General features: G+C 68.6%; 116 protein-coding genes, 3 tRNA genes, 1 pseudogene and 1 riboswitch (2 of these 121 cut by a window edge). Of the genes and pseudogenes, 62 read left to right on the forward strand and 58 right to left on the reverse strand.

The features are described from left to right. Positions 1-823: the end of an ATP-binding protein gene (locus tag IEY84_RS17610; RefSeq protein ID WP_183550847.1), read on the forward strand. 2,543 nt of this gene lie to the left of the window's left edge; 823 of the gene's 3,366 nt are visible here — the last part of the coding sequence; its start codon lies beyond the left edge, outside the window; its stop codon occupies positions 821-823. A 12-nt stretch (positions 824-835) separates the two neighbouring features. Here the strand turns inward: IEY84_RS17610 and IEY84_RS17615 are convergent, their stop codons facing one another. Beyond that, positions 836-1,957 carry a calcium:cation antiporter gene (locus IEY84_RS17615; RefSeq protein ID WP_183550844.1) on the reverse strand — a complete coding sequence of 374 codons (1,122 nt, stop codon included), beginning with the start codon at positions 1,955-1,957 and terminating at the stop codon, positions 836-838. Positions 1,958-2,022: 65 nt separating this feature from the next. Here IEY84_RS17615 and IEY84_RS17620 point away from each other — a divergent pair, with 65 nt between their 5' ends. The 3 genes from IEY84_RS17620 (at position 2,023) to IEY84_RS17630 (ending at position 5,993) form a co-directional block, all read left to right on the forward strand. After that, complete coding sequence (locus IEY84_RS17620) at positions 2,023-3,837, forward strand: gamma-glutamyltransferase family protein (protein WP_444544193.1); 1,815 nt, start codon at positions 2,023-2,025, stop codon at positions 3,835-3,837. A gap of 400 nt (positions 3,838-4,237) precedes the next feature. Then, the gene (locus IEY84_RS17625) at positions 4,238-5,533 is read left to right on the forward strand and encodes an HNH endonuclease (protein WP_189129312.1); all 1,296 of its coding nucleotides are present in this window, start codon (positions 4,238-4,240) and stop codon (positions 5,531-5,533) included. Between the two features lie 124 nt (positions 5,534-5,657). Then, the gene (locus tag IEY84_RS17630) at positions 5,658-5,993 is read left to right on the forward strand and encodes a DUF1048 domain-containing protein (protein WP_183549062.1); all 336 of its coding nucleotides are present in this window, start codon (positions 5,658-5,660) and stop codon (positions 5,991-5,993) included. 138 nt (positions 5,994-6,131) lie between these two features. On the opposite strand, the gene IEY84_RS17635 is transcribed toward IEY84_RS17630, so the two are convergent. Continuing rightward, entirely contained in the window at positions 6,132-7,745 is a 1,614-nt protein-coding gene (locus IEY84_RS17635) for a GMC oxidoreductase (protein WP_183549060.1), read from the reverse strand. 273 nt (positions 7,746-8,018) lie between these two features. Between IEY84_RS17635 and IEY84_RS17640 the strand changes: the two genes are divergently transcribed. The 12 genes from IEY84_RS17640 (at position 8,019) to gcvP (ending at position 20,026) form a co-directional block, all read left to right on the forward strand. Then, positions 8,019-9,362 (forward strand): hemolysin family protein, encoded by a 1,344-nt coding sequence (locus tag IEY84_RS17640; protein WP_183549059.1) that lies wholly within the window; start codon positions 8,019-8,021, stop codon positions 9,360-9,362. An 82-nt stretch (positions 9,363-9,444) separates the two neighbouring features. Continuing rightward, entirely contained in the window at positions 9,445-10,503 is a 1,059-nt protein-coding gene (locus IEY84_RS17645; RefSeq protein WP_183549057.1) for a hemolysin family protein, read from the forward strand. Between the two features lie 16 nt (positions 10,504-10,519). After that, positions 10,520-11,212, forward strand: coding sequence for a CDP-alcohol phosphatidyltransferase family protein (locus IEY84_RS17650; RefSeq protein WP_183549055.1), 693 nt, complete (start codon positions 10,520-10,522; stop codon positions 11,210-11,212). Continuing rightward, positions 11,205-12,131, forward strand: coding sequence for a DUF881 domain-containing protein (locus IEY84_RS17655; protein WP_183549053.1), 927 nt, complete (start codon positions 11,205-11,207; stop codon positions 12,129-12,131). The genes IEY84_RS17650 and IEY84_RS17655 overlap by 8 nt, the downstream gene beginning before the upstream one ends. Further along, positions 12,128-12,460, forward strand: coding sequence for a small basic family protein (locus IEY84_RS17660; RefSeq protein WP_179657782.1), 333 nt, complete (start codon positions 12,128-12,130; stop codon positions 12,458-12,460). The genes IEY84_RS17655 and IEY84_RS17660 overlap by 4 nt, the downstream gene beginning before the upstream one ends. After that, on the forward strand, positions 12,453-13,760 hold the full coding sequence (locus tag IEY84_RS17665; RefSeq protein ID WP_183549051.1) for a DUF881 domain-containing protein: 1,308 nt from the start codon (positions 12,453-12,455) through the stop codon (positions 13,758-13,760). The genes IEY84_RS17660 and IEY84_RS17665 overlap by 8 nt, the downstream gene beginning before the upstream one ends. Positions 13,761-13,854: 94 nt before the next feature. Then, positions 13,855-14,241 (forward strand): glycine cleavage system protein GcvH, encoded by a 387-nt coding sequence (gcvH, locus tag IEY84_RS17670; protein ID WP_338089382.1) that lies wholly within the window; start codon positions 13,855-13,857, stop codon positions 14,239-14,241. A gap of 99 nt (positions 14,242-14,340) precedes the next feature. Then, positions 14,341-14,823, forward strand: a complete 483-nt coding sequence (locus IEY84_RS17675; RefSeq protein ID WP_183549047.1) for an FHA domain-containing protein — start codon at positions 14,341-14,343, stop codon at positions 14,821-14,823. 2 nt (positions 14,824-14,825) lie between these two features. Then, positions 14,826-15,578, forward strand: a complete 753-nt coding sequence (gene ftsR / locus IEY84_RS17680; protein WP_183549045.1) for a transcriptional regulator FtsR — start codon at positions 14,826-14,828, stop codon at positions 15,576-15,578. Between the two features lie 64 nt (positions 15,579-15,642). Beyond that, entirely contained in the window at positions 15,643-16,110 is a 468-nt protein-coding gene (locus IEY84_RS17685; RefSeq protein WP_165112639.1) for a bifunctional nuclease family protein, read from the forward strand. 178 nt (positions 16,111-16,288) lie between these two features. Then, positions 16,289-16,906 (forward strand): MerR family transcriptional regulator, encoded by a 618-nt coding sequence (locus tag IEY84_RS17690; RefSeq protein WP_221209121.1) that lies wholly within the window; start codon positions 16,289-16,291, stop codon positions 16,904-16,906. A gap of 81 nt (positions 16,907-16,987) precedes the next feature. Further along, a riboswitch (glycine riboswitch) is annotated at positions 16,988-17,078 on the forward strand. A 59-nt stretch (positions 17,079-17,137) separates the two neighbouring features. Continuing rightward, on the forward strand, positions 17,138-20,026 hold the full coding sequence (gcvP, locus tag IEY84_RS17695; protein WP_183549043.1) for an aminomethyl-transferring glycine dehydrogenase: 2,889 nt from the start codon (positions 17,138-17,140) through the stop codon (positions 20,024-20,026). Between the two features lie 85 nt (positions 20,027-20,111). On the opposite strand, the gene IEY84_RS17700 is transcribed toward gcvP, so the two are convergent. Genes IEY84_RS17700 through pepN form a run of 3 tightly spaced genes read right to left on the reverse strand, consistent with a single transcriptional unit; the run spans position 20,112 to position 26,743 of the window. Then, complete coding sequence (locus IEY84_RS17700) at positions 20,112-23,033, reverse strand: AAA family ATPase (RefSeq protein WP_183549041.1); 2,922 nt, start codon at positions 23,031-23,033, stop codon at positions 20,112-20,114. Continuing rightward, a complete protein-coding gene (locus IEY84_RS17705) occupies positions 23,033-24,232 on the reverse strand; it encodes an exonuclease SbcCD subunit D (protein WP_183549040.1) in 1,200 nt (399 codons plus the stop codon). Before IEY84_RS17705 ends, IEY84_RS17700 begins: the two co-directional genes overlap by 1 nt. Positions 24,233-24,292: 60 nt before the next feature. Continuing rightward, entirely contained in the window at positions 24,293-26,743 is a 2,451-nt protein-coding gene (gene pepN / locus IEY84_RS17710) for an aminopeptidase N (RefSeq protein ID WP_183549038.1), read from the reverse strand. A 37-nt stretch (positions 26,744-26,780) separates the two neighbouring features. On the opposite strand from pepN, the gene IEY84_RS17715 reads away from it, so the two are divergent. Next, the gene (locus tag IEY84_RS17715) at positions 26,781-27,227 is read left to right on the forward strand and encodes an OsmC family protein (protein WP_183549035.1); all 447 of its coding nucleotides are present in this window, start codon (positions 26,781-26,783) and stop codon (positions 27,225-27,227) included. A gap of 119 nt (positions 27,228-27,346) precedes the next feature. Here IEY84_RS17715 and IEY84_RS17720 read toward each other — a convergent pair whose 3' ends face one another. Continuing rightward, entirely contained in the window at positions 27,347-28,408 is a 1,062-nt protein-coding gene (locus IEY84_RS17720) for an S-adenosylmethionine:tRNA ribosyltransferase-isomerase (protein WP_183549033.1), read from the reverse strand. Beyond that, positions 28,405-29,103 (reverse strand): SDR family NAD(P)-dependent oxidoreductase, encoded by a 699-nt coding sequence (locus IEY84_RS17725; protein ID WP_183549031.1) that lies wholly within the window; start codon positions 29,101-29,103, stop codon positions 28,405-28,407. Before IEY84_RS17725 ends, IEY84_RS17720 begins: the two co-directional genes overlap by 4 nt. A gap of 61 nt (positions 29,104-29,164) precedes the next feature. Here IEY84_RS17725 and soxR point away from each other — a divergent pair, with 61 nt between their 5' ends. Then, a complete protein-coding gene (gene soxR, locus IEY84_RS17730) occupies positions 29,165-29,638 on the forward strand; it encodes a redox-sensitive transcriptional activator SoxR (protein ID WP_183549029.1) in 474 nt (157 codons plus the stop codon). A 105-nt stretch (positions 29,639-29,743) separates the two neighbouring features. Here soxR and IEY84_RS17735 read toward each other — a convergent pair whose 3' ends face one another. After that, complete coding sequence (locus IEY84_RS17735) at positions 29,744-30,469, reverse strand: peptidylprolyl isomerase (protein ID WP_183549027.1); 726 nt, start codon at positions 30,467-30,469, stop codon at positions 29,744-29,746. Positions 30,470-30,645: 176 nt separating this feature from the next. On the opposite strand from IEY84_RS17735, the gene IEY84_RS17740 reads away from it, so the two are divergent. Then, positions 30,646-31,116 carry a GNAT family N-acetyltransferase gene (locus IEY84_RS17740; RefSeq protein WP_229788791.1) on the forward strand — a complete coding sequence of 157 codons (471 nt, stop codon included), beginning with the start codon at positions 30,646-30,648 and terminating at the stop codon, positions 31,114-31,116. On the opposite strand, the gene IEY84_RS17745 is transcribed toward IEY84_RS17740, so the two are convergent. The 7 genes from IEY84_RS17745 to IEY84_RS17775 form a co-directional block, all read right to left on the reverse strand. Beyond that, positions 31,071-31,598: a MauE/DoxX family redox-associated membrane protein gene (locus tag IEY84_RS17745; protein WP_183549024.1), complete on the reverse strand. Its 528-nt coding sequence runs from the start codon at positions 31,596-31,598 to the stop codon at positions 31,071-31,073. The genes IEY84_RS17740 and IEY84_RS17745 overlap by 46 nt on opposite strands. Further along, positions 31,595-31,786 (reverse strand): hypothetical protein, encoded by a 192-nt coding sequence (locus tag IEY84_RS17750; protein ID WP_183549022.1) that lies wholly within the window; start codon positions 31,784-31,786, stop codon positions 31,595-31,597. The genes IEY84_RS17745 and IEY84_RS17750 overlap by 4 nt, the downstream gene beginning before the upstream one ends. A gap of 109 nt (positions 31,787-31,895) precedes the next feature. After that, the gene (locus IEY84_RS17755) at positions 31,896-33,176 is read right to left on the reverse strand and encodes a DUF3604 domain-containing protein (protein WP_229788793.1); all 1,281 of its coding nucleotides are present in this window, start codon (positions 33,174-33,176) and stop codon (positions 31,896-31,898) included. Positions 33,177-33,287: 111 nt separating this feature from the next. Further along, positions 33,288-34,040: a VOC family protein gene (locus IEY84_RS17760; RefSeq protein ID WP_183549018.1), complete on the reverse strand. Its 753-nt coding sequence runs from the start codon at positions 34,038-34,040 to the stop codon at positions 33,288-33,290. 99 nt (positions 34,041-34,139) lie between these two features. After that, positions 34,140-34,415 carry a Fe-S cluster assembly protein HesB gene (locus IEY84_RS17765; RefSeq protein WP_183549016.1) on the reverse strand — a complete coding sequence of 92 codons (276 nt, stop codon included), beginning with the start codon at positions 34,413-34,415 and terminating at the stop codon, positions 34,140-34,142. Positions 34,416-34,499: 84 nt separating this feature from the next. Next, entirely contained in the window at positions 34,500-34,865 is a 366-nt protein-coding gene (locus tag IEY84_RS17770; RefSeq protein ID WP_183549014.1) for an MmcQ/YjbR family DNA-binding protein, read from the reverse strand. Between the two features lie 114 nt (positions 34,866-34,979). Further along, entirely contained in the window at positions 34,980-35,402 is a 423-nt protein-coding gene (locus tag IEY84_RS17775; protein ID WP_183549012.1) for a PPOX class F420-dependent oxidoreductase, read from the reverse strand. Between the two features lie 131 nt (positions 35,403-35,533). Here IEY84_RS17775 and IEY84_RS17780 point away from each other — a divergent pair, with 131 nt between their 5' ends. From IEY84_RS17780 to IEY84_RS17790, 3 genes are all read left to right on the forward strand, one after another. Continuing rightward, positions 35,534-36,955 (forward strand): serine protease, encoded by a 1,422-nt coding sequence (locus IEY84_RS17780; protein WP_183549010.1) that lies wholly within the window; start codon positions 35,534-35,536, stop codon positions 36,953-36,955. Between the two features lie 81 nt (positions 36,956-37,036). Then, complete coding sequence (locus tag IEY84_RS17785; protein WP_183549008.1) at positions 37,037-37,915, forward strand: LLM class F420-dependent oxidoreductase; 879 nt, start codon at positions 37,037-37,039, stop codon at positions 37,913-37,915. 96 nt (positions 37,916-38,011) lie between these two features. Further along, positions 38,012-38,515, forward strand: coding sequence for a DUF5994 family protein (locus tag IEY84_RS17790; RefSeq protein ID WP_183549006.1), 504 nt, complete (start codon positions 38,012-38,014; stop codon positions 38,513-38,515). Positions 38,516-38,527: 12 nt separating this feature from the next. On the opposite strand, the gene IEY84_RS17795 is transcribed toward IEY84_RS17790, so the two are convergent. Genes IEY84_RS17795 through IEY84_RS17810 form a run of 4 tightly spaced genes read right to left on the reverse strand, consistent with a single transcriptional unit; the run spans position 38,528 to position 44,646 of the window. Continuing rightward, on the reverse strand, positions 38,528-40,042 hold the full coding sequence (locus IEY84_RS17795) for an acyl-CoA carboxylase subunit beta (protein WP_229788794.1): 1,515 nt from the start codon (positions 40,040-40,042) through the stop codon (positions 38,528-38,530). Between the two features lie 40 nt (positions 40,043-40,082). Continuing rightward, positions 40,083-41,903, reverse strand: coding sequence for an alkyl/aryl-sulfatase (locus IEY84_RS17800; protein ID WP_229788796.1), 1,821 nt, complete (start codon positions 41,901-41,903; stop codon positions 40,083-40,085). Then, positions 41,903-43,087: an acyl-CoA dehydrogenase family protein gene (locus IEY84_RS17805; protein WP_183549001.1), complete on the reverse strand. Its 1,185-nt coding sequence runs from the start codon at positions 43,085-43,087 to the stop codon at positions 41,903-41,905. Before IEY84_RS17805 ends, IEY84_RS17800 begins: the two co-directional genes overlap by 1 nt. Beyond that, positions 43,087-44,646 (reverse strand): class I adenylate-forming enzyme family protein, encoded by a 1,560-nt coding sequence (locus IEY84_RS17810; RefSeq protein WP_183548999.1) that lies wholly within the window; start codon positions 44,644-44,646, stop codon positions 43,087-43,089. The genes IEY84_RS17805 and IEY84_RS17810 overlap by 1 nt, the downstream gene beginning before the upstream one ends. A 109-nt stretch (positions 44,647-44,755) precedes the next feature. On the opposite strand from IEY84_RS17810, the gene IEY84_RS17815 reads away from it, so the two are divergent. The 7 genes from IEY84_RS17815 to IEY84_RS17845 all read left to right on the forward strand — a co-directional run bounded on the left by IEY84_RS17815 (position 44,756) and on the right by IEY84_RS17845 (position 50,891). Then, entirely contained in the window at positions 44,756-45,361 is a 606-nt protein-coding gene (locus tag IEY84_RS17815) for a TetR/AcrR family transcriptional regulator (RefSeq protein ID WP_183548997.1), read from the forward strand. Positions 45,362-45,472: 111 nt separating this feature from the next. Then, entirely contained in the window at positions 45,473-46,792 is a 1,320-nt protein-coding gene (locus tag IEY84_RS17820) for an MFS transporter (protein ID WP_183548995.1), read from the forward strand. Between the two features lie 206 nt (positions 46,793-46,998). Further along, entirely contained in the window at positions 46,999-47,910 is a 912-nt protein-coding gene (gene phnD / locus IEY84_RS17825; protein ID WP_183548993.1) for a phosphate/phosphite/phosphonate ABC transporter substrate-binding protein, read from the forward strand. Next, the gene (phnC, locus tag IEY84_RS17830; RefSeq protein WP_183548983.1) at positions 47,907-48,683 is read left to right on the forward strand and encodes a phosphonate ABC transporter ATP-binding protein; all 777 of its coding nucleotides are present in this window, start codon (positions 47,907-47,909) and stop codon (positions 48,681-48,683) included. Before phnD ends, phnC begins: the two co-directional genes overlap by 4 nt. Continuing rightward, the gene (gene phnE / locus IEY84_RS17835; RefSeq protein ID WP_183548981.1) at positions 48,683-49,519 is read left to right on the forward strand and encodes a phosphonate ABC transporter, permease protein PhnE; all 837 of its coding nucleotides are present in this window, start codon (positions 48,683-48,685) and stop codon (positions 49,517-49,519) included. The genes phnC and phnE overlap by 1 nt, the downstream gene beginning before the upstream one ends. Next, on the forward strand, positions 49,516-50,280 hold the full coding sequence (locus IEY84_RS17840) for a tyrosine-protein phosphatase (RefSeq protein ID WP_183548979.1): 765 nt from the start codon (positions 49,516-49,518) through the stop codon (positions 50,278-50,280). The genes phnE and IEY84_RS17840 overlap by 4 nt, the downstream gene beginning before the upstream one ends. Further along, the gene (locus IEY84_RS17845; RefSeq protein ID WP_221209119.1) at positions 50,277-50,891 is read left to right on the forward strand and encodes a TetR/AcrR family transcriptional regulator; all 615 of its coding nucleotides are present in this window, start codon (positions 50,277-50,279) and stop codon (positions 50,889-50,891) included. The genes IEY84_RS17840 and IEY84_RS17845 overlap by 4 nt, the downstream gene beginning before the upstream one ends. Before the next feature lie 18 nt (positions 50,892-50,909). Here the strand turns inward: IEY84_RS17845 and IEY84_RS17850 are convergent, their stop codons facing one another. The 4 genes from IEY84_RS17850 to IEY84_RS17865 form a co-directional block, all read right to left on the reverse strand. Continuing rightward, the gene (locus tag IEY84_RS17850; protein ID WP_183548977.1) at positions 50,910-52,112 is read right to left on the reverse strand and encodes a M20 metallopeptidase family protein; all 1,203 of its coding nucleotides are present in this window, start codon (positions 52,110-52,112) and stop codon (positions 50,910-50,912) included. Between the two features lie 44 nt (positions 52,113-52,156). Next, positions 52,157-52,477 carry an AzlD domain-containing protein gene (locus IEY84_RS17855; protein WP_183548975.1) on the reverse strand — a complete coding sequence of 107 codons (321 nt, stop codon included), beginning with the start codon at positions 52,475-52,477 and terminating at the stop codon, positions 52,157-52,159. After that, positions 52,474-53,097 (reverse strand): AzlC family ABC transporter permease, encoded by a 624-nt coding sequence (locus IEY84_RS17860; protein ID WP_229788798.1) that lies wholly within the window; start codon positions 53,095-53,097, stop codon positions 52,474-52,476. The genes IEY84_RS17855 and IEY84_RS17860 overlap by 4 nt, the downstream gene beginning before the upstream one ends. A 103-nt stretch (positions 53,098-53,200) precedes the next feature. After that, complete coding sequence (locus IEY84_RS17865; protein ID WP_183548971.1) at positions 53,201-54,196, reverse strand: GlxA family transcriptional regulator; 996 nt, start codon at positions 54,194-54,196, stop codon at positions 53,201-53,203. Positions 54,197-54,265: 69 nt separating this feature from the next. On the opposite strand from IEY84_RS17865, the gene IEY84_RS17870 reads away from it, so the two are divergent. From IEY84_RS17870 to IEY84_RS17880, 3 genes are all read left to right on the forward strand, one after another. Beyond that, complete coding sequence (locus IEY84_RS17870; RefSeq protein ID WP_183548969.1) at positions 54,266-54,826, forward strand: TetR/AcrR family transcriptional regulator; 561 nt, start codon at positions 54,266-54,268, stop codon at positions 54,824-54,826. Between the two features lie 105 nt (positions 54,827-54,931). Then, positions 54,932-55,753 (forward strand): alpha/beta fold hydrolase, encoded by an 822-nt coding sequence (locus tag IEY84_RS17875; RefSeq protein WP_183548967.1) that lies wholly within the window; start codon positions 54,932-54,934, stop codon positions 55,751-55,753. A 132-nt stretch (positions 55,754-55,885) separates the two neighbouring features. After that, positions 55,886-56,662: a class I SAM-dependent methyltransferase gene (locus tag IEY84_RS17880; RefSeq protein ID WP_183548965.1), complete on the forward strand. Its 777-nt coding sequence runs from the start codon at positions 55,886-55,888 to the stop codon at positions 56,660-56,662. On the opposite strand, the gene IEY84_RS17885 is transcribed toward IEY84_RS17880, so the two are convergent. Next, positions 56,663-57,682 carry a tyrosine-type recombinase/integrase gene (locus IEY84_RS17885; RefSeq protein WP_229788799.1) on the reverse strand — a complete coding sequence of 340 codons (1,020 nt, stop codon included), beginning with the start codon at positions 57,680-57,682 and terminating at the stop codon, positions 56,663-56,665. It lies immediately after the preceding gene. A gap of 84 nt (positions 57,683-57,766) precedes the next feature. Here IEY84_RS17885 and IEY84_RS17890 point away from each other — a divergent pair, with 84 nt between their 5' ends. Next, entirely contained in the window at positions 57,767-58,765 is a 999-nt protein-coding gene (locus IEY84_RS17890; RefSeq protein WP_183548963.1) for an alpha/beta fold hydrolase, read from the forward strand. Here IEY84_RS17890 and IEY84_RS17895 read toward each other — a convergent pair. Both IEY84_RS17895 and IEY84_RS17900 read right to left on the reverse strand, forming a co-directional pair. Then, positions 58,746-59,135 (reverse strand): DUF1304 domain-containing protein, encoded by a 390-nt coding sequence (locus IEY84_RS17895; RefSeq protein ID WP_183548961.1) that lies wholly within the window; start codon positions 59,133-59,135, stop codon positions 58,746-58,748. The genes IEY84_RS17890 and IEY84_RS17895 overlap by 20 nt on opposite strands. A 60-nt stretch (positions 59,136-59,195) precedes the next feature. After that, a complete protein-coding gene (locus IEY84_RS17900; protein ID WP_183548959.1) occupies positions 59,196-59,498 on the reverse strand; it encodes a hypothetical protein in 303 nt (100 codons plus the stop codon). Between the two features lie 64 nt (positions 59,499-59,562). Between IEY84_RS17900 and IEY84_RS17905 the strand changes: the two genes are divergently transcribed. Further along, the gene (locus tag IEY84_RS17905; protein WP_183548957.1) at positions 59,563-59,739 is read left to right on the forward strand and encodes a hypothetical protein; all 177 of its coding nucleotides are present in this window, start codon (positions 59,563-59,565) and stop codon (positions 59,737-59,739) included. Here the strand turns inward: IEY84_RS17905 and IEY84_RS17910 are convergent. Beyond that, a complete protein-coding gene (locus tag IEY84_RS17910; RefSeq protein ID WP_183548955.1) occupies positions 59,736-60,092 on the reverse strand; it encodes a TraR/DksA family transcriptional regulator in 357 nt (118 codons plus the stop codon). The two genes, IEY84_RS17905 and IEY84_RS17910, sit on opposite strands and share 4 nt — an antisense overlap. A 28-nt stretch (positions 60,093-60,120) precedes the next feature. Then, complete coding sequence (locus tag IEY84_RS17915; protein ID WP_183548953.1) at positions 60,121-60,492, reverse strand: MmcQ/YjbR family DNA-binding protein; 372 nt, start codon at positions 60,490-60,492, stop codon at positions 60,121-60,123. Between the two features lie 81 nt (positions 60,493-60,573). Between IEY84_RS17915 and IEY84_RS17920 the strand changes: the two genes are divergently transcribed. Next, on the forward strand, positions 60,574-61,191 hold the full coding sequence (locus tag IEY84_RS17920) for a GyrI-like domain-containing protein (RefSeq protein WP_183548951.1): 618 nt from the start codon (positions 60,574-60,576) through the stop codon (positions 61,189-61,191). 121 nt (positions 61,192-61,312) lie between these two features. Continuing rightward, positions 61,313-62,662, forward strand: a complete 1,350-nt coding sequence (locus tag IEY84_RS17925; RefSeq protein ID WP_183548949.1) for a lipase family protein — start codon at positions 61,313-61,315, stop codon at positions 62,660-62,662. Here the strand turns inward: IEY84_RS17925 and ddaH are convergent. Together ddaH and IEY84_RS17935 are read right to left on the reverse strand one after the other, a co-directional pair. Beyond that, positions 62,653-63,423, reverse strand: coding sequence for a dimethylargininase (gene ddaH / locus IEY84_RS17930; protein ID WP_183548947.1), 771 nt, complete (start codon positions 63,421-63,423; stop codon positions 62,653-62,655). The two genes, IEY84_RS17925 and ddaH, sit on opposite strands and share 10 nt — an antisense overlap. Positions 63,424-63,436: 13 nt before the next feature. Then, a complete protein-coding gene (locus IEY84_RS17935; protein ID WP_183548945.1) occupies positions 63,437-63,931 on the reverse strand; it encodes a GNAT family N-acetyltransferase in 495 nt (164 codons plus the stop codon). 97 nt (positions 63,932-64,028) lie between these two features. On the opposite strand from IEY84_RS17935, the pseudogene IEY84_RS26795 reads away from it, so the two are divergent. Together IEY84_RS26795 and IEY84_RS26800 are read left to right on the forward strand one after the other, a co-directional pair. Further along, positions 64,029-64,214 (forward strand): annotated as a pseudogene (locus IEY84_RS26795) (methyltransferase type 11); the annotation flags it as partial. A 161-nt stretch (positions 64,215-64,375) separates the two neighbouring features. Then, the gene (locus IEY84_RS26800) at positions 64,376-64,630 is read left to right on the forward strand and encodes a hypothetical protein (protein ID WP_221209118.1); all 255 of its coding nucleotides are present in this window, start codon (positions 64,376-64,378) and stop codon (positions 64,628-64,630) included. On the opposite strand, the gene IEY84_RS17945 is transcribed toward IEY84_RS26800, so the two are convergent. The 6 genes from IEY84_RS17945 to IEY84_RS17970 form a co-directional block, all read right to left on the reverse strand. Next, a complete protein-coding gene (locus tag IEY84_RS17945) occupies positions 64,627-65,109 on the reverse strand; it encodes a GNAT family N-acetyltransferase (protein WP_183548943.1) in 483 nt (160 codons plus the stop codon). The two genes, IEY84_RS26800 and IEY84_RS17945, sit on opposite strands and share 4 nt — an antisense overlap. 21 nt (positions 65,110-65,130) lie before the next feature. After that, entirely contained in the window at positions 65,131-65,601 is a 471-nt protein-coding gene (locus tag IEY84_RS17950; protein ID WP_183548941.1) for a VOC family protein, read from the reverse strand. A gap of 39 nt (positions 65,602-65,640) precedes the next feature. Continuing rightward, positions 65,641-66,123, reverse strand: a complete 483-nt coding sequence (locus IEY84_RS17955) for a DUF6069 family protein (RefSeq protein WP_221209117.1) — start codon at positions 66,121-66,123, stop codon at positions 65,641-65,643. 115 nt (positions 66,124-66,238) lie between these two features. Further along, the gene (locus IEY84_RS17960; RefSeq protein WP_229788801.1) at positions 66,239-68,623 is read right to left on the reverse strand and encodes an ATP-binding cassette domain-containing protein; all 2,385 of its coding nucleotides are present in this window, start codon (positions 68,621-68,623) and stop codon (positions 66,239-66,241) included. A gap of 52 nt (positions 68,624-68,675) precedes the next feature. Further along, a complete protein-coding gene (locus IEY84_RS17965; RefSeq protein WP_183548937.1) occupies positions 68,676-69,098 on the reverse strand; it encodes a VOC family protein in 423 nt (140 codons plus the stop codon). 4 nt (positions 69,099-69,102) lie between these two features. Beyond that, a complete protein-coding gene (locus tag IEY84_RS17970) occupies positions 69,103-69,582 on the reverse strand; it encodes a helix-turn-helix transcriptional regulator (RefSeq protein ID WP_229788803.1) in 480 nt (159 codons plus the stop codon). Positions 69,583-69,696: 114 nt separating this feature from the next. Here IEY84_RS17970 and IEY84_RS17975 point away from each other — a divergent pair, with 114 nt between their 5' ends. Next, the gene (locus tag IEY84_RS17975; protein WP_183548935.1) at positions 69,697-69,867 is read left to right on the forward strand and encodes a hypothetical protein; all 171 of its coding nucleotides are present in this window, start codon (positions 69,697-69,699) and stop codon (positions 69,865-69,867) included. Between the two features lie 11 nt (positions 69,868-69,878). Here IEY84_RS17975 and IEY84_RS17980 read toward each other — a convergent pair whose 3' ends face one another. Together IEY84_RS17980 and IEY84_RS17985 are read right to left on the reverse strand one after the other, a co-directional pair. Further along, complete coding sequence (locus IEY84_RS17980) at positions 69,879-70,550, reverse strand: response regulator (protein WP_183548933.1); 672 nt, start codon at positions 70,548-70,550, stop codon at positions 69,879-69,881. After that, a complete protein-coding gene (locus IEY84_RS17985) occupies positions 70,547-71,749 on the reverse strand; it encodes a sensor histidine kinase (RefSeq protein WP_183548931.1) in 1,203 nt (400 codons plus the stop codon). Before IEY84_RS17985 ends, IEY84_RS17980 begins: the two co-directional genes overlap by 4 nt. Positions 71,750-71,880: 131 nt before the next feature. On the opposite strand from IEY84_RS17985, the gene IEY84_RS17990 reads away from it, so the two are divergent. The 5 genes from IEY84_RS17990 to IEY84_RS18010 all read left to right on the forward strand — a co-directional run bounded on the left by IEY84_RS17990 (position 71,881) and on the right by IEY84_RS18010 (position 76,473). Continuing rightward, a complete protein-coding gene (locus tag IEY84_RS17990) occupies positions 71,881-72,801 on the forward strand; it encodes an ABC transporter ATP-binding protein (RefSeq protein WP_183548929.1) in 921 nt (306 codons plus the stop codon). After that, on the forward strand, positions 72,798-73,643 hold the full coding sequence (locus tag IEY84_RS17995; RefSeq protein WP_183548927.1) for an ABC-2 transporter permease family protein: 846 nt from the start codon (positions 72,798-72,800) through the stop codon (positions 73,641-73,643). Before IEY84_RS17990 ends, IEY84_RS17995 begins: the two co-directional genes overlap by 4 nt. Positions 73,644-73,811: 168 nt before the next feature. After that, positions 73,812-74,750 carry a MetQ/NlpA family ABC transporter substrate-binding protein gene (locus tag IEY84_RS18000; protein WP_183548925.1) on the forward strand — a complete coding sequence of 313 codons (939 nt, stop codon included), beginning with the start codon at positions 73,812-73,814 and terminating at the stop codon, positions 74,748-74,750. Beyond that, positions 74,747-75,793: a methionine ABC transporter ATP-binding protein gene (locus IEY84_RS18005; protein WP_183548923.1), complete on the forward strand. Its 1,047-nt coding sequence runs from the start codon at positions 74,747-74,749 to the stop codon at positions 75,791-75,793. Before IEY84_RS18000 ends, IEY84_RS18005 begins: the two co-directional genes overlap by 4 nt. Further along, complete coding sequence (locus tag IEY84_RS18010; protein WP_183548921.1) at positions 75,793-76,473, forward strand: methionine ABC transporter permease; 681 nt, start codon at positions 75,793-75,795, stop codon at positions 76,471-76,473. Before IEY84_RS18005 ends, IEY84_RS18010 begins: the two co-directional genes overlap by 1 nt. Before the next feature lie 9 nt (positions 76,474-76,482). On the opposite strand, the gene IEY84_RS18015 is transcribed toward IEY84_RS18010, so the two are convergent. The 4 genes from IEY84_RS18015 to IEY84_RS18030 all read right to left on the reverse strand — a co-directional run bounded on the left by IEY84_RS18015 (position 76,483) and on the right by IEY84_RS18030 (position 79,403). Next, positions 76,483-77,274 carry a class I SAM-dependent methyltransferase gene (locus IEY84_RS18015; protein WP_183548919.1) on the reverse strand — a complete coding sequence of 264 codons (792 nt, stop codon included), beginning with the start codon at positions 77,272-77,274 and terminating at the stop codon, positions 76,483-76,485. A 47-nt stretch (positions 77,275-77,321) separates the two neighbouring features. Beyond that, positions 77,322-77,624: a hypothetical protein gene (locus tag IEY84_RS18020; protein ID WP_183548917.1), complete on the reverse strand. Its 303-nt coding sequence runs from the start codon at positions 77,622-77,624 to the stop codon at positions 77,322-77,324. Between the two features lie 140 nt (positions 77,625-77,764). Continuing rightward, positions 77,765-78,262 carry a DUF4919 domain-containing protein gene (locus tag IEY84_RS18025; RefSeq protein WP_183548915.1) on the reverse strand — a complete coding sequence of 166 codons (498 nt, stop codon included), beginning with the start codon at positions 78,260-78,262 and terminating at the stop codon, positions 77,765-77,767. Positions 78,263-78,380: 118 nt separating this feature from the next. Beyond that, on the reverse strand, positions 78,381-79,403 hold the full coding sequence (locus tag IEY84_RS18030) for an LLM class flavin-dependent oxidoreductase (RefSeq protein ID WP_183548913.1): 1,023 nt from the start codon (positions 79,401-79,403) through the stop codon (positions 78,381-78,383). A 743-nt stretch (positions 79,404-80,146) separates the two neighbouring features. On the opposite strand from IEY84_RS18030, the gene IEY84_RS18035 reads away from it, so the two are divergent. Beyond that, positions 80,147-80,845: an alpha/beta fold hydrolase gene (locus tag IEY84_RS18035; protein ID WP_183548911.1), complete on the forward strand. Its 699-nt coding sequence runs from the start codon at positions 80,147-80,149 to the stop codon at positions 80,843-80,845. A gap of 21 nt (positions 80,846-80,866) precedes the next feature. Next, positions 80,867-81,754 carry a lytic transglycosylase domain-containing protein gene (locus IEY84_RS18040; RefSeq protein WP_183548909.1) on the forward strand — a complete coding sequence of 296 codons (888 nt, stop codon included), beginning with the start codon at positions 80,867-80,869 and terminating at the stop codon, positions 81,752-81,754. A 141-nt stretch (positions 81,755-81,895) separates the two neighbouring features. Here IEY84_RS18040 and IEY84_RS18045 read toward each other — a convergent pair whose 3' ends face one another. After that, positions 81,896-82,399 carry a GNAT family N-acetyltransferase gene (locus tag IEY84_RS18045; protein ID WP_183548907.1) on the reverse strand — a complete coding sequence of 168 codons (504 nt, stop codon included), beginning with the start codon at positions 82,397-82,399 and terminating at the stop codon, positions 81,896-81,898. A 47-nt stretch (positions 82,400-82,446) separates the two neighbouring features. Then, entirely contained in the window at positions 82,447-83,475 is a 1,029-nt protein-coding gene (locus tag IEY84_RS18050) for a zinc-dependent alcohol dehydrogenase family protein (protein WP_183548905.1), read from the reverse strand. A gap of 137 nt (positions 83,476-83,612) precedes the next feature. Between IEY84_RS18050 and IEY84_RS18055 the strand changes: the two genes are divergently transcribed. From IEY84_RS18055 to IEY84_RS18070, 4 genes are all read left to right on the forward strand, one after another. After that, positions 83,613-85,139, forward strand: a complete 1,527-nt coding sequence (locus tag IEY84_RS18055) for a UDP-N-acetylglucosamine 1-carboxyvinyltransferase (protein ID WP_183548903.1) — start codon at positions 83,613-83,615, stop codon at positions 85,137-85,139. 322 nt (positions 85,140-85,461) lie between these two features. Then, positions 85,462-86,172 carry a glycerophosphodiester phosphodiesterase family protein gene (locus IEY84_RS18060; protein ID WP_229788804.1) on the forward strand — a complete coding sequence of 237 codons (711 nt, stop codon included), beginning with the start codon at positions 85,462-85,464 and terminating at the stop codon, positions 86,170-86,172. After that, positions 86,169-87,521 (forward strand): MFS transporter, encoded by a 1,353-nt coding sequence (locus tag IEY84_RS18065; protein WP_183548900.1) that lies wholly within the window; start codon positions 86,169-86,171, stop codon positions 87,519-87,521. Before IEY84_RS18060 ends, IEY84_RS18065 begins: the two co-directional genes overlap by 4 nt. A 268-nt stretch (positions 87,522-87,789) precedes the next feature. After that, entirely contained in the window at positions 87,790-88,176 is a 387-nt protein-coding gene (locus IEY84_RS18070; RefSeq protein WP_008359714.1) for an RNA polymerase-binding protein RbpA, read from the forward strand. Between the two features lie 107 nt (positions 88,177-88,283). On the opposite strand, the gene IEY84_RS18075 is transcribed toward IEY84_RS18070, so the two are convergent. The 7 genes from IEY84_RS18075 to kdd form a co-directional block, all read right to left on the reverse strand. Continuing rightward, positions 88,284-88,763, reverse strand: coding sequence for an FxsA family protein (locus tag IEY84_RS18075; protein ID WP_183548898.1), 480 nt, complete (start codon positions 88,761-88,763; stop codon positions 88,284-88,286). Next, positions 88,760-89,512, reverse strand: coding sequence for a polyprenol monophosphomannose synthase (locus tag IEY84_RS18080; protein ID WP_183549086.1), 753 nt, complete (start codon positions 89,510-89,512; stop codon positions 88,760-88,762). Before IEY84_RS18080 ends, IEY84_RS18075 begins: the two co-directional genes overlap by 4 nt. Positions 89,513-90,021: 509 nt before the next feature. Beyond that, positions 90,022-90,426, reverse strand: a complete 405-nt coding sequence (gene kal, locus IEY84_RS18085; RefSeq protein ID WP_183548896.1) for a 3-aminobutyryl-CoA ammonia lyase — start codon at positions 90,424-90,426, stop codon at positions 90,022-90,024. Continuing rightward, the gene (gene kamE / locus IEY84_RS18090) at positions 90,423-91,163 is read right to left on the reverse strand and encodes a lysine 5,6-aminomutase subunit beta (RefSeq protein ID WP_183548894.1); all 741 of its coding nucleotides are present in this window, start codon (positions 91,161-91,163) and stop codon (positions 90,423-90,425) included. The genes kal and kamE overlap by 4 nt, the downstream gene beginning before the upstream one ends. Further along, the gene (gene kamD / locus IEY84_RS18095) at positions 91,160-92,716 is read right to left on the reverse strand and encodes a lysine 5,6-aminomutase subunit alpha (protein ID WP_183548892.1); all 1,557 of its coding nucleotides are present in this window, start codon (positions 92,714-92,716) and stop codon (positions 91,160-91,162) included. Before kamD ends, kamE begins: the two co-directional genes overlap by 4 nt. Beyond that, positions 92,713-94,251 carry an amidohydrolase gene (locus IEY84_RS18100; RefSeq protein ID WP_229788807.1) on the reverse strand — a complete coding sequence of 513 codons (1,539 nt, stop codon included), beginning with the start codon at positions 94,249-94,251 and terminating at the stop codon, positions 92,713-92,715. Before IEY84_RS18100 ends, kamD begins: the two co-directional genes overlap by 4 nt. Further along, complete coding sequence (gene kdd, locus IEY84_RS18105; RefSeq protein WP_183548891.1) at positions 94,248-95,441, reverse strand: L-erythro-3,5-diaminohexanoate dehydrogenase; 1,194 nt, start codon at positions 95,439-95,441, stop codon at positions 94,248-94,250. The genes IEY84_RS18100 and kdd overlap by 4 nt, the downstream gene beginning before the upstream one ends. Before the next feature lie 110 nt (positions 95,442-95,551). Between kdd and IEY84_RS18110 the strand changes: the two genes are divergently transcribed. Beyond that, positions 95,552-96,931, forward strand: coding sequence for a KamA family radical SAM protein (locus IEY84_RS18110; RefSeq protein WP_229788809.1), 1,380 nt, complete (start codon positions 95,552-95,554; stop codon positions 96,929-96,931). Between the two features lie 13 nt (positions 96,932-96,944). Here IEY84_RS18110 and IEY84_RS18115 read toward each other — a convergent pair whose 3' ends face one another. From IEY84_RS18115 to IEY84_RS18125, 3 genes are all read right to left on the reverse strand, one after another. After that, complete coding sequence (locus tag IEY84_RS18115) at positions 96,945-97,403, reverse strand: Lrp/AsnC family transcriptional regulator (RefSeq protein WP_268244456.1); 459 nt, start codon at positions 97,401-97,403, stop codon at positions 96,945-96,947. Positions 97,404-97,501: 98 nt separating this feature from the next. Further along, entirely contained in the window at positions 97,502-98,203 is a 702-nt protein-coding gene (locus tag IEY84_RS18120; protein ID WP_183548887.1) for a cache domain-containing protein, read from the reverse strand. Then, the gene (locus tag IEY84_RS18125; RefSeq protein ID WP_183548885.1) at positions 98,200-98,940 is read right to left on the reverse strand and encodes a FadR/GntR family transcriptional regulator; all 741 of its coding nucleotides are present in this window, start codon (positions 98,938-98,940) and stop codon (positions 98,200-98,202) included. The genes IEY84_RS18120 and IEY84_RS18125 overlap by 4 nt, the downstream gene beginning before the upstream one ends. Positions 98,941-99,028: 88 nt before the next feature. On the opposite strand from IEY84_RS18125, the gene IEY84_RS18130 reads away from it, so the two are divergent. The 8 genes from IEY84_RS18130 (at position 99,029) to IEY84_RS27090 (ending at position 106,138) form a co-directional block, all read left to right on the forward strand. After that, on the forward strand, positions 99,029-100,099 hold the full coding sequence (locus IEY84_RS18130) for an ABC transporter ATP-binding protein (RefSeq protein ID WP_183548883.1): 1,071 nt from the start codon (positions 99,029-99,031) through the stop codon (positions 100,097-100,099). A 26-nt stretch (positions 100,100-100,125) separates the two neighbouring features. Beyond that, positions 100,126-101,313: an extracellular solute-binding protein gene (locus tag IEY84_RS18135; RefSeq protein ID WP_183548881.1), complete on the forward strand. Its 1,188-nt coding sequence runs from the start codon at positions 100,126-100,128 to the stop codon at positions 101,311-101,313. Beyond that, positions 101,310-102,170, forward strand: a complete 861-nt coding sequence (locus tag IEY84_RS18140; protein ID WP_183548879.1) for an ABC transporter permease — start codon at positions 101,310-101,312, stop codon at positions 102,168-102,170. The genes IEY84_RS18135 and IEY84_RS18140 overlap by 4 nt, the downstream gene beginning before the upstream one ends. After that, entirely contained in the window at positions 102,167-102,979 is an 813-nt protein-coding gene (locus IEY84_RS18145) for an ABC transporter permease (protein WP_183548877.1), read from the forward strand. Before IEY84_RS18140 ends, IEY84_RS18145 begins: the two co-directional genes overlap by 4 nt. A gap of 50 nt (positions 102,980-103,029) precedes the next feature. Continuing rightward, a complete protein-coding gene (locus IEY84_RS18150) occupies positions 103,030-103,938 on the forward strand; it encodes a 5'-3' exonuclease (protein ID WP_183549080.1) in 909 nt (302 codons plus the stop codon). A gap of 101 nt (positions 103,939-104,039) precedes the next feature. Then, a complete protein-coding gene (locus IEY84_RS18155) occupies positions 104,040-104,477 on the forward strand; it encodes an SsgA family sporulation/cell division regulator (RefSeq protein WP_183548875.1) in 438 nt (145 codons plus the stop codon). A gap of 156 nt (positions 104,478-104,633) precedes the next feature. Beyond that, positions 104,634-106,040 carry an OFA family MFS transporter gene (locus tag IEY84_RS18160; protein ID WP_183548873.1) on the forward strand — a complete coding sequence of 469 codons (1,407 nt, stop codon included), beginning with the start codon at positions 104,634-104,636 and terminating at the stop codon, positions 106,038-106,040. Further along, positions 106,037-106,138: an MFS transporter small subunit gene (locus IEY84_RS27090; RefSeq protein WP_420847477.1), complete on the forward strand. Its 102-nt coding sequence runs from the start codon at positions 106,037-106,039 to the stop codon at positions 106,136-106,138. Before IEY84_RS18160 ends, IEY84_RS27090 begins: the two co-directional genes overlap by 4 nt. Positions 106,139-106,155: 17 nt before the next feature. On the opposite strand, the gene IEY84_RS18165 is transcribed toward IEY84_RS27090, so the two are convergent. After that, positions 106,156-106,977 carry an aminotransferase class IV gene (locus tag IEY84_RS18165; protein ID WP_183548871.1) on the reverse strand — a complete coding sequence of 274 codons (822 nt, stop codon included), beginning with the start codon at positions 106,975-106,977 and terminating at the stop codon, positions 106,156-106,158. Between the two features lie 168 nt (positions 106,978-107,145). Between IEY84_RS18165 and IEY84_RS18170 the strand changes: the two genes are divergently transcribed. The 3 genes from IEY84_RS18170 to IEY84_RS18180 all read left to right on the forward strand — a co-directional run bounded on the left by IEY84_RS18170 (position 107,146) and on the right by IEY84_RS18180 (position 107,447). Next, positions 107,146-107,218, forward strand: a tRNA-Gly gene (locus IEY84_RS18170). A 35-nt stretch (positions 107,219-107,253) separates the two neighbouring features. Further along, positions 107,254-107,324 (forward strand) — tRNA-Cys (locus IEY84_RS18175). A gap of 48 nt (positions 107,325-107,372) precedes the next feature. Continuing rightward, positions 107,373-107,447 (forward strand) — tRNA-Val (locus tag IEY84_RS18180). Positions 107,448-107,559: 112 nt separating this feature from the next. Here IEY84_RS18180 and IEY84_RS18185 read toward each other — a convergent pair. The 3 genes in view from IEY84_RS18185 to IEY84_RS18195 are tightly spaced (at most 19 nt apart) and all read right to left on the reverse strand, a layout consistent with a single transcriptional unit that may run on beyond the window. Continuing rightward, positions 107,560-108,756, reverse strand: a complete 1,197-nt coding sequence (locus IEY84_RS18185) for a site-specific integrase (RefSeq protein ID WP_183548869.1) — start codon at positions 108,754-108,756, stop codon at positions 107,560-107,562. Next, positions 108,753-108,953, reverse strand: a complete 201-nt coding sequence (locus IEY84_RS18190) for a helix-turn-helix domain-containing protein (RefSeq protein ID WP_183548867.1) — start codon at positions 108,951-108,953, stop codon at positions 108,753-108,755. Before IEY84_RS18190 ends, IEY84_RS18185 begins: the two co-directional genes overlap by 4 nt. A 19-nt stretch (positions 108,954-108,972) precedes the next feature. Beyond that, positions 108,973-109,418, reverse strand: the final stretch of a protein-coding gene (locus tag IEY84_RS18195; protein ID WP_183548865.1) for a replication initiator. The gene runs 1,168 nt beyond the window's last position; 446 of the gene's 1,614 nt are visible here — the last part of the coding sequence; the start codon falls outside the window, past its right edge — the gene reads right to left on this strand; its stop codon occupies positions 108,973-108,975.

The following is a 109,418-nucleotide window of genomic DNA, read 5'->3' on the forward strand; positions in this document are numbered from 1 at the left end:
CGACCCGGAGGCCTCCTACGCGGACTTCGACCGGCTCCTCGACGAGCTGCAGACCAGTGGCCTGCACGAGCTCGAGGTCGAGTGGCGCGACTCCCTGCTCAATCTGTCGGGCAACGATCTGACCAACCTCGACTCGACGCTGTCGCGGTCCGTGCGGGAGATCCGTGACCGGATCGACCCGATCAACCAGATCCTCGCCGAGCTCCCGTTCAACGACGACGGGCACCGGCTGCGGATCGACACCCAGGAGGGCCAGTCGGCGGTGCGTGGCCGATTCCGCAAGGAGCTGCGGGCGGTGCGCGATCTCATCGAGAAGGCGTCGACCAACGAGACCCGGGAGCTGGCCTACACCCGGATGGCCCGGCTCATCGACCGGATGCGCCGCACGGCCCCCGACTTCGCCGACCTGATCGACGTACGCAACCACGTCCGGGTCAGCGCCGAGAAGGTCACCGCCTCGACCGGTGAGCATGTGGCCCTTTACGACCACATCGGCGAGAAGTCCGGAGGCGAGTCGCAGGAGCTGGTCGCCTTCATCGTCGGCGCCGCGCTGCGCTACCAGCTCGGTGACGCCGGTGCGGAGCGACCGCGCTACGCCCCGGTCTTCCTCGACGAGGCGCTGATCAAGGCCGATGCCCGCTTCACGGGCCGCGCCATCGGCGCCTGGCGGGGCCTGGGGTTCCAGCTCATCATCGGCGCCCCGAACGACAAGCACAGCGCGATCGAGCCGCACGTCGACGTCCAGTACACGGTGCTCAAGGACGCCGAGGGCCATTCGTTCCCGAAGCTCGAGGTGGGGCTCGAGGAGGTCCCGGCCCGCTGAGCCGGCGGGTTCTCAGGGCTGCATCGACAGGAACAGGAACGACGCCAGCAGGACCAGGTGGACGAAACCCTGCAGGGCGTAGACACGGCCCTGGACGACGGTGAGCCCGGTGACGAAGACCGTGATGACCAGGAGCACGATCTGTGTCGGCTCCAGACCGAGGACGAGCGGGCCGTCGAGCCAGATCATCGCCACCGCGATGGCGGGGATGGTGAGGCCGATGGAGGCCATCGCCGAGCCGTAGGCGAGGTTGAGGCTGGTCTGGACTCGATCGCGGGAGGCGTTGCGCACCGCGGCGATCGACTCCGGGGCGAGGACGAGCAGGGCGATCACGACACCCACGACGGCGTAGGGAAAGCCCAGGCTCGCCACGGTGCTCTCGATCGTGGGGGAGAGGAGCTTGGCCAGACCGACGACGGAGACGAGGGAGACCAGGAGCAGCCCGAGGCTGAGCATGGCCTCACCGCGCGTGGGCGGGTCCGCGTGGCCGTCCTCGTCGAGGTCGACCAGGCCGGTCATCCGGCCGTGCTCGTCGCTGGTGACCGGGAGGAAGAAGTCGCGGTGGCGGACGGTCTGGGTGAAGAGGAAGGCGACGTAGAGCGCGAGCGATGCGACCGCGGCGAAGGCCAGCTGGGAGGGGGAGTACTGCGCGCCCTGCGCGGAGGTGGTGAAGCTCGGCAGGACCAGGGTGAGTCCGGCCAGAGCGATCACGGTGGCGACCGCGGACCCGGTGCCGGCGGCGTTGAAGCTGACCAGCCCGTGCTTGATCGCGCCGACCATGAGCGAGAGCCCGACGATGCCGTTGAGGGTGACCATTACGGCGGCGAAGACGGTGTCGCGGGCGTAGGTGCTGGTGTTGTCGCCGCCGCTGGTCATCAGCATCACGATCAGGCCGACCTCGATCACGGTCACCGCGACCGCGAGGATGAGCGAGCCGAAGGGCTCGCCGACCTTGTGCGCGACCACCTCGGCGTGGTGGACGGCACTCAGCACCGCGCCGACGAGCACCGCGGCCACCACGGCGAGGATCGACCAGTGTTCGTGGCGGAACCAGGCGAGCGCCAGCACCACCATCGCGAGGATCGGCACAACCACTGACCACTGGAGACGACCCCGGACCGCTGGCGCACTCATGGGGAGACCCTATCCCGTGCCGGGCCGCCAACCAGGTGACCGGTTCTCGCTCGTAGCCTGGGTCTGTGCCCTTCGACACTTCGACACCGTCCCCCTCTCGCTACACGCCTCCGGCGGCCTTCAAGACCCGTCCCGACCTGCTCGGGAGGTTCGGCATGGTCGGCTCGACGCACTGGCTGGCCAGCGGCACCGCGCAGGCCGTGCTCGAGCGCGGAGGCAACGCCTTCGACGCGGTGGTCGCGGGTGGGTTCGTGCTGCACGTCGTCGAGCCTCACCTCAACGGACCGGGTGGTGATCTGGTCGGGATCTTCGCGCCCGTCGGTGGCGAGACGACGGTGCTGATGGGGCAGGGGCCTGCGCCCGCGGGGGCGTCCGTCGAGCACATGCGGGCAGAGGGGCTCGAGCTGGTCCCCGGCTCCGGGGCGTTGGCGGCCGCCGTTCCGGGTGCGGTCGACGCCTGGCTGATGCTGCTGCGCGACCACGGCACCTGGGAGCTGGGAGACGTGCTCGACTACGCCATCGAGTACGCCCGCAACGGCCACCCGATCCTCGGCCGGGCGGTCTCCACGATCGCCGCCGTGGCCGACCTGTTCCGCGACCACTGGCCCACGTCGGCAGCCCACTGGCTCGTCGACGGCGAGCCGCCGGAGCCCGACACCATGGTTCGCAACGAGGCGTACGCCGCCGTGCTCGACCGTCTGGTGGCTGCCGGGGACGGCGCCGCGACTCGCGTGGAGCGCATCGACGCCGCCCGCGCCGCATGGGGCAGCGGGTTCGTCGCGGAGACGATCGATCGGTTCGTACGCACCCCGCACCGGCACTCCTCCGGAACCGATCATTCCGGCGTGATCAGGTCGGCTGACATGGCCGGGTTCTCGGCTGCGTACGAGAAGCCGGTGACGACGGAGTTCCGGGGCCACACGATCGCGAAGGCCGGGCCGTGGACGCAGGGGCCGGTGCTGTTGCAGACGCTCAACCTGCTCGAGCCGCTGGAGGATGGATTGCTCGACCCGAGCAGTCCCGAAGGCGCACACACGATCCTCGAGGCGACCAAGCTCGCGTTCGCCGACCGCGACGCCCACTACGGTGACGGTGCCGATCCGGCCGTGATCGAGACGCTGGTGTCCAAGCAGTACGCCGCCAGCCGGCGTCCGCTGATCGGAGACACCGCCTCCGCCGAGGTGAGGCCCGGCCTGGGCGCGACGAGCTTCCCGCCGCTGCGGGAGACCTACGACCCGGCCGCGGCCGCGTCCGGTGTGGGGGAGCCGACGGTCTCGCGCGAGGGCGAGACGCGCGGGGACACGTGTCACATCGACGTCGCCGACCGCTGGGGAAACATCATCGCAGTCACCCCGTCGGGCGGCTGGCTGCAGTCCTCGCCGACGATCCCTGAGCTCGGCTTCTGCCTCGGCACCCGGCTGCAGATGACCTGGCTCGAGCCGGGCCTGCCCTCGACCCTTCAGCCCGGGCGCCGCCCGCGGACCACGCTCACGCCCACGCTCATCCTGCGTGAAGGCCGGGCCGTCACCGCCGTCGGCTCGCCCGGCGGCGACCAGCAGGACCAGTGGCAGTTGCTCTACCTGCTGCGCACCATCGTCGGCGGCTACTCGCCCCAGGAGGCCATCGACGCCCCGGCGCTCCACTCGACCTCCTTCCCGGGATCCTTCTGGCCGCGTACCTGGACCCCCGCTGGTGCGGTGCTCGAGGATCGACTCGGACCTGGGGTTGTCGAGGAGCTGCGTCGGCGGGGTCATGCTGTCGAGCTGAGTGGTGACTGGTCTCTGGGGCGGCTCTCTGCGGTTACTCGGGATCCTTCTACTGGGGTGCTGTCTGCTGCTGCTAATGCTCGCGGGGCGCAGGGGTATGCGGTGGGGCGTTAGTGTGCTTGGGGGTCGGGCTGCCTCTCGCTGGTCGAGCTGCGTCTCCCCGCTGGTCGAGCCGCCGGAGCCGCTAGGCGGAGGCGTGTCGAGACCAACACGGTTGGTTCGGGAAACCTTGCCAATGTGACCGTTTCTTCGTTTCTGGGTTCGCCGCCGACCCTTGATTGATTGTTTCTCGATCATGCGCCGCGTCAAGGACGGGCCTTCGGCCCGCCGGCTTCGCCGGCCGCGTTCGCGGTCCTTGACCCGGCACCCGATCGAGAAAAGAATTTCGCCAGTATCGGGGCGGCGGCGAGGGTGTGGCGCGGAGATCACGTTACATGTTCACCGACCGCATAATTCGGCGATGACCAGCACAAACAGGTAGACTCCGGGTGGTGTTGCGCATATAATTGGCTGTATGAACGAGACCATCGACCAACTCCTCACCGGACCGCCCCTGGGCGCGTCCGAGAGTGAGCTGGTCGACTGGATCACTCGGCTCGAAGAGGTCAAGTGCGTCGCTGAGGCGGTGCAGGCAGAAGCGGCGGTACGCCTCGAGGACGCTGTCCGCACCCGGCAGGCCGAGGCGGGGGTTCCTGCCCGCAAGCTCGGTGAAGGGGTCGCCTCCCAGATCGCGTTGGCGCGACGGGTCTCCCCCGTCAAGGGCGCCAGTTTCCTTGGCCTGGCGAAGGTCTTGGTCGCAGAGATGCCCCACACGTATGCGTTGATGAAGACCGGGTTGTTCTCGCAGTGGCAGGCCACCATCCTCGCCCGCGAGACCGCCTGCCTCTCGGTCGAGGACCGTCGGGTCATCGACTACCAGCTTTGCGCTCTTGGTGAAGACGGGCAGGTTCCGAGGGTCGTGGCCATGGGGCCACGGCAGCTCGAGAACGCCGCCAAGAAGCTCGCCATCACCCTCGACCAAGAATCCGTCGTCAACCGAACCGCCAGTGCGGAGAAGGACCGACGCGTCAGCGTCCGACCCGCACCGGACACCCTGACCTGGCTCGGCGCACTGCTGCCGGTCAAGGACGGCGTCGCTGTCTACGCCGCACTCGACCAGGCCGCCAAAGCCGCGCAGGCGGCCGGCGATGAGCGGACCCGGGGCCAGGTCATGGCCGATACGCTGGTCGACCGGGTCACTGGGCGCGCTGGGGCCGATGCCAAGCCTCGGATCGAGGTCAAGATCGTGATGACTGCCGACGCTCTCGCCAACGACAGCAACCAGCCCGCGATGGTCGAGGGCTACGGCCCCGTCCCCGCAGGCTGGGCCCGCGAAGCACTCACTGAGGCCGAGGTGTTTGTGCGGAGGCTGTTCACCGACCCCGCCGGGCAGTTGGTCGCGATGGAGTCCCGCTCCCGGAAAGCACCTGACGGGCTGGCGGAGTTCATCACCACCCGAGACGGCGGGATCTGCCGCACCGTTGGCTGCGATGCCCCGATCCGGAACATCGACCACGTCGAGCGCCACGCAGACGGCGGCGAAACCAGAGCGGAGAACCTGCAGGGTCTCTGCGAAAGGTGCAATCAAGCAAAGGAAGCCCTCGGCTGGCAAGCCAGACCCGGACCAGACGGCAGCATCGTGACCATCACGCCCACGGGCCATACCTATGTCAGTCCACCACCGGAGACCTGGCGACCGGAGCCACCGCCGCTGTCCACAGCCGAGTTCGTGCTGCGCGACGTACTCCTCGACCACCGCCTCGCGGCCTGACATCCAGAGGCTGGGAACTTTCTGCAGATCAGTGCTTGACCTTGACGCTGCGTCAGGGCTGCACGCTTCTTTCACGGCCCCAAACCGGGAGCCGAGCGAAGAACACGATCAAAGGGAGCACGACATGAACAACCTTCTCAACCGCCTCGTGGGTGACAAGAAGGCTTGGAAGCGCATGGAGGCCCGCGCCGCCGAGTTGCCCGCGGACTACCGCACCGTCTACTCGGAGATGAAGAGCTACATGTGGCGCTTCACCGCCGGCGACGGCATGGACATCGTCGCCATCCTCCGCGACGTCCTCGACCTGTTCGAGACCGAAGCCGCCGCCGGACGGCCGGTCGTCGAGGTCACCGGGACCGACCTGGCTGCCTTCTGCGACGCATGGCTGCCCGAGCAGCACGACGCGTATCGCGACAAGCTGCGGGCAAACCTCAACGAAGTTGCGCAGAAGCTTTCGTGAGGCCCGAAAACGTAAGAGCCCCGCCGGAGTCTCGGGTCTCCAGCGGGGCAAGAACAATGTTGCCTCATCACCCAAGGGCTTGTCACGCCTATTCGCAAAAATCTGCAGAATTTTGCAATGCAGGCTTGTGTGGGCGGGTCAGATGACCGTCCCGACGTCGTTGGCAACGATGTTGTCCATCGCTCGCTCGGCGACTGCGGCGATGGTCATCGACGGGTTGCACGCCCCGGTGGTGCCGGGGATGAGGGCTCCGTCGAGGACGTAGAGGCCGTCTTGACCCTGGACGCGGCCGTCGAGATCACAGACAGTGCCCATGTTGGCGCCGCCGAGCGGGTGCCAGGTGCTGTTGACGATGGAGTTGGTGTCGATCAGGGCGCCGATGCCGCCGCTGATCTTCGAGACCCGTTCGTGGATGGCGCGATAGCTTGCCGAGTCTCCACCGAAGGGGAAGCGCAGGCTCACCGAGTCGGTCAGCGAGCTGTAGCGGAAGCTGCCGCGGTCGGCACTGACGCCGAAGCCGACCAGCATGGTGGCGCCCAGGTCGAGGCCGAGGGGGAGCGGTGGCAGTGATGCCTGGATGACGGTGTTGGCCGTGGTCGGGTCTGCCCAGTCCTGGCTCTGATAGACGACGGGCCCACCCTGCGTACCGGTCAGGTTCTCGTCGAAGGGGCGCCACATGTAGATCCGGTCGCCGTTGGTGCCCCAGCCCTGGCCGAGCTTCTCGGGTAGATCCGGGATGGTGCCGGTCGCCGCGGCGCGGACGAGGAGCTTGCTGGTGTTGAGCGAGCCGGCCGCCATGACTAGTGCTGGGGTGGTCAGGATCTTCTGCTCGACCACATCACCGGCATCGTCGGTGCGGTCCACGTGGACCTCCCAGCGGCCGTCGCCGGCACGCGCCACGGAGGTCACGTTGTGGCGGGTCGCGACGTGCACCAGTCCGGTGGCTTCGGCCTGCCTGATGTAGGTGACATCGACGGAGTGCTTGCCGCCGTTGTTGACGCCGAGGGCGCAGTCGCCGTTCGTGTAGGACGGAGCCATCTCGCCGCGCAGCTCCGCTAGCGCGTAGGACCAGTCGATCGGCATCGGGATCTTCTGCAGGTCGTAGCCTGCGGCCTCCACGTGCTTGCCGAAGGTCCGCGAGACCCGATAGCTGTCCGAGGCGATCAGCTCGTCGGGTGCGGTCGCGGCACCGAGCATCCTGGCGACGCGCGGGTAGTGGACCCGGTCCATGAGCTCGTAGTCGAGCGCGTTCGGGAACCAGGTGTTGAAGACCTCGGCGGAAGGCTGCAGCGTCATGCCCTGGTAGACCAGCGAGCCACCGCCGACACCGGCCGCGCACATGGCGAGCATGTTCTGGCCCAGGATGGGCTCCAGCAGACCGACGTACGGGCCGAAGTTCAGGGGAGTGCCGAGCAGCTTCTGCAGCGGCTTGAGCGCCTCAGGGGCGGTGGTGTGGAACAGCACCCGCTTGTCGAGCGAACGCACCGTCGGGAAGGTCTGCGCGTCCGGCCCGGTCGGCCAGCGGCGGCCACGCTCGAGCACCGTGACCGGTACACCGGCCTCGGCCAGCCGCAGCGCAGCGACCCCGCCACCGAACCCGGAGCCGATGACCACCGCCCGATGCTCCTCCCGCACCAGTCGTACGCGACGGGGCGAGGTCGCTGCGCCCGGACGGGCGAGCAGTCCGGACGCCGCGGCACCGGCGGCGCCGGCAGCGCCGGCCAGGAACGTACGTCTTGTGGCTGCGGACATGGTCAAGGGGCTCCCTCGGCTCGCGGACAGTCGGTCACTGCCGCGTAAGAGTTGACGAACGGCCGAAAGGTGTCAAGGTTCACATCGCCGTTCTGGACAACGGTGTCCGGAACGCGACACGTGCCGATCGAGGGCGGCCCGGCGACGCAGGAGGTGCAACCGCAGCCATGTAGGCTGACGGGACTTCCAACAGCTAAGGACGATCTGAACCCCGATGGACGGACCGCAACCCGGCCAATATCCATGCTCGCTGCGTCACCCGAGGTCGGCCCGATGACCGAGGTGCTGTTCATCCTCCTCGCGCTGCTGCTGGTCGCCGCCTGTGGAGTGTTCGTGGCAGCCGAGTTCTCCCTGGTCACGGTCGACCACTCCCAGGTGGAGATGGCCGCCGAGCAGGGCGACAAGAGTGCCCAAGGCGTGCTCCGCGCGATGAAGGAGCTCTCCAGCAACCTCTCCGGCGCACAGGTCGGCATCACCGTGACCAACCTCGGTATCGGTTGGATGTCGGAGCCGGCGATCGCCGAGCTGATCGACGCGCCGCTGCTCGCCACCGGGCTGCCGGAGGGCGCGGTGGCGGCGATCGCGGTGACGGTCGCGCTGACCCTGTCCACGATCGTGACGATGCTCTTCGGCGAGCTGGTCCCCAAGAACCTCGCGCTGGCGCTGCCGCTGGAGACCGCGCGGGTCACGCAGGGGCCGATGCGGGCCTTCACCCGGATCATGCGCGGACCTATCAAGGTGCTCAACGGCACCGCCAACGCCATCGTGCGTCGCCTGGGCATGGAGCCGCAGGAGGAGCTGCGTTCCGCACGCAGCTCCGCCGAGCTCTCCTCCCTGATCCAGCGCAGCGCCCACGAGGGCACCCTCGACGCAGACACCGCCGAGCTGATGGAGCGCTCGGTCGAGTTCGGCACCCGAACGGCGGGGGAGATCATGACCCCGCGCGTACGCGTCAACAGCCTCGACCACAACGACCGCGCCGAGGCGCTGATCGAGCTCACCCGGCGTACGGGCAACTCACGCTTCCCGGTGCTCGACGACAACGAGGTCGTGGTCGGCACCGTGCACGTCAAGGCCGCCGTGGCGCTGCCGGTGCACGAGCGTTCCACGGCCAAGGTCAAGCACCTGATGGTCCCGCCGGTGGTCGTCCCCGACTCGCTGCGCCTGGACCCGTTGATGGCCCTGCTGCGCGCCGAGGGCTTCCAGCTGGCCGTCGTGCTCGACGAGTACGGCGACCAGGCAGGCATCGTCACCCTCGAGGACGTGATCGAGGAGATCGTGGGCGATATCGCAGACGAGCACGATCCGCTCAGCGCCCGGGCCCGGCTGCGCCGCGACGGCGGCTGGTCGCTCTCGGGGCTGCTGCGCCCCGACGAGGTCGAGGACATCACCGGTGTCACCCTGCCCGAGGGCGAGGACTATGACACCGTCGCCGGCCTGATGCTCAGCCTGCTGGGCCGCATCCCCGAACGCGGCGCGAGCGCGGAGCTGACCGTGCCCGGAACCCCGCCGCCGGACTCCGACGACGACGATGTGTACGCGAGGTACGTGAAACTCACCGTGGAGGTCATGGACGGGCGCAGGATCGACCGGATCTCGATGAAGGTGATCGGCTAGTGAGCGAGCGTCAGCGAGTGAACCGCGGGGGCAACACGCCGCCGCGTCCGTATCCTTGCCTCTCTTCGACGGAGGTGGCGGCGTGACGACGACCATGGGGCTTCTGCTCGGCCTGGTGCTGCTGCTCGCCAACGGATTCTTCGTCGGCTCGGAGTTCGCCCTGGTCTCGGCCCGGCGCAGCCAGATCGAGCCCGCCGCCCAGGCCGGCTCGCAGATGGCCAAGATCACCCTGAAGGCGATGGAGAACATCAGCCTGATGATGGCCGGTGCCCAGCTGGGCATCACCGTCTGCTCGGTGCTGCTGCTGGCGATCACCGAGCCGGCGCTCGCCCACCTGCTCGAGCCCGGCTTCGACCTGATCGGCCTGCCCGAGGCGTTCCACCACCCGGTCGCGTTCGTGATCGCGATGCTCGTGGTCACCTTCCTGCACGTGGTGGTCGGCGAGATGGTGCCGAAGAACATCGCACTGGCCGGCCCCGACAAGGCCGCCCTGGTCCTCGGCCCGGCGATCTACGCGGTCGTCTACGTGCTGCGACCGATCATCGCCGCCTTCAACTACGTCGCCAACGTGTGCATCCGAGCGCTCGGCATCGAGCCCAAGGACGAGGTGAGCTCCGCGTTCACCCGCGCCGAGGTGGCGGCGATGGTGGAGGAGTCCCGGGGTGAGGGGCTCTTGGAGGAGGACGAGTACGGCCGCCTGGCCGGCGCGCTCGGCTTCACCGAGAAGACGGTGGACAAGGTGACCATCCCCATCGCCGACTGGACGATCGTGCCGCGCGGTGCCTCCGGCGCGGACATCGAGACGGTCTGCGCCTCCACCGGCTACAGCCGGTTCCCGGTCTCCGACGAAGGCGGCGACCTGGTCGGCTACCTGCACATCAAGGACGTGCTCGAGCCCGACGACGTACGCCGCCGCCAGCCCGTCCAGAACAAGTGGATCCGTCCATTCGCGACCGTCTCCCCGGACGATGCGCTGCACGAGACACTGGAGACCCTGCAGCGCCGAGGCGCCCATCTGGCCCGGGTCGTCCGCGAGGATGGCAGCACCATCGGTCTGGCGACGTTGGAGGATGTCATCGAGGAGCTGGTCGGTGAGATCCGCGACGCCGCCCATGCCGATGACTCTGCGGCTACCGAGTAAGCACTAGGGTTTGTCCGTGCCCAACCGTCGATCCGGTGATCCCCGCCTGCCACCTGGCCGGGGATCGCGTCCGCGACCGCAGGGCTCCACCGACCGCAACCGGCCGATTCTCGGCAAGCTGCTCAGCATCCTGCGGCTCGTCTACGCGCCGGTCATGCTGTGGGCCGTGCTGATCGCGAAGGACGACACGATCGCGCTGGCGGCGTTCGGTCTCGCGGTGGTCACCGACCTGCTCGACAGCTGGCTGGCCCGCAAGGAGCTCGGCCGACGCCGCTCGGGCGAGCTGCTCGACGTGGCAGCCAACACCGTCTTCGTCCTGGCCGCGACGTTCGCGCTCTGGCAGATCGAGGTGGTCCCGTGGCCGATCGCGCTGCTGGTGCCGTTGCGCCTCCTCGGTCTGCTGGCGATGGTCCCGGCGCTGCGCAGCCGTGGGGTGCGTACGCTGCCGGTCCACCTTCTCGGCAAGGTGGCCGCCTTCTGCATGCTGGCCTCGTTCCCGTTGCTCTATCTCACCCATGACATCCCCGAGACACGCGACCTCGGCCTGGAGCCGAGCCTGCCGATCCAGCTGGCGCAGGCGTTCGGCTGGGCGTTGGCGCTATGGGGAATTCTGCTGCTGTGGTGGAGCCTGGTCCTCTACGCTCAGGAGGTGCGTCGCCTGATGGCCACCACGCCACCGTTGGAGAAGGGCGGGGCGTCTCGTGCCTGACCAGATCCCCGGCGAGGACTTGCGTGACTACGTCACCAAGCCGCTCCTGGACCGCATCACCGACCAAGCGGTCGACTCCGACTACAAGGCCGCTGCCGCCCGCCGTGACCCCGCGGGCGAGGAGCCGACCCGGCGGCGCCGGCCCGGGCTGTGGGCGATGGTCGTCGTCGGCCTCTTCGCGCTGCTGGCCACGACCGCCGCGGTGCAGACCTCACGCAACGAGGACGTCCGGCAGACCAGCAGGCAGGTCCTCGTCGACCGCATCGAGCAGCGCCAGGACGCGATCGCGGAGCTGCACCAGGAGATCTCCGAGCTGAGCAAGGACGCCCAGGGCCGGGAGGCCACGCTCAACGCGCTCGGGCAGCGGGCGGAGGCGGCGTCTGCCGCTGCGGCCGCGACCGCGGAGAAGACCGGATTCGCACCGGTGACCGGCTCTGGGATCCGGATCACGATCGACAACGCCGCCGACGGCAGCGAGGGCGGCACCGTGCGGGACTACGATCTCGCCGTGATCGTCAACGGGCTGTGGCAGGCGGGTGCGACTGCCGTGGCCGTGGACGGTCAGCGGGTCACTCCACGCAGCGGCGTGATCACCTCCGGAGCCACCCTGCGGATGAACGACGTCTCGCTCTCGCCGCCCTATGAGGTGTCGGCCATCGGCGACACGCGTACTCTTGCCGCACGTTTCGCCGAGACGGTCTCCGGCGCGATGATCCACACGACGACGCAGGACTACGGAATGCCGTACGACGTCGAGAACATCGAGCGGCTCACCCTTCCGGCGGCACCGCCTGGGCTGCTGGAGCTGACCCATCTCGGCACCAAGTCCAAGGACGAGGGTTCCAAGGGCTCAGCGAAGCCCACCGACAAGACCGACGAAGACTCTGAACAGAACAGCGAAGGGGACCGCGAAGAATGATCGCCGTCATCGGCCTAGTGATCGGCATCGTACTGGGGCTGCTCTTCCAGCCCGAGGTGCCAGTCGGCCTGGCGCCTTACCTGCCGATCGCCGTCGTCGCCGCTCTGGACGCCGTCTTCGGTGCGCTGCGCGCGTTCATGGACGGCATCTTCGACGACAAGGTCTTCGTCGTCTCGTTCATCAGCAACGTCGTCATCGCCGCCGGCATCGTCTACCTCGGTGACCGCCTCGGCGTCGGCGGCCAGCTGTCGACGGGCGTCATCGTCGTCCTCGGCATCCGTATCTTCACCAACGTCGCGGCCATCCGGAGGCACATCTTCCATGCCTGACCGGAAGAGGAGGCCGGCGAAGCGGACCACGGCCAAGCGGACTCCTGCGAAGAAGGCGGCGGCCAAGAAGCCCGCGGTTCCCGTCGAGGAGACCGTCACCGAGGACGTCGCCACGCCCGAGGAGGAAAGTACGCCGGACGAGCAGGCTCCGGCCGATGAGTCGGGCGAGGCGACTGACGCCGTCGAGTCAGTAGAACCGTCCGACGCCCCGTCCGACGACCCGGACGAGGCCCCCGACGAGGCCGAGGGCGAGTCGGATGCATCGCAGGAGCCGGGCGAGCCCGAAGCGGCGGAGGACGGCCCCCAGGAGCCCGCCGACGCGACGGGTGACGAGGCGAATGACGTCGAGGAAGCCGAGGCGCGGGAAGAGCCGGCGCCCGACCCTCGTCCGGGCGAGGCCGAACCAGTCGAACCCGTCGAGACGGCCGAGCCTGCGGCTGAGACGGCGGAGGAGCCGGCCGAGGTCGACGCGCCCGAGGAGAAGGACACGCCGGGCGAGTCCGACGAGGTCGCGGAGGTCGCTGCGCCCATCGACGCAGCCGAGGACGAAGAGCCGGCGATGGAACCAGAGGAGCCCGAGGAGCCCGCTCCGCTGGTCGGCCGCGCGCGGCTCTTCGACGCGCTCACCCACTTCCGGCGCGGCCAGGTGGCCGTGGCGGTCCTGCTCTGCATCCTCGGCTACGCGGCCGTGGTGCAGGTCCAGACGAACACCGAGGACTCGACGTACGCCGGCCTGCGCGAGCAGGAGCTGATCGACATCCTCTCCGGCCTGGCCGGGACGACGCAGAAGGCTCAGGAGCAGATCGAGGAGCTCGAAGCGACGCGCGACGAGCTCGAGGACCAGACCCTGCAGCAGCAGACCGCGCTGCAGCGGGCCGAGGAGCAGGTCGACACGCTCCGCGTGATCGCCGGGACGGTGCCGGTCAGCGGGCCGGGCATCACGATCGAGATCGACCCCGGCGCCGACCCGCTGCGGCTGACCGCGCTCCTCGACCTGATCGAGGAGCTGCGTACGAGCGGTGCCGAGGCGATGGAGATCGAGGGGGCCGACGGCGAGGCGGTGCGACTGGTCGCATCGTCCTCGATCGAGGTCAGCCAGCCCACGCCGGGGCTCAACGTCGGCGGTGAGCTGATCAGCCCGCCGTACCGTCTCCAGGTGATCGGGCCGCCCGACACGCTGGCGGGCGCGATCGACTTCTACCAGGGCCCGCAGGACCAGCTCGAGGAGCAGGGTGCGGAGGTGGATGTCGAGTCGGAGGAGAAGATCGACATCGAGTCGATTCACACCGTGTCCCGCTGAACGATTCGCCAGTGCGGCGCAGTAGGGTTTCGTCAACCGGCTCCGCGGGACGATCAACCGCTGCCAGACCAGTACGCCTGATGAGGAGATGCCCGTGTACCCCGAGGACCTGAAGTACACCAGCGAGCACGAGTGGCTGCGCAACCCCGGCGAGACCGAGGGGTCCGTACGGATCGGGATCACCCACTACGCCCAGGACGCGCTCGGCGACATCGTCTACGTCTCGATGCCTGCGGTCGGCGACACGATCAAGTCCGGCGAGAGCTGCGGCGAGCTGGAGTCGACCAAGTCCGTCAGCGACATCTACGCGCCGATCTCCGGCGAGGTGGTCGCCGTCAACAGCTCCCTCGACGCGACGCCCGAGCTCGTCAACGACGACCCCTATGGCGGTGGCTGGCTCTTCGAGATCACCCCGGCCGATCCTGCTGAGCTGGAGAGCCTCCTCGACGCCGCGGCGTACGAGGCATCACTCGACGCGTAAGTCAACCGAACACCTGGGCCGACCTGATAGGTTTCGGATACCATCCCTCAACGTTCACTTGAGGGTGTGTGCCCGGCCCTCGATGAACCTGGAGCTCAAATGTCCGTGTGCCCCGCTTGCGGCAGCCAGAACCCCGACGAAGCACGGTTCTGCTCGCAGTGTGGCGTAAGCCTGACCGGGACCGATCAGACCTCGACGATCCAGCTCGGGGCTGACGCCGACACCTCCGACCGGGTGCTCAGCCCGATCGAGGCGGCCACCGTCGAGGCCCTGCCGCAGGGCAACGGGATGCTCGTCGTCCAGCGCGGTCCCGGTGCCGGAAGCCGCTTCCTGCTCGACCAGGACACCGTGGTCGCGGGTCGCCACCCGGACAGCGACATCTTCCTCGACGACGTCACCGTCTCCCGTCGCCACGCGGAGTTCGCGCGCACCGGCGACACCTTCGAGGTCTCCGACGTCGGCAGTCTCAACGGCACCTACGTCAACCGCGACCGGATCGAGAAGTTCGTCCTGAAGGACGGCGACGAGGTCCAGGTCGGCAAATTCCGGCTCGTCTTCTACGCCGGGCACGAAGGCGTCTAGTCATGGCCGCCGCCGCGACGCCTGACCCTCAACGGCCGGCTAGCGACTCGGGGGAGCGGCTCAACATCGGGCAGGTCCTGGACCAGCTGCGTCCCGACTTCCCGACGGTCACCATCCCGAAGATCCGGTTCCTCGAGGACAAGGGACTGATCAAGCCGGAGCGCACGCCCGCGGGCTACCGCAAGTTCTCCCGCCGCGACGTGGAGCGGCTGCGTTACGTCCTGCGGATGCAGCGCGACCACTACCTGCCGCTCAAGGTCATCGGCGAGCACCTCGACGCGATCGACCGCGGTCTCGAGCCGCCTGAGATCGAGGCGACTGTCCCGACGGTCCCGACGGTCGCCCTGACGCCCGACGGCGCGCCGGGGCCGGAGTCGTTCCGGCGTACGGACAACATGAGGATCTCGCGACGCGAGCTCCTCAAGATCGCCGAGGTCGACGACGCCCTGCTGACCGAGCTGGAGAAGATGGCGCTGGTGGTCCCGCTGCGCAGCGGTCATTACGACACCGACGCCCTCGTGATCGCGCGCACGGCCAAGGAGCTGGCCGAGTTCGGGATCGAGCCCCGTCATCTGCGCGGCATGAAGGCCGCAGCTGATCGCGAGGTCGGTCTCATCGAGCAGATCGTGGCGCCGCTACGGCGGCCCGGGAACGCCGCAGCGCAGGGCCGGGCCGAGGAGATCGGCAGCGAGATCGCTTCGCTGGCGGTCCGGCTGCACGCCACCTTGGTGAAGTCGGGACTGCGCGACCGCTGACTCGTCGCAGGTTGCCGGTCAACCGGGCTGCTGTCGGGACCCGGAGCCGGGTAGGGTGGATGACATGCGCGAGGTCGATGTGCTCGGAGTCCGAGTGGAGATGCCCTCCAACCAGCCGATCGTGCTGCTGCGCGAGGTGGCCGGTGAGCGATACCTGCCCATCTGGATAGGCGCGGTGGAGGCGACCGCGATCGCCTTCGCCCAACAGGGTGTGGTCCCGCCCCGGCCGCTGACCCACGACCTGCTCAAGGACGTGGTGGAGGCGACCGGCAACGAGCTGACCGAGGTGCAGATCACTTCGGTCACCGACCGCGTCTTCTACGCCAACCTGGTCTTCGCCTCCGGCGTCGAGGTGAGCGCGCGGCCCTCGGACTCGATCGCGCTGGCGCTGCGTACTGGCACCAAGATCGTCGTCTCCGACGAGGTTCTCGACGAGGCGGGACTCGCGGTCCCGGCCGAGCAGGAGGACGAGATCGAGAAGTTCCGCGAGTTCCTCGATGAGATCACGCCTGAGGACTTCGAGTCCCATTGACAGGGAAACCCTCAAGTTGAACCTGAGGGTTAGCCCCGGCGACACGCCGGAGAGGGTTCTTTGACCAGGGCCCTTGCGGCGCTTACCTTGTAGTTGTCTCTGTTGTAACTCCAACGGTGTGGTCCCCCCGCCGCAGCCGTTCATTCCCCGAGTGGAGTTACGCACAACGGAGTAGACGATGGAGGACATCGTGTTCGACCACGAGCAGAAGCCCGGCCACGGCGCCGACGACGTGCAACGCGCGGCGGAGCAGGCTGACGAGCAGGGCCTTCTCTTCACCGACGATGTCTCGCCACTGCCGAGCGACACTGGTTACCGCGGGCCGACGGCCTGCAACGCGGCCGGGATCAGCTACCGCCAGCTCGACTACTGGGCCCGCACCGGGCTCGTCGAGCCGAGCGTGCGCGGGGCGACCGGCTCCGGCACCCAGCGGCTCTACTCCTTCCGGGACATCTTGATCCTCAAGGTCATCAAGCGTCTGCTCGATGCCGGGATCTCGCTGCAGCAGATCCGTGCCGCTGTGCAGCACCTGCGCGAGCGCGGCACCGACGACCTGACCCGGGTCACCCTGATGAGCGACGGTGCGTCGGTCTACGAGTGCACCAGCAACGACGAGGTCATCGACCTGCTCCAGGGCGGCCAGGGTGTCTTCGGCATCGCCATCGGTGGTGTCTGGCGCGAGGTCGAGGGGACTCTCGCCGAGCTGCCCAGCGAGCGTACGTCCGAGGAGGGCGAGCAGGTCGCCTCGATGTCCGACGAGCTCTCGGCTCGCCGCGCCGCACGCAACGCCGGGTAGGCGGACAACACGTAGCACTCGGCCCCTGGACCCCGCCTCTGCGGTGTCTGGGGGCCGAGTCGTTTATGCTGGTGGTGCTGACCATCCCGCACGGGAGAGCTCCACTCGTTGGAGCGCCGAAGGGGCAATTCCTCCCCGGAAACTCTCAGGCACCCACGACTGTGCGGACCAGGCGACTCTGAAGCCGCGCATGTGCGGTGACAGAGGGGGAGGGCTTACGAGTTGTCTTAGATGCCCTCAGGAGCCACTGTGTCCGACACGCCCACCTTGTCCGAGCTCGATGCCGCCTCCCCGTTCGTGGAGCGCCACATCGGGCTCTCCGCCGCTGACGAGGGGATCATGCTCTCGCGGCTCGGGTATGACTCGGTAGCGGAGATGATGGACGCCGCCGTCCCGGCCGGGATCCGGTCGGTCGAGTCGCTCGACCTGCCGCGCGCGCTGACCGAGGCGCAGGTGGCCTCCCTGGCGCGGGACATCGCCGCCTCCAACAAGCCCGGCGAGCCGATGATCGGGCTCGGCTACCACGCCACCGTGACACCGCCGGTGATCCGTCGCAACGTGCTCGAGGACCCGAGCTGGTACACCGCCTACACGCCCTACCAGCCCGAGATCTCCCAGGGTCGCCTCGAGGCGCTCATCAACTTCCAGACCATGGTCGGCGACCTGAGCGGCCTGCCGGTGGCCAACTCCTCGCTCCTGGACGAGGGCACGGCTGCCGCCGAGGCGCTGGCGCTGGTGCACCGGGCCAACCGGAAGGGATCCGGCCCGTTCGTCATCGACGCCGACGCCCTGCCGCAGTCGATCGAGGTCGTCAAGGTGCGCGCCGAGGCGATGGGCCTCGAGGTCGTCGTGGCCGACCTCTCGCAAGGCCTGCCCGAGGGTGACCTGATCGGTGTGCTGGTGCAGTACCCCGGCGCCTCTGGCCGTGTGCCCGACCTCAAGCCCGTCATCGATGCCGCCCACGATCGGGGCGCGCTCGCCGTGGTCGCTGCCGACCTGCTCGCGCTGACCGTCCTTGAGGCGCCCGGCACCCTCGGCGCCGACGTCGTCGTGGGCTCCACCCAGCGCTTCGGCATCCCGCTCTTCTACGGTGGTCCGCACGCCGGCTACATGGCGGTCCACCAGGGGATCGAGCGGCATCTGCCCGGTCGTCTCGTCGGCGTCTCCGTCGACGCGGAGGGGCGTCCTGCCTACCGCCTCGCCCTGCAGACCCGTGAGCAGCACATCCGCCGCGAGAAGGCGACCTCCAACATCTGCACTGCGCAGGTGCTGCTGGCCGTCGGCGCTTCGATGTACGCCGTCTACCACGGTCCCGCCGGGCTGCGGACGATCGCGACCCGCACCCACCGCTACGCCGCCGTGCTGGCCGCCGCGCTCAAGTCGGCCGGGCTCTCGCTGGTCTCGGATACGTTCTTCGACACTCTGGGGGTCACCGTGCCCGGGCGGGCGGCCGATGTCGTCACCGCGGCGCGCCGTTTCGGCGTACATCTTCGTCTCGTCGATGCCGACACCGTCGGCATCTCCACCTCCGAGGCGACCACGCGCTCGACCCTCTCGGCCGTGCTCAACGCCTTCGGCGTCTCGGGCGTCGACCTGGAGGAGATCGACCGCACCTCGGCCAGCGCGCTGCCCGAGGCTCTGCTGCGCACCACCGACTACCTCACCCACGAGGTCTTCAACGCGCACCACAGCGAGACCCAGATGCTGCGCTACCTGCACAAGCTGGCGGGGCGTGACTACGCGCTCGACAAGGGCATGATCCCGCTCGGCTCGTGCACCATGAAGCTCAACGCGACCACCGAGATGGAGCCGATCTCGCTGCCCGGCTTCGCCGACCTGCACCCGTTCGTACCCGCCGAGGACGCTGCCGGTTACGCGCGTCTCGTCGGAGAGCTGGAGGGGTGGCTGGCCGAGGTGACCGGCTACGACGAGGTCTCGATCCAGCCGAACGCCGGCTCGCAGGGTGAGTTCGCCGGCCTGATGGCGATCCGTGGTTACCTGGACGCTCAGGGGCAGGGGCACCGCAAGATCTGCCTGATGCCGTCCTCGGCGCACGGCACCAACGCCGCCTCGGCCGTGATGGCCGGGATGAAGGTCGAGGTCGTGAAGTCGTCCGAGGACGGCACCGTCGACCTCGAGGACCTGCGGGCCAAGCTCGACGCCCACGGCGAGAACGTTGCCGCGATCATGGTGACGTACCCCTCGACCCACGGGGTCTACGAGGAGGGCATCACCGAGGTCTGCTCGCTGGTGCACGAGGCCGGTGGTCAGGTCTACATCGACGGCGCCAACTTCAACGCGCTCCTGGGCTATGCCAAGCCCGGCGAGTTCGGTGGCGACGTCTCTCACCTCAACCTGCACAAGACCTTCTGCATCCCGCACGGCGGCGGCGGCCCGGGCGTCGGTCCGGTCGCGGTCCGTTCCCATCTGGCCCCCTACCTGCCCTCGCACTCGCTGCACCCCGACGCCTCGAAGCGCTCGGGCATCGGGGCGATCTCGGCCGCTCCGTACGGTTCGGCGGGGATCCTGCCGATCTCGTGGGCCTACGTCCGGCTCATGGGCGCCGAGGGCCTGACCCGGGCGACGTCCGCCGCGGTGCTGTCGGCGAACTACGTCGCCTCGCGCCTCAACGAGCACTTCCCGGTGCTCTACCGCGGTGAGACCGGCCTGGTCGCGCACGAGTGCATCCTCGACCTGCGGCCGATGACCAAGGAGACCGGTGTGACCGTCGACGACGTCGCGAAGCGGCTCATCGACTACGGCTTCCACGCACCGACGATGTCCTTCCCGGTCGCCGGCACGCTCATGGTCGAGCCCACCGAGTCCGAGGATCTCGCCGAGCTGGACCGGTTCATCGAGGCGATGATCGCGATCAAGGGTGAGATCGACCGGGTCGCCTCCGGGGAGTGGACCGCCGAGACATCGGTCCTGCGCGGTGCTCCGCACACCTCTCGTGCGCTCGTCGGCGAGTGGGACCGCCCCTACTCCCGCGAGGAGGCCGTCTTCCCGCGCGGCATCGACCCGGACAAGTACTGGCCGCCCGTCGCCCGTATCGACAACACCTACGGCGACCGCAACCTGATCTGCTCCTGCCCGCCGGTCGAGTCCTTCGCCGAGTAGTCACTCCCGTCGGCCGAGTTGGCACATGAGTGCCAACTCGGCCGACGTACGTGACGCCTCGGCAGGTTCTGGCTCAGGTTCTGGCTCAGGTGCCGTGGATCTGGAGCGTCGATCCCTCACGGCCCTTGGCGACCGCCAGCTGGGTGGGGATGCGCTCGCGCATCTCGGTGACGTGGCTGACCACGCCGACGATCCGGCCGCCCTCGCGAAGGGTGTCCAGGACGTCGAGCACGTCGTCGAGAGTGTCGGCGTCCAGGGAGCCGAAGCCCTCGTCGACGAAGAGGGTGTCGAGCATCTGGCCGCCGGCCTCGTTCATGATCACGTCGGCCAGGCCGAGCGCGAGCGCGAGGGAGACCACGAAGGTCTCGCCGCCCGAGAGGGTGGCGGGGTCTCTCGACTCGCCGGACCAGTCGTCACGGACCATGAGCGCGAGGCCGCCGCGGCGGTCGCCGGCGCCCTTGGCCGCTGAGTGCTCCAGGGCATAGCGCTGGTCGCTCATCTTCGCCAGGCGTTCGTTCGCGGCGGCGACGACCTGAGTGAGCCGATAGGCGACGACGTAGGCCGACAGACTCATCTGGAGCTGGTTGTCGCTGCTCTTGCCCTCGGCGAAGGAGGCGATCCGGGCCGCGATCTCGAGATCGTCGCGAACGGGTGCCCAGACCGAGAGCGCATGGGTCAGGTCGCGCTGCAACGAGTCGAGACGTGCGGCCCGGGTGGCGGCGGTGTCGGCGGCCGAGCGGGCCGCGTCGGCGGCGGCTGCGGCCTGGCGGTGGGTGAGGGAGAGAGCAGACAGGTCGGGCTCGTCGGTGGCCAGGATCTCGGCGGCGCCGGGGGAGTCCAAGGTCGCGCGGGCGGCAGCCAGGCTGTCTGCGTACGTCTTGATCTGGCTGTTCAGGCCGGCGACCTGCTCCGCGGGGAGGGCGGCGGCCAGCGCACTCTGCGGCGTGTCGAAGCCGGCGCGGGCCGCGGTGGCCGTCAAGGTGCGCTCGGCCGCGCCCAGCGCCTCGGCGGTACGCGCGGCCGCCTCGAGGCGCTCGAGTGCGGTCGCCGCCGCGCGGTGGTCGCGGTCGAGCGCGACGAGCACGGCGTCGAGATCGGGATGTCCGTCACGGACATCGCGCAGCTGCTCCTCGAGGCGTTCGCGCTCTTCGGTGAGGTGACGCAGCGTGGTCTCCAGCTCGGCAGCACGGGTCTCGAGCTCGGTGCGGAGTGCGACCGAGCGCTCCCGGGTCTGCTCCGCGGCAGCGAGCTCGGCGCGCAGGCTGGGCTCCCGGGCAGCCGTACGCTCCAGGTCGGCGAGGCGCTCGGTCATGGACTCAGTCGGCTCGTCGGTCTCCCCGGCGGCTTCCTGGGCGAGCTGGAGACGGGTCGTCAGGTCACGCACGTGCTGGTCGCGGGCGTGCTCCTCGGCGCTGGCGTTGTCGTAGGCAGTCTGGGCGGTCTTCTCAGCCACGGCGTCGGGCGCACCGTCGGCGGGGGAGGCCTTGTGAGGATGCTCGTGGGACCCGCACACCGGGCAGTCTGCGCCGACCGCGAGGGCGCCGGCGAGCTCGGCGGCGATGCCGTCGAGCCGGGCCTGGCGTACGTCGAGATAGTGGGTGCGCGCCTCCATGGCGGCCGTCCGGGCCGACTCGTGCCTGAGGCCGGCTTCCGTGAGCTCCCGGGTCAGCCGGCTGACCTCGGTCACCGCCGCGACCCGAGCTCGCAGCACCGGGATCGCCGCGGCTGCCTCGGTGGCGGCCACGAGGTCTGCCGCCAGCGCCTCGGCCTGCTGTGGGAGCTCCTCGGCGAGCCGGGCCTGTTCGTGTGTCTGGGTGAGCACGCGGTCGCGCTGCGCACCGGTGGTCGCGAGCTCGCGCACGACCTCGCTGAGCCGTCGCTGGACCGGCACCAGAGCACGGGCCTGGGCCAGACGGGCGGAGACCCGGTCGACGGCTGCCTTGGCATCGCTGAGGGTGAGGTCGTTCGGAGCCAGGGCTGACGCCTTCTCGTGCTCGCGCCGTGCCTGGTCGGCGAGCTCGCTGACCCCGGCCACGGCCTCGGCCCGCTGGGCGGCCTCGACGCGGCGTACGCGTTCGGCCTGCTCCTCGGCCGCATCAACCAGTCGGCTCTCGGCGGCGGCAGCCGCGCGGAGGCCTCGCTGCTTCTCGGCCATCGCCCGGGCTTCGTCGAGCGCGGCGAGGGTCTCCGACTCCGCGGCGAGGGCCTCCATCGCGGCGCCGGAGGTGACCGCCTGCGCCTCGATGGCCTCCTCGGTCAGCGTGCGGGCCCAGGTGGCGATGGCGCCGTCTCCGGCGGGGAGGCCGAGGTCGTGGACGTCCCAGTCGTCGGGGAGTGTGACGGCCGCGGTCTCGCTGATCCGGCTGACCACCTCGGCGACGCCGGCGTTGAGCCCCTCCGAGCGCCGCCGAAGCTCCACGCGGCGCTCCCGGAGCCAGCGCTCGACATCGGCGAAGCGCTCGGTGCGGAAGAGCCGCTCCAGCAGCCGCTTGCGCTCCTCGGCGCTGGAGCGGAGGAAGGCCTGGAAACGCCCCTGGGGGAGCATCGCGACCTGCACGAACTGGGTCAGGGTCATCCCGAGCAGATCCGAGACCAGGTGACCGGCCTCGTCGAGGCGGGTGGTGAGGGTGCGCCACTCCTCGCCGACCTGCTCCATGAGCACGACGGAGGCCTGCTGGGTCGTGGTGCCGGCGCCACGCCGCTTGGGCCGCTCCCACGACGGGGAGCGGGTGATCCGGAAGCGTCGCTGTGCAAGCGTCGCCTCCAGGACGACCCGCGTCGCGACCTCGGCCGGGGCCCGGTCGCTGCGCAGCCGCTTCGCGACCGAACGGTCACCGGGGACGTCGCCGTAGAGCGCGAAGCAGACCGCGTCCAGGACGCTTGTCTTCCCGGCTCCGGTGGCGCCGGAGAGCAGGAAGAGCCCTGCCTCGGAGAGCTGGTCGAAGTCGACGCTCACCGTGCCCGTGAACGGGCCGAACGCGGACACCTCCAGATGGTGAAGGCGCATCAGAAGAGCACCTCGAGCCACTCTTCTTCCTCGGTCTCGCCGGCGCGCGAGTTGAGCGTGTCCACCTCGGGGTCCTCGCAGCAGGCGTCCACAGCGGTCTGCAGCAGCGCGAGCTCGGCCTTGGCGGCAGGCTCGCCACGCAGCTCGGCGACGAACTCGGTGACCAGGTCGATGTCCCGCCGCGGCCGGGACGGGTCGGGCTGGGAGAGGGCACCCAGGACCGGCGCGGTCGACTCGAACCCCAGCACGAGGGTGTGCGGGAACCGCCGCCGCAGCCGCTCCATGGCCTGCGCCGGGCGGATCCGGTCGGTCAATGTGATCTGCAACCACGACTGCTCGTGGACCTCGTGGCGGGGGTCGCTCAGGAGCTCCTCGAGCGTGCCTCGCAACCGGGCCAGCTTGCGCGGGACCGGCGTCTCCACGAACTCGCTGGCGACGAAACCGGACTCGTCGAGATCGATGAGCCAGGATCCCTTGAGATGGTTGGCCTCGGAGAAGGAGTACGCCAGCGGGGAGCCGCTGTAGCGCACCGTGTCGGTGATCGTGTGGCGGCCGTGAAGGTGACCGAGAGCAGCGTAGGAGATGTCCTCGAAGAGGCTGGCCGGCACCATCGACACGCCGCCGACGGAGATGTCACGCTCGGAGTCCGACGGCTCCGCACCGGTGACGAAGGCGTGCGCCATCACCACGCTGCGGCCGCCCCGGCCGTCGAGATCGCCACGTACTCGCCGCATCGCCTCGCCGAGCGCAGCCTGATGCGAGCGCGACTCCAGCCCCCAGGACGCCCTGGCGGCGTCGGGATCGAGATAGGGGAGCCCGTAGAAGGCGACCTCGCCGTGCTCGTCGGGGAGCATCACCGGGCGGCCGACACCGGCCAGGTCGGTGCGGATGAAGATGCCGGCAGCGTCGATCAGCTCGGAGCCGAACCCCAGCCGCTGGGCCGAGTCGTGGTTGCCGCTGGTGATGACGACCTTCGCCCGCGAGGCCGCGAGCCGGGAGAGCGCCTCCGAGGCCAGCCGAACGGCGTCGACCTGCGGAAGCGCACGGTCGTAGACATCTCCGGACACGCACACCACGTCGACCGATCCCTGCTCCACCACGGAGAGGAGATGGTCGACGTACGCCGCCTGGTGCCCGAGCATGCCCTCCCGGTGGAAGGACCGACCCAGGTGCCAGTCGGAGGTGTGCAGGATCCGCATGTACGAAAACTATCGGTGAGCACGGACAGTCTTGCCGCCGACTCACCGCCGGAGCCTCCGCTACACGGGGTAGGTGATCTTGATGGCCAGCTGCCGCTGCAGATTGTCGGCCGCATCGGAGACCCGGCGGCGTACGCCCGGGTCGAGATCCAGCTCGATGACCGCCCGCGCGGCAGCGAGCGTCTCCTCGGACACCGAGCCGCTCGGGAAGAACGCCTCGGCGGCCTCGGCGAGGCTCCAGCCCGACCGCTTCTCGGCGGTGGCGGGAAGCTCGGCGAAGTAGCGCTCGACATAGCCCGCGGTGAGCTCGGCCGGACCGCTCCAGAACGCCCGTCCGGCGGCCAGGATGTCGTAGTTGGGCAGATCGGTCTCGCCGGTGAACACGGACCAGCCGTAGGCCTTCGCCTCCGCGTCGGGGATGCTGACCTGGGCGGCGGTGTGGTGGATGCGCGCGTCGTTGGCCGGCTCGGCGTCGTAGGCGGCCTGCAGCTCTTCACGGGTCGTCGAGCCGATCTCGGCGAGCTTGGTGAGGATACGCCAGCGCAGATCGAGATCGGTCTCGATGCCCGCCGGGGGAGTGGCCAGCCATTCCCGCAGCAGCGCCTCGGAGCGGGCCGAGCGGATCGCCGCACGGTAAGCGGACAGCTGCAGCTCGGAACCGGGAGCGACCTCGGCGAGCTTGCGCAGCGCCGCGTCGTGGAGCCGCTCCCGGGCACCCGCGGGCGCCAGCGGCACCACGGAGCCGAACAGCCACGGCATCGTACGCCTCGGGGTGTCCTCGACGTCCTCGATCGGCAGCGACGCCTCGGCGATGTCGATGACGTCGGCCGAGTCGACCGCGGCGTTGAACCAGGCGCTGCGCAGGTTGTTCCACACGCCGGCGCGCAGGCCGTCGTCGGTGATCTCAGGGAGGGCCGCCTTGAGCGCCTGGACCGTCTCCCAGTCGGGGATCGCGGAGGCCCAGGTGTCGTCGTAGGGGTCGAGGACGACCGCGTTGGCGGCCACCTTCAGCGGCGTCTGGTCGCCGGTCACCGTGATCTCCTCGGTGGTCCACCGGGTGCCGTTGAGGATCGCCGCACGGAAGGTGTGGGCGCGGTCGGCGGGGTGCAACGACGGGGCGGTGCGGTTGACGACCATCTTGGCCGGATCCCACGAGAGGGTGTCCGGGCCGGCGGTCAACAGCCACTGGGAGGTGAAGGTGTCGAGATCGAAATCGATCCCCGCCTCGGCCGCGGCGGAGGCCCAGGAGCCGAACAGGTCGTGCATCGTCGCGTTGCCGAACCGGTGCTTGGTGAAGTGGTCGATCGCGCCCGCGAAGAAGACGTCGTCACCCAGGGAGGCGGCGAGCTGGCGCAGGATCGCGGAGCCCTTGGAATAGGAGATCCCGTCGAAGTTCTGCAGCGCCGAGACGGCGTCCTCGGCACCGTTGCCGGCGACCGAGTGCGTCGAGCCGCGCTGGTCGGCAGTCAGCCCCCACTGGCGGCGGGAGTAGGACATGTCGGCCCAGGCGTCGGCGTACTCGGTCACCTCGGCGGTCACCCGGTTGCCCATGTATTCGGCGAACGACTCGTTGAGCCACAGGTCGTCCCACCACTGCGGCGTGACCAGGTCGCCGAACCACTGGTGGGCCATCTCGTGGGCGACGGTGGTGGCGCGCTGGATCCGCATGCCGCGGGTCACGCGCGAGGTGAAGACGAGCGGGTCCCGGAAGGTCACACAGCCCGGGTTCTCCATCGCGCCCGCGTTGAACTCCGGCACGAACGCCTGGTGGTAGTTGCCGAACGGGTAGCGGATGCCGAAGAGCCGGTGGAACTCGTCGAAGCACTGCTTGGTGAGCGTGAAGAGCTCCTCGGCGTCCTTGTCGAGGTCGGCGGCGATGCTCTGCCGCGAGCTCAGCGACAGCGGGATCCCGTCGTGCTCGTCGTGGATCATGTGCCAGGGGCCGGCGACGAGCGTGACGAAGTACGTCGAGAGCGGCTGGCTCCGCTCGAACTCCCACACGCCGGGCTCGGTCTGGAGTCCCGGCGCGTTGCCGATCACCGTCCAGTCCTGCGGCGCGGTCACGTGGAAGGTGTAGGGCGCCTTCAGGTCGGGCTGGTCGAAGCAGGCGAAGATCGTCGGCGCGGCGTCCATGAAGCACATCCCGTAGACGTACGCTCGGCCGTCGGCCGGGTCGACGCTGCGGTGGAGCCCCTCGCCGTCGTTGCGGAACGGCATCGTCGCCTCGACCACGAGCTTATTCGGGCCCTCCTGAGTGGTGATCGGGAGACGGCCCTGGGCCAGCATGACCGGGTCGATCGGGTTGCCGTTGAGGCTGATGTTCTCGACGGAGACCGGCTTCAGATCAAGGAACGTCGGCCCACCTCGCGAGGTGAATCGGATCGTCGTCACGGAGCCGAAGGTCGTCTCGCTGGAGGCCAGGTCGAGACGTACGTCGTAGTCCTCGATCTTCAGCAGACTGGCTCGGGCGGCGGCCTCGTCTCGGCGCAGGGGCAGGCTCTGGGTGCTCACGTCGCACAGGCTAACGGCCAGATGGCACTCTTTCCCCATGACTGACCCCACGACCGGCTCTGCCGCAGACCTGCGCTCGGTTTCTCTGGAGAAGATCGGCGAGCACCGCTTCCGCGCGACCAACGCCCGCGGAGGCTCCTTGGTGCTCGGCCACGGCGAGGATCCCGACTTCACGCCCGTCGAGATGCTCCTCGCGGCCCTGGCCGGGTGCAGTGCTCTCGACGTCGACTTCATCACCGGCAAGCGATCGCCGATGGAGACCTTCGAGGCCCTCGCCGCGGCGACCAAGATCCGCGACGAAGAGGGCAATCGCCTGGTCGACATCTCGGTCACCTTCGACATCACTTTCCCCGAGGGCGAGGGCGGCGACGCTGCCCGCAAGGTCCTCCCGGACGCGATCAAGAAGTCCGAGACCCGGCTCTGCACCGTCGGCCGCACGGTCTCCGTCGGCACCCCGGTCAGCTACGCCGAGGGTGATCTCTAACTGCCGAGACGTCAACTAGGTCGGTCGAGACGTCACTCCGGTCGGCCGAGATGGCACGCGCGTGCCATCTCGACCGACGCGCGTGACGCTTCGGCCGACGTACGTGACGTCTCGGCACCTCAGGGGAGCAGGAGGGCGGAGTCGCCGAACTCGTGCCACAGATAGCGCGCGGCGACTGCGGCGTCGTAGGCGGCCTGGGTGAGCTCCGGGCCGGCGACGGCCTCGACGAGCAGCAGGTGGCTGGCCTGCGGGTCGTGCCATCCGGTGATCAGCCCGTTGACGACGTACGGCGGGTGGGCGGGCGTGATGACCCGGTCGGTCCAGCCGCTCGCCGGCCGGACCGCTCCGGTCGCCGGGACGACTGCCGACTCAAGGGCCCTGGTCACAGTGGTGCCGGCCGCGACGATGCGGCCGCCGGCGTACCTTGTCTGCTCGACCAGCCGGGCCGTGGTCGCGGAGACCTCGAACCACTCCGCGCCGGGCGCTTCACCTGCCTCCTGGGAGGAGACCCCGGTGTGCAGGGTGATGGGCGCGATCTGGATACCGCGCGTGACCAGCTCCGTGACCAGTGGATGGGTGAACGGACGGGCGGCCGAGGGCATCTCGGCGCTCCCGGGGCGATGCCCGAAGACCGTCTGGTAGGCGTCGATCGGGTAGCGCCGGTCGAGATAGCCGTACGCGATCGGGCGGCCCGACCGCTCGAGCTCGGTGGCCACGTCGCCGATGACATCGGCGCGCCACAGCCGGTTGCCTTCACCGGTGGGGGAGGAGGGGCGTCCGTCGGGGTAGGGCTCGCCCAGAGTGACCCGGAGTCCGGCCGTCACGACCACGTCGCCCGCGGTCGCGTCCAGCACGGACCGTGCGGCATCCGGCGCGGAGCGGATCTCCACCACCCAGCCCGGGTCGAGACGCTGGGCGAGGTGGAGGACGACCCGGCCGCGTCCGATGAGGTCGGCGTCGAGCTGCCGTGCCTCCGTCACGGAGTCGTTGACCACGACCAGGTCGCCGGGGGAGAGGTGCTCGGCGAGGTTGCGGAACCGCGAGTGTCGTACGCCGCTGGGTGATGCCACGAGCAGGCGCACGCCGTCGCGCTCGAGGCCGCGCCATTCCGCGGGCGCGGGGGCGGTGGTGTCGTCGGGGACGGGGAAGCTGGTGGTCGGTCGTTCGGCGAGCATCGTCATCGGGTTGCTCCTGCGGTTGCGAGATCGGCGGCGCGGTAGCGCCCGGACGGCTCGTCGCCGGTGAGCAGCGCGAGCAGGTGCGGAACGACTGATTCCGGCAGTGGTCGGTCGGAGATGTCCTCACCGGGGAAGGCGGCCTGGTGCATGGAGGTGCGCATGTCGCCGGGGTCGACGGCGTACGCGCGGACGCCGTTCTCCTCGCCGAGGGTGAGGATCAGGTGATCGAGTGCGGCCTTGCTGGCGGCGTACGTTCCCCAGGTCGGGTAGTGCTCGACCGCCGCGTCGCTGGAGATGCCCACCAGGGTCCCGCGCGAGGCGATCAAGTAGGGGAGGAGCCGCTGGGTGAGTGAGAGCGGAGCGAGCAGGTTCGTCTCGAGCACGCTCGAGAAGAGGCTCTCGGGAACCTCGGCCAGGGGAAGCATCGGGCCGAGCTCGCTGGCGTTGTGCACGAGCAGGTCGAGGCGCCCGTGGCGGGCGACCGCGGCGGCGATGGCGTCCTGATGGTCGAGATCGCGCACGTCGCCGCCCAGCATCGTCACCCGAGAGCTGTCTGGCAGCGCGGCATGGAGACGGTCGGCGTTGCGGGCATTGGTGACGACGCTCCAGCCCCGGTCGATGAGGGCCGTGGTGAGAGCGTGCCCCAGCCCGGCGGATCCGCCGGTGATGACGGCTACTTCGTTGTCTGATCGGTTCATGCCGTCTAGCATTCAACCTAAAGTGAACTTGAGATCAAGGGTTGCGACAGAAAAGAGTGAGATGAACACCCACGACCTGCTCACGATGGGCGATGTGACCCGGCGCAGCGGCTACGCGGCCTCCGCGGTGCGCTACTACGAGAGCCAGGGTCTGATCCGGGCCGAGCGGTCGGCCGGGGGGCAGCGTACGTTCGAGCGCAGCGTCCTGCGCCGGCTCGCCTTCATCCGGGCGGCCGCCAACGTCGGGCTCTCGCTGGACGAGATCAAGGCCGAGCTCGACTGTCTGCCTGATGACCGGACACCCACCAAGGCCGACTGGGCTCGGATGTCGAAGCACTGGCGCCGTCGCCTCGAGGAGCAGATCCATGCTCTCGAGCGTCTCCGCGACAACCTCGACTCCTGCATCGGCTGCGGCTGCCTCTCCCTGCAGCGCTGCCGCATCTCCAACCCCGACGACGCCGCTGCCGCGCAGAGCTCCGGCGCCGCGTACCTCCCCAAGGTCCTCCGCCGCGACCCGCCCCGCCGCCGCCCCTGACAGGCCGAGGCGTCACTCCCGTCGCTCGAGACGTCACTTGGGTCGGTCGAGTGGTCAGGTCCGTGCCATCTCGGCCGACCGGAGTGACGCCTCGGCAGGTGGGGTTCAGCCGACGGTGATGGTCTCGAACTCGACAGCCTTCTTCGGGGCGCCGGTGCCGTCGGGGCCGGCCTCGGCAACACCAGCCTCGCCGACCTCCTGGAGGGTCTTGACGGCCGCCTCGTCGAGGGTGCCGAAGACGGTGTAGGCGGGCGGGAGCTGGGTGTCGCCAAAGACCATGAAGAACTGGCTGCCGCCGGTGTCGGGCTGGCCGGTGTTGGCCATCGCGAGGGTGCCGGCGGGGAAGGTGTCGCTCTCCTTGAACTCGTCGGGGATCGTGTAGCCCGGGCCGCCTGTGCCCTCGCCGGTCGGGTCGCCGCACTGCAGCAGCTCGAAGCCGGGGTTGTTGCCGAGGCGGTGGCAGCTGGTGGCGTCGTAGTAGTCCTGCGAGGCCAGCGAGAGGAACGAGTTGACGGTGCACGGCGCCTTGTCGGCGTCGAGGGTGATCGCGAGGGGACCGACGGAGGTGTTGATGGTGGCGGCGACCTTGCCGGTGTATTGCGCGGTCTTCTCCGGCGCGTCCACCTCCTTCGAGGCGCCCATCGGGTCCTCGGGGTAGTCGCAGCTGGTCGTGCCCGGCTTCACGATCGACTTCCAGTCGCTCGACTCGCTCGACTTCGGGCCGTCGTTGCTCTCCGTGGCCTCGCTGGAACCGCCGTCGTCGGAACCGCAGGCGGAGAGCGTCAGGAGCAGGGCAGCGGCGGCAACGGCCGGGAGCGCACGAGAAGACATGCCCAGATGCTAGGGGAGCGCCCCGAACGGTCCTGCGACGGACCCATTGCGCGGGCATCCGCCGCCAGCATCGGTGCCGCGCACTATCGCACACGATGGTTGCCCACCGCGATACTGCACCAGCCTCACCGCACCCACCCCGCCACGACAGGGGAGGGCTCGGCTAATCTCCAGCCGTGCCTGTGCTCTCCCTGCGCTTCGAGCTCGACGACCTGACCCGGCCCGAGGTGATCGGGATCCTCGAGGATCATCTCGAGGACATGTACGCGGTGACGCCGGCCGAGTCGGTGCACGCGCTCGACCTCGAGGCACTGAAGGTGCCCGAGATCTCGTTCTGGTCCGCCTGGGAAGGATCAGAGCTCGTGGGCTGCGGTGCGCTGAAGGCGCTCGGCGAGGGTGACTACGAGCTCAAGTCGATGCGCACAACGGCCGCCTCCCGCGGCCGCGGCGTCGCCACCGCGATGCTCCGCCATCTCATCGATCAGGCCAGGTCGCAGGGCGGCAGTCGGCTGCTCCTGGAGACCGGGACCGAAGACTTCTACGAGCCCGCGCGCCGCCTCTACGCAGGCAACGGCTTCACCGAACGCCCGCCCTTCGGCAGCTACGTGCTCGATCCCAACTCGGTGTTCTTCGAGCTCTCGCTGTAGCTGTCGACCGGCGCAGCGGCCCGTCGAAACAGCAGGTTGTCGAGAGCGAGCTTCGTGCGGCGTACGACGATCAGGTAGACCGCGATCGCGAGCCAGCCCAGGTCGCGCAGGGTGTCGGCGAGGTAGGCCGGGTCGGCCGAGGCACCGCCACCGCCGAAGCAGCCGCAGTCGATGTTGAGCCCGCGTGCCCAGGCCGAGGTGATCCCGACGATGAACGAGCACAACCCCAGCGCGGTCGCCACCGCCGCCGTCCGGGTGAACAGCCCGAGGATCAGTAGCACCCCAAGCACGACCTCGGCGATCGGCATCGCGATCGCGTACGCAGGTGCGAGCTGCCACGGCAGCAGCTGGTAGCCGCGGACCGCCTGTTCGGTGATCGCCGGCTCGGGGAGCTTGGCGAGCCCGGCGGACAGGAACACGAAGCCGAGGTAGAGGCGGCCGGCGAGCCCGATCCAGCCCAGCAGATCAGCGCGAGTCCTCATGAGAGCACCACCCACGAGGTGCGCAGCACGCCGAAGACGACGAACGCCGCCACGACCGCATATCCGGTCCACAGCAACGCCGCCGGGGAGATCTCGTCCCGGATCTCACGCCGCACGAACCACACCCCGAGCACGAGCACGGCCACGGAGACCATGACCAGGCCGACGACGTACCACACCTCGTTCACCTGGCCAGGGTGCCACAGCCACGGCCCGCAGCCACGGCCAGGACGCCCACCCTCAGCGCATCTTCAGACTCCGAGGCGCCTTCTCAGGAATCCCGCTCAGGAACCCTGCTCACGGCTGCAGCCACCAGGGGCTGGTGTAGGCGATACCCAGATCGTTGCATGGGTGGCCCTCGGGCCCCGGTGTCGCGTTGGGCTGAGTCGGGTCGCTGACCCGCAGCAGCACCCAGTCACCGTCGTCAACAGAGACCGGCACCGTGACCGAGACCGGGTCACCGACGCGGAACGCCACGACGTCGGCGACGACGGGCACCGACGGACCCGGGCGCAGCACCTGCAGATGGAGCTCGCGGCCGACCCAGTCCGCGTCGCGAGCGAGGTCGAGGGCGAACCGCATGTCGCCACCGCGCCCGGCGATCACCGAGCCCATCCGGTGTTCCGTGCCGCCCACCGTCGCCACCGCGTCGACGCGGAGGCCTGAGGTGCGGGTGGCGAAGAACCGTCGCGCGCGCATCGCCTCGAATACGCCACCCCTATCGTGCGACTGCACCCACAACCCGGTCCGCCCCTTGCCCTCCGGATGACCCCAGTCGGTGCCGTGCTCGTCGGTGACGCCGCTGATCCCGGTGCGCCAGCCGGCGTTGAGACACTGGCACAGTGGAGAGCTCCTGCCGTCGGCAAACCCTTCAAACAGATAGTCGTCGCCGCGGTTGAACATCTCCAGCGACACCATCCGCTCCCGCGCCCGCGCGTCGTAGCGGAACTCCTGGAACCGGAACGGCTCGCGCCCGGGATGGTTGAACCCCGCGAGACCGTCGGAGCCGCCATCGATCAGCGGCGTAGAAGGCGAGCGCGCCAGCCAGTCGAAGAACGGTCGCATCGCGCCGATGCGGATGATGTCGGTGAAGTGCTCGGTGCCCCACACGTTGACATGGCCCAACAGCGGCTCCGACCACTCGAACCCGCGGATCGCGGTGAAGGTGCCGTCGGCGTTGGCAGCATCGGCCAGCTCGCGGGTCCGGGCCCAGTCCGAGCGGGTGATGCCACCGAGCTGTTTGTACGCCGGCGGCAGCAGCCCCGCCAGGGCATCGCCGAGGATGCTGTCGGAGACGGTCGCATGGTCGGTAAGGGCCGCTACGTCCAGGCCGGCGCTGCGCATCGAGTCGAAGGCGAGGTCCGGGTCACCGTCGCCGTCCGACATCAAGGTGTGGTTGTGCAGGTCTGCATGGACCAGCGTGGTCCCCGAGGCCAGCCGCGAGGTCCGGCTCGCCCCGATCCCGGGACGCGCGGTCGCCGACGCTGCCGCTCCCGTGAACGACGACGACATCGAGGCCAGCAGGAGCCCGGCTCCCGCGGCTCCCAGGGCGGTACGTCTGGTCAGAGGCCGAGTCATCGCCCGGCGGGTTCCGTGGTCCGGTTCATGTCCGAGGCACATGGCCCCTATTTGACGCAGATCTCGGCGGCCTACGAGAAGCTTTCAGCCCAAACGCCGGTGAAGTCCGCGCTAGGCGACGCGCCCGGTCAGCGGATCACGATCGGTGAGGCAGTAGACCTGCCCGTACGGCGCTCGCATCACCGTCCACCACTCGAGGACGCCGACCGTCTCGGCTCCGAGCGCCTCGTGCCGGCACGTCTCCGAGGCACGGTCGGCGACGGCGAGATCCGGATGGGCCCGGACCTCGCCGTCCTCGTCCTCGAGCTGTTGCAGGAGGATCCGCAGCCCGCCGTGCGGGTCGGGGTCGGCGAGGCGTACGAACTCGGGGGACTTGGTCTGCTCAGGAGTCCGTCCGGTGATCGCCGTCCAGAACCCCACCTCTTGGTCCCAACGGGAACGGGGGATGTCGATGCACACCTGGTCGAGCACCCGCGAGGGCTCCGCGCGCGCGAAGCTCGGCGCTGTGCCCGTGCTCGTCCCGAGCGTGTGGCAGAAGAGCAGACCGCCGGGGGAGCGCATGACCGGCACACCGTCGTAGGTCCACGCTGGCTGCGCGCCGAGGGAGGTCGATCGCTCGACGGCAGACTCGCGGTCGTGTGCGTCGAGGTCGATGTGGACCCGTGGCCCGCTGTCGTGCGCCTGCATCTTCAGCCAGGGGTCACCGGTCTGGGGCACCAGGGTGAGGAACTGTCCGTCCTCGCCGCGAGGCGGCGAGAGGGCCCAGCCGGTCGCGGCCGACCAGAAGCCGTACGCCTCCTCCCAGTGGGAGCGCGGGACATCGAGGAAGAGATGGAACCAGGCAGGTGTGCCAGCGGTGCTCATGAGTTCGACCCTACGCGCGACAAAACGTGGGTCGCGGCAGAACGACGCACGCCGGGGCACGCCGCGGATGCGGCGCGCCCCGGCGTGACCGGGTCGGGATCAACCCTGCTGAGAGATCCCGAACTGTACGTTGCCGGAGTCATCCATCCCGGCGTCGAGGACCTTGTCATCGAGCTCGGCGGCAGCGCCCTGGTCGAGGAAGACCCGCGCGCCCTCCTGCTCGATGACCTGGTCCTGACCCTCGGGAGCGGGGACAAGTGCGGCGCTCAAGGCACCGTCCGGTTCTGCGTTGGCGGCGAGCCGGAGGCCGGCGCCCTGGGACTGCTCGGAGATCGAGCGGACGATGGTGGTGGCGTTCTCGGTCAGCTGAAGCATGTCGAGATCTTCCATGGTTGGGTACGGAGTACCCGCTCCACCATTCCTCACAGATCGGCGTCGTTCAAGCCCGGCATGCCGGGGTCACGCGTCCCAGCCCTCCGGGCGGAGCTTCTTCGGGAGCTTCGAGACGACCGTGGCGTACGACTCGTCGACCGCCTCCAGGAGCTCCTCGTCGGGAATCGCGCCGCCCCATGCGAGGTCGTTCCATCCCGAGCGGCCGATGTAGCCGGTGACAGTCACGTCGTCGGGATAGCGCAGCAGCCACTCGTCGGCGATCTCCCGGGACGGCCCGCATTTCAGCCCCACTTTCGTGTCCCCGAGGAACGCGAAAATCTTGCCGCGCTCGCCCGGCCCGACCTTGATCACCGGGTGCTCGTGATCCCACGGATTGTCCGGCCAGGCACCCGGCTTGGTGAGGCAGTAGGCCTGCAGCGACGTCACGTCCATGGCGACCATGTTGCCACCGCTGGAGACTGCCAGGGCCGCGATTTCGGGCGGTTCAATTACTGCTTGGCAGGCCTAGAATTGATCGCGAGGACAGTCGTTCTTCCTGCGACCGGATCAGCCTATGTCCGCGCCGTAGACCTTGGTGACCGCAATCGTGATGAGCACGCGACGGTCCTTCACCATCACCTCACGGTATTCGTCCCAGTCGGGGTGCTCACCGGCGCCGCGGCGGTAGTAGTCGACGAGCGCGTCGACCTCGGGGCTGTCGAGCGAGGCGCCGGGTCCGGTGAGCGTGACGGTGCCCTCGGCCGTCGCCCAGGACCGGCCGCCGGGCCCGTCGACCTCGATCGCCGCCCGCGGGGCGCGTCGGAGGTTCTTCGTCTTCACCAGCCCCTCGCGGGTCGAAATCAGGATCTCGCTGCGCTCGCGGTCGTAGTACTGCCACACCGGCGAGAGCTGCGGCAGCCCGTCGGCCTTGATCGTGGCCAGGATCCCGTGACGGGTCGTGGCGAGCAGCTCGTGCGGATCGAACGTCATGTGAAGCGCCTCCTCGGTGGTCGTTGTCTCTAGAAGGCGTCGGGACGCGACTTCGTTCCCGGTTCCTAATTCGCAGGTGCATGGAGCGTACGTCGGCTAGGTTGCCGAGGAGCGCCTTCGAAGGAGACCCCATGCGTGCACTGTTCGGCAGACTTCTGGTGGCGGTGGGGCTGATGTCCCTGCTCGTCGCCGCCCCCGCCAACCCCGCGACGGCAGCCGAGGACGACATCCTCGACCGCCTTCTGGCCATCGAGGGCGTCAGCCTCGTCCAGGAGAAGCCGGTCGCGGGCTACCGCTACTTCGTCCTCAACTTCACCCAGGCGGTGGACCACCGCGACCCGGACGGCGACACGTTCCAGCAGCGGTTCACGGTGCTGCACAAGGACACTTCTCGTCCCACCGTGTTCCACACCAGTGGCTACGGCGTCTCCACCAACCCCGGCCGCAGCGAGCCGACCCGGATCGTCGACGGCAACCAGGTCTCGATGGAATACCGGTTCTTCACCCCGTCCCGCCCCGCCCCGGCCGACTGGGACGACCTCGACATCTGGCAGGGCGCCAGCGACCAGCACGCGATCTTCGAGGCTCTCAAGCCGATCTACGGAGCCAAGTGGCTCTCCACCGGTGGCTCCAAGGGCGGCATGACCGCGACCTACTTCGAGCGCTTCTACCCCCGAGACATGGACGGTGTCGTCGCCTACGTCGCACCGAACGACGTGGTCAACCGCGAGGACTCCGCCTACGACGACTTCTTCGCCAGCGTCGGCACCGAGGACTGCCGCGACCGGCTCAACGGTGTCCAGCGCGAGGCCCTCGTCCGCCGCGAGGCGCTGAAGGCGAAGTACGCCGATCTCGCGGCGGCCGAGGGCTACACCTTCGACACCGTGGGCAGCCTGGACTCTGCGTACGAGATGGTGGTGCTCGACTACGTCTGGGCGTTCTGGCAGTACGCCGGCACTGCCCAGTGCTCGACCATCCCCGCCGACGCCGCGACCGCCACCGACCAGGCGATCTGGGACTCGATCGACAACTACTCGGGCTTCAGCTTCTACACCGACCAGGGCCTGAGCCCCTACACGCCCTACTACTTCCAGGCGGGCACCGAGCTGGGCGCGCCGACGATCGGCTTCCCGCACATCGAGGACGACCTGATCCGCTACGGCTACCAGCCGCCGCGCAACTTCGTCCCGCGCGAGATCGACATGCGGTTCGACCCGTCCGCGATGCGTGACATCGACTCCTGGGTGCGCAAGCACGCCGACCAGATGCTCTTCGTCTACGGCGAGGCCGACCCGTGGGGCGCCGAGCGCTTCCGCCCCGGCAAGAAGACCACTGACTCCTACGTCCTCACCGCCCCGGGCATGAACCACGGCGCCAACGTGGCCGGTCTGGTCGCCGACGAGCGTGAGCTCGCCACCGCCCGGATCCTGGAGTGGGCGGGTGTCGCGACTCCCGCGGTCGAGGCGGACGCGGCGAAGGCGAAGCCGCTGGCGTCGTACGACGCGAAGCTCGACAAGCGTGACCTGCGTCAGGAGCGCAGCATGCGGCCGTAGGTGAACAAGTGGCCGATGAGACGTGGCCGAAGTGAAATGGCCCTTGTCTTCGAGCGCGCTCGAAGCCCTAGCGTCTGAAGTATGGATCTTGGACTCCACTACTTCACCTTCACCCACCCCGAGTGGGAGACCACGCTCGCCGACAAGTTGACCGAGACGGCCCGGATCGCGGACGAAGGGGGCGTCGACCTGTTCACCGTCATGGACCACTGGTTCCAGATGGAGCAGGCCGGCGGCCCCTTCGAGCCGATGCTCGAGGGCTACACCACGCTCGGCTACCTGGCCGGGATCACCGACAACGTACGCCTCAGCCTTCTCGTCACCGGAGTGACCTACCGCCACCCGGGGCTGCTCGCCAAGACCGTGACCACGCTCGACCGGCTCTCCGGTGGCCGTGCGCTGCTGGGTATCGGCGCGGCGTGGTACGAGCGTGAGCACCAGGGGCTCGGCGTGCCGTACCCGTCGACCGCCGAGCGGTTCGAGCGCCTGGAGGAGACCCTGGAGATCTGCCGCCAGATGTGGTCGGAGAACGACGGCGCCTACGAGGGCAAGCACTACCAGCTCGCCGAGACGATCTCGCTGCCGCAGCCGGTCAACGGCACGGTCCCGGTCCTGATCGGCGGGGGAGGCGAGAAGAAGACGCTGCGCCTGGTCGCCAAGTACGGACAGGGCACCAACCTCTTCGGCGGCCCCGGCCCCGAGGCGGTCGAGTCCGTCCGGCACAAGCTCGAGGTGCTCCGCGGCCACTGTGACGACCTCGGCACCGACTACGACGCGATCGAGAAGACGATCCTCTTCCAAGGCCCCTCGGTCGAGGACCCGGACGCCTTCTTGAAGTCGATGGAGGAGTACGCCGCCCTGGGCGTCACGCTCGTCGGGCTGATGCCCACTCCCTACGTCGACCCGGTGCCGTGGGCCACCACGCTCGTCGACCTGGTGCCGCGGCTGAAGGAGATCTGACAGGCGCAACCTCCTGGGCCGGCGACGTACACTTGTTCCAACCACGTTGCCAGCCTGACTCGTCGAGTCTTCAGGGCAGCACGAAAGGTGGACGTCATGACGACGTCACCGACAGTCGAACTCGCCCCCCGTGTTCGCGTCGATCTTCGGATCCGCCTGGACAACGGCTTCAGCTCTGGGCCGCTCGACGGTGCCTGGTGGCCGCAATCACGCGACCTTCAGGCCGAGGCCGCCGACCTCATCGACCGCTTTCCGCACCGCGTGGGCCGGATCTCGCGCCTGCTGTTCTCCCGGCCTGACTGGGACCTGGACCCGGGAGCGCCCAGCATCCGCAAGATCCGCGCTGCGCGCGGGATGGTGAAGGTCGGCTCGTTCCCGTCCGACGACACCCACCTCGTAGTGCTGTCGATGGCTACCGGGGAGCGGCTACGCCTGCTGGTCGTGCCTCACGACACCGATCCCGAGCTCGCCGAGCGGATCATGGAGGTGGCGGCCGACGACCGCAACACCAACGGCCCGGCGCAGCTGCTTGGCCTCGACGGTCCCGACCAGAGCAAGATCGGCCAGGAGGTCTGGGACGACGACGGGGGAGCCTCCTGACCTGAGGACGGGTCAACGACGCCCCGCGGGCGCGGACCGGCGCAGCGTCGCAGCGATGACTGCGCGGGTCTCTGCGGGGTCGATGACGTCGTCGATCTCGAGCATCCGGGCGGCGTTGAGAGCACTGGCCGCCTTGCGGTACTCCTCGGTGAGCGCGGTGACCCGCTCCTCGCGCTCGGCCTCGGGCATCTCGGCCAGCTCGGCGGCCATCGAGAGACGTACGGCGCCTTCCAGGCCCATCGGGCCGAGATGTGCGTCGGGCCAGGCGACGGTGAGCAGCGGACGGTGGGTGCTGCCGCCGAGCATCGCCTGCGCGCCGAGACCGTAGCCCCGGCGCAGGATCACCCCGACCAGCGGCGTCGACAGCTGGGCCCCGGCGACGACCATCCGGGAGGCGTGCCGGACCAGGCCGCCGCGTTCGGCCTCGGGACCGACCATGAACCCTGGGGTGTCGACGAGCGAGACCACCGGGAGGTCCCAGCGCTCGCAGAGCGCAAGGAAGTCGGCGGCCTTGACCGATGCGTCGCTGGTGATCGCCCCGGCCAGGTGCGTGGACTGGTTGGCGAGCACGCCGACCGGGATCCCGTCGATCCGGGCCAGTGCGGTGACCAGCTCCGGTGCGTACGCCTCCCGAAGCCAGGTGACCGAGTCGATGTCGGCGAGCACCTCGACGACAGGACGTACGTCGAAGGCTTCGCGGTCGTTGTCGGGGAGGAGCGTCCGCAGATCGGCCTGGTCAGCGGCGTCGCCGCCAACCTCGGGCGGCTCGAGGTAGGACAGGATGGTGCGTACGGCCTCGACGGCCGCTGCCTCGTCATCGACGATCAGATCGATGACGCCGTTGGCAGTCTGGTCCTTGACGGGACCGATCTCCTCCGGCGCGAAGCTGCCGAGCCCGCCACCGGCGATCATCGCCGGGCCGGCCATCCCGAGGTTGGCATCGGGGGTGGCGACGCGGAGATCGGCGGAGCCGGCAAGCACCGCGTTGCCGGCGAAGCAGCGCCCGGACACCACCGCGATGCGCGGCACGACGCCTTCGAGCTCGCCCCACAGCGCGAACGAGCCGACGTCGAGCGCGGAGACCAGCGGGATGTCGGTGTCGCCCGGCCGACCGCCGCCGCCCTCGGTGAAGAAGACCGCCGGCAGCCGCATCCGCCCGATCACCTCGATCAGCCGGTCCGACTTGCGGTGCCCCCGCATCCCCTGCGTGCCGGCCATCACCAGATAGTCGTAGGACAGCACCGCGCACGGCTTCCCGGCCACGGTGGCGGTGCCGCCGACGATTCCGTCGGCAGGTGTCTCGACGACGAGATCGGCCAGGTCACGGCGCCGCTCCTGGGCGGCGGTGATGAACCGTCCGTACTCGACGAACGAGCCCTGATCGACCAGATCGGCGATGTTCTCCCGTGCCGTACGCCGCCCCTTGGCGTGCCACCGAGCGACCTTCTCAGGTCGCGCCACGTCCGTGGTGAGGAAGCGGCGGGCGTACAGCTCGGTCAGTCCCGTGGCGGGCGTGTCGTCGGTCACGGGGCACATGGTGCCACGGGTGCCGGTGGCCGTACGGCGGTTATCCGGTGACGATCGGAAAGGCGTGATCGGGCGCCTCGAGCACCCCCAGGAGGCGCTGCAGCATCCCGAGGTCTCCGGCGTGCTCGATCCCATCGAGGCTCCGCGCGCCGAGCAGACCGGCGAGCTGAGGCCGGGTGAGCGTCACAGTGAGACCCGCGGCCGGGTCCGCGGCGGCGTCGCGCCGGTGGACGAGCACGCCGTTGTGCAGCCGGGCATGCCACCAGCCGCCCTCGGGCGTGCCGTCGTGGTCGAGCAGGTGCCAGTCGATCCGCAGATCGAGGTCCCACGCGCGCGGGCCGTCGACCCGGATCGCCAGCGAGTCCAGCAGCTGCGAGACCGAGAGTGCGGCGAGCAGACCACCGCCGCCACCACGCGGTGGCACCTTCGGGCCGTCGAGGAGCTCTCGGGAGCCGGTGAGGTAGATGTTGCGCCAGGTGGCGTTCTCCGCGCCGTGCCCGAGCCGGGTGTACACCTCGGCCAGCAGCTCTCGCGCCCCGCTCGCGTCGGGGGCGGCGAAGACCACGTGGTTGAGCAGCGTGGCGGCGAAGCGAAGGTCGCCGGTGTCCCCGCTGTCGACGAGCACCGCGGCACGGTCGACTGCGGCGGCGGCGCCACCGAGCAGGCGCACCCAGTGCTCGCCCTCTTCGGTCGGCGGCAGCTCCCACAGGTGTGCCGGGTTGGCGTCGTACCAGCCAAGGTAGCGCTGATAGATGCCCTTCACGTTGTGGCTCAGTGAGCCGTAGTAGCCGCGAGTCGAGGGCTGAGCGTCCAGAGCCGGCGGCAGGACCAGCTCCTCGGCGATCTCCTTGGGTGTCAGGCCGCGGTTGATGAGACGTACGGTCTGGTCGTGCAGGTAGGCGTAGACGTCACGCTGACCGCCAAGGAAGGTCTCGATCCGCTCGGCACCCCAGGTCGGCCAGTGATGGGTGGCGAACGCGACATCGGCACGTGACCCGAACAGGTCGATCGCGTCGGTGAGATAGCGCGCCCACAGCCGGGCATCGCGCACCTCGGCTCCCCGCAGGGTCACGATGTTGTGCAGCGTGTGGACGGCGTTCTCGGCCAGACAGAGCGCCCTGCGGCCGGGGAAGAGGATGTTCATCTCCGCCGGCGCCTCGCTGCCCGGCGTCAGCTGGAACTCCATCTCCACGCCGTCGATGACGCGCGTCTCCCCGGTCCGGGTGATCGAGTCTGTCGGCTCGGCCAGCCCGATGGTCCCGGACGCGAGCCGCGGACCGAGACCGCAACCGACATGTCCGTCCGGCGCGACCGGCAGCAGGCTGCCGTACATGAATCCCGACCGGCGGCCCATCGCCGGGCCGACGTAGACGTTCTCGGAGACCGCGTGCTCCAGGAAACCCTCCGGCGCCAGGATCGGTACGTCGCCGGCAGCCGCCGCGAGCACGGCCGCGATCCCGCCGAAATGGTCGGCGTGCGGATGGGTCAGCACCACACCGGTGACGGGACGACCACCACGGTGCTCCCGATAGAGCCCGAGGGCGGCAGCCGCAGTCTCGGCGGTGGTGAGGGTGTCGATGACGATGATTCCGACATCGCCCTCGACGATCGTGAGGTTGGCGAGGTCGAGGCCGCGGACCTGATAGATGCCGTCGGTCACCTCGAAGAGCCCTTGGAGCGAGGTGAGCCGGCTGTGCTGCCACAGCCCTGGGTGAGCCGTCTCCGGAGTGGGGGAGTCGAGGAAGGCGTCGGCGTCCGCGTCGAAAGCGACCGCGCCGTCGGCCCTGGTCACGACGCCGGGCTTCAGCGCGGCGACGAACCCACGCTGGGCGTCGATCTCCTCTTGATGGCAATCGCTCATCATGCCCCCAGCGACTTCACGAGATCGCGGATGACGCCGTTCCGCTGGATCTCCGAGGAGCCGGTCAGCACCCGGAACATCCGCAGCCGTCGCCAGATCACCTCGATCTCCGCGCCCCGGACCATCCCGGCCTTGCCGTGCATCTGCAGCGCCGCGTCGGCGATCTGGAAGGACCGTTCGGCCACGAACAGCTTGCACATGAACGACTCGATGCGCGGTCGCTTGCCCGCATCCAGGTCTGCCAGGGCGTCGTAGGTCATCGACCGGGCGGCGTAGTAGTCGGTCGCCATGTCGGCGAGCCGATGCTGGATCGCCTGCTTCTCCAGCAGCAGCCCGTCGAAGACGGTGCGGTGAGCGGCGAAGTCGAGTGCCAGCGCGAGCGCGCGCCGGGCCGCGCCGAGCGCGGTCGGGCAGTGCAGCAGCCGGTTCGCGGTGACCCGACCGAGGGCGATCCGCAGCCCCTGTCCGACGTCGCCGAGCAGGTTCTCCTGCGGCACGAAGCAGTCTTCGAGCACGACGTCGCTCTCGATGTTCTGCCCCGACAGTGGCAGGTCGCCGGACAGCACCTGGCAGCCGGGCGAGTCGAGGTCGACGAAGAACGCGGCGTACGACTCCTCCTCTCCGGCCATCCGGGCCACCAGGATCGCGAAGTCGGCGAAGGTGCCGCCGGTGCTGAACACCTTGCGCCCGCTGATCAGGAAGCCGCCCGGCGTGGGAGTGGCGGTGGTCCGCATCCGGCGTACGTCGGAGCCCGCGTCGTCCTCGGTCATCGAGAAGCAGCAGGCGCGCTCGGCGCGGACGACCGGCATCAGATACTTCTCGACCTGGTGCTCGGTCGCGTGCTCGAAGATGGCGCCGACCCGCAGCGGGCCGCCCATGTCGCCGAGCACGCTGGTGGCGAGCTGGCGGCCGGACGCGCCGATCTCCTCCTTGAGGGCAGCGAGCTCGGTGAAGCTCAGGCCCTGCCCGCCGAGCGAGGTGGGCAGGTGGATGCCGTAGAAGCCGAGCTCACGGCTGCGCTGCCACACCGGCTCGAGCATCGACCGGTCCAAGGGCGTCTCCGGGCCCAGACCGAGGCCGCGTTCGTAGTCAGCGAGCTCGCCGTCGAGGTAGTCGCGCAGCCGGGTGACCAGCTGGTCGAGACGCGGGTTGTCGGGATAGGTCGGGGTGAGGGAGAAGGTCATCAGCCGACCTTCCGCTCGGTGCCGGCCCAGTCGCGCTCGCGCAGTGCCCGCCGGTCGACCTTGCCGTTGCGGTTGAGGGGGAGTGCGTCGGCGAACTCGATGATCCGGGGCACCTTCACCCCCGAGAGACGCGTACGGCAGAAGTCGCGCAGCTCTTCCTCGGTCGCGGTGGTGCCGGGGGCGAGGGAGACGTACGCCTTCACCGTCTCGCCCCACTTCTCGCTGGGTACGCCCACGACGCAGGCCTCGCTGACGGCCGTGTGCTCGTAGAGCGCGGCCTCGACCTCGGAGCAGTAGACGTTGTAGCCGCCCGAGATGATCATGTCCTTCTTCCGGTCCACGATGAAGACGAACCCGTCCTCGCGGATCCGGCCCAGGTCACCGGTGTGCACCCAGCCGTCACGGAAGGTCTCGGCAGTCGCCTCGGGATCGTGGAAGTACTCACGTACGCAGTCCGGGCCACGCGCCACGATCTCGCCGATCTCGCCGGCGGGCAGCGGGTTGTGGTCGTCGTCGACGACGATCACCTCGGTGTCGTAGACCGGACGACCGCAGGAGAGCAGCAGCTCCGGGTCGTCCTCGATGCCACGGACGACGTCAGCGGAGCTGAGGAAGGTGATCGCGCTCGTCGTCTCACCCTGCCCATAACCCTGGTTGACGACCGGACCGAACGCCTCGACGGCCTCACGCAGCCGCGCGGGACTGACCGGGGCACCGCCGACGGTGATGCTCTGCAGCGCGGACAGGTCGCGGTCACGCAGCGTGGGGGAGGCCAGCACCAGGTTGAGCATGACCGGCACGACGAAGGTGTGGGTGACCCGCTCGCGCTCGAGCGTGTCGAGGTACGCCTCGACCTCGAACGCCGGGAGCACAACCACAGCCGCGCCCCGGAAGAAGCAGCCGAGGATCACCATGCCGCTGGCGTGGGTGATCGGCCCGGGGGCGAGGTAGACGGCCTCGGCGGAGAGCGAGCCGTAGGGGTTCATGGCGAGCTTGCGCATGTTGGCCAGCCGGTTGCCGACGGTCTGCACCGCCGCCTTCAGCGTGCCGGTCGAGCCGGAGGTGAAGTTGAGGACCGCCGGTGCGTCCTCGTCGACGTCGACGGCGACCGGTTCGGTCGTGCCCTCGGTGAGCAGGACGTCGTAGGCCGTCGTGCCGGGGCTCGTGCCGTTGTCGAGGTCGACGACCAGGCAGTCCAGGTTGTGAGCATCGACGATCTTGCGGACCAGATCGAGGTGGGGCCCGCCGGTGAAGACCACCTTCACCGCGGCGTCGAGCAGCACGTGCTCGACCTCGGCGGCTGCGAGCCGCGCGCTGATCGGGACCCGGAGCGCCCCCGCCTTGCAGATCGCCATCTCCGCGACGACCAGCTCACCTCGGTTCGTGGCCAGGGTGGCGACGGGAGTGCCCGGTGCGCAGCCGCGGGCGATGAGCGCGCTGGCGAGCAGGTTGGTGTCGTCCTCGAGCTGACGGTAGGTCCATCGGTCGGTGCCGGAGACCAGGGCGGTGGCGTCAGGGGTGAAGCTCGCGGTGCGAGTGAGATAGCTACCGAGATTCACGGGTGCCCTCCTGGTGGTCGGGGTCGCTGCTGTGAGCGCGGTCACCGAGATAATAGACAGAGTGTCCAGAAACAGTCCAGCCGTTCGGGAAAGTGCTAGAACAGTGCCCATGACGGTGGTTGAGGACCGGCGCAGCCGGCGAACGCGAGGGGCGCTCCGTGACGCGCTCGTCTCCCTGGTGCTCGAGCGTGGCTATGCGGCGGTGACGGTGGAGGACATCGTTGCTGCGGCCGACGTGGGCAGGGCGACCTTCTATACCCACTTCAAGGACAAGGAGGCGCTCTATGACGACGTGGTCGCCTCGGTGCTGCGCGAGCTCAAGGATCGGTTGGCCGAGGTGCTCGCTCCGGAAGACGCCGGGTTCACCGGGCAGCCGGTGGCCGAGGTCTTCCGGCATGCGTCCGAGCGGCCCGATGCGTACCGGATGATCCTGCGGGGAGAAGGCGACGGTCGTGGCCTACGGGCCTTCGAGGATGCCTGGAGCACTGCCGCCCATGAGATCTTCTCCGCGCGCGTCAACGCGAACGCGGTGCGCCCGCGGGTCGATCTTCAGGTGCTGGCGCGCGCGTGGGTCGGCGAGCAGGTGGCGGTGCTGCTGTGGTGGCTCGACGCTCCGGAGCCTCGGCCGGCGACCGATCAGGTCGTGAAGACCCTCGTCGAGCTCTCGCGGCGCGGACGCTTGTGGGCGACCGGGTTCGACCCGGAGGGTCGCTGATCTGAGGCAGATTTGGACAGGGTGTCTTGTGTGGCGCGGGTCACTGACCTTACAGTCGGACATGACGACCGTTACTAGACGCTCTGTCTAACATCTTGAAGGGCGAACCCCGTGTCCTACCGCACCCTGCTCACCGAGTACCCAGTCGGAGCGCGCCGCCGTGTGCTGCTCGCCGTTGTCGTGCTCGCCTTGTTCATCTCGGCCTTCGAGGGGCAGCTGGCCCCTGTGCTGCCGTTGCTGCTCGACGACCTCGGGATGTCGCTCAAGACGTACGGCCTCATCACGGCCGCATCCCTGATCTTCGGTGCCCTCGCCGGTTATCTTGGCGGCGAGCTCGCCGACCGCGTCGGCCGGGTGAGGATCCTGGTCCCGTTCATGTTCCTCTCCGCCGCCGCCTGTCTGTTTATGGCCACCGCGGACTCCGTGGCCCACTTCGCGCTCGCCCGGATCGTGCTCGCGTTCGTCGAGGGTGTCGCCGTCGCCGGTACGCAGCCCCTGATCCGCGATTTCACCCCGCGGATGGGCCGCGCCCAGGCCTTCGCGTTCTGGAGCTGGGGCTCGGTGGGCGCCAACTTTCTCGCTGCCGCCGTCGCCTCGGCGACCCTCGGCGTCTTCGACAACCAGTGGCGCTCGCAGCTGTTCATCATGGCCGGCGCCGCCCTCGTCGGCGCCGTCGTCGTCGCGCTCACGCTGCGAGATCTCGCTCCCGAGGTCCGCCGTGCCGTCCGCCTCACCGAGCACGAGGCCCACTCCGTCGAGGTCCCACAGGGCCGGAAGGGGCTGCGCCTCCTCGTCACCCACCGCGCCTTCTGGACTCACGTCCTCGCGATGTCGTTCCTCTACGTCCTGCTGGCCACCATGAACGCCTACGCCCAGACCATGCTCGTCCAGCAGTTCGACGTCTCGGTGCGGGTGGCCTCGGCGATGACGATGGTCTTCTGGCTGAGCAACCTCGCACTGAGCCTGGTCTTCGCCCGGTTCTCGGACCGCACCCAGCGACGCAAGACGTTCATGGTCGGTGGCGGTGTCGCCGCGGCGGTCTTCGTCGGCGCGTTCCTTGCGCTCATGGGCCAGGGGAGCGAGGCCTCGTCGAGCGTGGTGATCGTCCTGTTCGTCGGCATCGGCGTGGCGCTCGCGGCAACCTTCGGACCGTGGATGGCGAGCTTCTCGGAGCACGTCGAAGAGGTCCACCCCGACATCCAGGGCCGGGCCTTCGGTCTCAACCATCTCCTCAACCGCACCTTCATCCTGGCCACCGTCCTGTTCGCCCCGCGAGTGGTCGAGGCGACCGGCGGGTGGGAGCGCTGGATGACGATCGTCTGGGTCGCGACGATCCTGTTCGCCGTCACCGCGGCACTCGTCCCCAGCACGACCGGTCGTCGTCCGCGGGTCGACACGAGCGCCGAGGCCGTCACGCAGCCTGCGTCATGACCCGAACCCGTCGGGCGCGGTCGGACGATCAGGATCGACTGGTGAGGTCCAGCCGACCGACGGCTCGGGTTCACCGGGCGTTACGGGACTGTTGGTCCCGTAACGCGGCATTCACCCGACCGACCATTCTCGGAATGCCGGTCTCGTAATTCCTGGTCATCTGGCGCGCATGGGATGGGGGCACATCACCCCGGAAGGAAACCCCCATGCGTGCCCACATCCCCCTCGCCCTGGCCGCAGGAGCCGTCCTCGTGCTCAGCGGCTGCTCGGCCGGGACCTCGTCGTCGGCCTCGACCGGCGACGAGGTCATCCGCTTCGCCACCCTCCCGCTCGGCGACGACCCCAAGGCCACAACCCCCGTCACCGCCATCACCGATCTGCTCGAGGCCGAGACCGGCGAGAAGGTCGAGGTCACCGACGTACCCAGCTACTCCGCGGTGATCGAGGCCATCCGCAACGGTCACCAGGACATCGGCATCATGAGCGGCTTCCCCTCGGCACTCGCGGTCAGCACCGGTGAGGTCGACTCTCTGATCGCGTGGCCGGGGGAGGAGGAGCCGGTCTCCACCTGCCTGGTGCTCGAGGACTCGCCCTTGAAGTCCCTGAACGACATCGACACCGACACGGTCATCGCCTTCGCCGACCCCGCCTCGTCCTCGGGCTACTTCATGCCGACCCACATGCTCCACGAGGCCGGTCTCGAAGCCGACAAGGACTATCAGAAGCTGATGTCAGGCGGCCATGACCGCAGCTTCATCGCCCTGAAGAACGGCCAGGCCGACGTCGCCTGCACCTCCACGATCTTTCCGGCCATGGCGGGTCAGGGCGACCCGCTGTTCCCGTTCGAGAAGGGCGAGACGCGTTCGCTCGGAGAGAGCATCTCGATGCCGATCTCCATCACCGTGCTCGGCAGCAAGGACATGAGCGACGAGAAGCGTAAGGCTCTGCTCGAGGCGATCCCGAAGGTCTTCGCCGCCGAGAACGCCGACCAGCTCGGCGTGTACGCCGAAGGCATCCCCGCCGGGGTCGAGCCGATCATCGAGCCCGGCGAGGAAGAGTTCCAGCCGTTCGTCGACATCGCCAAGATCGCCGACGTCGACATCTCGGAGCTCGAATGAGCACGCTGGTCGAGACCCGCCGCGTAAGCCTGCGCGACCTGCGGGTCCGCTACTCACCCACCGAGCCGTACGTCCTCGACGGAGTCGACCTCGACCTCCTCGCCGGGGAGACCGTGGCACTGCTCGGAGCCTCTGGGTCCGGGAAGTCGACCCTGATGAAGGCGCTGACCGGCTTCGCTCCCATCACCTCGGGCGAGGCTCAGATGGCCGGATATGACCTCACCCGGCTCCGCCCGAAGCAGCTGCGTGAGGTGCGTTCCCAGATCGGTCAGATCTTCCAGCAGTACAACCTGATCGGCCGGCTCTCCGTGCTCACCAACGTGCTCACAGGGACCCTTTACAACGCCGGGCCGGTCAACGTGCTCGGCACCTTCTCCGCCGCCGACCGCCGGCGCGCACTCGAGCTGCTCGACCGGGTCGGCATCGTACACAAGGCCGACGAGCAGGCGCGTACGCTCTCCGGCGGGCAGCAGCAACGGGTCGCAATCGCCCGCGCGCTCATGCAGAGCCCGCGAGTCATCCTGGCCGACGAGCCGGTTGCCTCGCTCGACCCGAGGATGAGCCACACGGTGCTGAGCCTGTTGCAGAGCATCGCAAAGGACGAGGGCATCCCGGTGCTGGTGAGCCTCCACGTGCTCCCGCTCGCCCTGGCGCACTCGGACCGGATCGTCGGCCTTCGGCACGGATCGATCGTGGTGCAGGGCAACACCTCCGACCTGGATGCCGATGCGCTGGCGCCGGTCTACGACGTGCACGGCGACGAGGAGATGTGATGACGCAGCTCCTCGCGCCCAAACCAGTCGACCGGCCGAAGCTCGACGAAGCCTCCCGCCAGCGCCTGGAACGGGCCTTCTCCGTCCCACGCGCCCGCTTCGGTGCTGGACTGGCGATCGCCGTCGTGCTGTTCGTGTGGTCCTCGATGGGCGCCCAGTTCAACTTCCTCGAGCTGGGGGAGGGCGCTTCGAACATGGGGGAGTTCCTGCTTCGGCTCTTCCCGCCGACCTGGGACAAGCTCGGCACCATCGTCGATCTGCTCATCGAGACCCTGCAGATGGCGATCGTCGGCACCGTCCTGGGCGCCGTGCTCTCGCTGCTGTTCGCCTTCGGTGCGGCCTCGAACATCGCCCCGAGATGGGTCTACTACCCGTTCCGCTGGGGGATGAACATCATCCGCTCCCTGCCCGACCTGGTGATCGCACTGATGTTCGTCTCCGCAGTGGGCCTGGGCCCGTTCGCCGGCATCCTGGCCATGACGGTCGGATCGATCGGCTCGATCGGCAAGGTGTTCGCCGAAGCCATGGAATCGGTCGACCGCGGCCCCATCACCGCGATGGAGGCCGTCGGTGCCTCTCGACGCCAGATCATCCAGTACGGCATCCTGCCCAGCGCCGCACCGATGCTGACCAGCTACACACTGCTCCTGTTCGAGGGGAACGTACGCGGCGCCACCATCCTCGGCCTGGTGGGTGCCGGCGGCATCGGTCTGGAGCTCACCACCGCCATGAACATGTACGACTACGGCCACCTCAGCGCCATGGTCATCTGCATCATCGTGCTCGTCACGGTCATCGACCAGGCCAGCGCCATCATCCGAAGGAAGATCACATGACCCTCACCGACAACGGCTTCGAGCTGTCCGCTCCTGTGAACCTGCGCGACCTGGGTGGGATCCCGATCGAAGGCGGAATCCTTCGCGAAGGGTTCGCCATCCGCGCCGACGACCTCGCCCTCGCCGACCAGGCAACAGCCACCGGCCTGGTCGACGGCGGCCTGGCGGCCATCATCGACCTGCGGTCGGCCGGCGAGTTCGCGAACACCGGCCGAGGCCCGCTGGGGCAGCTGCGAGTGGCGTACCACCATCTGCCGTTCATGGACGAGGTCGGCTCCTCGGCGCAGGTGCCCGGCTCCGACGTGCTGGACCAGTCGACCTTCGCGGCGATGTACATCCGGATGTACGAGGCCGCCTCGGCGCGGATCGTCGCCTCGCTCGCCGTCATCGCCACCGCTCCCGGCGCGACGGCCTTCCACTGTGCCGCCGGCCAGGACCGCACGGGTGTCATGGCGGCCTCGCTCCTGCTCGCGCTCGGGGCGGAGGACGACGCGATCGTCGAGGACTACGCTCGTACATCGGCGAACTCGTCGGCGATCATGGCGCGGCTGGCACCGGTGATGAGGCCGATGATGAAGGCGCTCGGCATCGAGCTCGACGAGGCCGCTCGGGCGTCGATGCGCAAGGAGTTCTCGCCCGAGCCCATGAAGGGCCTGCTGCACCACCTCAACACCTCCTACCGCGACCCGCTGGAGCCGCTGCGCCGGGCGGGGCTCAACGATGCGCTCATCGCGATGCTGCGCGAACGGGCCCTCGGGTGAGCGTGGCCGGCCAGGAAGAGCGGGCCCAGCGCAGCGTCGGCCGACCCCGTGAGTCAGGGCACGACGAGCGGATCATGCAGGCTGCTCTCGCCCTGATCGACAACGACCAGCCGGTCACCGTCAACGCCGTCGTGGCCGCGAGCGGGGTCAGCCGGGCGGCGCTCTACCGCCGGTGGCCGAGCGTGACCGACCTGATCGCCGCCGCTCTCGACCACGGCCGGTCGTACGCCTCGATCCCGACCGACGGCGACCTCAAGCAGAACGTCATCGACGCGCTGTTCACCCGCCAACCGGAGACGCGCGGCGCTGCGTACCCGGAGCGCCGCCTGCGCCGCCGCCTCGCGCTGGGGCTCGCGGACCGCGACATCCAGCTCTCGTCGTGGCGGTCCCACGTCGGCAGGCGGCGTACGGCGATGGTCGAGGTCCTGCATGCGGGCATCGAACGCGGCGTGCTGCGGCCGGACACCGACATCGAGGCCGCGATCGACCTGATCAACGGGGTGTTCTACTACCAGATCGTCGTACGTGGCTGCGCGTTCGACGACCCCGAGGCGTTAGCCCGGTGCCGGGAGGCGTTCGAGACGGCCTGGCGGGGGATGACAGTGCGCTGAAGTGTCTACGCGGGGCCGTCAGGGTTGCTCGGAGCCCAGGGCGTCGATGGCGAGCAGTGCGAGCGCGGCCGCCTGGTCTCCGAGGACGCTGTCATCAAAGGCGGCGCCAGGGGAGTGGTTGGGTGCGGCGTCCTCCGTCGGTGCGGCGCCCAGCAGGACCATCGTGGTCGGGATCTGCTGGCTGATGAAGGAGAAGTCCTCGGCTCCCATGGTCGGCCGCGGCACCTCGACCACCCGCGGCCCGAAGCCGTTGCGAAGCGTCTCCATCGCCCGGCGGGTGTTCCCGCCGTCGTTGACGACGCTGGGGTAGCCGGTGTCGAGCGCGACCGTCGCCTCCAGCCCATGGGCGGCCGCGATGCCCTGGACAAGCTGAGGGAGACCCTGCTCGATGCTGGACAGCGTGTTCGGGTCTACGGTGCGTACGGTGCCGGTGAGCTGGACCGACTCGGGGATGATGTTGTCGGCACCGCTCCCCGCCGTCAGGTTGGTCACCGAGATCACGACAGGGTCGAAGGAGTCGAAGCGACGTGCGGAGTAGGTCTGCAGGGCCAGCACCATCTCGGCCGCGACCGGGACGGGGTCGAGCGTCTCGTGAGGGCGCGACCCGTGCCCGCCGCGTCCACGGAGGTCGATCGTCAGATGCGTCGAGCTCGCTGTCACCGTTCCGGGTCGGGTGAGGAAGATCCCGCGAGGTGCATTGCCGACATGGATGGCGTACGCCGCCACCGGCCGGGTGCCTGCTGCTTCGAGCACGCCCTCGTCGATCATCAGCCTTGCGCCGCCGTGGCCCTCCTCGCCCGGCTGGAACATCAGGATGACGGCCCCTGCCAGGTCAGAGCGGTGTTCGGCGAGCAGGTGGGCGGCGCCGACCAATCCAGCGACGTGCAGATCGTGGCCGCAGGCGTGCATCGCGCCGTTGGTGGAACGATAGGGGACCTCGGCGGTCTCGGTGATCGGCAGCGCGTCCATGTCGGCACGGAGCAGCACGGTCGGTCCCGGCAGCCCTCCGCGCAGCACCGCTGTCACCGACGACAGCTCCCGCCCCTGGGTGATCTCCAGGTCCAGGCCGGACAGCGCCTTCAGGATCCTGCGCTGCGTCGCGGGCAGGTGAAGCCCGACCTCAGGCTCTGCGTGGATGCTCCGTCGGAGCTCGACCAGGTCGGGAGCGAGATTCTCGGCAGCTGCGATGATTCGCGACGTGAGTGAGTTTCTGGACATCATGTCCAGAAACTATCAAACGATGGTCCCGGTCGAGCGTTGCGTTGTCACCACCACATCCGCAGCAAGGCAGTCAGAACGACGGCGACCGCGACGCACAGCACCAGCGGCAGGCGTCGCCAGAGCATCACGCCGGCCACTGCCACCCCGACGGTGTGTGCGCCGACCGACCATGTACATCCGTCGGCCAGGACCGCGGTGACGACCAGCGCACTGAGCAGTGCAGGCGCCATCAGCACGACCACTCTGTCGAACCAGCCCGGCAGCACTCGACCCCCGAGCAGCACTGGCCCGACCCCCTTGATGACGGCTGTGAGCACGGCGCACGCGATGATGAGGACCCAGATCTGGCCCGAGGACAGAGTCATGCGGGCCTCCTGGCGAGTCCGACCAGAGCGACCGCGCTCGCGGCGAGGACGGGTACGCCGGGTGGTGCGACCGGCACGAGCGCGAGCGCGAGCAGCCCTCCGCCCACTCCGACCCAGCGGGTGGTGCGATCGCGCATCTCGGCGATGAGCAACGCAAGAAAGAAGGTCGGGTAGATCGCGTCGAGCCCGAGCCGGTCCGGGTCGCCCAGGGCTTCACCGAACACGGCGCCGACCGCGGAGCCGAGCGTCCAGGTCAGGTACTGCGGCGCGGTCGTGCCGAACAGCAACCATCTGTCGAATGTGCCGTCACCGCGGTTGGCAATCGCCCAAGAGGCATCGACGACCGCCTGCCCCTGGGCGGCCCGTTTCATGGGACCCCCTGGAAGCGACGGCGCCAGCGCGATCCCCATCGCCAGAAAGCGCGAGTTCATCAGACCGGACGCAGCGAGCGCAGCGGGCACGCCTCCACCGCCCGCGACCACCGACAGCATCGCGAACTGGGCAGAGCCGGCGAACACGATCACCGACGTGACGATCGCCTGCGCGACACTGAATCCGGCCTGGCGGGCGAGCACTGCGAAGGAGAGGCTCAACACGAAGCCCACCAGCGCGAACGGCACCCCCAACCGCAACCCTGACAGAAATGAAGCGCGGGAATCGCCATCAGGTGCCCTTGTCACCTGGACAGTCTAGGAATGCATGGGTGACCGAGGTCAGGCCCGATCACAGCCCGGCGATTGTGCGCACCGCCATCGGTGCTGTGACATCCAGCTGGGAGCGGAACCGTCGACGGTAGGCCGACGGCGAGACACCCAGGCGTGCGGCGAAGGTGCGGCGGAGGGCCTCGGCACTCGAGAAGCCAGCATCGGATGCCGCCTGCGCGACCGAGCAGCCCGCTTCCAGCCAGCTGCGCGCGAGGTCGAAACGGACGCTGGCGGCGTACTCGGCAGGGCTCATCCCGACCTCGTCCTGGAAGAGGCGCGTGAGGTGGCGGGGGCTGATGTTGACGTGGCGCGCCAGTGAGATGACGCTGTGCCGGTACGCCGGATCCTGGGCGATGAGCTCCGTGATGACGCGCACCGGGCTATCGGGGACCGCGGCGGCGCGCAGGGGAGTGGAGAACTGGGTCTGCTCACCTGAGCGCCGCAGGTAGATGAGGAGCCCCTGTGCGACCCGACGGGCAGCTGCGGCGCCGAGGTCGTCCTCGACCAGGGCCAGCGAAAGGTCGATGCCGGCGGCAACGCCGGCGGACGTCGCGACGTAGCGATCGCGTACGAAGATCCGGTCGGGTTGCACGTCGACGCGAGGGAATCGTCGCGCCAGGTCTTCGGCGAACTTCCAGTGCGTGGTCGCGCCGCGACCGTCCAGCAGGCCGAGCTCGGCAAGCACGAACGCCCCGCTGCAGATCGACACGACACGTGCAGATCGATCGACCAGCGTCGCCGCGGCGGTGAGCAGCTCGTCGGTCACGAAGACCGAGGGCGCCTGCTCGCTGCCCGGGACGATGAGCGTGTCGAGGGGCGGAGCATCGGCTGCGGACGCGCTCACCGCGACGCCGCCGACCGACGTCGTCACCGCGGCGCCCGAGGGCGAGAGCAGGATGACCTCGTACGCCTTCGTCGCCTGGTTGGCCTCCACGAAGACCTCGGCGGGACCGACGTAGTCCAGCGCCTTCACGCCGTCGAACAGGAGGAATCCGATCCGCTTCGTACCAGCCATCAACGCCCTCACTGAGTTATGGATTGAGTATTCCATAACTTCCGAAGAGGTGAGCGGTAGATTCGGGGGATGGCCAGACCTCGGGAGATCTCAGTCACGGCGGTACGTGACGCGGCACTCGACGTTTTTCGCGAGCACGGCTATGAGCGCACCTCCATGCACGACCTCGCCGAGCACACCGGCGCGGGCAACGGCAGCATCTACGCGGCATTCGGGAGCAAGCGTGGCCTCTTCCTCGCGGCCCTCGAGGCATACTGCGGCGCCCGGATCACGCTGACGTCCGAGGCGATGGCGGGGGAGGACGGGGCACGTGAGGCCGTACGCCGCTACCTCCGCAGCATCGCCGACGACTGCACCGCAGACCCGCGGCGGCTCGGCTGCCTCATGGTGCGGTCGCTGGCAGAGCTCGCCGACCGGGACCCCGAGGTGGTCGGCATCTGCCGACGGACCCTCGACGCGATGGAGGAGCGGATCGCGGCCCGCATCGGGACCGGCACCGGAGCAGGCACGCTCGCGCACGAGATCCTGCTCTTCTCGCAGGCGCTGATCCAGGCCGGCGCCACCGCGACGTCACGGCGAGAGCTGCGGGACTCGGCAGACGCGTACGTCGACCGGCTCGCCCTGGCCTGACGCGTCCGATTCTGAGGGATTCACGGCCGCTCCGGCAGGCGACTCGTCGCGGTGTACGCCGCGAGGATGGTGGTGTCCTAGCTGTACCGATCCAACAGGAGCACCATGCCTTTCTTCACCACGTCCGACGGCACCGACATCCACTACTCAGACTGGGGGACCGGTCAGCCGATCGTGTTCAGCCACGGATGGCCCCTGAGCTCGGATGCCTGGTCGCTCGAGCGCAAGACGCTCGCCGACGCCGGCTATCGGGTCATCGCCCATGACCGCCGTGGCCACGGAAAGTCCGCCCAGCCCTGGCAGGGCAACGACATGGACACCTACGCCCGCGACCTCGCGGAGCTCGTCGAGCACCTCGACCTGCGTGACGCGGTGTTCGTTGGGCACTCGACCGGCGGGGGAGAGGTCGTTCGTTGCGCGGCTCAGCACGGGAACGGCCGCGTCGCCAAGGTCGTCACGATCGGCGCTGTGCCGCCGATCATGCTCCAGACCGAGGCATACCCCGAGGGGCTCCCGATCGAGGTCTTCGACGGGATCCGGGCCGGGGTGCTCGCCGACCGCTCGAACTTCTACCGCGAGCTCGCGCCGTCGTTCTTCGGCTTCAATCGCGAGGGTGTCGAGACGTCGCAGGGCGCGATCGACGACTTCTGGCGCCAGGGGATGCTCGCCGGGATCCAGGCGGCGTACGAGTGCGTGGCTGCCTTCTCAGCGACCGACTTCACCGAGGATCTGAAGGCTCTTGATGTGCCGATCTTCATCGCGCACGGTGACGACGACCAGATCGTGCCGATCGGGAACGCAGCACTGAAGTCCATCGAGCTGGTCAAGGACGGCACGCTCAAGGTCTACCCGGGCGCGCCGCACGGCGTGTTCGGCGCGTACCAGCAGGAGCTGATCCAGGACATCCTCGACTTCATCAAGAAGTGACCTGTGGTGCGGCACCGCATCGTGCGGTGCCGCACTCCGAGGGAGGGGTTACTCTGCACTGATTGACATAATGTGCATTATCGGCGCTTTATTCATCATCCGGAAACAGGGCTGGAGCGTTAGTGTTCAGCCGTGAGCGAAGACTTCGACCCGACCGCACACAACCGTGTCGCGTGGGACGAGCTGGTCGACAGCGACAACGAATGGTCTCGGCCCGTCGGGCCCGAGGTCATCGCCCGGGCACGTGAAGGCGACTGGTCCGTGGTGCTGATCGGCCACGAGCCGACGCCGCGCGACTGGTTCCCGTCCGAGCTGGCCGGTGCCCGGGTTCTCTGTCTGGCCTCAGGCGGTGGCCAGCAAGGTCCCGTCCTCGCGGCTGCGGGCGCCGAGGTGACCGTGTTCGACAACTCGCCCAAGCAGCTGGCGCGCGATGAAGAGGTTGCCGCACGCGAGGGTCTGGTGCTGCGTACCGTGCTCGGCGACATGCGCGATCTAGGTGCCTTCGAGGATGCGGCCTTCGACATCGTCCTCAATCCGGTGTCGAACGTGTTCTGCCCGGATCTGGCACCGGTCTGGGCGGAGACGTTTCGCGTGCTGCGTCCTGGCGGTTCGCTCCTGGTCGGGTTCATGAACCCGGACGTCTACATCTTCGACGAGGTGGCGCTCGATCGGCAGGAGCTGGTGGTGCGCCACCGGCTGCCCTTCAGCTCGCTCGATCTCTCCGAGAGCGACCGGACGAGGGCCTACGGGACCGGTCCGATCGAGTACAGCCACTCGCTGACCGCACAGATCGGCGGGCAGCTGGCTGCCGGATTCAACCTCACCCACCTGAGTGAAGCGCCGCACCACGCAGACGTCACCGCGAAGCATCTGCCGGCCTACATTGCAACCCGCGCGGTCAAGCCGTAGTCACTCCGGCGGTTCGTACGCCGCTGCCGTCTCCCGCAGCACCTCGCGCGCCGGCGAGAGCAGCACGGCGTCGCGGGTGTCAGAAGCGGTCGCCTTGACATAGATCCCGGTCGTCTTGAGGTCCTCGTGCCCGAGCAGCCCCTGGACCGCAGGCACCGGTACGCCGGAACGGATCAGACCCTTGGCGGCGCTGTGCCGAAAGGCGTGCGCGGCCTCACCAGGCTGTTTCGGGACGCCGGCGAGGCGGATCCAGGTCTCGACCAGGTGGTTGAGCGCCCCAGGGCGCAGCCGCCTTCCGGAGGTCAGCCGGAAGAGGCCGTCGGCCGGGTCAGGACTGCTGAAGCGGGCTTCGAGCTCGGCCAGATAGGCGTCGACGGCATCGACCGCCTCCGGCGGCAGCGGCAGGTTGCGCTGCTTGTCGCCCTTGCCGATGACACGCACCAGCGTCTCGCCGTCCGGTTCGCGCCGGATCGAACCGACGGTGAGGTCACACAGCTCCGCGGCGCGTACGCCGGTGGTCACCAGCACCGCGAAGATCGCCCGGTCCCGAGCCGGCCAGCGACGCCGGTCGGTGCCTTCACGCGGCGTCGAGGCGACCCGCGCCAGTCGGCGCAGCTCGTCGACGCTCCAGCCGGCAGGTAGCCGGCTCGGCCGTTCCGGCGCCTCGATGCGCAACGTGGGATCCACCAGCAGATGTCCCTCGAGCTGCAGCCAGTGGGTGAAGAGCCGCAGCGTGCCGACCCGACGCTGACAGGTCGCCGCGGCCGAGCTCTCCCGCAGCGACCTGTAGGCGATGCGTACGTTCTGGTCGGTCAGCGCCGCGATCGGCACCAGTGCCAGCACGTCGGCCTCCGGGCCGCCGCCGTTGTCGACGTGCAGCTGACGGGCCCAGGCGGCGATGTCTTGCCGGTACGCGCTGCGCGACTTGTCGTTGAGTCCGCGGCGCGTGAGTGTGGCCCGGTCGGTCAGGAAGTCCTCGACGACATCGCCGAACATCACACCATCGTCAGGTACACTCACATCCCCCGATATTACAGCCTTTTCGAACATTTCTGCGATAGGGGGTACTATCGCGGAATTCGCAGGACGTGGCAGACTCCCGCCGTGGCCGACACCGCTGTAGCTCACCGCACCGAACACGTCAACGGAATCGACCTGCACTGGGTGGAGTCAGGGCCGGCGGACGGCCGGCTCGTGCTCCTGGTCCACGGTTTCCCGGAATCCTGGTACTCGTGGCGCCACCAGATCGCCGCTCTCGCCGCCGCCGGCTACCGGGCCGTCGCGATCGACGTGCGAGGGTATGGCTGCTCCTCGAAACCTCGGTCCATCGAGGACTACCGGATGCTGCGCCATGTCGGCGACAACGTCTCCCTGGTGCGCGCGCTGGGTGCGGAGACAGCCACCATCGTCGGCCACGACTGGGGCGCTCCGATCGCGTGGACGACCGCACAGCTGAGGCCCGACGTCTTCACCGCCGTAGCGGGTCTCTCGGTGCCGTTCAGCCCCTCCGGACGCCGACGGCCGACCGAGGCGATGGCGCAGGCCGGCGGTGACGACGAAGACTTCTACATCTCCTACTTCCAGACCCCCGGTGTCGTCGAGGCCGAGATCCTGCCCGACGTACGCCGCTGGCTGCTCGGCATCTACTACTCGATCTCGGGCGACGGAGTGCTCGCCGCGGGCGGGGACCCACGCGGGGCGCTCGGGCTCGTGCCGCGCGGTGACCGGCTCTCGGACCAGTTCATCTACCCCACCGAGATGCCCGAGTGGATGACCGAGTCCGATCTCGACTTCTACGCACAGGAGTTCGCGGACTGCGACTTCTTCGGCCCGCTCGCGCGCTACCGCAACATCGACCGCGACTGGGAGGATCTCGCGGCCTTCAGCGACGTGCCGATCAGGGTGCCGTCGCTTTTCGTCGCCGGCGAGTACGACGGGCCTGCGATCACCGGCCGCCGCCAGATCGAACGCTTCGACCAGACCCTGCCGGGCCTCACTCGATCGGTGGTACTCCCCCGGTGCGGCCACTGGGTCCAGCAGGAGCGCCCCGAGGAGACCAACCAGCTCCTGCTCGAGTTCCTGGCTAGCTCAGAGCCACGCTGATCGCCAGGGCGACGACGGCGAGCAACGGGATCACGCCCTGCTTGAGAGCCGCGCTGCGCTTGTCGGGCGAGAAGACGAACAGTACTACCGCGGCGGCTGCCATCGAGCCGGCTCCGGCGAAGACCAGGGCCGAGCCGACCGCTGCGGAGCACGCCGGGTGCAGGACGATGCCGACCGCGGTGACGATGGCGAGGAACAGGTTGTAGAAGCCTTGGTTGAAGGCCAGCTCCTTGGTCGCTTCGGCTTCCTCGGCGCCGATCCCGAACACCGCACGCGTCTTCGGGCTCGTCCAGGTCAGCGACTCCATGACGAAGATGTAGACGTGCACCAGGGCAGCCAGCGCGGCGAGCACCAATCCAGCAACGACCATCACAGACCTCTTCCGGGTTGGGGTGCTCGAGCACCGGCTGAGCCTGACAGTAACCGATCCTCAGAACCGCACCGGGAACACCTCGGTGCGTGCGACGGCGGCGTCGCGCTCGGCGCTGAGTGCCGTACGCCGCTCGTCGTTCATGTAGGCGTCCAGCGAGGCCTGGTCCAGGAATCGGAAGAGCTGGACCTCGTCGGGCTGCCCGGGCGCGTCGTCGGCGATCGCCCGGTGCACCACTTCCCCGCCGTGCTCGGAGATCAGCTCCAGAACACGGTCCTCGTAGGCGTGGAGGGCCTCCGCCTCTCCCCCCTGCGCCCACAAGAGACAGCACAGGCGGATCGGACCGTCCGAACGAATTGACATGCCGGCCACGGTATCGGACGACATCGGGCATGGGTGCTGCCGAGATCGGGTACCTGCTCTCCCTATGGAGAGCAGCGTCTTGGACATGGTGGGTGCCACGGTCGTGGTGCTCATCGTGCTGATGGTGCTCGCGGCCACGGCCGGTTTCTTGCTGGCGAGGGTGGAGAGACGGCGCGCGCGTCGGATCCACGACGATCTCGTCGAGATGCGTGACCAGCGCGGCGGCCGGCATCGCCGTTAGCGCCGCCGTTCCCTCGGCTTCCCGGCACAGCTGATGCAGGTGCGCGCCACCGGGCGCGCTTCGAGCCGGCCGTCGCCGATCGGCCGGCCGCAGTCCTCGCAGGTCCCGTACGTCCCGGAGTCCACGCGCTCCAGGGCAAGGTCGATCTCGGCGAGATGCTGTCGAGCCTGACGTACGAGCGCATCGACCTGGGATCGCTCGAAGGCGATCGTCGCGCCCTCGGGGTCGTGCTCGTCGTCGGCGTTGGTGTCGCGCGAGGCTGCGACGACGGCGTCGAAGTCTTCGGTCAGGTCTGCCAGGCGCGCGAGCGTGTGCCGGCGCTCCCCCTCGAGCCGCTCGCGAGCCTGGTCCATGTGCCGACGGTAGCTGGAGCCCGGTGCTTCACGGACGGTCTGGACCGGGGCCGCCCGGATGGCGGAGGTCGTAGGCGGCGGCGACCTTCTTCGGTACGCAGAGTCGCCAGGCATCCACGACGAACTCGCACGCCTCGACCGGGTCGAGCGCGGCCAGGGACGACTCCACCCAGTTGAACCGCAGCTCCGACTCCCTGGGCATGTGGAACTTCTCCGGCGAGCTGGCGACCAGTGCGGCTCGCTCCTCCTTCGGAAACCCGAAACCCATCTCGGTCTCGTCCAGCGAGAAGGCGACGTAGACGATCGAGCCGACCCGGAACTTCAGCCGGCCGCGTACGAAGACCTCGTAGGACCGCTCCAGGCTCGAGCCGAGCCAGCGCACGTCGTCCACGGTTGCCATGTTCGGAGCGTAGGCGCAGACTCCCCCGACGGCACCCGAGTTTCGCGCCCATCGGCCTCGCCGCCGCGACATCATGTCCCCATGGCGGCGAAGGTGGATCTGAAGAAGACGCTCGACAGCTATCGGGCACGTCAGGGTGAGTTCCGGGTGCTCGAGGTGCCGCCACTCCCCTACCTGATGGTCGACGGGCACGGTGATCCCAACACCGCCCAGGAGTACGCCGACGCGCTCGCGACGCTCTATCCGGTGGCCTACAAACTGAAGTTCGCCAGCAAGAACGACGGCCGTGACTACGTGGTGCCGCCGCTGGAGGCGCTGTGGTGGGCCGAGGACATGGAAGCGTTCACCCGGGCGCGGGACAAGTCGCAGTGGGACTGGACGGCGATGATCATGACGCCTGACTGGGTCACCGAACAGATGTTCGACGAAGCGGTCGCGAAGGTCGGCGCCAAGGACCGCCCGGCGAGCCTGTACAAGGTCCGCTGGGAGACGCTCAGCGAAGGCACCTGCGTGCAGACCCTGCACATCGGGCCGTACGACGAGGAGGGCCCGGTCCTCGAAGAGATGCACGAGCGGTTCGTCCCCGAGCATGGCCTCCGAATGACGGGTAAGCACCACGAGATCTACCTCGGCGACCCGCGACGGGTCGAGCCGGCCAGGCTGCGGACGATCCTGCGCCAGCCCGTGCTGCGGACGTGACGGGCCGGCGAGGTTTCGGTGTACAAATGTTGACTCAAACTCTTGTCGGCGTGAGCGGGCTCACATTACTCTTCAGTAACTCGGGACGGAGCAGTCCCGCTCAGGTGAGGAGAGTTCCCCCATGCCTCTGCACGCATCGAGGACAGCACTGGCCACCGCGCTGGCCGTTGCCGCGGTCACCCCGGCCGCACTGACTGCGCTGGCCGCACCGGCGACCGCCGCTGACAACGGCACGGCCGTCGTATCCCGCGGCGTCGAGATCCCGGAGTTCTACAACCCGCCGGCCGAGCTTCCCGCGGCAGACGGTGAGCTCGTACGCACCGAGCCACTCCCCCTCGGAGTCGGACTCTCGATCCCGGGCATCGGCTCGCTACCCGGCACCGCGACCCGGGTCATGTACAAGACGACCGACAACAACGGCGCTCCGGCCGCGGTGACCGGCGCCTACATCGAGCCGTTCGCGGCCTGGACCGGAGCCGGCGACCGGCCGCTCGTCGTCGTCGCGCCCGGCACCATGGGCCAGGGTGACCAGTGCTCGGCCTCGCTCGGTCTGGAGCGTCCGATCCTCTTCAACGGCAAGACCGTCTCGGTGGGCTACGAGGACATCGGGATCTACCGCCTCCTGGCGCGCGGCGTGGCAGTGATGGTCACCGACTACGTCGGCCTGGGCGCCACCGACCGGCTCCACACCTACGTCGACCGGGTCGACGGCGGTCACGCCGTCCTCGACGCCGCGCGGGCTGCCCGCGCGGTCCCAGACGCATCGGTGACCGCCGGGTCGCGGGTCGCGCTCTACGGCTACAGCCAGGGCGGCGGCGCGACCGGGTCGGCCTCCGAGCTCGCCTCGACGTACGCTCCCGAGATCAACCTCGTGGGTGCCTATGTCGGCGCTCCGCCCGCCGACCTGCGGGCGACCGCGGACGGCATCGACGGGTCCGCGCTGGTGGCGGCGCTGGCCTGGACCATCAACGGTCTCGCCCAGTCCAACCCGGAGCTGCGGCCGATCCTGGACGAGAACCTCAACGCGGCCGGCCACGCGGCGCTGGAGGATCTCTCGACGGCGTGCGTCGCGGACGGGATCATCGGCTACCCGTTCCGGCGCAGTACCAGCTGGACCACGACCGGTGAGAGCCTCGACGACATCATCGAGCGCGAGCCAGAGGTGCGGGCGATCATCTCCGAGCAGAAGCTCGGGCACGTGGCCCCGCGGATCCCGGTACGCCTGGCCACCGGCACCCAGGACGACATCGTCCCGCACGAGCAGTCCCGTCAGCTCGCCGTCGACTGGTGCGGGCACGGAGCGAAGGTGACCTACCAGGCGGTCGTCCTGCCCAACCTCGGTGACGGGCTGATCACCAACCACGTCACCCCGCTGCTCGTCGACCAGACCGCCGCGATCAACTGGATCACCGACCGGGTCAAGGGTGTCGCCGCCGGATCCAACTGCGCGTCGATGCCGGTTCAGCCCTGAGCTGTTCGTAGCCGCACGGACAGGCAGGTGACACAGCCTTCGAGCTTCTCGAACTCGGAGATGTCGACCGCCACGACCGTGTAGCCACGCTCCTCGAACATCGCTCTGGTCGACGGCGCCGAGTCGGCCATCAGCAAGGTGCGGTCATCGAGGACGACCACGTGGGAGCCTGGTTCCTCCGGGACGGGAAGGAACCGGGCTCCCCACACGCTCGGGTCGTCCACCAGCGGCTCGTGACCGATGACTGTGCCGTCGGGCAGCGCGGTGACGGCCGACTTGAGATGGAGCACCTTCGTGAGGGGGACGGCGACGACCACGGCGCCCAGCGGTCCGAGCAGCGCCCGGAGCTGCGCGATCCCCTCGGCGTTCGTACGACCGCCCTCGCCCACCCACACGGTGTCGCCGTGCTTGAGCACGTCACCACCGTCGAGCGTTCCGGGCGCCTCGATGTGGGCGATCCGATAGCCCCGAGCGCGGACGGCCTCCTCGGCCGCGGTGATCTCGGGGCGTCGTTCCAGCGCACCCGGCCGGCTGATCACAGCCAGGTCCCCGAAGACGACCATCGTGTCCTCGACGAAGACCGAGTCCGGGCAGTCGTCGGCCGGGTCGACCTCATGGGTCGTCCAGCCGGCGGAGCGCATCGCGGCGACGTACGCCTCCCACTGCTCGTGAGCCAGGTCGATGTCGACCGGGCTGCGCTCGATGTGGGTGACGAGTCCGTCGGCGAGGCGGGGCGAGGGGCGGCGTACGAGAGCGTGCATGGGTGAAGTATCCCTACCCGATCCAGAATCGGAGATCGGTGCCGAGCTGTTCGTCGGGCACCCCGCCGTTCTTCTCGATCACGCGCCGGGAGGCGTCGTTGGAGGGGTCGCAGGTGAGCAGGGCGCGCGAGATGCCACGCTCGCGGGCTTTCTCGAGGCCGAGCTCGAGCATGCGGGTCGCGTGACCCTGGCGCCGCCACGGGGCGACGACGTGGTAGCCGATGTGGCCGCCGTCGACGGTGAGCTCGGGCGTCAGCGCGTGACGCACGACGAGGGTGCCGAGATAGTGCTCCGCGGAGACGTACCAGTAGACCGTCGACATCACCTTCCAGCGCTCCTTGTCGTGGTCCCGGGCAGCGACGAAAGCGTCGAAGTCCGTGCTGGCCGGCCCGAGCCAGTCGGTGTCGGTGCCGAGCAGGAGGCAGTCGGCCTGTTCACCGGTGAGATAGGACGTGCGTACGTCCGTCGTCGGACGGACCAGGCGAGGGGGTTCGCTCAGGGTGATCATCGCCGGTCAGACAACCACACGGCGTGCTGCGAACGCACCAGATTTTGCCGGGGACGGCGGCTAGATTGAGCCCATGAGCGAGCACGCGGGACGCGAGATGTTCGAGCCGGAGTCGTGGGAGGAGCGCTATGCCGGCGAGGAGAAAGTGTGGAGCGGTGACCCGAACCCTCAGCTCGTCGCCGAGGTCTCCGCGCTGACGCCCGGCACGGCGCTGGACGTCGGCTGCGGCGAGGGCGGCGACGTGATCTGGCTCGCGCACCAGGGATGGACGGTCACCGGTGCCGACTTCTCGGCAAACGGGCTTGCCCGGGCGCAGCGGCACGCCGAGGAGTCAGGGGTCGCGGAGCGCACCCCTGGTGGCAGGTCGACGCCCGCACCTTCGATGCCGAAGGACGACAGTTCGACCTGGTCACCTGTCACTTTCTGCACACCCCCGACGGGAGCATGGTCGAGGTCGCCGGGCGCCTGGCCACCGCGGTCGCGCCGGGCGGCCATCTCCTCGTCGTCGGCCACGCCCCCTCGGAGGTCTTCGAACACCACAGCCATCACCACGCGATGTTCCTCGCCGAGGATCTGCTCCCTGGTCTTCCAGAGGGGTTCGAGCCTGTCGTCGTCGAGCAGCGCCCACGCTCCGTCGTCCGTGACAGCGTCCGGGTCGACATCGACGACTCGACCCTGCTCGCCCGCAGGGTCGGCTAGCCGCGGACCATCCGGAGCTCGACGCCGACCGGGTCGGTCTTGGTCTCGCCGTCGAAGCGGAACCCCTGGCGCTCGTAGAAGGCAGTCGCGCGCTCGTTGCCGTCCAGAACCCAGAGGTACGCCGCCGCCGACCCGATCGCCTGCTGGAGCATCGCGTGGCCGAGCCCGGTGCCGTACCTCTCCGCTCGGACGTAGAGGGCGGTGAGCTCAAGCCGGGGCAGGTCGGGAACGTCGTCACGCGCAGGCCCCGCGCCGGCAAAGCCGAGCAGCCGCCCCGGCTCGTCGTCCTCGACCACCAAGCTGGAGATCGGGCCGGTCTCGATGTTGGTGCGCCACCGATCGATCCTCGCGGCCCGCTGAGCGCGGCGCTCGACGAAGATCGAGTCCGGCATCAGCCCGGCGTACGCCTCCTCCCACACGTCGAGGTGGAGATCGGTCAACGCTTCGGCGTCATCGACGACGGCCGCTCGGATCAGCATGTCGCGAGCATAGAGAGATGCTCAGTCGAGGCACCACTCGTTTCCCTCGGGGTCCTGCATGACGATGAACCCGTGGCTCATCGGCGGGTCGGGCTCGAAGCGGCGGACGCGGGTGGCGCCGAGCGCGACGACGCGCTCGCACTCCGCCTCGAGCGCGGCCATCCGCTCCTCCCCCTGCAGCCCCGGAGCGGCCCGGACGTCGAGGTGGACCCGGTTCTTGGCGGTCTTCGACTCCGGCACGCGCTGGAAGAAGACACGTGGGCCGACGCCGGCGGGATCCTCGATCGCCGAGGCATTGTTGCGTTGCTCGGGCGGCACCCCGACCTGCTCCATGAACGAGTCCCACGCGTCCAGCGGATCGGTTCCGTCGGGGACCTCCACTCCGGGCGGGCCGGGGTGGACGTAGCCGAGCACGTCACGCCAGAACGTGGACAGCGTTCGTGGGTCGTGCGCGTCGAAGGTGATCTGGAAGGTTCGGGTCTCGAGAGCCATGGCTCCACCATGGCATCGAATCAGGACAGTCTGCGTCCGTTATCGACGGTGGGCCGGAGCAGGCAGCCCGAGGCCGCGGCGCTCCTCCATCCGCAGCGCGATCATCGGAACCACGATCGCCGCGGCGACGACGTGCGTCAGGCACAGGACGCCGACGAAGGCCAGGTCGAACTCGAACAACGGCAGCACGTCGGGGATCAGGGAGAGCCCGGTGAGCACGATGGCGGTGATCTGGAAGGTCGATCGGGGCAGCTTGGCGACGCGGATCGTCACCTCGGCGATGATGATGCCGATCAAGGAGCAGTAGATGGTCAGCATGGGGAACGCCGAGATCGGCACGTCGCCGAGGCTGCTGCCGAAGTCGACTCCGGCTGCTTTGGCGATCACTGCCATCAGGGTCGTGGTGACTGCGGCGACGGCAGCGGCCACCAGCCCGCGCGGCCAGACCGGAGCCGGCCGCTGCTGGACAGGAGCAACCTCGACCGCCGGGGTCTGCCTGTGGTCGGGAAGGTAGAGGGTCATCTCGGGCGCTCCTTGATTGATACTGCAACCAATTCACACTAGATGTGACCCTCTGCCTCCACCGCATTCAGATGCCCGCAACCGGGCGTGATTCGCACCACCCGGTGGCGCGCGGTCACCCGCCGACGTACTCCGCGAGGTGCTCGCCGGTCAGTGTCGACTTCTTCGCGACGAGCTCGGCCGGCGTACCTTCGAAGACGACGAGGCCGCCGTCGTGACCGGCGCCCGGGCCGAGGTCGATGATCCAGTCGGCATGTGCCATGACGGCCTGGTGGTGCTCGATCACGATGACCGACTTGCCGGCGTCGACCAGCTGGTCGAGCAGCGCGAGCAGGTTGTCGACGTCGGCGAGGTGGAGGCCGGTGGTCGGCTCGTCCAGGACGTACGTCCCGCCCTTCTCCCCCAGGTGCATGGCCAGCTTGATCCGCTGCCGCTCGCCGCCGGAGAGGGTGTTGAGCGGCTGGCCGAGCTTGAGGTAGCCGAGGCCGACGTCGGCCATCCGCTCCAGGATCTTGGCGGCCGGAGGCACCTTCGACTCGCCGTCGGAGAAGAAGGTGTGCGCCTTCGCGACCGACAGGTCGAGCACCTCGGCGATGTTGAGCCCGCCGAGGCGGTATTCGAGCACCAGCGGCTGGAACCGCTTGCCGCCGCAGTCCTCGCAGGGCGAGGCGACGGTCTCCATGAAGCCGAGCTCGGTGTAGATCATCCCGTTGCCCTTGCAGGTCGGGCAGGCGCCCTCGGAGTTGGCCGAGAAGAGCGCCGGCTTGACCCCGTTGGCCTTCGCGAACGCCTTGCGGATGGGCTCGAGAAGACCGGTGTACGTCGCTGGGTTGCTGCGCCGCGACCCCTTGATCGCGCTCTGGTCGACGAACTCGACGTCGGTTCCGGCCGCCCTGGAAGCTGAGCCCAGCGAGCCGTGGATCAGCGACGACTTCCCCGAACCGGCGACCCCGGTGACGACGGTCAGCACCCCGAGCGGGATGTCGACGTCGACGTTGCGGAGGTTGTGCGAGGTGGCCCCGCGGATCTCCAGATGCCCCTTCGGCTGGCGGACCGTCTCCTTGACCGACGCGCGGTGTCCCAGGTGGCGCCCGGTGAGCGTGTCGGCCGCGGCGAGCTCCTCGAAGGTGCCCTCGAAGCAGATCGTGCCTCCGTCGCTGCCGGCGCCCGGGCCGAGGTCGACGACGCGGTCGGCGATCGCGATCGTCTCCGGCTTGTGCTCGACGACCAGGACGGTGTTGCCCTTGTCGCGCAGGTCGAGGAGCAGCTTGTTCATCCGCTGGATGTCGTGCGGGTGCAGTCCCACGGTCGGCTCGTCGAAGACATAGGTGACATCGGTCAGCGCCGAGCCCAGGTGACGGACCATCTTCGTACGCTGCGCCTCACCGCCGCTCAGCGTGCCCGACGGCCGGTCGAGAGACAGATAGCCGAGACCGATCTCGGTCATCGAGTCGCACAGGTGGAGCAGCGAGCCGATCAGGGGCGCGACGCCCGGCTCGTCGATGCCGCGCAGCCACTCGGCGAGGTCGGTGATCTGCATGGCACAGACCTGACCGATGTCGAGCCCACGGATCTTCGAGGACCGGGCCGACACGTTGAGGCGGGTGCCCTCGCACGTCGAACAGGGCGCGAAGACGGCGGCGCGCTCCACGAACGCCTTGATGTGCGGCTGGAGCTGCTCGGGATCCTTGCTGAAGACCGACTCGCGCAGCTTGGGGATGAGGCCCTGGTAGGTCATGTTCATCCCGAGCGCCTTGACCTTTCCCTTCTCCTTGTAGAGGAAGTCGTGGCGCTCGGTCTCGGTGTAGTCCTTGATCGGCTTGTCGCCGTCGAGCAGACCGGTCTCGGCGAAGCCCTTGACCATCCAGCCGTCCGCCTTGTAGCCGGGCACGAGGATCGCGCCCTCGTTGAGGGACTTGGACTCGTCGACGATGGCCGCGAGGTCGAGGTCGGAGACGACGCCACGGCCTTCGCACGCCGGGCACATGCCGCCGAGGTAGGTCTCCTGCTTGATGACGTTCTTCTTGCCCGACTCGGTGACCGAGACACCGCCGACCTTGGTGGTCGGGATGTTGAACGAGAAGGCGGTCGGACCACCGATGTGCGGGTCACCCAATCGCGAGAACAGCTGACGCAGCATCGCGTGTCCGTCGGTGACCGTGCCGAGCGTCGAGCGCGGGTTGGCGCCGAGTCGTTCCTGGTCCACCAGGATCGCGGTGGTCAACCCCTGCATCGCATCGACGTCGGGACGCGGCAGGCTGGGCATGAAGCCTTGGATGAACGTCGAGTAGGTCTCGTCGATCAGGCGTCGTGACTCCGCCGCGATGGTGCCGAAGACCAGCGACGACTTCCCGGATCCCGAGACGCCGGTGAACACCGAGAGCCGGCGCTTGGGGATCTCGACCGTGATGTCCTTGAGGTTGTTCTGCCGGGCGCCCTGGACGCGGATCAGGTCGTGAGTGTCGGCATCGTGTGCGGCGGCCGTGCTGGCATCGTTCATGCCGGTCAGGCTAGCCGGAGGGTTGAACCCGGGCGCGCACATTTTCTCCGGCTCACTTGATCTGCTGGAGTCGGACGGTGTTGCCGGCGGGGTCGCGGAAGGAACAGTCCCGCATCCCCCAGTCCTGGTCGGTCGGCTCGGACATGATCTCCCCACCGGCGGCGTCGATGCCGGCCTGGATCGTCTCGAAGGCCGCGTCGACGTCCGAGGACGAGAGCATGATGCTGCCGAAGGTGCCCTTGGCCATCATCTCGAGGACGACGTTGGCCTCCTGCTCGGTGACGTTCGGGTCGGCGTTCGGCGGGTAGAGCACGATGCTGATCTCGGGCTGTGAGGGCGGTCCGATCGTGAGCCAGCGCATCGCCTCGTACCCGACGTCCTTGCGGACCTCGAATCCCAGCAGGTCGCGGTAGAACCTCAGCGAGGCTTCGGGGTCGGTGTGGGGCAGATAGCTGTGGCAGATGTTGAGGTCCATGGCCTCACGTTAGATAAGGATCGGGCCTCGGCGCTTCTTCATTCCTGATCGAGTTCCGGCTGATCGAGCTCCGTCTGACCGGTCTGGTGACCTGCTTGGACACACAGGGAGGGATCCCGGCCTCTCCGGCGACCGCCTTCTCACGGTAGAGGCTGGGGGACATCCCGACGAGCTCACTGAACCGCGTCGAGAACGTCCCCAGCGACCCGAAGCCGACCGCGAAGCAGATGTCGGTGACACTGAGGTCACCGCGCCGCAGCAGGGTCATGGCCCGCTCGACTCGGCGGGTCATCAGGTAGGAGTAGGGCGGCTCGCCGTAGGCCTTCTTGAACTCCCGGCTCAGGTGGCCGGCCGACATGTGCACGCCGGCTGCCAAGGCGTCCACATCCAGCGGCTGCGCGTACTCCCGGTCGATCCGGTCCTTGACCTTCCGCAGCAGCTTCAGGTCGCGGAGCCGCTGCTCCTGATCGGGTTTCGTCGTCACTCCACGATCCTCCCATTTGATGAATCTGCTGCGTGTCGAAGTAAATGTGTCGAAATCGGGCGCGCACACTCGTGGAGTAGGTGAAGGCACACAAAATGCGGATAGGAGAAGGCCATGTGGGACACAGTGCAGAACCCAGAGAACATCAACGTACGCAGCTTCCCGGTGTCGCACTTCCTGCCGTGCCAGCGGTGCGGCCACGAGGTGCACACCTACCTCGCCTGCAGCGACACCTGCTCGTGCGCCCCGGTGATCATGCCCGGCAGCGTCCCGCTGGCCGCCTAGATCGCTGAACCCTAGATCCTCAGGCCCGACTCGATCGCGAAGACGACGAGCTGGGCGCGGTCACGGGCATGCAGCTTCACCATCGCGCGGGAGACGTGCGTGCGGACCGTGTCCGGGCTCACCACCAGCTCGGCGGCGATCTCGGCGTTGGAGCGACCGGTTGCCACCCAGGCGACCATCTCCCGCTCACGCTCGGTCAGGTCCCCCAGGCGCGGATGTGGGTTCGCCGCCCGGCGTGAGGACCCGAACTCCTCGATCACCCGCTTCGTCACCGTCGGCGCGAGCAGCGAGCCACCGTCGGCGACGACTCGGATCGCGTCCAGCAGCGCGACCGGCTCGGCGTCCTTGAGCAGGAACCCGCTCGCTCCCAGACGCAGCGCCTCGAAGACGTACTCGTCGAGCTCGAAGGTCGTCAGCATCACGACCCGTACGTCCTGGAGGGATGCGTCGCGGGTCACCTGCTCCAGCATGCCGAGGCCGTCGAGGACAGGCATCCGGATGTCGCACAGGACGACGTCGGGATGGGTCCGGCGCAGCATCGGCAGCGCCGCGCTTCCGTCCGAGGCCTCGCCGACAACCTCCAGGTCGGGTTCGGCGCCGATCATGGTGGCCAGGCCCATCCGGACCAGAGGCTGGTCATCGACCAGCGCGACGCTGATCTGCTTCGATTCCGCACTTCTCATGCCAGCTCCTCCACGCCATCCGTCGAGGACCCAGAGAGCGGGATGGAAGCCCGCAGCCGGAAGCCCCGCACCTCCGGCCCCGCCACCAGGGTGCCGCCTAGTGCCTCGACGCGCGACCGCATTCCCACGATTCCCATCCCCGGGCCCCTCTCCCCGCTCGACACGTCCGATCCCCGCCCGTCGTCCGCCACCGTCACCACCAGCTCGCCCGGCGAGGCGGAGCTTCTCGAGATCACCACTTCTGCCCGGGAGGCGTCCGCATGCCGCAGCACGTTGGTGAGCCCTTCCTGGACCACGGCGTACGCAGCCCGCGCAGCCTCCCCCGGGACCGACTCGGTCTCGAGCCGCAGCGAGACCTCGAGACCACCGGTGCGCACCCGTTCGACCAGTGCAGGCAGGTCCGCGAGCCCGTGCTCCGGCGAGCGCGGTGCCGACCCGGCGTCGGGTGCGGCGTCGGTCAACCGGGCCAGCTGCCGGCGCAGCAGATCGAGCGACTCCTTGCTCTCGGCTCGGATCGCCTCCAGGTTGCGCCGGGCCGCCTCGGGGTCACGGTCGAGCACGTGCAGCGCGGCGCCGGCCTGCATCGCGATCACAGCCAGGCCGTGGCCGACACCGTCGTGCAGGTCCGCGGCCATCCGCACCCGCTCCTCGCTGACCGCCCGGCGCTGCCGCTGGGCGCGGGCCTCGTTGCGCGCGCGCAGCGCGGTCGCGATCGCACCGCAGGCAGCGATGATCGCAACCTGCCCGATGGCCTGCCATATCGACAGGTCGCTCTCGAGCCCGGGGCCGTGACCGCCCGATCCCCCAGGGCCCCACGGCGGCCCCTGCGACCCCGATCCAGACCTGTCGGGGTTCAGCATCATTCCGGTGACAGCCAGCGCCGCGCCCCCGATCGTCCAGCCGACCCAACGGCGCAACGGCAGCGACAGCGCGACCGCGAAGGTGACGGCAGGAAGCACGAAGAAGATCGGCCCGGGACCGTACCCGGCCGCGAAGTAGACCCCGACGAACAGCCCGCTGACCGCGACCACCCAGCCACGGGGCTGCTGCAGCAGCACGGGGACGATCGCCCCCAGGGCGAGCACGGCGACCAGGAACGTCGAGCCGCCGGAATCGGCCCGGGAGCTGGTCGCCAGCGAGCCGACCACCACGACCACCACGACCAGCCACGGCAGCGGATGACGGCGTAACCAGGACATGGACACACCGTAGTTCGCGCGGGCGCCCGAGGCGTACGACACGATCGGGCGACCCGCTACGCAGATCTGCGTAACCCGGAGCATCACTGGAGCCGACGCCACCACGGCCCTGCTGCGGAACCGTGGTCGCCATGAAGGAACTCGTGGTTGAGACCGACGGGCTGACCAAACGGTACGGCGAGCGGCTTGCCGTCGACCGGGTCAGCATGACCGTCGAGCGTGGCGAGGTGTACGGCTTCCTCGGCCCCAACGGGGCCGGCAAGACGACCACCTTGCGGATGATGCTCGGTCTGATCCGGCCCACCGCCGGATCCGCCAGCGTCCTGGGTCGCCCCGCCGGGCGGCCCGAGGTCACTGCCAGGATCGGCGCACTGATCGAAGGCCCTGGCTTCTACCCCTACCTGAACGGCCGCGACAACCTGCGCACGATGGCGCGCTATCAGGGACTGCCGAACGCGGAGGTCGACCGCGTGCTGGAGATGGTCGACCTCGCCGACCGGGCGAAGGATGCCTTCAAGGGCTACTCGCTCGGCATGAAGCAGCGGCTCGGGGTCGCTTGCGCCATGCTCGGCTCCCCCGACCTGCTCGTGCTCGACGAGCCCACCAACGGGCTCGACCCGGCCGGCATGGCCGACATGCGGGCCCTGGTGGTCGCGCTGGCCGAGGCCGGCCAGACGGTGATCCTCTCCAGCCACATCCTCGCCGAGGTGCAGGAGATCTGCGATCGCGTCGGCGTCATCAACCAGGGTCGGCTGCTGCGGGAGTCCACGGTGGCCGAGCTGCGCGGCGCGGCGACCCTACGGATCCGGGCCACCCCCGAGGACACCGCGCTGGCGGTCCTCATGCGGATGGCCGGTGACGAAGGGGTACGCCGGGTCGGCAACGAGTCGCTCGAGGTCGATCTGCCGGCCTCGGCAGCACCGGAGGTCGTACGTCAGCTGGTCTCCCGCTCCGTCGACGTTCATCAGGTCACCGTCGCGGAGCGTTCCCTGGAGGACGCCTTCTTCGAGATGACCGGCACCACCAGCACGGAACAGGAGCTCGTGTCATGACCGCATTCCTGAACAGCACCCGCGCGGAGCTTCTGCGCCTGCGCCGGTGGTCGGCGATCTGGGTGATCATCGGCGCCGGCCAGGCTTTGACTCTCTCCTTCGGGTACGTCTTCAACTACGTCGCCTACAAGACGGGTGACGACAACTTCGCCGAGGACGGTGCGACCAGCGCCCAGCTGCTCGCCGAGCTGATGCCGAGCGCGATCCCGGACGTCATCATCAGCGGGCTGCCGATGTTCGGTGGAGCGCTGGCGATGGTGGTCGGTGCTCTGGTCGCGGGCAACGGCTTCGGCTGGGGCACCTGGAAGACCGTCTTCACCCAGGGGCCGAGCCGGGTCGCCGCCGTCGGCGGCTCGCTGGCCGCGGTGACGGTGCTCGTCTTCGCGATGATGTCGGCGACGCTCGTGCTGTGCACCGGCGTCTCGGTGGCGATCGCCGCCACCGAGGGGCAGACGATCGCCATGCCCGTGCTGAGCGACCTGGCTGCGTCCTTCGGTGCCGGGTTCCTGGTGCTGGAGATGTGGGCGCTGCTCGGGTTCCTGGTCGGCGTGCTCGCCAAGGGCCCCGCCCTTGCCGTCGGCCTGGGCCTGGTCTGGTCGCTGGTCGTCGAGAACCTGCTCCGTGGTGTCGGCGGCCTGCTCTCGGGGGTCGAGTCCGTCACCGACGCGCTCCCCGGCACCGCGGGCGGGTCGCTGGCCGGCGCGATCGTCGGCGGACCCAACGGCACCCCGGGAGTCCTCGATGCGATCTCGGGCGAGCGGGCGCTGCTCACCGTCGCGGCGTACGTCCTGGTCGCCGGCGGCGCGGCCCTCGTCGTGATGAGGCGGCGCGACCTCGCCTGACCTCCGGAAACATGTCTTTACCACACGCCGAGCCGGGTCAGTGACGCGTCTCGGCGTGTGACCGACAATGCGAGTGTGACCTGCGTTAAGTCTACTGTTTTGGTGGACAACAACCAGGTTGCCCACACTCAACGTCGAGACGTTCCCGTCTAGAAGAGGTTCCCACCCGTGTCCTCAAACATGCCCGAGCCCACCCCGCTCATCGAGGCTCCCAAGTCCAAGCTCCCGCTGATCATCGGGGTCGTCGCCGCCGCCGCGATCGTGATCGGCGGCCTCGCCTTCTTCCTCACCCGTGACGACGACTCCGGCAGCGACCTCACCAAGGTCACCCTCGGTGTCGTCGGCGCGGACGATCCCTACTGGGAGACCTTCAAGGACGCTGCTCGCGAGGAGGGCATCGACCTCCAGGTCAAGAACTTCGGTGACTACAACCAGCCCAACCCGGCCCTGTCCGAGGGCGAGCTCGACCTCAACCAGTTCCAGCACATCATCTTCCTGGCCGACTACAACGTCCAGAACGAAGACGACCTGGTCGCCCTCGGCTCCACCGCGACCTATCCCCTGGGCCTCTACTCCACGAAGTACACCTCGCTCGACGACATCAAGGCCGGCGAGACCGTGATCGTCCCCGACGACGAGACCAACCAGGCTCGCGGTCTGGTGCTGCTGCAGTCCAAGGGGCTGATCGAGCTGACCGATGGCGGCACCCCCTTCAGCACCATCAAGGATGTCGACACGGCCGCCTCCAAGGTGAAGATCAAGGCGGTCCAGGCCTCGATCACCCCCTCCTCGCTCCCCGACGTCGCTGCGGCGATCATCAACAACGACTATGTCGAGGACGCCGGCCTGAAGTTCGAGGACGCCCTCGCCACCGATGACCCCGCCGACCCGAAGGCGCTCCCCTACGTCAACATCTTCGCCGTGCGCGCCGAGGACAAGGACAACCCGACCTACAAGAAGCTCATCGAGATCTTCCAGAACAACGAGGACGTGCAGAAGGGGGTCTACGAGACCTCCGGCGACACCGCCGAGCTGGTGAAGATCCCGGTCGAGGACCTGCAGAAGTCGCTCGACGACACCGAGAAGCAGGTTCGGGAGCGTCAGTGACGCACTCGACCACCCCCGCGGAGCCGCTGGTGCGGCTCCGCGGCGTCACCAAGACCTACCCGGCAGCCAAGGGGCGCAAGGAGGTCCAGGCCGTGGTCGACGTCGACCTGGACATCGCTGCCGGTGACGTTCAGGCGATCGTCGGCTACTCCGGGGCCGGCAAGTCGACCCTCGTGCGGCTGCTCAACGGCCTCGAGCCGGCCACCTCGGGCTCCATCCAGGTCGGCGGCACCGAGCTGGTCGGCCTGCGCGAGCGGCAGCTGCGGCCGATCCGGCTGGGCATCGGGATGATCTTCCAGCAGTTCAACCTCTTCGAGTCGCGTACGGTCTGGGGCAACCTGGCCTACCCGCTGCAGATCGCCGGCGTCACCAAGGCCGAGCAGCAGCGCCGCATCTCCGAGCTGCTCCACTTCGTCGGGCTCCCGGACAAGGCCCACACCTACCCGCGCAACCTCTCGGGCGGACAGAAGCAGCGCGTCGGCATCGCCCGCGCGCTCACCACCAACCCCTCCCTGCTGCTCGCCGACGAGGCCACCAGCGCACTCGACCCGGAGACCACCCACGAGGTGCTGCGGCTCCTGAAGCAGGTCAACGAGGAGTTCGGCACCACGATCGTGGCCATCACCCACGAGATGGAGGTCGTGCGCGAGCTCGCCGACCACGTCGCGGTCATGGAGAACGGCCGGATCGTCGAGTCCGGCCCGGTCTACGAGGTCTTCTCGGCACCACGGCAGCCGGTGACGCGGCGCTTCGTCGGCACGGTCATCGATGACGAGCCCGATCCGGACGCGCTCGCCGCGCTGCGGGCTCGCCATCCCGGACGGTTCGTCAAGCTCGAGCTGCGCGAAGGCGGACCCCGCCAGACCGACATCTTCACCGTGCTCCTCGAGCGCGGCATCGCCTTCGAGCTCGTCTTCGGCGGCATCGAGGACATCCAGGGCGCCACCTTCGGCAACCTGACGCTCGCCCTCGACGGTCCCGCGGCCTCGGTCGACGAGGCCGTACGCGAGCTGGCCGCCCTCGTCCCCGCCAAGGAGCTGTGATGCTGACCGCTCTCCCCACCGACACCCGCCTCGGCGAGCTGTGGCCCGACATCTGGCAGGCCACCGGCGAGACGTTGCTCATGGTCGCGCTGACGATGCTGATCGGCGGCACCTTGGGCCTCATCCTCGGCCTGGGGCTCTACCTGACCCGCAAGGGCGGGCTCTACGAGAACGCGGTCGTCTCGTTCGTCCTCAACGTTCTGGTCAACTTCTTCCGGCCGATCCCGTTCATCATCTTCATCGCCGCCGTCCAGCCTGCCGCTCGGCTGATCGTCGGCACCGGCATCGGTACGCCTGCGGTCGTCTTCTCCTTGGTGCTGGCGGCGATGTTCGGCATCGCGCGGATCGTCGAGCAGAACCTCGTCACCGTCCCGCCCGGCGTCATCGAGGCCGCTCGCGCGATGGGCGCCACACGTGCCCGGATCGCCGCGACGGTGGTCGTCCCCGAGGCGATGGCCCCGGTGATCCTCGGTTACACCTTCGCCTTCGTCGCGGTCGTCGACATGTCCGCGGTCGCGGGTCTCATCGCCGGCGGAGGTCTGGGCAGCTTCGCCCAGACCTTCGGCTACCGCCAGTACGACCCCGCTGTCACCTGGGTCTGCGTGCTCATCCTGGTCGCGCTGGTGCAGGTCATTCAGCTGCTCGGCAACACGCTCTCGGCACGGATCCTGCGCCGCTGACCCCGGCTCTCAGGCACGAGCCAGGATCTCGCCGTGGACGACGGAGAACCAACCGTCCTCGGCCGCCGCCCACGACCGCCACCCGTCAGCGATCCGGGCGAGGTCGGCGGTCGTGGCGTCTCCTGAGTCGACGAGCTGGCGAGCGACTGCTGAGTCGGTGAACCGGTCGGCCCACATCCCGCCCCACCAGGCCCGGTTCTCGGGGTCGGCGAAGCACCAGGTGCTCGAGGTCGCGGTGATGTCGGCGAACCCGGCCGCGCGCGCCCAGGAGACCAGTCGACGCCCGGCGTCGGGCTCGCCGCCGTTGGCTCTCGCTGCGTCCCGGTAGAGCCGCAGCCACTCGGTCAGCTCGCTCGACTCCGGCCACCAGACGAAACCCGCGTAGTCGCTGTCGCGCGCGGCGACGATGCCGCCCGGTCTCGTCACCCGCCGCATCTCCCGCAGCGCCTGCACCGGGTCCGCCACGTGCTGCAGCACCTGATGAGCATGGACGACGTCGTACGCATCGTTCTGGATGCTCAGCGCATGTACGTCCTCGACCCGGAAGTCGACGTTGGTCGCTCCCCCGGCCTCGGCGGCCTGCCGAGAGAGGTCGACCTCGGCCTCACCGATCTCGGTAGCGGTCACCTGGGCAACCCGGCCGGCGAGGTCGATCGTGATCGTCCCCGGCCCGGCGCCGACGTCGAGCAACCGCTGTTCGGGCCGCAGGTGCGGCAACAGGTATGCGGCGGAGTTCTCGGCCGTACGCCACCTGTGCGAGCGCAGAACTGACTCGTGGTGGCCATGGGTGTAGGTCGACATGCACCGACCCTACGCGGACGATTCCGAAGCATGAGACGCAAATCTCGTTATACAGACGGTCGCGGCGTTGCGACATCGGTGCAGCCGAGGCGCCGACGGGCCAAGAGCACCCCGCCCAGGAGCCCGCCGAGAAGCAGCGTGTTGAGCACGATCACCACGCCGGTCTCGAACGGATCCGCGCCCCCGCCCGGCCGCGCGTCCTCGGGTGACACCTCACGACGGTCGAACCCGATCTGGCCCTGGTCGGACGCTCTCAGCTCCTCGGCGGCAGCCGGCATGGTCAGCGCCGCGGAGGCGAAGACGACGGCGGCCGTCCCGGCGAGCAGAATCCGCACGATGCGACTCATCATGCTTCCGAGCGTGAGCGCCGGCTCCGTCAGAAACCCGACGCACACCGTCCCTATCGGCAACGACGCGGTGAACATTCAGAACTCCGCGGAGTCCGCGTTTCTGGCCTCCACGGCTACCGATTCGCCTGTGCGGGGTCCGGTCAGGTTCTGGCGAGCTCGGCGGAGATGTCGAAGAACCAGACGGTCGAGTCGGTGCACACGATCCGGTCCAGGTTGCCGACCGCAACCTGTGAACGCGGTGTCTTGCCCGAGGCCAGCACGACGTCGTACGCGTCGCTGCTGCGCAGCACCGACCACGGTGAGGACTCGGTGCCGTCACCGGTGCTGATGATGCTGTCGAGGGCCGCCTGCGCCAGGATCGACTCGCGCTGAGCCTGCTCCGGGTTGCCGAGGCCGCGCTGGGCATCGGCGAGCGCAGCATGGGCGGAGGGGCTGAAGATCGCACCGGGCATCAGCCCGTGGACTGCGGCCACCGCACCCGCGTAGTCGCCGACCGACATCATCGGGGCGATCATCTCGGTGATCTCGAGGTCGGACCGGAAGTTCGGAGCCTCGAGGATCGCCTCGCGCAAGGCTTGCAGCGACTGCGGGTCTTGGTCGCGAAGATAGGCGTCGAGCAGCTCAGCGTACGTAGCCAACAGGGGTCCCCTTCGAATATCGGTCGTCCCGCACGTTAGCAATCAGCCAGCCACGCGGGGCGGTTGACAACGATTATGCGCCCTATTGTGACTCGAAGGTCGGGCGGTCCGAAGGCGGCTATCGCCAGCCGAGAGCGGGCGCGACGTGGGTCAGGATGCTCTCCAGGGCATGGGCGTTGTAGTCCACACCGAGCTGGTTGGGAACGGTGAGCAGCAGCGTGTCGGCGGCCTGGATGGCCTCGTCCTGGGACAGCTCCTCGATCAAGACGTCGGGCTCGGCAGCGTACGAGCGTCCGAAGATCGCGCGGGTCTGTTCGTCGATGTTGCCGATCTGGTCCTTGGTCTGCCGGTCGAGGCCGAAGTAGCGCCGGTCCTCGTCGTTGACGAGGGCGAAGATGGAGCGCGAGACCGAGACTCGCGGCTCGCGCTCGTGGCCGGTCTCTTTCCAGGCCTCGCGGTAGGCATCGATCTGCTCACGCTGCTGGATGTGGAACGGCTTCCCGTTCTCGTCGTTCTTGAGGGTCGAGCTCTGCAGGTTCATCCCGAGCCCGGCGGCCCAGCGCGCGGTCGCCAATGAGCTCGACCCCCACCAGATCCGGTCGCGCAGGGTCTCGGAGTAGGGCTCGACCCGGAGCTTGCCTGGCGGGTTGGGGAACATCGGCCGCGGGTTGGGCTCGGCGAACTGCGCGCCTTCGATGGTCTTGAGGTACGTCTCGGTGTGAGCGCGCGCCATGTCGGCCTCGGAGGCGTTCTCGCCGGGGTCGTAGCCGAAGTAGCGCCACCCCTCGATGACCTGCTCGGGCGAGCCGCGGCTGATCCCGAGCTGCAGGCGCTCGCCGGAGATCAGGTCGGCGGCCGCCGAGTCCTCGGCCATGTAGAGCGGGTTCTCATAGCGCATGTCGATGACACCGGTGCCGATCTCGATCTTCGAGGTGCGGGCGCCGACCGCGGACAGCAGCGGGAAGGGCGAGGCGTACTGGCGGGCGAAGTGGTGGACCCGAAAGTACGCCCCGTCGATGCCCAGCTCCTCGGCGGCGACGGCGAGGTCGATGCCCTGGATCAGTGCGTCTCGTGCCGACTGTGTCTGGGAGTAGGGCGACGGTGTCCAGTGGCCGAAGGACAAGAATCCGATGTTCTTCACAGGTAGTGGAACCCTCAACAGCCCTGGAGGATTCCCACGAGGGGACGCGAACGGCGCCATGGCCCGGCTGTCCCGAGCGACCTGGGACCTTCGACTCTGCGTGTTCTGCTCTCCGGAACCGTGGCTGACCTGACACCACCTTGTCGGTGGTCGTGCCCTGTTCTGCGTTCTGCTCTCAGTCCCCCAACACACCGGGGGCGTCGCCTTACGCACCGTAAATCGGACGTCTACACCGCGCCAACAGCGGGCCCTTATGAGTTTATCTATCGGTCGACCGAATAAGCATATCGGTCAACTGACCAGGGAAAACATTGTCTCGGCGTGTTGTCCCAGCCCTTCCGAAACCGAGGATTATCGTGTTACATATCAGGCAGTTCACCGATGCAGATTCACCGATATAAGACCAATCACCATTCTCTGGGGGATGAATTAATTATGTGGGACACCGTTGAGGTGCAGAGCTTCACGCTTTCTCACGACATGCCGTGCCGCGACTGCGGGCACGCACGTCATCGTTTCTTGCCGTGTGACTCCGACTGCGACTGCCGCGCCCACGAGGTCGCGGAGCTACTGGAGGTCGCCGGCGCTCGCTGAACGAACCTGGCGTCAGCTGTCTCGGGCGTCCAGAACGGTGACCACCGCACTCGCGGTGGTCACCGTTCTTTTTGGCCGGAAGCCGGCAAGGTTCAGCTTCGGTCGAGTGGCGGAAGCGGATCGTCCGCAAACAGGTGAAGGATCGCCCCATGGACATCGTTCTCGTACCCGGGCTCTGGCTCGACGCCTCCTCATGGGACCTCGTCGTCCCTCACCTGACCACCGCCGGCCACACGCCGCGACCGCTCACCCTGCCCGGCCTCGAGTCGGCCGAGACGGACCGCTCTGGCGTGCACGTCGCAGACCAGGTCGCTGCTGTGGTCGCCGCCATCGACAGCTCGTCCGGGCCGGTGACCCTCGTTGGGCACTCGATGGGGTGCGCGGTGGCCGGCGCCGCCCTGGACGCCCGCGTCGACAAGGTCGCCGCCGTGGTCTACGTCGGCGGCTGGCCGGCCGAGCCGGGCATGATCCCGGCCAAGAACTTCCCGAGCGACGGCGCCGACCTGCCGCCGGTGCCGTGGGAGGAGTTCGACGAGGCCGACGTACGCGACCTCGACCGTGCCACCTTCGAGGCGCTGCTGCGGCCCTCCCCCGCCAGTCTGACCTCGGAGCCGTTCGAGCTCGGCGACGAACGCCGCTACTCGGTGCCGGCGGTGTTCGTCTGCCCGGAATACACCGCAGCCGACCTGCAGGAGTGGGTCGCTGACGGCACCGAGTCGGTAGCCGCCATCCCGAAGCACAAGGAGGTCACCTATATCGATCTGCCCACCGGACACTGGCCGCAGCTGACCAAGCCGACCGAGCTCGCGGCGATCATCGATCAGAGCATCGGCCGCAGCGGCGCGTAGCCGTCGGGTAGCGTCGATTGTGTGCGCACTCGGCTCGCTGCCCTGTCCACCGCCACAGCCCTGGCTCTCGTCGCCGGCTGTGGCGGTGAGCCGTCCTCGGATCCGGTCGGCAGGCCGTCGTCGTCGCCGGTCCCCTCCTCGTCCCCGGTCCCGTCACCAACGACGGTCCCGCTCGACGATGAGTCGGTGCCGCTGGCAGATCGCCTCACCCAGGCGCTGGCGACGGTCGCCGCCGGAGAGCCAGGAACCGAGGACGTACGCGAGGCCGCGCTGTTCGAGCAGACCACCGCCCGCGACCTCGCCCGAGGATCGAAGGCGAGGACCGACGACGTGCTGGGCGCGCTAGGTCGAGCCGGTCGCGCCCAGCTCGAGGCCGACATCGCCGCGGCGCGCGAGCTCATGGTGATGACCGACGCGCAGCCGAAGCTGCCGGACTGGAGGATCGTGACGCCGCCGACGCCCGACGAGCTACGGCGGCTCTACCGCAACGCGCAGCAGGAGACAGGGACGCCGTGGGAGTACCTGGCGGCCGTCCATCTGGTCGAGACCCGCATGGGCCGGATCCGCGGCACGAGCACCGCCGGCGCGCAGGGTCCGATGCAGTTCCTGCCCTCGACCTTCGAGCAGTACGGTGCCGGTGGCGACATCAACGACCCCGGCGACGCGATCATGGCCGCGGGCCGCATGCTCGCCAACAACGGCGCCCCCGGCGACATGTCCGGCGCCCTGTGGTCCTACAACCATTCCGACCGCTACGTGGCGGCGGTCAGCGCCTACGCCGAGCAGATGAAGCGCTCCGCCGCTGCGTACGACCTCTACTGGCACTGGCAGGTCCTCTACCGCCACCAGGACGGCACCATGCTCCTGCCCGAGGGCTACCCGGGCAAGAAACCAGTACGCATCGACTGACCTGCCGAGACGTCACTGGCGTCGGCCGAGACGTCACTGGCGTCGGCCGACGCGTCACTGGCGTCGGCCGAAGCGTCATCGGCTGCCCACTCGGCCGACCGGCGTGACGCTTCGGCCGACCGGGGTGACGTCTCGACGGGATCAGTAGGGGCGCTCGACGGCGTACTGGACGAGGCTGACGTCCTCGCCCCGATAGGTGTCGGTGCCGTGGCGGCCGGTCTCGATGAAGCCGGTGGCCTTGAAGAGCTTCTTGGCGCGGTCGTTGGTCTCGTGGGTCTCGGCCCAGATCCGGCTCAGGTCGAGGACCGAGAAGCCGTAGGTGAGTGCGGTCTTGATAGCTCGCTGGCCGAGGCCCTGGCCCCAGCGCGAGCTCGGGCCGATGGCGATGCCGAGCTCGCGGGTGTCGGGTGCCAGACCGTGGAGGTCGGCGTAACCGACGACCTCCTCGTCGAGCTCCACGGCGAGCCGGATGAGCTCCGGGGGCGGGGCATCGATCAGCCGGCGCCAATGGCGGAGATGACCGTCGCGGTCGCGCTCGGGCCAGCCGTTGGCCACCCGGAACTCCTCATCGTGCGCCCAGTCGGCGAAGACGTGTTCGTCGCCCGGTGACAGCGGGCGAAGGCGCATGGTGTCGGTACGGGGCATCGGCCGAGTCTCTCAGATCAGCGGCCCGGCCGATCCCCCACCCGGGATCAGTAGGTGAGCTGGACCTTGGTCGCGAGCCGCTCGTCCATCAGGCGGTAGCCCTCGGCGGCCTCGGAGAACGGCAGGGCCTTGTCGAAGACCAGACCTGGGTTGATCGTGCCGTCCAGGGTCAGACGCAGCAGGTCCGGCAGATAGCGGCGTACCGGCGCCATCCCGCCCTTGAGACCGACGTTGGTGCGGAAGAGCGCGTTGACCGGAAGGTTGACGTCGTGCGGGACCCCGACGAACCCGACCGTGGCGCCCGGGCGGGCGACCTTCGAGGCCGTCTTGAAGGACTGGTCGGTGCCGACGCACTCCAGGACGAAGTCGGCCCCGACGCCGCCGGTGAGCTCGCGTACGGCCGCCTCGCCCTCCTTGCCGCGAGCGGCGACGATGTCGGTGGCGCCGAACTTCTTGGCGATCTCCTGGCGGGCCTCGTGGCGTGACATCGCCACGACCCGCTCGGCGCCGAGCTGGGCGGCCGCGAGCACGCCGCACAGACCGACCGCTCCGTCACCGACGACGACCGCGGTGCCGCCCGTGGCGCCGGAGCCGAGCCCGGACATCACCGCGGCGTGCCAGCCGGTGGCCATCACGTCGGTGAGCGCGAGCAGGTCGGGGTACATCGCCGGGTCCGGCGTCTCGTCGAGCTTGACCAGCGAGCCGTCGGCCTGGTTGACCAGTGCGTACTCGCTCTGGCCGCTGACCGTGAAGCCGAGGTTCTCGCAGACCGACTGGACTCCGGCGAGGCAGTGCGGGCAGGTATTGTCACAGTGATCGAACGGGACGATCACGAAGTCGCCCACCTTGAAGTCGCGTACGTCGGCACCGACCTCCTCGATGACGCCGATGCACTCGTGACCGATGGTGCGCGGCTCCTCGATGTCACCGTTGGCGCCGCGGTAGTTCCACAGGTCGGAGCCGCAGATGCAGGAGCCGACCACCTTCACGATCGCGTCGGTGGGCTTTGCCAGCGTGGGGTCGGGTACCTGGGTGAAGCGGATGTCGCGCACCCCGTGGATCGTCGTCGCATGCATGATGGCATCCTGTCACCCGGCGTACGCGATGTTGCGCACGATGGCCGCTAACGAGCCGGGCAACAGCGTTGGAACGAAACGCCGACACTTCGCGGGGAATCCAGGCTTATCTCATATATGAGTTACGGTGGTGCACCATGACCGACGGATACAAAGGTCGTATCGGGAACCTGATTCGCGATGCGCGCAAGCACAAGGGCCTCACCCAGGCACAGCTCGCCGACCTTCTCAACACCAGCCAGAGCGCGATCAACCGCATCGAACAGGGGCAACAGAACCTCTCCCTGGAGATGATCGCCCGGGTCGGTGCCGCTCTCGACTCCTCCCTCGTCGACATCGGCGCCGGACCGACCCACCTGCGTGTCACCGGCCCGACGACCCTGTCCGGTGAGATCACGGTCAAGACCTCGAAGAACGCCGGGGTCGCCCTCCTGGTCGGCTCGCTCCTCAACCGGGGCCGGACGACGCTGCGCAAGGTCGCACGCATCGAAGAGGTCAACCGGATCATCGAGGTGCTCAACTCGATCGGCGTGCAGACCCGCTGGCTCAACGACGACAACGACCTCGAGATCGTGCCGCCGAAGGAGCTGCGCCTGGACGCCGTGGACGAGGCCGCCGCGCGCCGCACGCGCTCGGTGATCATGTTCCTCGGCCCGCTGCTGCACCGCCTCGACAACTTCGAGCTTCCCTACGCCGGTGGCTGCAACCTCGGCACCCGCACCGTGGAGCCGCACATGTCGGCCCTGCGCCCCTTCGGCCTCGAGGTCAAGGCGACCGACGGCGCCTACCACGCCAGCGTCAACCGGTCGGTCCAGCCGACTCGTGCCATCGTCCTGACCGAGCGTGGCGACACCGTCACCGAGAACGCGCTGATGGCGGCCGCGCTGCACCCGGGCACCACGGTGATCCGCAACGCATCTTCGAACTACATGGTCCAGGACCTCTGCTTCTACCTGCAGAAGTTGGGCGTCGAGATCGAGGGCATCGGCACCACCACGCTGCGCGTCACCGGCCGCGAGATCATCGACGTCGACGTCGACTACGCGCCGAGCGAGGACCCGATCGAGGCGATGTCGCTGCTGACCGCAGCGATCGTGACCGACTCCGAGATCACCATCAAGCGGGTCCCGATCGAGTTCATGGAGATCGAGCTGGCGACGCTGGAGGAGATGGGTTTCAACTACACCCTCTCCGAGGAGTACGTCGCGCTCAACGGCAAGACCCGCCTGGTCGACATCAACACCAAGCACTCGATCCTGCACGCGCCGCTGGACAAGATCCACCCGCTCCCCTTCCCCGGTCTCAACATCGACAACCTGCCGTTCTTCGCCGCCATCGCCGCGGTGGCGCAGGGTCAGACGCTGCTGCACGACTGGGTCTACGAGAACCGGGCGATCTACCTGACCGAGCTCAACAAGCTCGGCGGCAACGTCACGCTGATGGACCCCCACCGGGTGATGATCGAGGGACCGACCCACTTCTCCGGCACCGAGATCGTCTGCCCCCCGGCGCTGCGTCCCGCCGTCGTCGTGCTGCTCGCGATGCTCGCCTCCAAGGGCACCTCGGTGCTCCGCTCGACCTACGTCATCGCCCGTGGCTACGAGGACCTCGCCGAGCGGCTCAACCAGCTCGGCGCGAACATCACCGCCTTCCGCGACATCTGATCCAAGATCGGGCCGAGTCGGCTCATCCTGACCAAGTTCCTCGTCGAGTCGGCGCGTCATGACGCGCCGACTCGACCGGATTTTCGGCCAGGATGAGCCGACTCGCCGGGCTTGCCGTGCTGCGGCGACATCTGAGTCTGCGGGCTCATGTGATCCGGCCCTCACGGGTGGTTAGATGCTCCCCGTGAGGGAGCAGCAACGACGCGTACGCGCCTATGCGCACCGTGGTGGAGCGCTCCATCCCGACCTGGTCGGGATGGAGAACACCATGGAGGCGTTCCGGCATGCGGTGGAGCTCGGCTAAACCCATCTCGAGACCGACGTGCACGTCACGCGTGACGGCGTCCTGCTCGCCTTCCACGACGAGGCGCTCGACCGGGTGACCGACGTCAGCGGCCTGATCGCGGAGATGACGTACGCCGAGGTGCAGGCCGCCCGGATCGGCGGTCTGCACGGCGTTCCGACCCTGGCGGAGCTCTTCGCCGCCTTCCCCGAGGTCACCTTCAACATCGACCTCAAGTCCGACGGCTCGGTCCGCGCCGTGGCCGAGCTCCTCGCCGCGACCGACCACGAGGACAAGGTCATCGTCGGCTCGTTCTCGGTCCGGCGGCTCAAGGCCTTTCGCCGGTTGACCGAGGGGCGGGTGCGGACCTCGGCGCATCCGCGCGAGGTGCTCGCCTACCTGCTCGCGCCCACCACCGGGATCGCCAAGAGGCTCGTCGGGTCGCGGTTCGACGCGTTCCAGATCCCGCACCACCAGCGCCTTCGCGGGCCGCTGTCGATCCGAGTGGCGTCGCGTGGCCTCGTCCGCCGCGCCCACAAGGCGGGCAAGGAGGTCCACGTCTGGACCGTCGACGACCCGGCCGAGATGGAGCGGCTGCTCAAGCGTGATGTCGACGGTCTGATGACCGATCGCACCGACGTGCTGAAAGCGTTCCTGGAGGAACGTGGGCTGTGGGAGGCTGTGCCGTCTCGGGGCGAGCCCGTCGGCGAGGCCGAGTCCGAACAGAACGATGAGGAGCCCGAGAAGTGAGCACACCAGCCGGGGTCGGCGACGTCAGTCCGGCCGAGCGGGCCAGGGAGCAGAAGGGCTGGTTCTTCGCGGACTGGGCCGTCTCGGCCTTCCAGACGACGGTCTCCGGGGTGCTGTTCGCGCCCTACCTGATCGAGATCGCGAAGGCCGCCGCGGTCGACAACCGGATCGACGTGCTCGGGCTCTCGATCGCGCCCGGCGCGCTGCCGTCGTACGTCATCACCTTCTCCACCCTGCTCTCGGCGCTGATCTACCCGCTGGTCGGGGCGATCGCCGACCGCACCTCGCGCAAGCCGGACCTGATGGCCGGCTTCGCCTGGGCTGGGGCGCTCTGCGCGGCGCTGCTGTTCTTCATGACCGGGGACAACTGGTGGTTCGGCTCGATCATGTTCATCATCGCCAACCTGTGCGCGGGGGCGGCGGTGGTGGTCAGCGACTCGATCCTGCCGCTGATCTCGACGGAGGAGGAGCGCGACCGGGTCTCCTCGATCGGCTGGGCCTATGGGTACGCAGGCGGCGGACTGCTGCTCGCGGTCAACTTCCTCCTGGTCACCTTCGCCGACCCTCTCGGGCTCGGGACGGCGCTGGCGGTGCGGATCTCGATGCTCTCGGCCGGTCTGTGGTGGGCGGGCTTCATCATCATTCCCTGGCGTCGCATCCGGCGACACCAGCCGGCCGACGTCGAGGACGTCTCCGGCGGTGTCGTGGCGCGCTCCTTCGGGCAGCTGTTCGTCACGCTCCGGGAGCTGCCGCAGTATCCGGTCGCGCTGACCTTCCTGCTGGCGTACCTCTTCTTCAACGACGGCATCCAGACGGTGATCAGCTCGGCGTCGATCTACGGGGTCGAGGAGCTCGGGTTCGAGACCGGCACGATGCTCGGCATCTATCTGCTGGTGCAGTTCGTGGCGGTCGGCGGGGCGATCTTCTTCGGCCGGCTGGCCAAGAGCTTCGGTGCCAAGCGGGTGATCCTCGGCGGTCTGGTCGGCTGGATGGTCATCGTGGTCGCGGCCTACTTCGTGCCCGAGCAGACCCTGGTGCCGCTTCTCGTCGTCGCGGTCGGGATCGGTCTGGTCATGGGCGGCACCCAGGCGCTGGCCCGGTCCTACTTCTCGCTGTTCATCCCGGCCGGCAAGGAAGCGGAGTACTTCAGCCTCTACCACGCGATGGACCGCGGCACCTCCTGGCTCGGCACCTTGGTCTTCGGGCTCGTCTACCAGCTCACCGACTCCTACCGGCCGGCGATCCTGGCGCTGATCGCCTTCTTCGTCCTCGGCGGCGCACTGCTCGCGCTGGTGAACACCGCAAAGGGCATCGAGCAGGCGGGCAACCGGACGCCCCAACGGGTCTGAGGGAGCAAGGCGCTCGAGGGCACCAGGGACACTCCGCCTGACTGGCGGTTTCGAGACACAGGAACCTCAGGACTCTCTCAGGAAGATCCGCAGGTCAGGCGGGTCCTGGATCGAACACCACGGCGAGAATCTCGATATTTCACGGAATCATCACCTCCTCTGTACCGTTGCAGGTATGAAGAGGCCTGACCGGCCTGCGTTATGAGTCCGCAGACCGCCTCGCTCTTCAGTTCATTCAACGGGGGACGATCGACTCAGGAGGTGCTTCATGGCCGAGCGCACGTTGCGCGGCGCCCGACTGGGCGGACAAAGTTTTGAGGACGAACGCGGGATCGAGTTCGCAGGTCGCCAGCAGGTGGCCTACCGCTGCCCGCAGGGACACGACTTCGAGATCACGATGTCGGACGAGGCCGAGGTTCCGGCCATCTGGGAGTGCCCGCGCTGCGGCATGGAAGCTCTCAACCTCTCCGGCGCCAAGCCGGAGGAGAAGGCCGAGAAGCCGGCGCGTACGCACTGGGACATGCTCCTGGAGCGGCGCTCGGAGAAGGAGCTCGAGGACATCCTCAAGGAGCGTCTCGACCTGCTTCGCGGTGGCGAGATCGGCCCGGCTCATCTGCACCGCAAGGGACCCGGGAAGAAGAAGGCCAACGCCTGACAGGACGCCGAGTCGGCTCGTCCTGACACAAAACCTCGCCGAGTCGGCGCGTTCTAACGCGCCGACTCGGCGAGGTTTTTGGTGAGAACGAGCCGACTCGGCCGGTTCTAGGCCAGGTTGTCCTTGTCGATGACCTCGCCGGTGACGATGTCGTCGTTGCGGGGCCGGGTGGCCGATCCGAACGTCGAGGGCATCGCCGCGGTGACCAGGCGCTTCTGCACGACCTTGGCCAGGATCCGACGGAAGAACGGCCGGGTGAACGGCAGGATCAGCACGATGCCGAAGATGTCGGTGACGAAGCCGGGGCTCAGCATCAGCGCGCCACCGAGCAGGATCAGCGCGCCGTCGGCGATCTCGTTGGACGGCAGCTTGCCCGAGGAGAGCGCCGTGCTCAGCGCGGACCAGGCTCGGGAGCCCTCGCGGCGCATCAGCCAGGCACCGAAGATCGAGTCGGCGATCAGCAGCAGGATCGTCCACCACACGCCGATCACCTGACCGACCTGGATCAGCACGAACAGCTCAGCCAGCGGCATCACCAGGAACAGGAGCACCAGGACCCAGGAGAACCTGCGGCGTCGCGTCGTCATCGACGGCCTCCCACGAAACGGTCCAGCCCGAATCGGCGCAGCAGGCGGAGCAGCTGGTCGCGGCGTTCGGACAGGCCCCAGCGGGTCACCCGGCGCATCGACTCGGCGGCGACCGCTGGGCTCATCTTCGACTCGCCCCGGACCCGCTCGATGAACTGGATCGGGACCTCCTTGACGGTCAGGCCGGCCCGCAGCGTACGCGTCACCATCTCGGTCTGGAAGACATAGCCGGTCGACTCGACGCTGTTCAGCTGCAGCTTCTCCAGCGTCGTACGCCGGAAGAGGCGGTAGCCCGCGGTGGCGTCGTGGACACCGATGCCGAGCAGGAGCCGGACGTAGAAGTTGCCGCCGACCGACAGCACGCGTCGCGACAGCGGCCAGTTGACCACCGAGCCGCCGCGGATCCAGCGGGCGCCGATCACCAGATCGGCCGAGGGGATCGCTCCGAGGAGCAGGTGGAGCTCCTCGGGCTGGTGGGAGCCGTCGGCGTCCATCTCGCCGACGATGTCGTAGCCCTGCTCGATGGCCCACCCGAAGCCGTGCAGGTACGCCGCCCCCAGCCCGGCCTTCTCGGTGCGGTGCAGCACGTGGATCTGGTCGTCGTTGTCGGCCAGCTCGTTGGCGATGGTGCCGGTGCCGTCGGGTGAGCCGTCATCGACGATCAGCACGTCGACGCGCGGCTGCGCTTTGCGCAGCCGGCCGACGATCCAGGTGAGGTTGTCTGCCTCGTTGTAGGTCGGGATGACCATCACCGCCCGGCCGATCTCGGTCCAGGGTGGAAGCTGCTCGTTCGTCACGTACGCCGGCCTTGTCGAGGAATGGGGTGGAGATCACAGGATATCCGCCCACCGGTCGAACCCAAGATCCCGCAATCACCGCTGCCAGCGCAGACGACGCAGAGCGCGGGAGGACCAAGACGTTCTTCGGGCCGTTCCGATCCTTGCTGGCGACAAGGGGACGATCGTTGTCTAAGGGCGCCTCGGCCTTCCCGCGTTGCCCTCGCGGCCAAAGACCGCGCCCGCGAAGACAAGTCGAAGGCATGCCTGGATCGACACCCCCGACCCGATTCGTCGAGCGCCGGTCCGCCTACCGCAACTCTGCATGGGCGAACGTTGTCACCATCACCCGCTGGCTCCGCGTAAGTCAACACGGCACTGACCTGCGGAAACAGATGTTTCCGCAGGTCAGCCACAGCCTGCCGGGCGAGAAAAAGAAAGGAATTCTCAAAGAACCTCGGCGTGTCGTCTTCGCGTTCCCGTCACGGCACTGAGGGAACGACGACGGTCCCTCGTGCCGAGGTGGCGAGAACCGGCTCCGCGAGCACCTCGGCTGCCCCCGGGCTGGCCTCGGTCGCGGCGCCTCGCGCCACGACGTACACGGCGAACTCCATCACCCGCGATCGGGTTCCGGCCTTGATCAGCTCGCAGGTGATCTCCAGAACGTCACCGGCACGTACGGGCGCCTTGAACTGCACGTCGTCGTAGGACGCGAAGAGCCCCTCGTCCCCATCGGTGCGGATGCACATCTCCGTCGCCACATCGCCGAACAGACCCAGGCTGTACGCGCCGTCGACCAGGTTCCCGGCGTAGTGGGCGTGGGAGTACGGCACGTAGCGGCGGTGGACGACCTTGGTGCCGACCTTGGTGCCGGTCTCGGTGCTCATGCTGCGGGCTCCTTCGCGGTGGTGCGGTGGACGAGGTAGGAGGCGACCTCGGCAGGAGTCGTGCCGCGGCCGAAGATGCGGTCGACGCCGAGCTCGGTGGTCATCGACTCGTCGAACCGTGGACCACCGGCGACCAGGAGCGGCCGCTCCCCCGCCGGGTAGGCCTCGCGGAACGCCGCCGACATCTCCCGGGTGTTGAGCAGGTGCGCGTCACGCTGGGTGACGACCTGGGAGACGAGTACGGCGTCGGCGCCCCGGGTGACGGCAGCCTCGACCAGGGAGGGCACCGAGACCTGGGCGCCGAGGTTCACGACCTCGATCTCCTTGTAGTACTCCAGTCCCTTCTCCCCCGCGAACCCCTTGATGTTGAGGATCGCGTCGATCCCGACGGTGTGGGCGTCGGTGCCGATACAGGCGCCGACGACGACCAGGGGCCGCCGCAGCGTCTCCTTGATCACCGCGTTGGCCTCCTTCGGTGTCAGCAGCGGGAAGTCACGCTCGACGACCTGCACCTTGTCGACGTCGACGAGATGGTTCACCTGCCCGTAGACGACGAAGAAGGTGAAATCGTCGCCCATCGGCTTGGAGTGGACGACCATCGCCGGCTCCATGCCCATCTTGTTGGCCAGCTGCAGCGCGGCGCCGTCGGCGACCTTGCTGTGCTTGATCGGCAACGTGAAGGAGACCTGCACCATCCCGTCGCCCGTGGTGTCGCCGTACGGCCGGATGATACTCATTCCTCGCCCTCCAGAATGGTGCTCGCGGGGTTGTAGTACGCCTCGGACTTCACGGCCACACCCTCGAGGCCCTTGCCTGCGTCGGCGGGGCGCTTCATCAGGCCGAAGGTGCCGTCCGCGATCGCGTCGAGGAGCCCGTTGGGCTCGTCGATGATCTTCCCGAGCAGGTCGATCGACTCCCCCAGCACCTCGCGCGCTCGGTTGGCGATGAACCCGTCAGGGGCCGGGTGGAAGTCCTCGCCGAGGCGTCCGGCGGCGTCCATGACGTACCGGACGTTCTGCAGGGCCAGGTCGCGGTCGGAGATCCACGGTGTCACCACCGCCTCGGTCATCATCCCGACCAGCAGGATGCCCTGGTCGGTCATCGCGCCGGCCAGGTTGAAGAACCCGTCGAGCAGATAGCCCTTGAAGATGTCGCCGGTCATGTGCCGGGTCGGCGGCATCCACTTCAGCGGCGCGTCGGGGAAGATCGTCTTCGCGAGCAGCGCGTGGGCGAGCTCGAGCCGGAACGAGTCCGGTACGTCGGGGTTGATCTCGAACGCGTGGCCCAGGCCCAGCTGCCAGTCCTCGAGTCCCGCCTCCTTGGCGAAGTACTCGTTGAGCAGCTGTGAGGTGGTCACCGTGTGCGCCGCCTCGACCGCATCGGCGGTGGTGAGGTAGTTGTCCTCGCCGGTGTTGATGATGATCCCCGCCCGCGCGTGGATCTGACGCGAGAGCCGCTGGTCGACGAACGTACGCACCGGGTTGATGTCGCGGAACAGGATCCCGTACATCGAGTCGTTGAGCATCATGTCGAGGCGCTCCATGCCCGCCAGTGCCGCGATCTCGGGCATGCACAGCCCGCTCGCGTAGTTGGTGAGCCGCACGTAGCGACCGAGCTCGCGGGAGGTCTCGTCGAGCGCGGCCCGCATCAGGCGGAAGTTCTCTTGGGTCGCGTACGTCCCGGCGAACCCTTCCCGGGTGGCGCCCTCGGGCACGTAGTCGAGCAGCGACTGGCCGGTCGAGCGGATCACCGCGATGATGTCGGCGCCCTCGCGCGCGGCTGCCTGCGCCTGCGGGATGTCCTCGTAGATGTCGCCGGTCGCGACGATCAGGTAGATCCACGGTTTGCGGGGTGCGTCGCCGATCTCGGCGATCATCCGCTCGCGCTCCACCCGGCTGGCGTCGAGCCGGGCGATGCCGACCCCGACCGCCTCGCGGGCGTGCTTCGCGGCCAGCTCGGCCTCGGCACCCTCGGGCAGGTGGAAGGTCACCTGACCGGCGGCAGCCTCCTCGGCGAGCCGGGAGAGGTCGTTGTCGTGGGCGGCCAGCGCCTGCCACACCGGTAGCGCGACCCCGTGCTCCAGCCCGACGTCGGCACGCACCGCGTCGACCAGGTGGTTGACCCACGGGGTGCCGTCCGGGTCGGCGCCGGCGAGCCCGGCCAGCCGCAGGGTGGCCCGCTCGACGGCGACCGTGGTGTGCTTCTTGGCCATCTCGACGATCGGGTCGCCGACCTTCGCGGCCAGCGCGCGGGCCTGGGCGATCGTGCGTGGGTCCAGGTCGAGTCTCACCAGACACCTTCTTTCTCGAATACGGTCCTGCCGTCGACGACGGTCTGCAGGCAGGCGGTGGTGACGTCGGCGACGTCAGGTGTGGTCAGGTCGGGGAACGTGGTGCGGTCCCAGACGGCGTAGGTGGCACGCTGTCCGACGGTGAGCGTGCCGGCGTCGTCGATGCCGGCCGCGTACCAGCCGCCGACGGTGTGGGCCGCAAACGCCTCCGCCGCGGTGATGCCCTGGCCGGGCGTGTGGTGGTGCACGGCTGCGTGGACTGCGGCCCACGGGTCCAACGGGGTCACCGGGGAGTCGGAGCCGAAGGCGAGGCGTACGCCGGCGTCGAGCAGGGTCCGGAACGGGTTCATCTGCTGCCAGCGCTCCCCCAGCCTGGCTGCGTACATCCGGTCCGGGCCACCCCACAAGCCGTCGAACATCGGCTGCATGCTCGCGGTCACCCCGAGGTGGGCGAACGTCTCGGTCGCGGCCGGGGAGGGCAGCTCGCAGTGCTCGAGCCGGTGACGGCCGGATCGTATGCTCGCGGCGCCCAGCGTCGCCTCCGCGAGCCGGAACGCCTGCGCGATGTTGTCGATCGCCTGGTCGCCGATGCAGTGGAAGCCGGCCTGGAGGCCGCGCCGGGTGCAGCCGATGATGTGCTCGGCCATCTCCTCCGGGTTGAGATAGGCATGGCCGCGGTGGCCGGCCAGATCCGCGTAGTCGAAGGTCAGCGCGGCGCTCCGGGATCCCATCGACCCGTCTGCGCTGAGGTCACCGGCGAGGCCGGAGACTTCCGAGAGACGCTCCAGGTCGTCGAACCCGAGGTGAGCGCCCCAGTAGTAGGTGCCGTGCAGCCCGGCCTCGGCGGCTTGGGCCTGCGTCGCGATCAGGTCCGACTCCGGGCCGATGTCGGGGCCGGAGTTGTCATGGAAGGCACCGATGCCCAGGGCCGCCATCGCCTGCAACGCCGCTCGGGCACCGTGCTCGGCATGACCGGCCGGAGTGAGGTCGGCCAACAGCGGCAGCAACGCGCGCAGCGCCTCTCGCTCGACGCGGCCCTGAGCCGTCCAGCCCGGGAGCCCTGCGATCCCAGGAACCCGCGCCATCAGGGCGCTCGAGACCACGGCGGAGTGACCGTCGATGCGGTTCAGGTACACCTTGCGGCCACCGGAGGCGCGGTCGAGCTCGGCCGCGGTCGGCAGGCTCGGGTCCGGCCAGTGCGTCTCGTCCCAGCCCTGGGCGAGGACCAGATCATCATGGCCCAGGTCGCGGACGTGCGCTGCGACCATGTCGAGCACCACTTCCCGGCTGGGCGCGCTGCCGACGTCGAGGCCGAGGATCTGCTCCCCCGTCTCGACGACGTGGACATGGCTGTCCACGAAGGCAGGTGTCACCAGCCGGCCTTCGAGGTCGACCAGCTCATCGGGACTCGCGAAGTCGTCCGGATCGTTGCCGGTCCAGACGATCCGCCCGCCCTCGACGGCCATCGCTCTGACCGGCTCGTCCAGGGCCGGCCGCGTGTGGATCTGACCATTGCGGAGGAGGATGCGAGTCACGGCGCCAGTCTGCCCTCGAAGAGAGTCCGGACGCCGCTGTTCGCGCGGAGAAGATCCAGTGCGTACGCCGCGTGGCCCGGGACGTAGCCGTTGCCGACCAGCATCGTCACGTCGGCGGCGAGGCCCTCGGCGCCGAGGGCGGCAGCGGAGAAGGACGTGGCCATGGAGAAGAAGATGACGGTGCCGCCGTCGGCGGTGGAGAGGATGGCGCCGCCCTCGCAGCCCGGCACGTCCACGCACACCACGGTCACATCGGCGGGACCGCCGGCCTTCGTCACCGCGTCGCGCAGCGCCACTGGGTTGCGCGCGTCGGCGACCACGACCTCGTCCGCGAGGCCGGCCCCCTGAAGTCGCTCCGCCTCGATGTCGGTGGGAACGACGCCGATGAGATGCCCCGCCCCCGCCTCCCGAGCCGCGGCAAGCGACAGCGACCCCGATTTCCCGCCCCCTCCGATGACCGCCACAGTCACCCCCGAGACGTCAGTTCTCGACGTCGAGAAGTCGGTTTCTGACGCCGAGAGGTCAGTTTCTGACGCCGAGAGGTCAGTTTTCGATTCGGCAGAGTCAGAAATCGACGCCTCGCTGTCAATTTTCGACTTCTCGGCGTCAGAAAGTGACGCTTCGGCGTATTGGGTGACGATGCGGCGGGTGAGGGCCGGGGCGCCGCAGACGTCCATGACCGAGAGGGCCAGTTCCGGGGCCTCGTCGTCGGGGAGGACTGCGGCAATCGAGCGGCCGAAGAGGATGGCGTAACCGTCGCACGGCACCTGCTCGTCCTCGCCGGCCCATCGCTCGAGCCCGTCCTCGATGACGAGCGGCGTCAACGTCAGGGATACCAGGGTGGCGACGCGGTCCCCGACCGAGAGGTCGAGAGGCGACTCGGGGCCGACCTCCTCGACCACACCGACGAGCATTCCGCCCGACCCGGTCACCGGGTTCTGCATCTTGCCGCGGTCGGCGACGATGTCGAGCACCTCGCGGCGTACGGCATCTCCGTCGCCGTCGTGCGCGGACTCCAGCTGCCGGAACGAGGCCGCGTCCAGGTTCAGTCGCTCCACCCGGATCCGTACTTCGTCGGGCCACAAGGTCTTTCGGGTGTCGAGTCTGCGGGCCGCCTGCGGCAGCGGCAACGAGCCGGCCACCGGCTCGTCGAGCACCCGGTGCAGGCCTGTCGGGTCGGAAGTGGTCATCGTCGTACGCCTCCTTGCGTGCATCTCACGGCGGACCCTACCAGCGCCAGGAGGAAGAATTGCGGCGGATGCTTGCAAAGACCGGAGGATCTCCCGCTATGGTGGATTGCATGACGGCAACGATCGAGCCCAAGACCCGAGACGGACAGCCCTACGCCTACCAGCGCGTAGAGCTGGTCGAACCCGACTGGACCCGTTTCCCGGGATGGGCCGACATCACCGAGGAGCAGTGGCGCGACGTGCAGTGGCAGCGCGTCAACTGCATCAAGAACGTCCGCCAGCTGCGCGCCCTGATGGGTGATCTTCTCGACGAGCGCTTCTACGCCGACCTCGAGAAGGACATGGCCGAGCGCGCGACCATGTCGATGCTCGTGCCGCCGCAGATGGTCAACACGATGGTGCCGTCCGGCGCATCGGCCGGCGAGGAGTTCACCGACGCGTTCTACGCAGACCCGCTCCGTCACTACATGATCCCGGTCTTCTCCGACCGCCGCACCGACTGGCCCTCACACCCGCAGGCGAGCCGCGACTCGCTGCACGAGCACGACATGTGGGTAGCCGAAGGGCTGACCCACCGCTACCCGACCAAGGTGCTCGCCGAGCTGCTCTCCACCTGCCCGCAGTACTGCGGGCACTGCACCCGGATGGACCTGGTCGGGAACTCGACCCCGGTCATCGACAAGCTCAAGCTCACCGGCAAGCCGGTCGACCGCCACGAGGCGATGCTCGAATACCTCCGCAACACCCCGCAGGTGCGCGACGTGGTCGTCTCCGGCGGCGACGTCGCCAACCTGCCCTGGCCGCGGCTGGAGGACTTCCTCACCAAGCTGATGGCGATCGACAACATTCGCGACATCCGACTGGCCACGAAGGGCCTGATCGGACTCCCCCAGCACTGGCTCCAGGAGCCGCTGCTGGAGGGGATGAACCGGGTGACCACCATCGCCCGTGAGCGCGGCGTCTCGCTGGCGATCCACACCCACGCCAACCACGCCAACTCGGTCACTCCCCTGGTCGCCGAGGCGTCCAAGGCACTGCTCGCGGCCGGGGTTCGCGACGTACGCAACCAGGGTGTGCTCCTGGCCGGCGTGAACGCCGACAGCCACAGCCTGCTCGACCTGAGCTTCCGTCTGCTCGACGGCGCCCAGATCATGCCCTACTACTTCTACATGTGCGACATGATCCCGTTCAGCGAGCACTGGCGGGTCTCGGTCGCCGACGCGCAGCGGCTGCAGCACGACATCATGGGCTACCTGCCCGGGTTCGCCACCCCGCGGATCGTGTGCGACGTGCCCTTCGTCGGCAAGCGGTGGGTCCACCAGATCGCCGACTACGACACCGAGCGCGGGATCTCCTACTGGACCAAGAACTACCGGACCTCGATCGAGGCGAGCGACCCCGAGGCGCTGTCACGGACCTACGAGTACTACGACCCGATCCACACGCTGCCCGAGTCGGGCCAGGAGTGGTGGCGTACGCACGGGAAGTGAGCAGCGGAACGGCTCAGTGCTTCAGGGTCGGCCGGTTCTCGTAGTAGGTGTACATCGCGATCGTGGTCCGGGTGGCCACGTTGGCGACCGAGCGGATCCTGCCGAGCAGCTCCTCGAGGGCCTCGGGGGTCGCGACCCGCACCTTGAGCATGTAGGACTCGGCGCCCGCGATGGACCAGCAGGCCTCTACCTCGTTGAGGTCGGCGACCCGCTCGGGGCAGTCGTCGGGTTGTGAGGGGTCGAGCGGCGTGACGGCCACGAATGCGGTCAGCGGGACACCGATCGCGGCGTAGTTGACGGTGGCGCCGTAACCGGTGATCAGGTCGCGCTGCTCGAGCCGCTTGACGCGCTGATGCACAGCCGAGGTCGACAGGCCGGTGGCCTTGCCCAGGTCGGTGTAGGACATCCGACCGTCCTCCGCGAGAAGCTGAAGGATTTTACGGTCGGTTGCCTCGATCTCAGGGGTAGTCACGGCGACAGCGTACCCACAGCAGCAATATCTCCGTCGAAACGTCCAAAACCGTGTCCGATATCGAAAGATTTACGGCCCGCCGGTGGCTCAGGCGGACCTCAGGAGGGCCAGCCGGAGAGCGTCCTCGACGCGCCGTCGGCAGCAGGAGGGGTCTGGACCACCGACAGCAGCCGGCCGTCAGGACCCTCCTTGCGGCCGGAGGTCAGTGCTTCGCCGGTGGCCAGATGGGGGTCGGCGGACACGACTACCCGGCCGGTCGAGCTGACCAAGGTCGCCTGCGCCTCGCGCAGGCAGGGCAGCAGCATCCTCTCCAGTGTCTCGACCGCGGTGTCGGCGCCCGCGACCCCGACCAGCCGGCCGCCCGCGTAGACCGGCAGCGTCGTGGTCAGGACGTACTCGTCGGTGCAGACGAAGTCGACGTAGGGACCGGCGACATTCAGCCGCCCGGTCCGCTCCGGCACGCGAAACCACGGCTGCCGGGTGTAGTCCATGGTCTCGCCCGTCCCCGGCACCTCGGCTTCACCGAGGAAGTCCCGGCCTGCGCCCTGCCACCAGGCGAGGTAGAGCCGCCGGTCGCTGAGGGCATCTGGGGCGACGACGAAGCCGCCACCCAGCAGGTTCGGGTCCTGGAGGAACTCCACCGTCCCCGCCTCCACCTGTGCGCTCAGCTCGTCGGAGGTGACCGGCCCGGAGGCGAAGAGAGCGGCGACCTCGGTGCGCATCCGTTCCAGCTCGGCGAGAATCGCTCCGAAGTGCCGCTCGATCCGTACGGCGCAGTCGCCAGACACATCGATGTTCACTGGCGTACCACCTCATGGATCTCGGTCAGACGTTCAACGGCGTGGGCCACATGGTCGCGTACGCTCGTTCGGGCCGCGGCCACATCGCCCGCCTCCAGCGCGGCGACCAGCGCCCGATGCCGCCCGCCCGACGCCTGACGGAAGTCGGACTCGCTCAGCGGCACTCGCAGCAACGTACCGAAGTCGGCCTCTTGTCGCACCACCTCTCGGGTGAGGCGCGCCGACTGTGTCAGCGCCGCGACGGAGAGATAGAGCTCGCTCTCCGCATCTCGCCATCTGCCCACGTCCTCCTCGTCCGCCGGGAGGAGCAGGTCGTGGAGGTCCTCCACCTCGTCCGGTGCGGCGCGCTCGGCCGCGAGCTCGGCGCAGCCGGTCAGCACCACCTGATACAGGCTCGCCCGGTCGCGCAGCTCCACCCGTGACATGGTGGCGAGCCGCCCCTTCACGACGTCGCCGGGTTCCGGCGCCCGCACGAACGAGCCACCACCGCGTCCGCGAGTGGTCACGACCAGCCCCTGTGCGCGCAGCGACACCAGTGCCTCCCGGGCGGTCACCGTCGCCACGCCCAGCATCTGGGCGAGCTCGAGCTCGCTCGGTAGCCGGTCCCCGTCGGCGAGGACGCCGGAGCGGATCGCCTCCGCAAGACGGTTCTCGACACGTACGGCTCTGCCTTCGTCGCCGATCGGCGCGAAGATCGCCGACCGGGCGCGCGAGGTCGTCGCACGGGCTTTGGCCACGATCGGGCTCCTCCTTCGAATGGGTTTTACCAAGAAACTTACGCAAGGGGTCTTTAAAATCTAAGATCTGGTTCCATATGATTAAGCAATGGGACCGACCGAATCTCCGCAGATCCAGCTCGACGCCGTGTCCAAGGCGTACGGCGACGTGATGGCCGTCGACGCCCTCGACCTGACCATCGGCGACGGCGAGTTCTTCTCCATGCTCGGGCCCTCCGGCTCCGGCAAGACCACCGTGCTGCGCCTCATCGCCGGCTTCGAGCGAGCCGACTCCGGCACGATCCGCCTCGGCAGCGAGGACGTCACCGCGCTGGCGCCGTTCGACCGAGACGTCACCACCGTCTTCCAGGACTACGCCCTGTTCCCGCACCTCAACGTGCTCGACAACGTCGCGTACGGACTGCGCGTCCGCGGCGTCTCGAAGGCCGAGCGCAGCACCCGGGCGCGGGAGGCGCTCGGCATGGTCCGGCTCGACCACGTCGCGGCCCGCAAGCCCACCGAGCTCTCCGGCGGACAGCGACAGCGGGTCGCGTTGGCCCGCGCGATCGTCGTACGTCCCAAGGTGCTGCTCCTCGACGAGCCCCTGGGTGCGCTGGACCTCAAGCTGCGTGAGCAGATGCAGGTCGAGCTCAAGCAGATCCAGCGCGAGCTCGGGATCACCTTCGTCTTCGTCACCCACGACCAGGAGGAGGCCTTGACTCTCAGCGACCGGATCGCGGTCTTCGACAGCGGCCGGATCGTGCAGCTGGGCACGCCGAAGGAGATCTACGAGAGCCCGACCTCGCAGTACGTCGCCGACTTCGTCGGGACCTCCAACGTGTTCGACGAGCAGGTGTCCAAGCGGGTGCTGAAGATGGAGGGCGCCTTCGCGCTGCGACCGGAGAAGATCCTGCTGTCCCCGCTGACCGCGAGCGCCCCTGCCGGGGCGATGACGGCCGCCGGGGTGATCACCGAGTCGATCTACATCGGCACCGGCCACCGCGTCCACATCGAGCTCGAGGACGGCACCCAGCTGGTCGCCCTCGAGCAGAGCCGCGGCGCTCTGCATCCCGACGCCGCCGAACCCGAGTCTCGGGGCGACCGCGTGGTCGCCTCCTGGTCGCCGGGCGACCTGGTCCCCCTGGGCACCGATTCGTCCCGTGCCGTGCAACACCGATGAGCAGAACCCACCAGAGAGGCTTGATCATGCGCAACATCCCAACCAGGCACACCGCCGGCCGCACCATCGGCGGAGCAGTCGCGGCGCTGTCCCTGATCACGCTCACCGCCTGCGGCGGTGACAGCGGCAGCGAGTCGACCGGAGCGGCCGAGAAGCTCGGCGAGAACGAGGGCGAGGTCTCCATCCTCGCCTGGCCCGGCTACGTCGAGGACGGCTCGACGGACCCCGAGGTCGACTGGGTCTCCGGCTTCGAGAAGGAGACCGGATGCCAGGTCACCTCGAAGGTCTACGGCACCTCCGACGAGGCCTTCAACCTGGCCAAGTCGGGCGAGTACGACGTCGTGGCCGCCTCCGGCGACCTCACCCTGCGCATGATCGCGGCAGGCCAGGCGGCCGAGGTGAACACAGACCTGATCCCCAACTACGAGGGCATCTACGACTTCCTCAAGGACCGCGAGTGGAACACCGTGGACGAGAAGAACTACGGCATCCCGCACGGCTACGGCGCGAACCTGCTGATGTACAACACCAAGGACGTCACCCCCGCCCCGACCTCGTGGAAGGCGGTCTTCGAGGACGCGCCGAAGCACAAGGGCCAGGTCACCGCGTACGACTCGCCGATCTACATCGCCGACGCGGCGGTCTACCTGATGGCGCACCAGCCCGACCTGGGTATCGAGAACCCGTACTCCCTCGACGAGAAGCAGCTCGCCGCGGCCGTCGACCTGCTCAAGGCGCAGCGGACCTCCGTCGGTGAGTACTGGTCCGACTACACCAAGACGCAGGCCTCCTTCGAGACCGGTGACACCGTGGTCGGCACCACCTGGCAGGTCATCGCCAACCTGATCGACCCGAAGAAGGCCCCGGTCGAGGCGATCCTCCCCTCCGAGGGGGCGACCGGCTGGAACGACACCTGGATGATCTCGTCGAAGTCGAAGTCGCCCAACTGCGCCTACGCCTGGCTCAACCACATCTCCGACCCGGAGGTCAACGCCCAGGCGACGGAGTACTTCGGCGAGGCCCCCAACTCGGACAAGGCCTGCGAGTTCGCCTCCGAGGGCCACTGCGAGACCTTCCACGCCGGCGACGAGGAGTACGCCAAGAAGATCTGGTTCTGGAACACGCCCATCAACGACTGCCTGGACGGCCGGACCGACGTCGAGTGCACCGACTACCAGGACTGGACCAAGGCCTGGGCAGAGATCAAGGGGTGACCTTGAGCTCCATCAGCAGCACGCTCAGCAGGAGGCCGGGCATCCGTCTCGGCCTCCTGCTGGCCGCTCCCCTGACCTGGCTGGTGCTCGTCTACGTCGTCGCCCTCGCCGCCCTGCTGGTGACCGCGTTCTGGACGATCGACTCGTTCACCAACGAGCTCGAACGCACCTTCACCCTCGACAACGTCCGTGAGATAACCAGCGAGGCGCTCTACCGGACCGTCACGCTCCGCACCCTCGGGGTGGCGCTGCTGGTGACGCTGATCGACTGCGCGATCGCGCTGCCGGTCGGCTTCTACATGGCCAAGGTCGCCTCCCGGCGCTCCCGCCATCTGCTGGTGATCGCCTTCCTGATGCCGCTGTGGGCGTCATACCTCGTCAAGGCGCTCGCCTGGCGCTCGCTGCTGTCCAACGGCGGCCTCCTGGACTGGGCCGGTGGCCTGGTCGGCCTCGGCACACCGGGATTCGGCGTCACCGCGATCGTGCTCACCCAGGCGTACATCTGGCTTCCGTACGTCATCCTCCCCGTGTACGCAGCATATGAACGTGTCCCGGACTCGCTGCTCGACGCCGCCGGCGACCTCGGAGCCCGGCCGGCGCGGACCTTCCGCACCGTCGTGCTGCCCCTGGTGGTCCCGGGTCTGGTCGCCGGGTCGATCTTCTCGTTCTCGCTGACCATGGGCGACTACATCACCGTCAACATCGTCGGCGGCGCCAACCAGATGCTCGGCAACCTCGTCTACATCAACTCGGGTTCCAACCTGCCGCTGGCCGCAGCGATCGCTCTCATCCCGATCGCCGTGATCATGATCTACCTGGCGTTGGTACGCCGCACCGGAGCTCTGGAGAACCTATGACCATCTCGCGAACCACCCGGCGCCTGCTCGCCGCGGTGACCGGCCTGGTGCTGGCGGTGCTCTACGCGCCGCTGGCCCTGGTCGTGGTGAACTCGTTCAACACCTCCCAGGCGCTCACCTGGCCGCCCAGCGGATTCACCACCGAGTGGTGGCAGCGGGCAGCGGTCAACCCGGGGGCCCACGACGCGATCATCACCTCGCTGATCGTCGCGTCATGCGCGACCGTCATGGCACTGCTCCTCGGCACCCTGCTCGGCCTGGCGATGCAGCGCTACTCCTTCTTCGGGAAGAACACCGTCAACCTGCTGGTGATCCTCCCGATCGCCCTCCCCGGCATCGTCACCGGCATCGCGCTCTCCAACGCGTTCTCGTCGATCCTCGGCATCCGCCTGGGGTTCTTCACCCTGGTGGTGGCGCACGCGACGTTCTGCATCGTGACCGTCTTCAACAACGTGCAGGCACGGCTGCGGCGGATGGGCGGCAACCTCGAGGAGGCCTCTGCCGATCTCGGTGCAGGGATGTGGACCACCTTCCGGCTGGTCACGCTCCCGCAGCTGCGCTCCGCGCTGCTGGCCGGCGGGCTGCTGGCGTTCGCGCTCAGCTTCGACGAGATCATCGTGACGACGTTCGCCGCCGGCCCGGGGGTGACCACCCTTCCGGTCTGGATCCTGACCAACCTGTTCCGTCCCGGCCAGGCGCCGATCGTCAACGTCGTGGCGGTCGTCATGATCGTCGTCTCGGTCGCACCGATCTGGCTCGCCCAGCGACTCTCGTCCGACCCGAGCGAGAGCACGAGAGCGATTCACTAGGGACGCGCTCGGCGGGAGCGGATAATGTGCACAGCGTGGCTGAACCTCGAATGCTCCTGCTCGACACCGCGTCGCTCTACTTCAGGGCCTTCTTCGGCGTGCCCGACATCCGGGCCGAGGACGGCACGCCGGTCAACGCCGTCCGCGGCCTGCTGGAGTTCATCTCCCGGCTCGTCAACGACTACTCCCCCACCGACCTGGTGTGCTGCTGGGACAACGACTGGCGCCCGCAGTGGCGCGTCGATCTGATCCCGTCCTACAAGTCGCACCGGGTGGTGGAGGAGCTCGAGACCGCCCCTGACGTGGAGGAGGTCCCCGACCCGCTGCAGATCCAGGTGCCGATCATCCGCGAGGTGCTCGCCGCGGCCGGGATCTGCGTCATCGGCGCCGACGGCTACGAGGCCGACGACGTGATCGGCACCCTCGCCACGGGCGCGGGCATGCCCGTCGACGTCGTGACCGGCGACCGTGACCTCTTCCAGCTGGTCGATGACGCTGCCGGCGTACGCATCCTCTACCCGACCCGGGGCGTGGGCGATCCCGACCTGGTCGACGAGAAGTGGGTGCTCGCCAAGTACGGGATCAGCGCCGCACAGTACGCCGACTTCGCGACCATGCGCGGAGACACCTCCGACGGGCTGCCGGGAGTGAAGGGCGTCGGCGAGAAGACCGCGGCCAAGCTGCTCGAGCAGTTCGGAGACCTGGAGGGGATCATCGCCGCCGTCGCCGACCCGACCACCTCCCTCACCAAGGCACAGAGGCAGAAGTTCATCGACGCGGTCGACTACCTGGCGGTCGCACCGAAGGTCGTGGCCGTGGCCCGAGACATCCCGCTGGACCGAAGCGGCACCGCTCTTCCCAGCGCGCCGGCCGACCCGGCTCGCCTGCACGAGCTGGCCGCGACCTACAACCTCGCCTCCCCCGTCACACGCTTGGAAGCCGCTCTCGCACGGGTGTGATCGAGGTCTCCACGACTTCGTCGAGAAAGTTCGTGGAAACGGCATCATCAGCCGCGTACCGCTCCGTCTCCTTGGCAAGACCACCAAGAAGGAGCGGACGAATGAGCGACATCAAGCACCCGGCAGTGCAGCAGGACATCAAGATCTCGTGCCTCGACCCCTGGGGCCGCACGGTCGAGGTGCCGACCACCCTCGGCTACCGCGAGAGCGACCCGTACGCAGTGAGCCTGACCTTCCACTCCGGTACCGGCGACGTCGAGTGGGTCGTGTCCCGCACGTTGATGCTGCAGGGACTGGCCGCGCCCGCCGGTGAGGGTGACGTGAAGATCTACCCGAGCATCGACGAGGACGCCAAGGCCGTCGCCGTCTTCGACTTCAGCTCCCCCGACGGGCGCCTCATCGCGACCGCCGACTCCCGCGAGGTGCAGATGTTCCTCGGCAAGTCCTTCTCAGCGGTTCCGGTCGGCGCCGAGAGCCAGCACATGGACCTCGATGCGCTCATCGCGGACCTGCTCGGCACCTCCTCCGACGCCGAGTAGGCACACCGCCCTCCTGCTCTTTCGTCTTCGCGCCCTCTCGTCCCGGATGTCCGGCACGAGAGGGTTCGTCGTTTTCGCCAGCCGGAAGTTTCCTCTCGCCGTTGCCACGTCAACTGTGGTAGTGATGTGCGTCACGCGTCCCTCACGGAGGTCACCTTGCTCCCCGCATTCCTGTCTCGCGAGCGAACGGTTGCCGGTCCCGGCTTCAGTCGCTGGCTCATCCCGCCCGCCGCTCTCGCGGTCCACCTCTGCATCGGCCAGGTGTACGCCACCAGCGTCTACAAGACCGCTCTGGTCGAGCACTTCAACGTGAGCCAGACCGCGATCGGGCTGATCTTCTCGATCGCGATCGTGATGCTGGGTCTCTCGGCCGCCGTGATGGGCACCTGGGTCGACCGCAACGGACCGCGCGCGGCGATGACCGCGGCCGCGATCTTCTGGTCCTCAGGATTCTTCGTCGGCGCCCTCGGCATCGGCACCGGCCAGCTGTGGCTGGTCTACCTCGGCTACGGCGTCATCGGCGGCATCGGCCTCGGGATCGGCTACATCTCCCCCGTCTCCACACTGATCAAGTGGTTCCCTGACCGGCCCGGCCTGGCGACAGGCATGGCGATCATGGGCTTCGGCGGTGGCGCGATGATCGCCAGCCCGCTGAGCGGTCGGCTGCTGTCGCTCTACGACCCGTCCTTCACCGGTGACGGCACCACCGTCCCCGACGGGCACGCGGTGATGATGCTCTTCCTCACCCTCGGCGTCGTCTACCTGGTCTTCATGTCCTTCGGCGCGGCGACCGTCCGCGTGCCCCCGGAGGGTTGGGCGCCGGCCGGCTGGGACCCGGCGAGCGTCAAGAAGAAGAAGCTCGTCACCACGGCGAGCGTCTCGGCGAACAACGCGATCCGGACCCGGGCGTTCTGGCTGGTGTGGATCGTGCTCTTCTGCAACGTGACCGCCGGGATCGGGATCCTCGAGCAGGCGGCTCCGATGATCCAGGACTTCTTCCGCGTCGACGGCGTGTCGTCGGTCAGTGCGGCCGCGGCCGGTGGCTTCGTGGGTCTGCTCTCGATCGCCAACATGAGCGGCCGCTTCGTCTGGTCCTCGACCTCCGACATCATCGGCCGCAAGCCGATCTACATGATGTATCTCGGGGTCGGGCTGGTTCTCTACCTCCTGCTGGCGACCGTCGGTGACGCCTCGATGGCGCTCTTCGTGCTGCTCGCCGTGGTGATCCTGTCCTTCTACGGCGGCGGCTTCGCGACCGTGCCCGCCTACCTGCGCGACCTCTTCGGCACCTTCCAGGTCGGCGCCATCCACGGCCGCCTCCTGACCGCCTGGTCGGCCGCCGGGATCGCCGGACCGCTCATCATCAACGCCTTCCTCGACGCACAGGGTGAACCAGGCACGCTCACCGCGGAGGCCTACCGTCCGGCGCTGCTGACCATGGTCGGTGTCCTCGCGGTCGGCTTCGTCGCCAACCTCCTGGTGCGCCAGGTGCCTGACAGGTTCCACGAACCGAAGTCCAACGATCCCGCCGATCCCACCGAGGCCGAGAGGAGTGCAGCATGAACCCCAAGGTCGCAGGCGCCTGGGCCCTGGTCGGGATCCCCCTGGCCTACGGGATCATCGAGACGCTACGCCGTGCGGCGCAGCTCTTCACCGGCTGAGCTCTGCTGCCGCCGGGTCAGAGGCCGAGCAGGCCCTGCTCGTTCGTACGCCACGCCTCCTGCGCCGCCCGGGTCACCGGGCCGTGCGGGAGGGTGCGCGTGCCCCACTCGGTGACGGCCTGCACATCGCGCAGGCTGGAGGTGAGGAAGACCTCGGTGGCGTACTCCTCGACCTCGGCGAGCGGCTCGTCAGTCTCCTGGGCCCCGAACCACTTCAGCACCAGAGCCCGGGTGATCCCGGCCAGCGGGCCGCTGGAGATCGTCGGGGTCTTGAGCTCCCCGTCGAGCACGTAGAAGACGTTGCTCCCGGTCCCCTCGCACAGGTCGCCGACGGTGTTGGCGAAGATCGCCTCGCTGGCCCCGTGCTTGTGGGCCTCGGCGAGCGCGATGACGTTCTCGGCGTACGACGTCGTCTTCAGGCCGGTCGTCGCAGCATGCTCGTTGCGGCGCCACGGCACACTGACGACCTTCGTCTCGGCCGGCAGGGGCGTCGCGTCCTCCAGACCGACCATGATCGTTGGCTCCACCTCGGCGCGACCCGAGCCGAACGGCGCCGGCCCGCCGGTGACGGTGATCCGCAGGCGCCCGTACGCCGTCGGGCCCGCGCCCAGCACAGCCTCGACGCCCTTGGTGACGAGAGTTCGGTCCGGCGTGGGGAGCCCCAGCCCGTTCGCAGAGCGCTCGAGGCGGTCGAGATGGAGAGAGAGTGCGAACGGCCGGTCCTCGATCACTTTCAGCGTCTCGAAGACGCCGTCACCCACAACCAGACCATGGTCGCGGACGGAGACCGCCGGGGCGGTCGGGTTGTCGAGAAGGTGACCATCGATCCACGCGCGCATGCATCAACTCTAAAACGTCGCTGGTCAGAGGCGGGAATACGCGCCGAGGCGACCTTCCAGATGACCGTCGAATGACACGAAGGTGACCCCCGATTTGTCGCCGCCACGCGGCTCCGTTAATGTTCTTCTCGTCGCCAAGGGCACGGGAAACCGGGCCTGAAGCAGCAAGCGGACGTAGCTCAGTTGGTAGAGCGCAACCTTGCCAAGGTTGAGGTCGCGAGTTCGAGCCTCGTCGTCCGCTCGGAGTAGGTCTCCACCGGAGGCATTGCCTCCAGCGGTGGGTTGGCCGAGAGGCGAGGCAACGGACTGCAAATCCGTGTACACGGGTTCAAATCCCGTACCCACCTCGAAGCACCACCCTGATGTAAACTGCAGGACACAAACTGAATAACCACGGACGATTGGCGCAGCGGTAGCGCGCTTCCTTGACACGGAAGAGGTCACTGGTTCAAACCCAGTATCGTCCACCAAGGAAAACCCCGTCTGACCAGGCAATACGCCCGGAAGGCGGGGTTCTTTCATCTGCTCCTCCCCCACGAGACCAGCCGTTGAGTGACAAAGTGAGTGACAACGCATCCTCGGTCACGCGTCCTTCGTCGACTCGCCGAACAGGTCATCCATCGCCTGAGCACCCGTCTGGATCACCGGCCGAATCTGCTTCCGGTAGATCAGCTCAGTGACGTTGCTGCCACCCTTGTGGCCCACCAGACGCGAGATCTCCTCAATCGGGATGCCGTGCTCAGACAGCGCCGAAACGAACGAGTGCCGCAGCTCTTGAGGAGTCCATTCCTTCGGATTCAGGCTCGGCACCTTCCTCAGAGCTCGGCGAAACGTGCGTCGAACGTTGGCGGCATCGAGCTCGGACCCGACACCCGTCGTGAACACCAGATCCGCGTCTGCCCAGGACTTCGCTTTGAGCCGAAGAGCAGCCTGCTTCGTCCGATGCTTCTTCAGCTGCTCGACAGCCTGAGCAGGCAGGGCCAGCGTGCGCCGGGACTTCCGAGTCTTCGTGTCGCCGCCAGCCCGATCGGAGCGCCAGACCTCCATGTGCGGAGGAATCGGCGGCGAGACGGTGTTGTCCGGATCCAGGTGCACATGCTGCCACCGAAGCGCACGCAGCTCCTCGGTTCGAGCGCCGGTCAACAGAGCCAGCACGATGTAGGGGTAGAACTGATCCTCACTCGTGAGCGTCAACACGTCGCGTGCTTGGTCGAGAGTGAACGCCTTGGAAGGCCGACCACGAGTTCCACGCGGTGCCTTACACAGCTCCACGACGTTCTTGTCCACGTAGCCACGAGCCATCGCCCGACGAACCGATCGATTCAATGACGACTTGACCTGTTGAATGCTGGACGTCGACAAGATTGGGCGCAATGTCTGCAACCAGTTGTCGACCTCATCGGCCCGAAGGTCCCGGAGTTTGCGGCCCCCGAGGTTCGGCAGAATGTGGGTGTTGACGAGGCTCTGGTACTTCTTACGCGTGGCGTCGTCCGTGTCAGCGTCGAGGCCGAAGTTCAACCAGTCCTCGACCGCCTGCCCGACAGTGATCCGCTCAGAGTGCGCGACGAGACCAGCCTCGTAGTCCTTGACCCGCTTTGAGAGTGCCCGAATCGCAGCCGTCTCGGTCTTTCCAGAAGCCTTCCGCGTGATGCGTCCACCTTTGGCGTTATAGCCAACCGTCTTCTCCGCGATAAATCGCTGACGGTCCTCGTCCCAGTAGACGCTCCCCTCCCCCGGCTTACGCCTCGACTCCTTCGACTTGGCGCCTTCGCCGGTCATGCCGCACCGTCCGCGAGCATCGAGACGCACTCCGCTAGAGCAGCGATCGGCACGAGCCGACGACGCCCGATCTTCACGGTGCGCAGCTGGTCGGACCGGATCAGCTCGTACACGGCAGATCTGCTCAGCCGGAGAGCCTCAGCTGCCTCCTCCACCCGATACAGAACCGGCGGAATCGAGTACTCACCCTCATTCATTGTCTCCACCTTCCTACCTTCATGATTTGGGGCTCTTGGTCTGGGCGCGCCACTGGTCGTACTCCCGAGCGCGTGCAGCAGCCGCGAGCGCGAGAGCTTCGTCGCCAGCGTTCGTCCAGCCGGAGCCCTGGTAGGCCCACTCGCCAATGACGAGGGTTGTTTCCTCGTCGTCTTCGGCCAGGAGCCGGGCTTCAAACTCAGCGGTAGAGATCGCCTCTAGGGAATCACCGTTGCGGCGCGCGTCAGTGACCAACTGCTGATAGCGGGCACGGGCACGACGTAGCCGGCCCAGGGTGATCGAGTAGCGCCGTGACTTGGTGGAGAAGTGGCCACGGAACCCGAGCATGTGAGCCCACTTCTTGATCAGCTCGTACGGGTTGTCCTGGCCGCCGTAAAGCGCATCGGAGGTCTCGAAGATGTCGTGACACGTCGAGGTCAACCGCGCCAGATGCGGCCGGGTAGCGT

The sequence above is a fragment of the Nocardioides albus genome, assembly GCF_014648255.1.
Lineage (GTDB): Bacteria > Actinomycetota > Actinomycetes > Propionibacteriales > Nocardioidaceae > Nocardioides > Nocardioides albus.

Excerpts from the sequence above, each read along its gene's own strand:
- ftsR (WP_183549045.1), top strand. The coding sequence starts at position 14,826 with ATGGCCGCCGCCGCGACGCCTGACCCTCAACGGCCGGCTAGCGACTCG.
- IEY84_RS17965 (WP_183548937.1), bottom strand. The coding sequence starts at position 69,098 with ATGGACCTCAACATCTGCCACAGCTATCTGCCCCACACCGACCCCGAA.
- IEY84_RS18020 (WP_183548917.1), bottom strand. The coding sequence starts at position 77,624 with ATGATGAGTCGCATCGTGCGGATTCTGCTCGCCGGGACGGCCGCCGTC.
- IEY84_RS17705 (WP_183549040.1), bottom strand. The coding sequence starts at position 24,232 with ATGCGGATCCTGCACACCTCCGACTGGCACCTGGGTCGGTCCTTCCAC.
- IEY84_RS17715 (WP_183549035.1), top strand. The coding sequence starts at position 26,781 with ATGACTGACCCCACGACCGGCTCTGCCGCAGACCTGCGCTCGGTTTCT.
- IEY84_RS18165 (WP_183548871.1), bottom strand. The coding sequence starts at position 106,977 with ATGCGCGCGTGGATCGATGGTCACCTTCTCGACAACCCGACCGCCCCG.
- phnE (WP_183548981.1), top strand. The coding sequence starts at position 48,683 with ATGACGCAGCTCCTCGCGCCCAAACCAGTCGACCGGCCGAAGCTCGAC.
- IEY84_RS27090 (WP_420847477.1), top strand. The coding sequence starts at position 106,037 with ATGAACCCCAAGGTCGCAGGCGCCTGGGCCCTGGTCGGGATCCCCCTG.
- IEY84_RS17800 (WP_229788796.1), bottom strand. The coding sequence starts at position 41,903 with ATGAGCGATTGCCATCAAGAGGAGATCGACGCCCAGCGTGGGTTCGTC.
- IEY84_RS17735 (WP_183549027.1), bottom strand. The coding sequence starts at position 30,469 with ATGTCTTCTCGTGCGCTCCCGGCCGTTGCCGCCGCTGCCCTGCTCCTG.
- IEY84_RS17960 (WP_229788801.1), bottom strand. The coding sequence starts at position 68,623 with ATGAACGATGCCAGCACGGCCGCCGCACACGATGCCGACACTCACGAC.
- IEY84_RS17775 (WP_183549012.1), bottom strand. The coding sequence starts at position 35,402 with ATGACGTTCGATCCGCACGAGCTGCTCGCCACGACCCGTCACGGGATC.
- IEY84_RS17920 (WP_183548951.1), top strand. The coding sequence starts at position 60,574 with ATGGCGGCGAAGGTGGATCTGAAGAAGACGCTCGACAGCTATCGGGCA.
- IEY84_RS17770 (WP_183549014.1), bottom strand. The coding sequence starts at position 34,865 with ATGGACGTGACGTCGCTGCAGGCCTACTGCCTCACCAAGCCGGGTGCC.
- IEY84_RS18050 (WP_183548905.1), bottom strand. The coding sequence starts at position 83,475 with ATGCATGCGACGACGATCCACGGGGTGCGCGACATCCGCTTCACCCAG.
- IEY84_RS17630 (WP_183549062.1), top strand. The coding sequence starts at position 5,658 with ATGAACAACCTTCTCAACCGCCTCGTGGGTGACAAGAAGGCTTGGAAG.
- IEY84_RS17760 (WP_183549018.1), bottom strand. The coding sequence starts at position 34,040 with ATGAGCACCGCTGGCACACCTGCCTGGTTCCATCTCTTCCTCGATGTC.
- IEY84_RS17850 (WP_183548977.1), bottom strand. The coding sequence starts at position 52,112 with ATGATGTCCAGAAACTCACTCACGTCGCGAATCATCGCAGCTGCCGAG.
- IEY84_RS17665 (WP_183549051.1), top strand. The coding sequence starts at position 12,453 with ATGCCTGACCGGAAGAGGAGGCCGGCGAAGCGGACCACGGCCAAGCGG.
- IEY84_RS17725 (WP_183549031.1), bottom strand. The coding sequence starts at position 29,103 with ATGAACCGATCAGACAACGAAGTAGCCGTCATCACCGGCGGATCCGCC.
- IEY84_RS17870 (WP_183548969.1), top strand. The coding sequence starts at position 54,266 with ATGGCCAGACCTCGGGAGATCTCAGTCACGGCGGTACGTGACGCGGCA.
- IEY84_RS18075 (WP_183548898.1), bottom strand. The coding sequence starts at position 88,763 with ATGACGACGCGACGCCGCAGGTTCTCCTGGGTCCTGGTGCTCCTGTTC.
- IEY84_RS17685 (WP_165112639.1), top strand. The coding sequence starts at position 15,643 with ATGCGCGAGGTCGATGTGCTCGGAGTCCGAGTGGAGATGCCCTCCAAC.
- IEY84_RS17985 (WP_183548931.1), bottom strand. The coding sequence starts at position 71,749 with ATGTCCTGGTTACGCCGTCATCCGCTGCCGTGGCTGGTCGTGGTGGTC.
- IEY84_RS17990 (WP_183548929.1), top strand. The coding sequence starts at position 71,881 with ATGAAGGAACTCGTGGTTGAGACCGACGGGCTGACCAAACGGTACGGC.
- IEY84_RS26800 (WP_221209118.1), top strand. The coding sequence starts at position 64,376 with ATGGTCGAGGTCGCCGGGCGCCTGGCCACCGCGGTCGCGCCGGGCGGC.
- IEY84_RS17865 (WP_183548971.1), bottom strand. The coding sequence starts at position 54,196 with ATGGCTGGTACGAAGCGGATCGGATTCCTCCTGTTCGACGGCGTGAAG.
- IEY84_RS17945 (WP_183548943.1), bottom strand. The coding sequence starts at position 65,109 with ATGCTGATCCGAGCGGCCGTCGTCGATGACGCCGAAGCGTTGACCGAT.
- IEY84_RS18150 (WP_183549080.1), top strand. The coding sequence starts at position 103,030 with ATGCTCCTGCTCGACACCGCGTCGCTCTACTTCAGGGCCTTCTTCGGC.
- IEY84_RS17640 (WP_183549059.1), top strand. The coding sequence starts at position 8,019 with ATGACCGAGGTGCTGTTCATCCTCCTCGCGCTGCTGCTGGTCGCCGCC.
- IEY84_RS17950 (WP_183548941.1), bottom strand. The coding sequence starts at position 65,601 with ATGGCTCTCGAGACCCGAACCTTCCAGATCACCTTCGACGCGCACGAC.
- IEY84_RS17995 (WP_183548927.1), top strand. The coding sequence starts at position 72,798 with ATGACCGCATTCCTGAACAGCACCCGCGCGGAGCTTCTGCGCCTGCGC.
- IEY84_RS17615 (WP_183550844.1), bottom strand. The coding sequence starts at position 1,957 with ATGAGTGCGCCAGCGGTCCGGGGTCGTCTCCAGTGGTCAGTGGTTGTG.
- IEY84_RS18070 (WP_008359714.1), top strand. The coding sequence starts at position 87,790 with ATGGCCGAGCGCACGTTGCGCGGCGCCCGACTGGGCGGACAAAGTTTT.
- IEY84_RS17755 (WP_229788793.1), bottom strand. The coding sequence starts at position 33,176 with ATGACTCGGCCTCTGACCAGACGTACCGCCCTGGGAGCCGCGGGAGCC.
- IEY84_RS17690 (WP_221209121.1), top strand. The coding sequence starts at position 16,289 with ATGGAGGACATCGTGTTCGACCACGAGCAGAAGCCCGGCCACGGCGCC.
- IEY84_RS17635 (WP_183549060.1), bottom strand. The coding sequence starts at position 7,745 with ATGTCCGCAGCCACAAGACGTACGTTCCTGGCCGGCGCTGCCGGCGCC.
- IEY84_RS17935 (WP_183548945.1), bottom strand. The coding sequence starts at position 63,931 with ATGATCACCCTGAGCGAACCCCCTCGCCTGGTCCGTCCGACGACGGAC.
- IEY84_RS17720 (WP_183549033.1), bottom strand. The coding sequence starts at position 28,408 with ATGACGATGCTCGCCGAACGACCGACCACCAGCTTCCCCGTCCCCGAC.
- IEY84_RS18080 (WP_183549086.1), bottom strand. The coding sequence starts at position 89,512 with ATGGTCATCCCGACCTACAACGAGGCAGACAACCTCACCTGGATCGTC.
- phnC (WP_183548983.1), top strand. The coding sequence starts at position 47,907 with ATGAGCACGCTGGTCGAGACCCGCCGCGTAAGCCTGCGCGACCTGCGG.
- IEY84_RS17980 (WP_183548933.1), bottom strand. The coding sequence starts at position 70,550 with ATGAGAAGTGCGGAATCGAAGCAGATCAGCGTCGCGCTGGTCGATGAC.
- IEY84_RS18185 (WP_183548869.1), bottom strand. The coding sequence starts at position 108,756 with ATGACCGGCGAAGGCGCCAAGTCGAAGGAGTCGAGGCGTAAGCCGGGG.
- IEY84_RS18190 (WP_183548867.1), bottom strand. The coding sequence starts at position 108,953 with ATGAATGAGGGTGAGTACTCGATTCCGCCGGTTCTGTATCGGGTGGAG.
- IEY84_RS18035 (WP_183548911.1), top strand. The coding sequence starts at position 80,147 with ATGGACATCGTTCTCGTACCCGGGCTCTGGCTCGACGCCTCCTCATGG.
- kdd (WP_183548891.1), bottom strand. The coding sequence starts at position 95,441 with ATGACCACTTCCGACCCGACAGGCCTGCACCGGGTGCTCGACGAGCCG.
- kamE (WP_183548894.1), bottom strand. The coding sequence starts at position 91,163 with ATGAGTATCATCCGGCCGTACGGCGACACCACGGGCGACGGGATGGTG.
- IEY84_RS17745 (WP_183549024.1), bottom strand. The coding sequence starts at position 31,598 with ATGAGGACTCGCGCTGATCTGCTGGGCTGGATCGGGCTCGCCGGCCGC.
- kal (WP_183548896.1), bottom strand. The coding sequence starts at position 90,426 with ATGAGCACCGAGACCGGCACCAAGGTCGGCACCAAGGTCGTCCACCGC.
- ddaH (WP_183548947.1), bottom strand. The coding sequence starts at position 63,423 with ATGCACGCTCTCGTACGCCGCCCCTCGCCCCGCCTCGCCGACGGACTC.
- IEY84_RS18045 (WP_183548907.1), bottom strand. The coding sequence starts at position 82,399 with ATGCCCCGTACCGACACCATGCGCCTTCGCCCGCTGTCACCGGGCGAC.
- IEY84_RS17895 (WP_183548961.1), bottom strand. The coding sequence starts at position 59,135 with ATGGTCGTTGCTGGATTGGTGCTCGCCGCGCTGGCTGCCCTGGTGCAC.
- IEY84_RS17910 (WP_183548955.1), bottom strand. The coding sequence starts at position 60,092 with ATGGACCAGGCTCGCGAGCGGCTCGAGGGGGAGCGCCGGCACACGCTC.
- IEY84_RS18015 (WP_183548919.1), bottom strand. The coding sequence starts at position 77,274 with ATGTCGACCTACACCCATGGCCACCACGAGTCAGTTCTGCGCTCGCAC.
- IEY84_RS17915 (WP_183548953.1), bottom strand. The coding sequence starts at position 60,492 with ATGGCAACCGTGGACGACGTGCGCTGGCTCGGCTCGAGCCTGGAGCGG.
- IEY84_RS18055 (WP_183548903.1), top strand. The coding sequence starts at position 83,613 with ATGACCGACGGATACAAAGGTCGTATCGGGAACCTGATTCGCGATGCG.
- IEY84_RS17975 (WP_183548935.1), top strand. The coding sequence starts at position 69,697 with ATGTGGGACACAGTGCAGAACCCAGAGAACATCAACGTACGCAGCTTC.
- soxR (WP_183549029.1), top strand. The coding sequence starts at position 29,165 with ATGAACACCCACGACCTGCTCACGATGGGCGATGTGACCCGGCGCAGC.
- IEY84_RS17815 (WP_183548997.1), top strand. The coding sequence starts at position 44,756 with ATGACGGTGGTTGAGGACCGGCGCAGCCGGCGAACGCGAGGGGCGCTC.
- IEY84_RS17925 (WP_183548949.1), top strand. The coding sequence starts at position 61,313 with ATGCCTCTGCACGCATCGAGGACAGCACTGGCCACCGCGCTGGCCGTT.
- IEY84_RS17790 (WP_183549006.1), top strand. The coding sequence starts at position 38,012 with ATGACGACGTCACCGACAGTCGAACTCGCCCCCCGTGTTCGCGTCGAT.
- IEY84_RS17855 (WP_183548975.1), bottom strand. The coding sequence starts at position 52,477 with ATGACTCTGTCCTCGGGCCAGATCTGGGTCCTCATCATCGCGTGCGCC.
- IEY84_RS17900 (WP_183548959.1), bottom strand. The coding sequence starts at position 59,498 with ATGTCAATTCGTTCGGACGGTCCGATCCGCCTGTGCTGTCTCTTGTGG.
- IEY84_RS17875 (WP_183548967.1), top strand. The coding sequence starts at position 54,932 with ATGCCTTTCTTCACCACGTCCGACGGCACCGACATCCACTACTCAGAC.
- IEY84_RS17955 (WP_221209117.1), bottom strand. The coding sequence starts at position 66,123 with ATGACCCTCTACCTTCCCGACCACAGGCAGACCCCGGCGGTCGAGGTT.
- IEY84_RS17780 (WP_183549010.1), top strand. The coding sequence starts at position 35,534 with ATGCGTGCACTGTTCGGCAGACTTCTGGTGGCGGTGGGGCTGATGTCC.
- IEY84_RS17700 (WP_183549041.1), bottom strand. The coding sequence starts at position 23,033 with ATGCGCCTTCACCATCTGGAGGTGTCCGCGTTCGGCCCGTTCACGGGC.
- IEY84_RS17905 (WP_183548957.1), top strand. The coding sequence starts at position 59,563 with ATGGAGAGCAGCGTCTTGGACATGGTGGGTGCCACGGTCGTGGTGCTC.
- IEY84_RS17805 (WP_183549001.1), bottom strand. The coding sequence starts at position 43,087 with ATGACCTTCTCCCTCACCCCGACCTATCCCGACAACCCGCGTCTCGAC.
- IEY84_RS18145 (WP_183548877.1), top strand. The coding sequence starts at position 102,167 with ATGACCATCTCGCGAACCACCCGGCGCCTGCTCGCCGCGGTGACCGGC.
- IEY84_RS18135 (WP_183548881.1), top strand. The coding sequence starts at position 100,126 with ATGCGCAACATCCCAACCAGGCACACCGCCGGCCGCACCATCGGCGGA.
- IEY84_RS18155 (WP_183548875.1), top strand. The coding sequence starts at position 104,040 with ATGAGCGACATCAAGCACCCGGCAGTGCAGCAGGACATCAAGATCTCG.
- IEY84_RS17765 (WP_183549016.1), bottom strand. The coding sequence starts at position 34,415 with ATGCTTCAGCTGACCGAGAACGCCACCACCATCGTCCGCTCGATCTCC.
- IEY84_RS17625 (WP_189129312.1), top strand. The coding sequence starts at position 4,238 with ATGAACGAGACCATCGACCAACTCCTCACCGGACCGCCCCTGGGCGCG.
- IEY84_RS17840 (WP_183548979.1), top strand. The coding sequence starts at position 49,516 with ATGACCCTCACCGACAACGGCTTCGAGCTGTCCGCTCCTGTGAACCTG.
- IEY84_RS17675 (WP_183549047.1), top strand. The coding sequence starts at position 14,341 with ATGTCCGTGTGCCCCGCTTGCGGCAGCCAGAACCCCGACGAAGCACGG.
- phnD (WP_183548993.1), top strand. The coding sequence starts at position 46,999 with ATGCGTGCCCACATCCCCCTCGCCCTGGCCGCAGGAGCCGTCCTCGTG.
- IEY84_RS18130 (WP_183548883.1), top strand. The coding sequence starts at position 99,029 with ATGGGACCGACCGAATCTCCGCAGATCCAGCTCGACGCCGTGTCCAAG.
- gcvP (WP_183549043.1), top strand. The coding sequence starts at position 17,138 with ATGCCCTCAGGAGCCACTGTGTCCGACACGCCCACCTTGTCCGAGCTC.
- IEY84_RS17660 (WP_179657782.1), top strand. The coding sequence starts at position 12,128 with ATGATCGCCGTCATCGGCCTAGTGATCGGCATCGTACTGGGGCTGCTC.
- IEY84_RS17785 (WP_183549008.1), top strand. The coding sequence starts at position 37,037 with ATGGATCTTGGACTCCACTACTTCACCTTCACCCACCCCGAGTGGGAG.
- IEY84_RS18010 (WP_183548921.1), top strand. The coding sequence starts at position 75,793 with ATGCTGACCGCTCTCCCCACCGACACCCGCCTCGGCGAGCTGTGGCCC.
- IEY84_RS18110 (WP_229788809.1), top strand. The coding sequence starts at position 95,552 with ATGACGGCAACGATCGAGCCCAAGACCCGAGACGGACAGCCCTACGCC.